Origin of the sequence: Paenibacillus xylanexedens (assembly GCF_017874615.1) — a bacterium.
In the GTDB taxonomy this organism is placed as follows: Bacteria; Bacillota; Bacilli; order Paenibacillales; family Paenibacillaceae; genus Paenibacillus; species Paenibacillus xylanexedens.
This window is the reverse complement of record NZ_JAGIKV010000016.1, coordinates 1-115,343: the sequence shown is the minus strand read 5'-3', so window position 1 is coordinate 115,343 and position 115,343 is coordinate 1. Positions and strand designations below refer to the sequence as shown.

At 47.5% G+C, this 115,343-nt stretch carries 86 protein-coding genes (1 of these 86 running past the window's edge); 21 read left to right on the top strand and 65 right to left on the bottom strand.

Annotated features, from left to right (window positions below; genetic code table 11):
- From J2Z28_RS20185 to J2Z28_RS20155, 8 genes are all read left to right on the top strand, one after another.
- A protein-coding gene (locus tag J2Z28_RS20185) for a phospholipase D family protein (protein WP_211084017.1) crosses the window boundary here: on the top strand, positions 1-1,181 show its 3' portion. 295 nt of this gene lie to the left of the window's left edge; only the last 1,181 of its 1,476 coding nucleotides appear in the window; the start codon falls outside the window, past its left edge; it ends in the stop codon at positions 1,179-1,181.
- Between the two features lie 126 nt (positions 1,182-1,307).
- A complete protein-coding gene (locus tag J2Z28_RS20180; RefSeq protein WP_211084014.1) occupies positions 1,308-1,931 on the top strand; it encodes a TetR/AcrR family transcriptional regulator in 624 nt (207 codons plus the stop codon).
- Positions 1,928-2,269, top strand: a complete 342-nt coding sequence (locus J2Z28_RS20175) for a DMT family transporter (RefSeq protein WP_017691902.1) — start codon at positions 1,928-1,930, stop codon at positions 2,267-2,269. The genes J2Z28_RS20180 and J2Z28_RS20175 overlap by 4 nt, the downstream gene beginning before the upstream one ends.
- Positions 2,269-2,583: a DMT family transporter gene (locus tag J2Z28_RS20170; RefSeq protein WP_211084012.1), complete on the top strand. Its 315-nt coding sequence runs from the start codon at positions 2,269-2,271 to the stop codon at positions 2,581-2,583. Before J2Z28_RS20175 ends, J2Z28_RS20170 begins: the two co-directional genes overlap by 1 nt.
- A gap of 301 nt (positions 2,584-2,884) precedes the next feature.
- Entirely contained in the window at positions 2,885-3,016 is a 132-nt protein-coding gene (locus J2Z28_RS31525) for a hypothetical protein (protein WP_279303093.1), read from the top strand.
- A 213-nt stretch (positions 3,017-3,229) separates the two neighbouring features.
- Positions 3,230-4,177, top strand: a complete 948-nt coding sequence (locus tag J2Z28_RS20165) for a TetR/AcrR family transcriptional regulator (protein ID WP_211084010.1) — start codon at positions 3,230-3,232, stop codon at positions 4,175-4,177.
- Positions 4,178-4,210: 33 nt separating this feature from the next.
- Positions 4,211-7,447, top strand: a complete 3,237-nt coding sequence (locus J2Z28_RS20160; protein ID WP_211084008.1) for an efflux RND transporter permease subunit — start codon at positions 4,211-4,213, stop codon at positions 7,445-7,447.
- A 340-nt stretch (positions 7,448-7,787) separates the two neighbouring features.
- On the top strand, positions 7,788-9,464 hold the full coding sequence (locus tag J2Z28_RS20155) for a PucR family transcriptional regulator (RefSeq protein WP_342357529.1): 1,677 nt from the start codon (positions 7,788-7,790) through the stop codon (positions 9,462-9,464).
- A gap of 16 nt (positions 9,465-9,480) precedes the next feature.
- On the opposite strand, the gene J2Z28_RS20150 is transcribed toward J2Z28_RS20155, so the two are convergent.
- From J2Z28_RS20150 to J2Z28_RS20100, 11 genes are all read right to left on the bottom strand, one after another.
- Positions 9,481-9,708, bottom strand: a complete 228-nt coding sequence (locus J2Z28_RS20150) for a hypothetical protein (protein WP_062836929.1) — start codon at positions 9,706-9,708, stop codon at positions 9,481-9,483.
- Positions 9,708-11,153 carry a dihydropyrimidinase gene (hydA, locus tag J2Z28_RS20145; RefSeq protein ID WP_211084006.1) on the bottom strand — a complete coding sequence of 482 codons (1,446 nt, stop codon included), beginning with the start codon at positions 11,151-11,153 and terminating at the stop codon, positions 9,708-9,710. The genes J2Z28_RS20150 and hydA overlap by 1 nt, the downstream gene beginning before the upstream one ends.
- Complete coding sequence (gene preA, locus J2Z28_RS20140) at positions 11,150-12,445, bottom strand: NAD-dependent dihydropyrimidine dehydrogenase subunit PreA (RefSeq protein WP_062836927.1); 1,296 nt, start codon at positions 12,443-12,445, stop codon at positions 11,150-11,152. Before preA ends, hydA begins: the two co-directional genes overlap by 4 nt.
- Positions 12,446-13,120: 675 nt before the next feature.
- Positions 13,121-14,488 carry an NAD(P)-dependent oxidoreductase gene (locus J2Z28_RS20135; RefSeq protein WP_244988431.1) on the bottom strand — a complete coding sequence of 456 codons (1,368 nt, stop codon included), beginning with the start codon at positions 14,486-14,488 and terminating at the stop codon, positions 13,121-13,123.
- Positions 14,489-14,599: 111 nt separating this feature from the next.
- Positions 14,600-15,481, bottom strand: coding sequence for a nitrilase-related carbon-nitrogen hydrolase (locus J2Z28_RS20130; RefSeq protein ID WP_211084004.1), 882 nt, complete (start codon positions 15,479-15,481; stop codon positions 14,600-14,602).
- Between the two features lie 4 nt (positions 15,482-15,485).
- Entirely contained in the window at positions 15,486-16,775 is a 1,290-nt protein-coding gene (locus J2Z28_RS20125; RefSeq protein ID WP_211084002.1) for a M20 family metallo-hydrolase, read from the bottom strand.
- A 97-nt stretch (positions 16,776-16,872) separates the two neighbouring features.
- Positions 16,873-18,246, bottom strand: a complete 1,374-nt coding sequence (locus tag J2Z28_RS20120; protein ID WP_211084000.1) for an aspartate aminotransferase family protein — start codon at positions 18,244-18,246, stop codon at positions 16,873-16,875.
- A gap of 21 nt (positions 18,247-18,267) precedes the next feature.
- The gene (locus J2Z28_RS20115) at positions 18,268-19,329 is read right to left on the bottom strand and encodes an ABC transporter substrate-binding protein (protein ID WP_244988425.1); all 1,062 of its coding nucleotides are present in this window, start codon (positions 19,327-19,329) and stop codon (positions 18,268-18,270) included.
- A gap of 140 nt (positions 19,330-19,469) precedes the next feature.
- A complete protein-coding gene (locus J2Z28_RS20110; RefSeq protein ID WP_244988424.1) occupies positions 19,470-20,408 on the bottom strand; it encodes an ABC transporter permease in 939 nt (312 codons plus the stop codon).
- Entirely contained in the window at positions 20,405-21,217 is an 813-nt protein-coding gene (locus J2Z28_RS20105; RefSeq protein WP_211083998.1) for an ABC transporter permease, read from the bottom strand. Before J2Z28_RS20105 ends, J2Z28_RS20110 begins: the two co-directional genes overlap by 4 nt.
- Complete coding sequence (locus tag J2Z28_RS20100) at positions 21,198-22,022, bottom strand: ABC transporter ATP-binding protein (RefSeq protein WP_211083996.1); 825 nt, start codon at positions 22,020-22,022, stop codon at positions 21,198-21,200. Before J2Z28_RS20100 ends, J2Z28_RS20105 begins: the two co-directional genes overlap by 20 nt.
- Before the next feature lie 444 nt (positions 22,023-22,466).
- Here J2Z28_RS20100 and J2Z28_RS20095 point away from each other — a divergent pair, with 444 nt between their 5' ends.
- From J2Z28_RS20095 to J2Z28_RS31520, 3 genes are all read left to right on the top strand, one after another.
- Entirely contained in the window at positions 22,467-24,692 is a 2,226-nt protein-coding gene (locus J2Z28_RS20095) for a methyl-accepting chemotaxis protein (RefSeq protein WP_342357528.1), read from the top strand.
- 119 nt (positions 24,693-24,811) lie between these two features.
- Positions 24,812-25,813 (top strand): GTP 3',8-cyclase MoaA, encoded by a 1,002-nt coding sequence (moaA, locus tag J2Z28_RS20090; RefSeq protein ID WP_211083995.1) that lies wholly within the window; start codon positions 24,812-24,814, stop codon positions 25,811-25,813.
- Between the two features lie 376 nt (positions 25,814-26,189).
- On the top strand, positions 26,190-27,026 hold the full coding sequence (locus J2Z28_RS31520; RefSeq protein ID WP_210109246.1) for a methyl-accepting chemotaxis protein: 837 nt from the start codon (positions 26,190-26,192) through the stop codon (positions 27,024-27,026).
- Between the two features lie 131 nt (positions 27,027-27,157).
- On the opposite strand, the gene J2Z28_RS20080 is transcribed toward J2Z28_RS31520, so the two are convergent.
- From J2Z28_RS20080 to J2Z28_RS20055, 6 genes are all read right to left on the bottom strand, one after another.
- On the bottom strand, positions 27,158-27,985 hold the full coding sequence (locus J2Z28_RS20080; RefSeq protein ID WP_062836914.1) for a carbohydrate ABC transporter permease: 828 nt from the start codon (positions 27,983-27,985) through the stop codon (positions 27,158-27,160).
- A complete protein-coding gene (locus J2Z28_RS20075) occupies positions 27,982-28,866 on the bottom strand; it encodes a carbohydrate ABC transporter permease (RefSeq protein WP_211083993.1) in 885 nt (294 codons plus the stop codon). The genes J2Z28_RS20080 and J2Z28_RS20075 overlap by 4 nt, the downstream gene beginning before the upstream one ends.
- A gap of 178 nt (positions 28,867-29,044) precedes the next feature.
- Positions 29,045-30,325, bottom strand: a complete 1,281-nt coding sequence (locus tag J2Z28_RS20070; RefSeq protein WP_047840742.1) for an ABC transporter substrate-binding protein — start codon at positions 30,323-30,325, stop codon at positions 29,045-29,047.
- Positions 30,326-30,472: 147 nt separating this feature from the next.
- On the bottom strand, positions 30,473-31,582 hold the full coding sequence (locus J2Z28_RS20065; protein ID WP_342357527.1) for a response regulator: 1,110 nt from the start codon (positions 31,580-31,582) through the stop codon (positions 30,473-30,475).
- On the bottom strand, positions 31,579-33,369 hold the full coding sequence (locus J2Z28_RS20060) for a sensor histidine kinase (RefSeq protein ID WP_211083992.1): 1,791 nt from the start codon (positions 33,367-33,369) through the stop codon (positions 31,579-31,581). The genes J2Z28_RS20065 and J2Z28_RS20060 overlap by 4 nt, the downstream gene beginning before the upstream one ends.
- Positions 33,370-33,716: 347 nt before the next feature.
- Complete coding sequence (locus J2Z28_RS20055) at positions 33,717-35,720, bottom strand: beta-galactosidase (protein WP_211083990.1); 2,004 nt, start codon at positions 35,718-35,720, stop codon at positions 33,717-33,719.
- Between the two features lie 254 nt (positions 35,721-35,974).
- On the opposite strand from J2Z28_RS20055, the gene J2Z28_RS20050 reads away from it, so the two are divergent.
- Positions 35,975-36,949 carry an AraC family transcriptional regulator gene (locus J2Z28_RS20050; protein ID WP_342357526.1) on the top strand — a complete coding sequence of 325 codons (975 nt, stop codon included), beginning with the start codon at positions 35,975-35,977 and terminating at the stop codon, positions 36,947-36,949.
- Here the strand turns inward: J2Z28_RS20050 and mobA are convergent.
- A complete protein-coding gene (gene mobA, locus J2Z28_RS20045) occupies positions 36,919-37,548 on the bottom strand; it encodes a molybdenum cofactor guanylyltransferase (RefSeq protein ID WP_211083988.1) in 630 nt (209 codons plus the stop codon). The two genes, J2Z28_RS20050 and mobA, sit on opposite strands and share 31 nt — an antisense overlap.
- A 163-nt stretch (positions 37,549-37,711) precedes the next feature.
- Here mobA and J2Z28_RS20040 point away from each other — a divergent pair, with 163 nt between their 5' ends.
- Positions 37,712-38,902 carry an MFS transporter gene (locus J2Z28_RS20040; RefSeq protein ID WP_211083986.1) on the top strand — a complete coding sequence of 397 codons (1,191 nt, stop codon included), beginning with the start codon at positions 37,712-37,714 and terminating at the stop codon, positions 38,900-38,902.
- Between the two features lie 216 nt (positions 38,903-39,118).
- Here J2Z28_RS20040 and J2Z28_RS20035 read toward each other — a convergent pair whose 3' ends face one another.
- From J2Z28_RS20035 to J2Z28_RS20005, 8 genes are read right to left on the bottom strand one after another with little or no spacing between them, the layout of a single operon-like run.
- Positions 39,119-40,294 carry a cysteine desulfurase family protein gene (locus J2Z28_RS20035; protein WP_211083984.1) on the bottom strand — a complete coding sequence of 392 codons (1,176 nt, stop codon included), beginning with the start codon at positions 40,292-40,294 and terminating at the stop codon, positions 39,119-39,121.
- A complete protein-coding gene (locus J2Z28_RS20030; protein ID WP_211083982.1) occupies positions 40,275-40,979 on the bottom strand; it encodes an ABC transporter ATP-binding protein in 705 nt (234 codons plus the stop codon). Before J2Z28_RS20030 ends, J2Z28_RS20035 begins: the two co-directional genes overlap by 20 nt.
- Before the next feature lie 9 nt (positions 40,980-40,988).
- Positions 40,989-41,981 carry a hypothetical protein gene (locus tag J2Z28_RS20025; RefSeq protein WP_211083980.1) on the bottom strand — a complete coding sequence of 331 codons (993 nt, stop codon included), beginning with the start codon at positions 41,979-41,981 and terminating at the stop codon, positions 40,989-40,991.
- 2 nt (positions 41,982-41,983) lie between these two features.
- Positions 41,984-43,078 (bottom strand): ABC transporter permease, encoded by a 1,095-nt coding sequence (locus tag J2Z28_RS20020; protein WP_211083978.1) that lies wholly within the window; start codon positions 43,076-43,078, stop codon positions 41,984-41,986.
- Complete coding sequence (locus J2Z28_RS31855) at positions 43,071-43,469, bottom strand: DUF6941 family protein (protein WP_415841505.1); 399 nt, start codon at positions 43,467-43,469, stop codon at positions 43,071-43,073. Before J2Z28_RS31855 ends, J2Z28_RS20020 begins: the two co-directional genes overlap by 8 nt.
- Complete coding sequence (locus tag J2Z28_RS20015; RefSeq protein ID WP_211083976.1) at positions 43,466-43,882, bottom strand: hypothetical protein; 417 nt, start codon at positions 43,880-43,882, stop codon at positions 43,466-43,468. The genes J2Z28_RS31855 and J2Z28_RS20015 overlap by 4 nt, the downstream gene beginning before the upstream one ends.
- Positions 43,875-45,665 (bottom strand): ATP-binding cassette domain-containing protein, encoded by a 1,791-nt coding sequence (locus J2Z28_RS20010; protein WP_211083974.1) that lies wholly within the window; start codon positions 45,663-45,665, stop codon positions 43,875-43,877. Before J2Z28_RS20010 ends, J2Z28_RS20015 begins: the two co-directional genes overlap by 8 nt.
- A 5-nt stretch (positions 45,666-45,670) precedes the next feature.
- On the bottom strand, positions 45,671-46,108 hold the full coding sequence (locus tag J2Z28_RS20005; protein WP_211083972.1) for a hypothetical protein: 438 nt from the start codon (positions 46,106-46,108) through the stop codon (positions 45,671-45,673).
- Between the two features lie 505 nt (positions 46,109-46,613).
- Between J2Z28_RS20005 and J2Z28_RS20000 the strand changes: the two genes are divergently transcribed.
- Positions 46,614-47,336, top strand: a complete 723-nt coding sequence (locus J2Z28_RS20000) for a LytR/AlgR family response regulator transcription factor (RefSeq protein ID WP_211083970.1) — start codon at positions 46,614-46,616, stop codon at positions 47,334-47,336.
- A 119-nt stretch (positions 47,337-47,455) separates the two neighbouring features.
- Here J2Z28_RS20000 and J2Z28_RS19995 read toward each other — a convergent pair whose 3' ends face one another.
- Positions 47,456-49,189: a glutamine--tRNA ligase/YqeY domain fusion protein gene (locus J2Z28_RS19995; RefSeq protein ID WP_127548964.1), complete on the bottom strand. Its 1,734-nt coding sequence runs from the start codon at positions 49,187-49,189 to the stop codon at positions 47,456-47,458.
- A gap of 259 nt (positions 49,190-49,448) precedes the next feature.
- Between J2Z28_RS19995 and J2Z28_RS19990 the strand changes: the two genes are divergently transcribed.
- The gene (locus J2Z28_RS19990) at positions 49,449-49,712 is read left to right on the top strand and encodes a DUF2164 domain-containing protein (RefSeq protein WP_076253656.1); all 264 of its coding nucleotides are present in this window, start codon (positions 49,449-49,451) and stop codon (positions 49,710-49,712) included.
- Between the two features lie 48 nt (positions 49,713-49,760).
- Entirely contained in the window at positions 49,761-50,309 is a 549-nt protein-coding gene (locus J2Z28_RS19985; protein ID WP_036612698.1) for a GNAT family N-acetyltransferase, read from the top strand.
- A gap of 114 nt (positions 50,310-50,423) precedes the next feature.
- Here J2Z28_RS19985 and J2Z28_RS19980 read toward each other — a convergent pair whose 3' ends face one another.
- Positions 50,424-51,212 carry an SDR family oxidoreductase gene (locus J2Z28_RS19980; protein ID WP_047840749.1) on the bottom strand — a complete coding sequence of 263 codons (789 nt, stop codon included), beginning with the start codon at positions 51,210-51,212 and terminating at the stop codon, positions 50,424-50,426.
- A gap of 35 nt (positions 51,213-51,247) precedes the next feature.
- On the bottom strand, positions 51,248-51,739 hold the full coding sequence (locus J2Z28_RS19975; protein ID WP_211083968.1) for a GNAT family N-acetyltransferase: 492 nt from the start codon (positions 51,737-51,739) through the stop codon (positions 51,248-51,250).
- A gap of 266 nt (positions 51,740-52,005) precedes the next feature.
- Between J2Z28_RS19975 and J2Z28_RS19970 the strand changes: the two genes are divergently transcribed.
- Positions 52,006-53,205 (top strand): methyltransferase domain-containing protein, encoded by a 1,200-nt coding sequence (locus tag J2Z28_RS19970; protein WP_211083966.1) that lies wholly within the window; start codon positions 52,006-52,008, stop codon positions 53,203-53,205.
- 78 nt (positions 53,206-53,283) lie between these two features.
- Here J2Z28_RS19970 and J2Z28_RS19965 read toward each other — a convergent pair whose 3' ends face one another.
- On the bottom strand, positions 53,284-56,676 hold the full coding sequence (locus J2Z28_RS19965; protein ID WP_211083964.1) for a GH36-type glycosyl hydrolase domain-containing protein: 3,393 nt from the start codon (positions 56,674-56,676) through the stop codon (positions 53,284-53,286).
- Positions 56,677-56,837: 161 nt separating this feature from the next.
- Positions 56,838-57,827, bottom strand: a complete 990-nt coding sequence (locus tag J2Z28_RS19960) for a LacI family DNA-binding transcriptional regulator (RefSeq protein WP_100528357.1) — start codon at positions 57,825-57,827, stop codon at positions 56,838-56,840.
- Between the two features lie 529 nt (positions 57,828-58,356).
- Between J2Z28_RS19960 and J2Z28_RS19955 the strand changes: the two genes are divergently transcribed.
- The 3 genes from J2Z28_RS19955 (at position 58,357) to J2Z28_RS19945 (ending at position 63,098) form a co-directional block, all read left to right on the top strand.
- Positions 58,357-60,003, top strand: coding sequence for an AraC family transcriptional regulator (locus tag J2Z28_RS19955; RefSeq protein WP_211083962.1), 1,647 nt, complete (start codon positions 58,357-58,359; stop codon positions 60,001-60,003).
- A 110-nt stretch (positions 60,004-60,113) separates the two neighbouring features.
- The gene (locus J2Z28_RS19950) at positions 60,114-61,142 is read left to right on the top strand and encodes an ABC transporter substrate-binding protein (RefSeq protein WP_211083961.1); all 1,029 of its coding nucleotides are present in this window, start codon (positions 60,114-60,116) and stop codon (positions 61,140-61,142) included.
- Positions 61,143-61,385: 243 nt separating this feature from the next.
- Positions 61,386-63,098 (top strand): ABC transporter ATP-binding protein, encoded by a 1,713-nt coding sequence (locus J2Z28_RS19945; RefSeq protein WP_211083959.1) that lies wholly within the window; start codon positions 61,386-61,388, stop codon positions 63,096-63,098.
- 53 nt (positions 63,099-63,151) lie between these two features.
- On the opposite strand, the gene J2Z28_RS19940 is transcribed toward J2Z28_RS19945, so the two are convergent.
- From J2Z28_RS19940 to J2Z28_RS19835, 22 genes are all read right to left on the bottom strand, one after another.
- Complete coding sequence (locus J2Z28_RS19940; protein ID WP_211083957.1) at positions 63,152-64,732, bottom strand: hypothetical protein; 1,581 nt, start codon at positions 64,730-64,732, stop codon at positions 63,152-63,154.
- 197 nt (positions 64,733-64,929) lie between these two features.
- Positions 64,930-66,222: an ABC transporter substrate-binding protein gene (locus J2Z28_RS19935; protein ID WP_211083955.1), complete on the bottom strand. Its 1,293-nt coding sequence runs from the start codon at positions 66,220-66,222 to the stop codon at positions 64,930-64,932.
- Positions 66,201-67,976, bottom strand: a complete 1,776-nt coding sequence (locus J2Z28_RS19930; RefSeq protein ID WP_211083953.1) for a sensor histidine kinase — start codon at positions 67,974-67,976, stop codon at positions 66,201-66,203. The genes J2Z28_RS19935 and J2Z28_RS19930 overlap by 22 nt, the downstream gene beginning before the upstream one ends.
- A gap of 92 nt (positions 67,977-68,068) precedes the next feature.
- Positions 68,069-69,718 (bottom strand): type 2 periplasmic-binding domain-containing protein, encoded by a 1,650-nt coding sequence (locus tag J2Z28_RS19925; RefSeq protein ID WP_211083950.1) that lies wholly within the window; start codon positions 69,716-69,718, stop codon positions 68,069-68,071.
- A 27-nt stretch (positions 69,719-69,745) separates the two neighbouring features.
- A complete protein-coding gene (locus J2Z28_RS19920; protein ID WP_036667808.1) occupies positions 69,746-70,615 on the bottom strand; it encodes a carbohydrate ABC transporter permease in 870 nt (289 codons plus the stop codon).
- 15 nt (positions 70,616-70,630) lie between these two features.
- The gene (locus J2Z28_RS19915; protein WP_235193717.1) at positions 70,631-71,491 is read right to left on the bottom strand and encodes an ABC transporter permease; all 861 of its coding nucleotides are present in this window, start codon (positions 71,489-71,491) and stop codon (positions 70,631-70,633) included.
- Positions 71,492-71,822: 331 nt separating this feature from the next.
- A complete protein-coding gene (locus J2Z28_RS19910; RefSeq protein ID WP_211083948.1) occupies positions 71,823-73,370 on the bottom strand; it encodes a response regulator in 1,548 nt (515 codons plus the stop codon).
- A 284-nt stretch (positions 73,371-73,654) separates the two neighbouring features.
- Positions 73,655-74,878, bottom strand: a complete 1,224-nt coding sequence (locus J2Z28_RS19905) for an MFS transporter (RefSeq protein WP_211084055.1) — start codon at positions 74,876-74,878, stop codon at positions 73,655-73,657.
- 555 nt (positions 74,879-75,433) lie between these two features.
- A complete protein-coding gene (locus J2Z28_RS19900) occupies positions 75,434-75,646 on the bottom strand; it encodes a hypothetical protein (protein ID WP_036612733.1) in 213 nt (70 codons plus the stop codon).
- Between the two features lie 12 nt (positions 75,647-75,658).
- Positions 75,659-76,534 (bottom strand): hypothetical protein, encoded by an 876-nt coding sequence (locus J2Z28_RS19895; RefSeq protein ID WP_211083947.1) that lies wholly within the window; start codon positions 76,532-76,534, stop codon positions 75,659-75,661.
- Between the two features lie 340 nt (positions 76,535-76,874).
- Positions 76,875-78,938, bottom strand: a complete 2,064-nt coding sequence (locus J2Z28_RS19890) for a molybdopterin-containing oxidoreductase family protein (RefSeq protein WP_211083945.1) — start codon at positions 78,936-78,938, stop codon at positions 76,875-76,877.
- 426 nt (positions 78,939-79,364) lie between these two features.
- Positions 79,365-80,216: a formate/nitrite transporter family protein gene (locus tag J2Z28_RS19885; RefSeq protein ID WP_211083943.1), complete on the bottom strand. Its 852-nt coding sequence runs from the start codon at positions 80,214-80,216 to the stop codon at positions 79,365-79,367.
- A gap of 377 nt (positions 80,217-80,593) precedes the next feature.
- Positions 80,594-81,955, bottom strand: a complete 1,362-nt coding sequence (locus J2Z28_RS19880; protein WP_211083941.1) for an FAD-dependent oxidoreductase — start codon at positions 81,953-81,955, stop codon at positions 80,594-80,596.
- A 485-nt stretch (positions 81,956-82,440) separates the two neighbouring features.
- A complete protein-coding gene (locus tag J2Z28_RS19875; RefSeq protein ID WP_047840764.1) occupies positions 82,441-82,920 on the bottom strand; it encodes a glutathione peroxidase in 480 nt (159 codons plus the stop codon).
- 238 nt (positions 82,921-83,158) lie between these two features.
- Positions 83,159-84,043 carry an ABC transporter ATP-binding protein gene (locus tag J2Z28_RS19870; RefSeq protein WP_017691849.1) on the bottom strand — a complete coding sequence of 295 codons (885 nt, stop codon included), beginning with the start codon at positions 84,041-84,043 and terminating at the stop codon, positions 83,159-83,161.
- Positions 84,044-84,530: 487 nt separating this feature from the next.
- Complete coding sequence (locus J2Z28_RS19865; protein WP_211083939.1) at positions 84,531-87,752, bottom strand: GAP1-N2 domain-containing protein; 3,222 nt, start codon at positions 87,750-87,752, stop codon at positions 84,531-84,533.
- Positions 87,749-89,008 carry a TRAFAC clade GTPase domain-containing protein gene (locus tag J2Z28_RS19860; RefSeq protein WP_024632789.1) on the bottom strand — a complete coding sequence of 420 codons (1,260 nt, stop codon included), beginning with the start codon at positions 89,006-89,008 and terminating at the stop codon, positions 87,749-87,751. Before J2Z28_RS19860 ends, J2Z28_RS19865 begins: the two co-directional genes overlap by 4 nt.
- Positions 89,009-89,098: 90 nt before the next feature.
- Positions 89,099-89,746 (bottom strand): hypothetical protein, encoded by a 648-nt coding sequence (locus J2Z28_RS19855; protein WP_062836882.1) that lies wholly within the window; start codon positions 89,744-89,746, stop codon positions 89,099-89,101.
- A 19-nt stretch (positions 89,747-89,765) separates the two neighbouring features.
- The gene (locus tag J2Z28_RS19850) at positions 89,766-91,049 is read right to left on the bottom strand and encodes a vWA domain-containing protein (protein WP_211083937.1); all 1,284 of its coding nucleotides are present in this window, start codon (positions 91,047-91,049) and stop codon (positions 89,766-89,768) included.
- An 85-nt stretch (positions 91,050-91,134) separates the two neighbouring features.
- A complete protein-coding gene (locus tag J2Z28_RS19845; protein WP_244988423.1) occupies positions 91,135-93,582 on the bottom strand; it encodes a transcription initiation factor TFIID in 2,448 nt (815 codons plus the stop codon).
- A gap of 1 nt (position 93,583) precedes the next feature.
- Positions 93,584-96,973, bottom strand: coding sequence for a tubulin-like doman-containing protein (locus J2Z28_RS19840; RefSeq protein ID WP_211083936.1), 3,390 nt, complete (start codon positions 96,971-96,973; stop codon positions 93,584-93,586).
- A gap of 278 nt (positions 96,974-97,251) precedes the next feature.
- Complete coding sequence (locus J2Z28_RS19835) at positions 97,252-99,045, bottom strand: vWA domain-containing protein (RefSeq protein ID WP_211083934.1); 1,794 nt, start codon at positions 99,043-99,045, stop codon at positions 97,252-97,254.
- Positions 99,046-99,453: 408 nt separating this feature from the next.
- Here J2Z28_RS19835 and J2Z28_RS19830 point away from each other — a divergent pair, with 408 nt between their 5' ends.
- Complete coding sequence (locus J2Z28_RS19830) at positions 99,454-100,386, top strand: hypothetical protein (RefSeq protein ID WP_076209727.1); 933 nt, start codon at positions 99,454-99,456, stop codon at positions 100,384-100,386.
- A 491-nt stretch (positions 100,387-100,877) separates the two neighbouring features.
- Here J2Z28_RS19830 and J2Z28_RS19825 read toward each other — a convergent pair whose 3' ends face one another.
- The 12 genes from J2Z28_RS19825 to J2Z28_RS19770 form a co-directional block, all read right to left on the bottom strand.
- A complete protein-coding gene (locus J2Z28_RS19825; RefSeq protein WP_211083931.1) occupies positions 100,878-102,500 on the bottom strand; it encodes a DEAD/DEAH box helicase in 1,623 nt (540 codons plus the stop codon).
- A gap of 1,427 nt (positions 102,501-103,927) precedes the next feature.
- A complete protein-coding gene (locus J2Z28_RS19820) occupies positions 103,928-105,379 on the bottom strand; it encodes a SulP family inorganic anion transporter (protein ID WP_211083929.1) in 1,452 nt (483 codons plus the stop codon).
- 519 nt (positions 105,380-105,898) lie between these two features.
- Positions 105,899-107,569, bottom strand: a complete 1,671-nt coding sequence (locus J2Z28_RS19815; RefSeq protein WP_211083927.1) for an ABC1 kinase family protein — start codon at positions 107,567-107,569, stop codon at positions 105,899-105,901.
- On the bottom strand, positions 107,570-107,950 hold the full coding sequence (locus J2Z28_RS19810; RefSeq protein ID WP_036612779.1) for a phasin family protein: 381 nt from the start codon (positions 107,948-107,950) through the stop codon (positions 107,570-107,572). It lies immediately after the preceding gene.
- Between the two features lie 72 nt (positions 107,951-108,022).
- Positions 108,023-108,661 carry a ThuA domain-containing protein gene (locus tag J2Z28_RS19805; RefSeq protein WP_211083925.1) on the bottom strand — a complete coding sequence of 213 codons (639 nt, stop codon included), beginning with the start codon at positions 108,659-108,661 and terminating at the stop codon, positions 108,023-108,025.
- Between the two features lie 42 nt (positions 108,662-108,703).
- Positions 108,704-109,426, bottom strand: coding sequence for an SDR family oxidoreductase (locus J2Z28_RS19800; protein WP_235193706.1), 723 nt, complete (start codon positions 109,424-109,426; stop codon positions 108,704-108,706).
- Positions 109,427-109,604: 178 nt separating this feature from the next.
- On the bottom strand, positions 109,605-109,742 hold the full coding sequence (locus J2Z28_RS19795; RefSeq protein WP_211083923.1) for a hypothetical protein: 138 nt from the start codon (positions 109,740-109,742) through the stop codon (positions 109,605-109,607).
- Positions 109,743-109,903: 161 nt separating this feature from the next.
- Complete coding sequence (locus J2Z28_RS19790; protein ID WP_211083920.1) at positions 109,904-110,734, bottom strand: uroporphyrinogen-III synthase; 831 nt, start codon at positions 110,732-110,734, stop codon at positions 109,904-109,906.
- Between the two features lie 130 nt (positions 110,735-110,864).
- Positions 110,865-112,067 (bottom strand): GerAB/ArcD/ProY family transporter, encoded by a 1,203-nt coding sequence (locus J2Z28_RS19785; RefSeq protein WP_211083918.1) that lies wholly within the window; start codon positions 112,065-112,067, stop codon positions 110,865-110,867.
- Between the two features lie 55 nt (positions 112,068-112,122).
- Positions 112,123-112,344 (bottom strand): hypothetical protein, encoded by a 222-nt coding sequence (locus tag J2Z28_RS19780; protein ID WP_211083916.1) that lies wholly within the window; start codon positions 112,342-112,344, stop codon positions 112,123-112,125.
- Positions 112,337-113,536 (bottom strand): Ger(x)C family spore germination protein, encoded by a 1,200-nt coding sequence (locus J2Z28_RS19775; protein WP_211083914.1) that lies wholly within the window; start codon positions 113,534-113,536, stop codon positions 112,337-112,339. Before J2Z28_RS19775 ends, J2Z28_RS19780 begins: the two co-directional genes overlap by 8 nt.
- Before the next feature lie 4 nt (positions 113,537-113,540).
- Positions 113,541-115,136 (bottom strand): spore germination protein, encoded by a 1,596-nt coding sequence (locus J2Z28_RS19770; RefSeq protein WP_211083912.1) that lies wholly within the window; start codon positions 115,134-115,136, stop codon positions 113,541-113,543.
- Positions 115,137-115,343: the final 207 nt, after the last annotated feature.

The following is a 115,343-nucleotide window of genomic DNA, read 5'->3' as shown; positions in this document are numbered from 1 at the left end:
ATATGTTCCTGTTCAATAATTATCAGCACAAGGGACAGAACTTTCCTCCCGTGAGTACTGAATTCACCGAAGCGCTGGTCGCCAAAAAAAATCAACATCCTGATATGGACATCTGGTTTATTACAGATGAAGTAAATACCAACTATAACTCAGCACCCAATCCGTTGCTGGAACAAATGAAACAAGCAGGCATTCATGTGGTCATTACGGATGTGGACCCTTTGCGTGATTCAACTCCAGTATACTCTGCGGTCTGGCGGACCTTCTTCCAATGGTTTGGCCAATCCGGAGATGGTTGGATCAAAAACCTGATGGCCACGGATGGTCCGGATGTCACTGTGCGTTCCTATCTCAAGCTGCTCAATGTGAAGGCCAATCATCGCAAAGTTGTTGTTAGTGAGAAGACGGCGATTGTCTCTTCTGGCAATATCCATGATGCGAGTGCCTACCACTCGAATATTGCATTTGAAGTAACAGGCCCGGTCATTGGGGATATTCTTCAGTCCGAGCAAGCTGTACTCGATATCTCGGGCGGGGGCAAGGTTCCGACATACACAGCACCTTCGACGGATTCAAACACGGGAGACCTACGAATTCGCTATTTAACTGAAGGCAAAGTGAATGACGCCGTACTCCATGAGATCAATCAGGCTGGCAAAGGTGACACCTTATGGATGGGCATGTTCTATGTGGCTTCTCCGAAAGTATTGGAAGCCCTGCTGGAAGCGGCAAAACGAGGAACCGAGATCCGGCTTGTACTAGATCCAAATGAAAATGCTTTTGGTCAGGAAAAGATCGGCATTCCGAACCGTCCTGTCGCTGCTGAATTGCATGATAAATCCGACGGTAAAATTCAGATCCGCTGGTATAACACCACCAAGGAGCAATACCATACCAAAATGATCTATCTTGCCAAAGCAACCGGAGATCATATTGTCCTCGGGGGTTCAACCAACTTTACACCCCGAAACATGAATGACTACAATCTGGAGAATGATCTATGGGTTGCTGCACCTCCAGACAATAAGTTCACGCTTGATATCGCGAATTATTTTGAGCGTATTTGGAATAATAATGATGCCGAGTTCACGTTAGACCTGGATGAGTTCCAGGAGAAGACTACGTTTTTGAAAGGTATCCTATATAAGCTGCAACTGATTCTGGGTCTTACGACCTTTTGATCAGAAACCATATCCATACCTGTTATATCCGCCTGCACTCTACTGTGCAGGCGGATATTTTCATCTTGACAGGTGATGTAAAGTGTGGAAATATAATTACCTAACGATCGTTAGGAAGGTGATTGAATGACTGCACAATCCATTCGGGATGCAGCCCTGTTCCATTTTGCCAGAGATGGCTATGAGGGAGCTTCTCTGAGAGCAATTGCTGATGAAGTCGGGATTAAAAAACCGTCCATATATGCGCATTTCAGCTGCAAGGATGACTTGTTTTTACACACACTGGCCTTTGCTTTTCACGAGGTGAAACGGCACACACTGGAATATTTCCGTGATCATGCGGATCTGCCATTGGAGCAGAGGTTGAAAGGCTTGTTGGTCTGGTTCGAACAAGAATACAATGCCCATGCTTCGGCTCGTTTGATGTTGCGTAATTGTTTTTACCCCCCCCTTTCTCTGTATGGCGAAGTGATGGATCAAGTGTATCCGTTTATCGATGGCATGGAACGCGCACTGACTCGTCTGCTGCAAAGGGCAATGCGTAATGGAGATATTCCAGCCATTCCCGCAGAACAAGCCGCCATTGCATTCATGACGCTCCTCGACGGCATTACCGTGGAGATTATCTATGGAAGTTCCCGTCGGTACAAGAGACGGTTGGAAGCAGCCTGGCCTGTATTTTGGCATGGCATTCATCATTTGAACGAAGAGGCACACAGCGTTGTGCCGGAAGGAGATTCAACAACATGAACCGCAACTGGTTATATGTATTTATCGGCGGAATTATTGAGATTGTCTGGGTAAGCGGGCTGAAACATGCCTCGAATGCCTGGGAGTGGACTTTAACGGGGATTGCCATCGTGATCAGCTTCGGACTGATCATTGCCGCTTCCAAAAGGCTGCCTGTGGGTACGGTGTATGCCGTCTTTACGGGAATTGGTACGGCGGGTACCGTCCTGACGGAAATGGTACTGTTCGGTGAGCCGTTCCGCTTGGCCAAAGTATTGCTCATCGGGCTGCTGCTCTGCGGCGTAATCGGACTGAAGCTGGTTACGGATCAGCAAGAAGCCAAAGGAGGTGCAGTATAATGGTTTGGATGGCAATTGTAGGTGCAGGGATATGTGAAATTTTCGGCGTAATCGGTATTAATGGTGCTTCTACTCGCAAAGGATGGCCTTATATCGTACTAATGCTGGTGTCGTTTGTGTTCAGCTTCTCGCTGTTGTCCTACGCGATGACGTCCATTCCCATGGGCACAGCGTATGCCGTGTGGACGGGGATCGGGACGGTCGGCAGTACGTTAACAGGCATGTTCCTGTTCGGTGAACGGAAAGAAGCGAAGCGGATCCTGTTTATCGCGATGATTTTGGTGGCAGCTGTTGGGCTGAAGCTCATCACGTAACGGAACAACTGAATTACACTCTATAACTCCGATTGCAGTACCACTTTCCGATCGCTGTTATCCCCAGATTTCTTTGATTCCCTTTGAAGAGGGATAAATCTGGTGATAAAGGCGAACACTTCGTTTCTTCAAGTCGGTTCTGCAATCTCCGTTATCGTGTAATTGTTAGCCTCCATTATGATATTTAATATATTTTGTAATATAAATCAGACGACTTCGATCAGGAAGTCGTCTTTTTTGGGGAATGATATAAATAGGGAACCTCTTTATACTTTGCCACGTAAGAAAGGATGTCGTAATCATGAGAAAATTATTGGCACGCATGGGCTCTTTTACCGGGTATACCCTTCTGATCGCCATGGCCATTTTCTATCTCATCGCTCTAGTCGCTATTATTATGCTTGCCTTATACGCCTTCACTGGAGGAAACTAACTTAAACGTTCTTGATACCTTATCCCTATCGTACATACAAGCTGCACCTTGTTACTTGCCGTCTCTCCTTCCCTTTGATCAGCCACTTTTCCCCATATACATTTTCCAATTTACTCCCATTTGAATTCCTTTAACCAGATCGTTTATACTTATTTTGACCTTAAAGTCAATTCAAGAACTCACAAGTTCCCTGATGAGGTGAATGTATCGTTAATGAACCCTATACATGAGATGAATGAGAAGAAAAAACTCATCATTACTACAGCACTCAAGTTATTCTCATCCAAAGGCAGTGCTGCAACATCCATGCAAGAGATTGCAGAATTATGCGGGATGTCCAAAGGCAGCCTCTACATCATGTTCAAATCCAAAGAGGAATTAGAAGCCAGTACTTTGGAGTATTGCATGTACACACTGATGGACGAAATGACACAGATTGAGCATGAAACCAGTCTTACCTCGCGTGAACGTCTGCAAAAGCAGATTGAGACACTACTCATCCATGTTGCTGAACTCAAGGAGTTTTTGCGAGTACAGATGCGCAGCATGATGATGGATGATGAACAGCAACGCAAGGAACAATGCCATCCGCTGCAAAGAGATCTGGAGGTACGTACCTTACATTGGTTTAAGGATAAGCTGGAGGAGCAGTACGGATCGGAGATTGAGCCTTATACGATTGACCTTATTTTGCTGACACAGGGGCTGTTCCTCTCCTACGTCAAGATCTGGTTTACGGAGATGCCGTCCCTTACTGTTACCAAAATGGCAACAAATTTACTGCAAATGATGGACTATGCAGCGCACGGATTCCTTAAGCAGCGACCTTTACCTTTGATTCCTTTGGAGGACTGGCCTGCCTGGATTACCGAACCTCATCCGGATTCCACGGTGATGCGGCATCCTATTCATATTATCAAGCAAATGCAGGATATTGCTGCCTCCGAATTGCCTGCTGGGCAACCGAAGAATGATGTACTTGAGACCATTGCCATTCTCCGGCAGGAGATGATGGAATTCACACCGCGGCGTGCCATTATTCTGGGCATGATGCACAATCTGGAGAACGTAACTGCCATTCAATCTTTGCACTCCGAGCTTCAGCATATTCTGGATGCCATGTATAGCCGGTTCATCCAAGCTGACTCGTCACACACATAAACAGGAGAAACAGAGAGGAGAAGAAACCATCGTATGAAAGGTATTATTAATTTTTCACTGAACAACAAGTTTGCGATTTGGATTCTGACGATTATCATCTCTTTCGCAGGTTTGTACAGCGGATTGACGATGAAACAAGAGACGATCCCGAACATCAACGTACCGTTTCTGAATGTCACTGCCATTGATCCGGGGGCTGCACCGGAGGGAATTGTTGAGGATGTCACGAAGCCGCTGGAAGTAAAACTACGCAATGTAGATGGCGTGAAGACGGTGACCTCCACTTCCATGGAGAACGCAGCATCGATCACACTCGAATTTGATTATGGAACAGATCTGACCAACGCAACTGCAACCGTTCGTGAGGCACTGAATGAAGTTCAACTGCCTGACAGTGTGCAGAAGCCGACCATTTCCAAGTTCAGCATTAACTCTTTCCCGGTTGTATCTCTGAGCCTGTCCGACAAGGACGGCGGTGACCTGGAACAATTGACACGACTGGTTGAATCGGATATTCAGCCTGCACTCGAAGACATTGACGGTGTAGCTCAGGTTCAGGTGTCCGGTCAATATGTGAAAGAAGTTCAATTGAAGTTTGACCAAGCCAAAATGGCCGAGCTGGGCCTAACGGAAGATACGGTAAACGGCATCGTTCAAGGTTCATCCATTCGTGTGCCCCTTGGACTGTTTGAACTGGATAAATCCCAGAAAGCCGTTGTCGTAGATGGAAACATCATCGACATCGATGATCTGAAAAACCTTGCCATTCCAGTTGTACCCGGCGGTGCCGGTGCTTCCGCAGGCAATGGTTCAAACGCAGCCCCTCAAGGCTCTGGAGCACCAACTGGTGAAGCTGGTCAAGCTACAGCTCCTGGCTCTGCACAAGGAACAGACCAGGCTGCAGGCCAAGCCGCTGGTGGTAATGCCAGTGTGGGTAGCCCTTCAGGTGCTGCCAACGCAGCTGGTATCCCTACAGTGAAATTAAGTGAAATTGCCAAGATCGAAGTCATCGGTCAAGCGGAATCTATTTCCCGGACAGACGGCAAGGAATCGATCGGTATTTCCATTGTAAAATCCAACGATGCCAACACGGTTGATGTCGTTAACGCAGTCAAAGATAAAGCGGAAGAGTTGCAATCGCAGTTCAAAAATGCTGATTTGACTGTCCTGCTTGACCAAGGTAAACCGATTCAGGACTCGGTGAACACGATGCTGGGCAAAGCCGTTTTTGGCGCCTTGTTTGCCATCCTGATCATCCTGCTCTTCCTGCGTAATATTCGTTCAACCATTATCTCCATTATCTCGATCCCGCTCTCCTTGCTCATGGCATTGACTGCTCTCAATATGATGGATATTACTTTGAACATGATGACGCTGGGTGCGATGACGGTTGCCATCGGACGGGTTGTCGATGACTCCATCGTTGTTATCGAGAACATCTACCGCAGATTAACACTCAAAGGTGAAAGATTGAAAGGCCGTGAACTAGTCCGCGAAGCAACTCGCGAGATGTTTGTGCCAATCCTTTCTTCCACGATCGTAACTATTGCGGTATTCCTGCCACTGGCATTGGTAAGCGGCATGGTCGGTGAGTTATTCACGCCATTTGCACTGACCATGGTATTCGCTTTGCTGGCATCCCTGATCGTTGCCATTACCATTGTGCCGATGCTTGCGCACACCCTGTTCCGTGGAGGGTTGAAGAACAAACAGAATCACGAAGAAAAACCAGGCAAAATGGCGGAAGGTTACAAACGCCTGCTGAACTGGACCCTTTCACACAAACTCATCACAGTCAGTATTGCAGTGATCTTGCTGGTCGGCAGTTTGTTCCTGTACCCGTTCATCGGTGCAAGCTTCTTGCCGGAACAACAAGATAAATATGTGACCATTACGTACAGTCCACAAACCGGAGCTTTGCGTGAAGATGTCGAAAAAGAAGCACTTGTTGCCGAGAAGTGGTTGCTGGAACAACCGGGTCTGGAAAAAATGCAATATTCCATCGGCGGCACGAACCCACTGAGCAGTATGGGTGGCGGTGGTTCCAACTCGGCTCTATTCTATATTGAATATAACGAAGATACGAAAGACTTTACTCAAGTGAAAGAACAGCTTGTAGAAGGTCTGAAGAAGGAAGTTACCGTAGGAACCTGGAATGAACTCGACATGTCCGGGGGTCTGGGTGGCAGTGGCTTGAGCCTCTCCATCTATGGCGATAATGTAGAGCAACTTAAACCTGTATCGGATGAAATTCTGAAACTGGTTGAAGCGGATAAGGATAATTTTGAAAAAGCAGATACCACACTTGCTGACACCTACGGGCAGTATACGCTCGTGGCGGATCAGGAGAAATTGAGTTCCCTGGGCCTGACTGCAGGTCAACTGGCTATGACGCTCAGCCCGGCACGGGAACGTCCTGTGCTCACGGAAGTCGATATTGATAACAAAACGTACAAAGTATATGTAGAGACAGACAACAAAACATTTAGCAGCATTAAAGAAATTGAGGATGAAACCGTCACTTCACCGCTTGGCATCGAAGTACCAATCAAAGATGTTGCCAAAGTAGAAGAAGGTACGTCCCCGAACTCCATCATGCAAATTGATGGTAAAGTTGTCGTGCAAGTCACAGCCAACATCTTGGCTTCCGATGTACAGAAAGCTTCGAGCAACCTACAGGCTGAGATCGACAAGCTGGATCTGCCTGATGGCGTTGAAGTGAAGTTCGGCGGTACAACCGAACAGATTAATGATACCTTTACTCAACTCGGTCTCGCCATGCTGGCGGCCATCGCCATTGTATACTTCGTGCTCGTTGTTACATTCGGCGGCGGATTGGCACCATTCGCAATCCTGTTCTCCCTGCCATTTACGGTCATTGGTATTATGGTAGGTCTGTTCATCGCTGGTGGTACGCTCGACGTCTCCGCCATGATGGGTGGACTGATGCTCATCGGGATCGTGGTCACCAACGCTATCGTGTTGATCGACCGTGTTATTCACAAGGAAAAAGAGGGTATGCCTACCCGTGAAGCCTTGCTGGAAGCCGGTGCAACTCGTCTGCGTCCAATCCTGATGACCGCTCTCGCAACTATCGGTGCCCTGTTGCCACTGGTTACGGGCCTCGAAGAAAGTGCGGGTATCATCTCCAAAGGACTCGGAATTACCGTAATCGGCGGTCTGATCAGCTCCACGCTGCTCACGCTGGTTATCGTACCGATTGTGTATGAGTTCCTGATGAAATTTAAAAAGAAAAGAATCGAAGATTAAGAAGTCGTTGATCGTGCTCATGTAACGGTTCGAGTACAACTTAAATGTAGACTATAATATTAGCTTCTCGCCCCTTAGCGCATATTGGAATGATTGAATTCCGATGTGATGTTAAGGGGCTTTTTTTTTATGTAATTCACACGAGACATAGACTGATATATAAATTCTTTATTTTAATCAAAATCACAAAAAGTACAGTTCCATTTGTCATTTGAAACAAATGAACGTTAGATTTCAGCCCATTGGCTGTAAATAGACTTATAATATGGATTAATTATGTAAGTTGACGGATTCCAGACTCCAGATAGATCACATGTGATTGGGGAAGGACGGTGGTTGTGTGGGGGAGACAACGCTTCATATTCAAGTCAGAGACATGTTAAAACGTCCCGTGTTTCGCAAGGCAGAAGTCCTGGCCAGTGAACGCGCACTGGAGCGATATGTTCGCTGGGTTCATATCATGGAGGTTCCAGAAGTAGGGGACTTGCTCAATGGCGGGGAATTAGTACTTACGACAGGCATTGGCTGGCAGGAAGGTGAGCAGCAAGGCCTGTCTTTTTTGCGTCAGTTAATTGCACGTGGGGCTGCCGGACTCTGTATGGAACTGGGGGATCACACCAAGTTACAGCTCGGGGCTATGAAAGAAATTGCAGTAGCAGCGGATTTTCCGTTGATCTGGTTCCACGAACAAGTCCGTTATATCGATATTACACAAGATCTACATTTCACCCTGATTCGCAGTCATCAGCGGATGATTGCCGAACTCGATCGTCTCACCACCTCATTTAACCAACTTCTTCTGAATGGAGATGGCGTACAACCTCTGCTTCGATTATTGTCACGAACAACCGGATGTGCCGTGGCGTTATATCCACTTGAAGGGGAAGCAAGTGCCGTTCCCTACTGCCCTCCAGAGCAGCTGGAGACTCGTCGGCAGGATTGGTTTTTGCAGCGGGAACATTTGGCGGGGGAGGATATTCCGAATTTAATGCAGCTGTCAGATAACACATTGGATGTGATCAGCATGCCTGTTCAGGCGTTAGACTACACCTTTGCCGACCTTGTGCTGATGCACCAAAAACTGACGGATCAAGATTCAAATATACCGATCAAACCCTCGGATGAATTCATCATTCAGGCACTGGAACGATGTGCGGCCGCGATTGCCCAGGACTGGATGCGAACCAAATACATGGAAGAAAAACGTCGCTACAAGGAAGATATGTGGGTCATTGACTGGCTTAACGGACATCACTCCACGAAGGAAATCCATGAATATGTATCCACCGTTAATCCCCTTCTCGCAACGAGCAAAGCTACCATAATCTTATTCGACAGCAACCCCGCGTACACAGACAGCCTCAAACTTCAGAAATTATTGATCCAACGCAACATCGTTGCCCGTTCCGTGTTCGCTCGGGAGAATTTCACCCTCTACAGCACCGTTCTGAATCACCAAATCATTCTTATCATTCTCGACCCACTACCTGGATCTCAGCGCAAAAGCAGTCTCTGGCGCTGCATCGAACAGCTGCAGCAGCACGAGCAGGAACAGACCCATTGCCTCTTCTCAGGCCTGATCGGGATCAGTCATAACTGCACAGACCTCTCCCGTCTCAAGGATAGTCTGGAATCCGCGAAGGAGACACTGCGAATTCAGAAGGACATCGGTGTGATGCAGCAGCCCTTTTACAGTAATCTTCATTGTTACCGCATCATCGCCAGTATGAAGCAGAGTGGCAATCTGGATGATTTCATCGAAGAATATCTGGGGCCACTCATTCGTTACGATGTAGAGAAAGGAGGTCAGCTGCTGCGGACCCTCAAGCAATATTTGGTCCTGTGCTGCTCCAAGCAAGAGACGGCCACCGCTCTATATATCGTCAGACAGACACTGTATCACCGTTTGGACAAAATCGAAGCCCTTTTGGGAGAAGACTATATCCTCCCCGAGAAAAGGGTCGCGATCGAACTTGCCATCTACGCTTATGAGTACGTACACGGCCCGATCGCATGAAGAGCTTCAGTATGGTCTACGCTCCCCGTTGCTCCTGAAGCTGGCGAATCAGGATGTGACTGAACCACTTCCGTCCAGACGCCGTGCCTACGTATTGCTCTTGTTTCTCTTCGGGAAGATCCGGGTGCCCCCATATGACGTGAGCACCCTCTAGATGTTCCCGTACCGCATAGATCCGATAACCCTGTGCAACCATTCGCTCTATGGCGATCCTCTCGGCCTCAAACACATCATGATCCGACATCAGCTTCTCCCTCCATTCACTGCCGTCACAGGATGTTTCATCGGTATGGGCGCGCCTGCATCATACTTGTTGCGCTTCACATATTGGCCTGCCCCTGCTGTTCCGACATACTGCCGGTCTCGAATGACATACTCCCCGCGGCACAGCACCGTCACCGGACATCCCTGTACCTGCATGCCTTCAAATGCACTATAATCCACGTTCATATGATGCGTATCTGCCGAGATCACTCTGTTTACAGATGGGTCAAAAATAACGATATCCGCATCTGTCCCTACAGCCAGAGTACCTTTCTGCGGAAATAATCCAAATAACTTGCTCGCTCTTGTCGAACATAGATCAACCCACTGATTAAGCGTGATCCTTCCTTTGACTACACCTTCCGAAAACAGAATGCTTACGCGATCTTCTATGACCGGCCCTCCGTTAGGAATTTTGCTGAAATCATCCTTGCCCAGGTCCTTCTGCCCTTTGAAATTAAACGAGCAATGATCGGAGCCAATCGTTTGCAGTTGACCACTTTTCAGTGCGTTCCACAGTACTTCCTGATGGGCTGATTCCCGCAGGGGTGGTGACCAGACATACTTTGCACCCTCGAAGTCCGGCTGATCCATGATCGATTGATCCAACGTCAAATACTGAGGACAGGTCTCCCCCCAGATCCGATAACCCATTTCACGCATGCGCGCAATCTGCTCCACAGCCTCCGCACAGGTCACGTGCACCACATACAACTGTGAATCTGCAAGTGCAGCCAAACGGGCCGCCCGCCCTGTCGCTTCACCCTCTAGCATGGATGGACGAGTCAGCGCATGGTGAATTGGCTCTGTGTGCCCTTCGGCGAGCGCCTGTCGAACCAGCAGGTCAATAACATCCCCGTTCTCGGCATGAACCATGACGAGTGCGCCGTACTCTTTGGCCTTTTGCAACGTCTGAAAGAGAATCCCGTCATCGGCCTGAAACTGGTTTTTATAAGCCATGAACACCTTGAAGGATGACACGCCCTCTTCTTCAATGATCTGCGGCAGTTCTTCCAGCACCTGATCATTCATCTCGCCAATCATGAGATGGAAACCGTAGTCGATGGCGGCTTTACCCTCGGCTTTGGCATGCCACTGCTGGAGAGATTCGATTAATGGCCGGCCTTTTTGTGTTAGACAGAAATCAATGATCGTCGTTGTACCCCCAAAGGCTGCCGCTGTTGTTCCTGTTGCAAAATCATCCGCCGTTACCGTTCCACCGAATGGCATATCCAGATGCGTATGCGGGTCGATCCCGCCCGGAATGACGTAACAGCCCGCTGCATCCACGACTTCCATTCGTTCGTCAGGGATGAGCCCAATGCCAATCTGTGTGATTTTATCCTTTTCAATCAATATATCTGCTTCAAAGGTATCCGACGCTGTGACCAACACACCATTACGAATCAATTTGCGAGTACTCATGATATCGCCTCCTTGGTTGATTGATCTCTAACCGATTGCAGCATCGCAATCGCAGACTGACGTTCATTCCAGGTTACAGGTTCCTGCTCAGGCACAAGCTCAACCATCTCAATCGCCCCATCCACCGGGCAAACAATCGAACACAGATTACAGCCAACACAGTCCTCTTCCACCACTTCCAGATAGGAGCCAGACGGGTCGGTCAACATATCAATACATTGATGCGAGGTGTCCTCACAAGCAATATGGCATTTGTTGCAATTGATGCAAACATCGCGGTTGATGCGGGCTACCACTTTGTAGTTCAGATCGAGATTGCCCCAATCCGAGTAACGCGGAACCGTCTGACCTACCAGTTCTGCTACACTACTCAGACCCTTTTCATCCAAATAATCATTCAGGCCATCAATCATGTCCTCCACAATGCGAAATCCATGATGCATCGCTGCGGTACATACCTGAACCCCTGTAGCGCCCATGAGCAAAAACTCTGCCGTATCCCGCCAATCAGATATGCCACCAATCCCTGAGATTGGAACACCTACCTCCGGATTACGGGCACACTCGGCAACCATGTTCAGTGCGATGGGCTTTACCGCTGGTCCACAGTATCCACCATGTGCTCCTTTTCCGCCCACATGCGGTACGGTATTCCACGAATCCAGATCCACACCTGCCAGGGAGTTAATCGTATTGATCAGAGAGATCGCATCTGCACCACCGCGGACAGCTGCCCGGGCAGTTGCCGTAATATCCGTGATATTCGGTGTAAGCTTCACAATTACCGGTGTGGTCGCCACTTCCTTCACCCACATCGTCTGGAGTTCAACTAGGTCCGGCTGCTGACCGGAGGCAGCTCCCATACCTCGTTCGGCCATGCCATGCGGGCAGCCAAAGTTCAGCTCCAGGCCATCGACGCCGACGGCCTCCACCTTTTTCACAATCTCATGCCACTTCTCTCGCGTAGGTTCCACCATCAGTGAAGCGACAACCGCGCGATCCGGGAATCGTTTCTTGGTCTCAGCAATCTCCCGCAGATTCACTTCCAGCGGCCGGTCGGATATCAATTCAATATTGTTAAACCCCGCTACACGCTGTCCGCCAAAATGGACCGCCGCGAAACGGGAGGATGTATTGATAATCGGCTCACCCAGCGTCTTCCACACCGCACCACCCCAGCCCGCTTCGAACGCACGCTGGACCTGATATCCCGTATTGGTCGGTGGGGCAGAAGCCAGCCAGAATGGATTGGGTGATCGAATACCTGCCAGATTAATGGATAAGTCAGCCATAACGATCCCTCCTTGGTGTTGTTTGAACTTACTATATAAGTTGAACTAAAGATTATTTACACTGACACTACGATGACAGAATAACCTTCCAATCGCTGTTATCCCCAGATTTTTTTGATTCCCTTTTCCGAAAGGGAAAATCCGGGGATAAAGGCGAACGCTTTGCTTTTTCAGGTTTTTTCTGTCCTCTCCGTTATCGTGTAAATGATTAGTTCAACTTATATAGTTACACTGGAATATTTGGTCGTGCTCAGGACCTCTGCGTAGTAATGGTGTTTCTGGATAGTACGCACCTAAATTCTAACGAACCGCACGCCTCTTATTCGGGACCTATGGGGCAATTTCAGGACCTAACGAATCTTAGAAAGCTTATTTGGCTGTAATCGCTCATTTCGGCTTCATTTCAACAGGTATTCGTCAAAATAAGACGTGTGAGATTCGTTAGATTTTTCAATCCTCCATAATTGCCACAATAAGGTGTGTAGGGTTCGTTAGCGTGTCAGGTACACGAGAATTTGATGTACCCACACTTCTTGCTCAGATCTGATCTACACCTATATCACTCTAGCAGTCCCTTGCGCCCTCCCACCCTCGCCTCTCCTTGTACTCTCTCCTTACACCCTTTCATTGCACGGTTTCCGTGTACTCTCCACTTTCCCTTGTCTCCCTAGCTGCTCACGCCGTCTCTTCCACCTGTCCAGGTAATGCCTTCATGACTGCGGCAGCAGCCAGCTTACCCTGCTGTGCAGCCGAGACAACCATCGCCTCACCCTGGCCCTGACCAAAAATGACATCTCCTGCCGCATAGATCTGAGGGTGTGAGGTACGGTACGTATGCGGCTCGATCTCAACGACGCCCCATTGGTGACGCAGCCCAAACGCTTCGATTAATGGTAATAAACGATGCTGTCCAATCGCCCGGATGACCGTATCACATTCAATCATGAACTCCGATCCTTCCACAGGTACGGGCAAGGCACGCCCACCACCAGGCGGGGTAATTAACTCCATTTTCATACATTCCACAGCTTGAACCCGACCGTTCTCGTCTCCAATGATTCGCTGCGGCATCGTAAACCAGCGGAACTCCACACCCTCCTGCTTGGCAAAAGTATATTCAAACGCATACGCCGTCATCTGGCTTTCCCCGCGCCGATATAACATCTGCACCCGCTCGGCACCAAGGCGTACCGAACAGGTTGCTGCATCTACCGCCGTATTGCCCGCGCCAATAACGGTGACCTTCAGACCATTCAATGCAGGCGGAACACCCTGCTTCGTAGACTCCACCAGTTCAATCGCATCATAGACACCTTCCAGTCTCTCCCCTTCAATGCCCAGCATAGGTACTGAACCCATGCCACAGGCCAGAATGACCGCTTCATGTTGCTCCAGCAACTGCGTAGCAGGGATATCCACACCGATGCGCACCCCATAACGGATCTGTACACCAAGCGCTTCTACCTGCTCCACTTCCCATAGCGCAACCGATTCGGGCAGGCGGAAGGATACGATGCCGTATGTGTTCAGCCCGCCACCTTTGGGTTTGGCTTCGTAGATCGTCACCTCATATCCTGCGCGCCCCAGTTCACGTGCTGCCGACAGTCCTGCTGGCCCCGCTCCCACAACAGCAACGGTTCTCCCATTGGCAGGTGCTGCCTGGAATAACGGCTCATTCTTCGCCCGCGCCCAGTCGGTGGCGTAACGCTGCAAGTCACCAATCCGAATCGGCTTCGACGATTCGTTTAGTACACATGCGCCTTCACACAGTTCCTCTGTGGGACAGACACGTGCGCAGCTGGCTCCAACCGGATTCGCATCCATGATGGTGCGGGCCGAACCTTTCAGGTGCCCTGTTGATATTTTGCTAATAAAAGAAGGGATATTAATGTCGGTTGGACAGGCTTTGATACAAGGTGCATCGTAACAGTACAGACAGCGGTTTGACTCCTCCATCGCTTCCTTGCCTGTCATGGCGGGTTTCATCTCGGCAAAACGACTCTCCCACCCATAATCGGATAACGTTGTTCCTGAGCTGTTCATCAATGTCGTGCACCTCCTGGAGAATGATCTACGCTATCTAAAACAATCTTACGTGCATTACACGTGTCACCCCGCTGACAGAATCACTTACCGATCACTCGTTGCTGCTTCCTACAGACTAACCAGATCTTCGTACGTTTCTGGCCTGCGATCTCGGTAGAACTGCCACACATTCCGCACCTCACGAATCATCTCCGTATCCATCTCGCCAATAACGACCTCATCCTGATCCCGGCTGCCGATCGCTACCATTCTGCCTCGCGGGTCGACCAGGTACGACTGTCCATAAAATTCACCCATATTCCATGGCGCTTCCACGCCAACCCGGTTGATGGCCGCTACATAATAGCTGTTAGCTACCGCATGAGCGGGCTGTTCCAGTTTCCACAGATATTCCGATGTACCCGCAACCGTAGCGGACGGATTGAACACTATTTCAGCCCCCGCCAACCCGAGCAATCGTGCCCCTTCCGGAAAATGACGATCATAACAGATGTACACGCCGACTCTGGCGTAGGCTGTATCAAAAACCGGAAACCCAAGGTTACCTGGTTTGAAATAATACTTTTCCCAGAAACCATTCGTGCCCTCACCTGCTTCCACATGCGGGATATGATGTTTGCGGTATTTGCCCAGATACGTACCATCCGCATCTATAACGGCTGCCGTATTGTAATACGAAGCAATGCCCTCCACCTCGTATATAGGTAAAATAATCACCACCGCAAGCTCCTTTGCCAGCTCCTGAAAACGTCTGGTCGTCGGTCCTTCCGGCACCGGTTCAGCGGATGCATACCATTTGGGATTCTGCTCTGTGCAAAAGTACGGCCCATAGAATACTTCCTGCAACCCGATGATCTTAGCGCCTCTTGCAGCCGCTTCACGGACCAGCGCAATGTGTTTCTGAACCGCAGCCTCCTTATGTACCTCAACGGGAGCCGAACCTTCAATCTCATGGGAAGCCTGGATTAATCCGATGCTGATTTTGCTCATAACGTCACAACGCCTCCTCAGGTAAAATGATTGGTTGGTTCATTCCACTACACATCCTCCGAATGGTGCGATATAACACTTCCGTGCCGAGTCCAATATCCTCCGGGGAGGAATATTCGCTGGGATGATGACTGATGCCGTCCTTGCTGCGGACAAAAATCATGCCATAATCACACACAAGCGAAAGGGCCAACGCATCATGGAACGGACCACTCATCAGTTCTGGCAAAGTAAGCCCGATCTCTTCCGCGGATGAACGAATCACCGACTTGATTGGCTCTGCACAATACCGCGGCTCACTATTCGTATCCTCTGTCAGCGAGTAGGTTAGACCATATCGGAAACTCAAGTCATCCAAAATGTTCATCAATCGGGCTTCAAGCCGGTTCCTGCGCTCTATCTCCATGTCTCGTAAATCAACCGTGAAGCTGACTTCCTCCGGAATGATGTTCCGTGAGTCTGGAAACACCCTCAAACTTCCCACCGTACCTACGGTTGGGGCTTCCGGGTCTTCTCTCACCATATCGTCAAAAGCCGCAATGACTTTGGCGCTGCCTACCAGAGCATCATGCCGCATTCCCATCGGAACGGAGCCGGCATGACCCGCCATGCCTTTCATCGTCACCGTAAGCCACAACGGACCCGAGATGCCCGTCACCAGACCTACTGGTGCATTCAACGCTTCCAGCACCGGCCCCTGCTCAATGTGCAACTCCAGATAACTGTCTATGGAACCTGGCGGATAGATCGCCTCTTCAAAATCCGAAGGAGAACAGCCAAAGGCTTCCAGCGCCTCCCGACGGGTCACTCCGTTTTTATCCTGCCGCTCCAGTTCGCCTTCTTCCAACTGACCGGTTATACCACGTGAGCCGAACAGGCCTTTGTTAAAACGGGAACCTTCTTCATCGCAAAAGGCAATTACCTCAATTGGCATATGGGGCTGAATGCCATTTTCGATCAGGCATTGCACTGCTTCGAGCGCGCCTAGCACACCAATCGCTCCATCATATCGACCGCCATAAGGCTGAGAGTCGATGTGGGAACCAATCATGAGGATTGGCAGCGCCTGATCCGCACCTTCCAGACGACCAATCAGATTACCGAAGGGATCAAGTCGTGTCGTCAGACCGGCATTTTCCATCCAGAGACGAACCTGTATGATGCCATCCATATCTTCCGGGGTTAGGGCAAGTCGGCAGACACCCGTCTCCGAGATTCGGCCAATCTGTGACAACTGCTCAATTCGCTCATTCAGCCGAAGCTGATTAATGACTTTGCCTGTTGTGGTCTGCATCCTCCCTCGCCTCCTTGCGCTTATTTTCACGTAATGATATGAAAATTTTCATTTTGCTTGCTAAACCGTAAACGTCTGTCGTACCTGTGTATGGCAACTAACCTGCGTCCAGACTACGTAGCGCAACGAGCAAACTTCCGGCGATCAGATCCAACTCATCCTCGGTGGTGACAAACGGCGGAGAGATCGTCAAAATGTTTGCAAACCCCGGCACGGTATCGCCGTTCTTGCCAATCAAGATGCCATCCCTTTTACAACTGGCGAGTACCTTCATTACTTTATCCGCCTCCGCAGGAGATCCGTCTGCTTCAATCAACTCAATGCCACAGGCGAATCCGAATGAACGGATATCCCCCACAATAGACAGCTCCAGCAGTGGCTCCAGCTTCTCACGAAGCAGGTATCCCAGTTCTTCCGCCCGGCTGACCAGATTTTCTCGTTCCAGAATCTCCAGATTCGCAAGTGCCACCCGGCAGGACACCGGATTTCCACCAAAGGTATTCACATGGCGAAAATGGGCATCCGGTCCAGGTTCCCGGAACGTGTCATACAGATCGGCTCGCACGGCCGTTGCTGATAGCGGTGAATACGCACTGGTCATGCCCTTTGCCATCGTCACAATATCTGGCTGTACGCCATAGTTCTGATGACCAAACTTCTGCCCAGAGCGGCCAAAACCACAGATTACCTCATCTACAATGAGCAGCACGCCATAGCGCTGACAGATCTCTTGTACGGTACGCATATAATCCGGCGGGGGCACAATCATGCCGCCTCCTGTGATCACCGGCTCCATAATCACTGCGGCAACCGTCTCAGGACCTTCCCAACGAATCACCTCTTCATAGATAGTTGCACATTCGAGTCCGCATCCATCCTTGTTTCGTCCAAACGGACAGCGGTAACAATACGGTGGCGGAACATGAGAGAAACCTACGCCGAGCGGCTCGTATTTAATCTTGCGGGCGGCTTGCCCGGTGGCGCCCAGCGCTCCCATGGAGTTACCGTGATAGGCACGGTGACGGGAGATGAATTTGTGCCGAGTAGGCTCACCATTCTGATGGTGGTACTGCCGGGCTATTTTGAAAGCCACCTCATTCGCATCTGAACCCGAGTTGGAGAAGAATATTCGATACTCCCCCTCAAGCCATTCATTCAGCTTCTCCGCCAGCAAAATCGCCGGTTCGTGACTCTGCGTCATCGGTACATAAGCGAGTGCTTTCATCTGTTCGTAGGCACTTCTCGCAATCTCCTCACGGCCATGCCCCACATTCACACACCACAGTCCCGACATCGCATCCAGATAACGCGTACCATCCTGATCGGTGATCCAACTGCCCTCTCCACTTACCGCAATCATTGGATGATCGTTATGAGGCGAGATGTGATGCCATACGTATTTGCGATCCTTCTCCAGCCATTCTTCCTTCGTACCGCCTAGCGGCTGAGGTTGCTGATCCACAGAACTCATTCGTCATCCTCCTCCACACGCTTATTTCAACGCTTCTTCATAGATACTTTTCTCGAGCGCTTCATCCAGGTTTGCGGCTTTTTTGATCAAGCCATAGTTCAGTGCAATATCTGCAGTTCGGGTAAACGACTCATCTACAAAGCTACCGACTTGCTGCTCCGTAAACCCTTCCGGGCGAATCAGCTTCGCAATCTCTTCCAGCATCGTTACCTGATGCTCACGAGTGGTACTGCCATCCGTCACATTACTCATCACGATATCCACCGTCTCATCCTGTTGATCGATGGCGTAATTCCAGCCTTTCAAAATGGCACGGGTCACTTTGACCGCAAGCTCACGGTTGCTGTCTACCCAATCCTTCTTGGCAATCAGCGTATCCTCCAGCATGCCAACACCGGCATCTTCAATGTTGAACACATCCAGATCGGATTCTTTCGTTCCACTTTCCAGTACAACGTGATATTCGTTATAGATTGTTGCCGTAGCCACATCCACCTGATCATTGAAAAACTGATCCATCGTGAACCCCTGCTTCACCAGTTCAATGTCTTTCTTCGGATCCAGGCCATTCTTCTCCATGAAAGCGAGCACCTGAAACTGCTGACTGCCGAACCAGGTACTGACCTTTTTACCTTTCATCTGAGCGGGATCGGTAATACCTAGAGACTTCTTGGCAATCAAGCGGTAACTGCTCTTCTGTGAGATCTGGGCAAGCGAGACAAGCGGCAGACCGTTATCCCGGCTGACCAGCAAACTGTCTACACCCGTGATCCCCACATCGGCCGCACCATTGACTACCTGCTGCTCAATCACGATATCCGGCCCACCTGGAATAATCTCGGCATCAATGCCTTCATCTGCAAAAAAACCTTTTTCCTTCGCTGCGTAGATCCCAGCAAATTGTGCCTGCGGCACCCATTTCAGCTGAATTTTCACTTTGGTTAACGGTTGATCCGCCTCTCCTGACCCTCCACTCGCAGCAACAGGCTCAGCCGCCGGCTCGGACTTCGTAGAACATGCGCTCAGCATCGTAACAACCAACAGGACCAACACCAGCAAACCCGGCTTCAACATTTTGTACATGTACAGAACAACCCCCTGTTTATATACGATTTATCAAGCATCAGTCCGTGTTCAAAAAGTCTGCTTTTCAGTACCGTGGACTTTTTGAACAACCTCAATCACGTATTACGATCTATGGATGGTTGGTACCCTGATGTATGTTAGTGATCTGTGCGTGCACGATTCCACGGAATGAGTCGCTTTTCTGCCAGGACAACCGCTTCATACAACACAATGCCGAGCGCGGCAGCGATGACAATGCAGGACCAGGCCAAGGGCATGTTCGCCAGTCGAATCTGATCCGAGAGCAAGTACCCCAGCCCTTGGGAGGCGATGAAAAATTCACCCACAATGGCCCCGATAATACTGGTCGACATGTTGATCTTCAGACCGGCAAAGAGGGAAGGCAGGGCATGAGGCAGTCTCAGCTTCCAAAAAAACTGCATCCTGCTCGCAGCAAGGCCACTCAGCAGATCACTGTACTGCGGCTGAATGGAAGTCAGCCCTTTGAACAGGCTGACAGCCATCGCTGCCATTGTAATCACCGTGACAACAGCAATACGGGACCAGATCCCATCACCGAACCAATTGTTCATAATTGGGGCAAGAGCCACGATCGGAACCGCATTAAGTGCAGACAGAACCGTAACCGCAGCCCTGCCACTTGTTGGAAAGAATGATGCACCTGCCGCTGCCAGAGCACCCAACAATGAACCGAGCAAAAAACCTCCCAGCATTTCGGTTCCGCTGTACATCGCATATCGAAAGAGCATGTTGGCATTTTCCTGAATGGATGCCGCGATCGCGGAAGGTACAGGCAGTTGGTAGCTTTCCAGCGAGAATATCCAATGAAACAACCTGAGTTGCCAGAGGGCGAGAAACACCACACCCGCCCCCCAAGGAAGCATGCTCAGTGCAATCGAGCGCCCGCGAACGCCGGTGTCCGGTATAGCCTTTCCGGCTTGTCCCCGTTGTCCATGAATTTCCGATCCGGGAGCAGCTGCCGTCTGTGAACCATTGAGGGGCGTAGCCGCGCCAGTTACAGCAGCAATCGACACACCTTCATCACTTTTCCGGCTCAACACACTACCTTCACTCATGTGGCCTGACCTCCTTTGGCCCTAAATTCAGGCTGCCAAGGGGTTAGCCAACGTTCAGCCAGACTGATGGCCAGATACGAGATCAGGCCAATGCCAATGCTAAGCATGATGGTGGCCCAGAACATGCCAACTTGGGCATGGCCGTAATATAACGAACTGACCATCAGGACGCCGAGTCCGTCGGGAGCGCCCATCAATTCCACAACGATGGAGGAGGTCACCGCCAGCGGAGCGGCTATTTTCATACCAGAAAATAGTCCCGGCAGTGCTGAGGGCAGCAGGCATTTGATATATCGTGCAGTCAGTGAAGCTCCATAGGAACGCATCAGTTCCAGATGCTCTGGTGCTGCACTTTTCAATCCTTTTAACGTATGGATGATGATCGGGAAGAAAGTGACATACGCAGCCATAACAATCCGCGCCCACTCCGCATTGTGGATGATGCCGTACACAATTGGTGCGAGACCAATAATCGGAACCATCTGTGAGGAGACTACATATGGCGATAACGTGCGCTCCAGCCAGACAGCCGCGCTCATGAGCAGCGCCAAACCCAGACCCAGCAGCGTTCCCCCTGCAAAACCAATGGCGGCATTGCCAAACGTGACAGCCCCCTGCTCTGCCAGCGTTCCCGAATACCGAAACAAGGCTACAAGGACATCGTGCAGATAAGGAAGGCGAGACGCCGCCTGCTGGGGTGACAAGAACAGTTGGAGTATCCAGGCGATTCCTTCCCACAGCACCAATACGGCCATGATCCAGATGACGACCCAGGATCGATATCCCGGTTTAAAGAACCGCAGAGACATGAGATTCATCACGCTCCTCGTAGAAGCAGTTGCGAATGGTCGTGATCATGTGGTAGAAGGCTTCCGTTTCTCTCAGTTCACTATGACGTTCGGAAGGCAGATTGACGGAATGAATGGAATGTACTTGCCCCGGATGTGCCGAGAGTACGATAATCCGGTCGGACAGAAATACGGCTTCGGGGATGCTGTGTGTGACAAAGAGGAAGGTCTTGCCTGTTGAGCGCTTGATCTCAAGCAGCTCCAATTGAAGTTTTTCTTTGGTGAATTCGTCCAAGGCGGAAAAGGGTTCATCCATGAGCAGCAATGGCGGATCAAGCGCAAGGGCACGTGCAATGGATACACGTTGCTGCATCCCTCCACTGAGCTGCCATGGATAATGGTCTGCGAAGCGGGTTAGCCCTACCATTTCTAGCAGCTCACCACTAATGCGGCGGCATTCCTTCCGGCGGGTACCGAGTAGCTCCAAGGGCAATTCCACATTGTGACGAACGGTGCGCCAATCGAACAAGGCGGGTGTCTGGAAAACAATGCCGAACTGTCGCTGTAGTCGAGCCCGCTCAGGCTCCTGACCTGCAATGCGTACGGTGCCTGAGGTAGGTTGAAGTAGATCACCCACCAGCCGGAGCAAGGTCGACTTGCCACAGCCGGAAGGGCCCAGCAGGGAGACAAACTCATTGGACTGGATCTGGAATGTAACATCGGACAAGGCAGTCACTTGTTGTGTACCTGTACCCAAAACAACGGACACATGATCTACATCAATATGGCAGGCTTCGGGGACTGTGGCTGAGGATATGGAGGACATGGGCATTCTCCTTTGTGGGAAGTTGTTTTCATTGCACACCAAGGCTGAATGGGAGGTTTATATACACGAACGTAACAGGTTTTGCTTGTTAGATAATACTATATCGCTTTGGGCGGGGATTACATTATACAGTGTGTTTTGAGTATGGGCCTGTTCATGTTACACAATGTAATATGAAATGGATTCTCAGATACATACATGTGAGTTTTCTTCGTAGATAGCTAACATTCATTTCACCTAACAACAAGCCCACGATCATTTGTATTTATTGATTAAATATTCGGAAAATATGACACATCCCCTCGTATTCTTGCTCATTTTCTTGTATAAAGATTGAATAGACAGGTTGGATTCCTCTGTCATATATTACTTAGAAAATCACATATATAGGTCTATCCAAAGATCAGTAGAACGAAGCTTTCAAATCCAGAAATCGGGGTGGTCATGATGTTTGATTGGCTGGGATGGAGAAAAGGATTGCCGCTGTGGCGATCGTATCGGTTGAACGCACATATAAAGGAAGATGTGGAACAGATTTTTGAGGGGATTGCCGAAACGAGACGGCAGCTTATGATGGACTGGGCAGATGAACAATGGAATCACCTGGATCGTTTGCTTCAACAGATACAGTCGGTCCAATTACAGGATGTATTACAAGGTTCAGAGCAACGAAGCAAACTAGATGCATGGTTTCAATCCAGTTATATTCGAGCCGTAGACAGTACGGAGCTATTCATGCTGAACGAACAGAATCAGGTGGTATTCTCTACATATAAGAAACATATTGGACAGATCTATGAAGATTACGAAGCTTTAATTGGACCAGGATTGAAATACTCCAGAGCAGATCGTCATGGCAAAAAATGCTTGTATGGTCCATATTCTGATCCACTGACGTTGGATATTGGTCCACGCTCGTCCGCTTTTCACGATGATGTCACCTTGCTTTTTATCTCCCCAATCCTGCAGGAAGGTCGATATGTCGGTTCATTATGCAGCCGTGTTCCCGGGGATGTACTCGGTGACCTGATCCAACGAGAATCAGGTCATATCTATCCCGACTCCGGTGACAATTACCTCTTTATGGCTGAGTCGATATTACGGCCCCATCTGCAGCCCGGCACCGCCTTATCCCGAAGCCGCTTCGAAGACCGTACCTTTACGCATGGGGAAAACCTCAAAGATGGCGTCACCACCGAATGGGGTATCGTTTCCGTTAAGGAGCATACTGAGCTGGAACTCATGTTCACTGATCCGTCGACCGGAGAACTACACCCCGGAGTAGCAAACACCATTCAGAATGGTTCCAATCTGTTCGTAGCTTTTCCCGGCTACTCGGATTACCGCCATATTTCTGTGATCGGCAAAGGCATCACCTTCCAGCTGCCACACTGTCCTGATCGCTGGGGCATGATGTGTGAAGGGGATCTGGAGGAAGTGTATCGGATACGAAGCATCGGCTGGCGCCAGTTCAAGCAACACAGTCTCTTCACGCTTTTGTCAGGGGCTGCAGGAGCAGCTCTTGTCTATGCCTTCACTGGTAGTGGTTGGAGCGCGGCAGCAATGGGCGCTTTTAATGTGTTATTTGGATTCTTCACTGCATTACAGCTCCATCGTAGCCAATATCAACGAGTCCATGAAGACTTGCGTCGCATCAGCCGATTTATTCGAATTAACGCCGAAGGCAGGGGTGATCTGACCCAGCGCCTGGACACGTCTGCTTTTGCCCAAGACGAGTCGGGTGAACTGGCGAAGTGGATCAACAACATGATTGATTCTCTGGAAGGCATTATGCTAAAGGTACAACTTGCCACGGTAGACGTTATGGACAACCAGTATCAGATGCGAACCTCAACAGAGACAACCCAAGGTACGACTGAGCGTGTGAACTACAAGCTTGGTTCGATGATTCAGGCCATTCGCACCCAACTGGAGGATCTCGATCAGGCCAAGGTTGCTGCTGATCACATGCGCATAACATTGCAACAACTGGAGACCTCTGCCTCCGAACAGATCGGCGTGGCTCAGCAGGAAGTGGAACGAATCGGCGACAAAATGACCCAAATCTCAGGAGCGGTATCCGATACCAACCGTACCATCCTGTCCTTCATGGATACGATGAAAGAGATTTACCGTGCACTGGCTGTCATTGATGAAATTTCAGCTCAGACCAACCTGCTCGCTCTGAATGCCACCATTGAAGCTGCACGCGTGGGCGAACATGGCCAAGGCTTCTCGGTCGTGGCAGGGGAAATCCGTAAGCTGGCTGAGCTATCCCGCTCTTCCACTGAAAATATTCATCAGATTCTGGACCGAATCTCAACGGCAGCAGGAGCGGCATCTCAATTAATCACAGAGGGAGATCAGGTACTGGCTGAAGGAACAACACTGGTTCAGGCCGCTTCGCAACTTCTGCAAAATGCTACCGCTGAAGAACCTGAGCGCACTCAAGTCGTGGATCAAGTGGTCATGCTGATGGAGAATATTGCTGCGATCAGCCATCAAAATCGGGCAACTTCTGCTGAGGTAGAAGCAGAGATGATAGAGCTGATCCGTGATATGTTGCAGGTTCAGCATTCTTCGCATAATGTGGAAGCCATTACAGTTTTCCTGCAACAACTCGTGGGACAATTCCATCTGAATCACCCCGCCAAAAATGCTGTCATCTGACGTCATCGTTGACGCGGATTGGAGAAATAGCTAAAATTTGATGCAACTGTTCCTTTTGAAATTGTCGTATCATTTATAATAGAAGATTTCCAATCTGAACCGATGAAAGGGTGGTCTGCATGGAACTGCTTCAGGATTCATTTGGCCGGATACATGACTACATCCGTATTTCTGTTACGGACCGCTGTAATTTACGCTGTGTGTATTGCATGCCCGCAGAGGGTATGGAGTTTGCTCCACATGATGAGATTATGAGCTACGAAGAGATTGCACAGGTGCTGAAGGTGCTCGCTCCCATGGGCATGCGCAAAGTTCGGCTTACTGGGGGCGAACCGTTGGTACGCAAGGATCTGCACAAGCTCGTCAGCATGATCTCGGCAATTGACGGGATTGACGATATTGCCCTGACTACCAACGCTCTTCTGCTGGACAAACAAGCTCAGGCGTTGAAAGATGCTGGGTTGAACCGGATTAACATCAGTCTGGATTCCCTGCGCGCTGATCGCTTCTCCATGATTACCCGCGGCGGAGATGTGAACAAGGTACTGAAAGGCATTGAAGCTGCCACTGCCGCTGGCCTTGCTCCGATCAAGCTGAATGTTGTGCTGATGAAGGGTATCAACGATGATGAGATCAAGGATTTTATTGCAATGACGATGGATCAACCTCTTCATGTGCGTTTTATTGAATATATGCCGATTGGACAGGCTTCGGATTCATGGCGCAAATCTTATTTGCCGCTGGAAGCCGTGACTGATGTATGTGCTGAAGCAGGCTGGACGGTAGAAAATACAACAGGCCCTGCGGGCAATGGCCCATCACGTAATATGAAAATTGCGGGCTCCGAAGGCACATTTGGATTGATTCATCCCGTGAGCGATCACTTCTGTGACAATTGCAACAGACTTCGGCTGACCGCTGACGGACATATCAAAGCCTGCCTCTACTGGTCCGATGAGTATAATGTTCGCCGCTTCGTGGATGATCCGGACGCTATGGCGGCACTTTTCCTCAAAGCGCTGGGTACGAAACCAAAGAATCATGAGATGGCTCTGGCTTTGGAACAAAAAATGCAATCGCACACGCCGACGGTACGCCGCATGTCCCAGATTGGCGGATAACAACAGTACGCAATATAACTCAACCGCGTATTCCTGCGTATGGATATATATCTGTACCGTCAGGATGACCTCTTCACACAACGGATGAGGTAACGCTGGCGCGGTGACCCCTTACGTAAATCAGCTTTCATAACGTGAAGTGGAGCGTGTCATAAGGCATAGGTGGATAGCCAAAGCAGACAAGAACATCATGTTCTTGCCTGCTTTTTCGTTATATTTTCATAAATTTCTGAAAATCATCAATTCTCCTGTTTCATTTGTTAAAAATTTAATTAATATACGTTATGCCCTTATCAGGCCTTCAAGATTAACCTCATTCTGACGATGTATACAATACATCTAGATGATACATATACATTATAGGAGCTGAACCTTATTGAACATCGTTGAAGCACTCGTTGCCGCAAGTCCATATTTTAAAATTATGCTGAAAGAACACGATATCATGATTGCGGTAACCGATACGGAGAAGTTCTGGTATTATGTTCCCAGCAACGAACTCGATCTGGGCATCAAGGCAGGAGACCCCGTTTCCCTCGATGACCCTACACTCCGCCGGGCACTTATACATGGGGAAACTTCAGCGAACCGTATTGATGCGAAATTCTATGGTACATCCATCAACTCGGCGGCCACCCCACTTCGGGATGAACAAGGAAATATCGTGGGCACACTTGCCATTGGTTTCTCTCTTCAGAACGAGGAAAAACTGGAGTACTTCACTGAATTGATCGGCGGTATCAGCGGAAAATTAACAGATATGGTGCAGACGGTAGCTGCCCAATCCGAGCAGTTGACGGCCTCTTCCACGCAGATTTTGGATAATACGCGCATGGCTGTGCAGAACTCAGGCGAAGTGAACAAAGTCGCCGCATTCATCCGCGAAATCTCAGAACAGACCAATCTGCTGGGCCTAAATGCAGCTATCGAAGCCGCCCGAGCAGGCGAAGCAGGCGCCGGATTCAGCGTTGTTGCATCTGAAGTGCGTAAACTTTCTACGGGTACCAAAGAAGCTACGGTGAATATCGAACGTTCCTTGAAGGATGTTCAGCATTCCATTCAGCAGATGGAGCAGGAGATCACATCCATCTCACAGTCTAGCAACCAACAGGCTGTGATGGTAACCGAGTTCAGCGAGGTCATTGATCAGTTGAACAGTGTGAGCCGTGATCTGAAAGTGTTTATTGAATCCATGCTGTTGAAGGCAGAATAGAATAAACAAAACATACAGATAGATACTGCATGAACATCAAAAACCGTCTTGAACTATAAGGATAATATCCTTCAGATCAAGACGGTTTTTTGATACTCCAACGGTCACATGCATATGACCTCGTTTTCGAATTACCCTTTGACCGCACCCTCCGCAATACCCTCCATGATGAACTTCTGGAAGAACGCATAGATCAGAATAACCGGAATCGCAGTCAGTACCAGGGAGGATAGAATCAACGGCCATTCCTTGTTATATTCACCAAACAGCATGTTCGTGGACAGAATCAGCGTATAACGATTCACATCGGTCAGCATGAGCAGTGGCAACAAGAAGTCATTCCAGATCCAGAGGAAGTCCAGAATCGCGATGGTAACTGTGATCGGAAGCAAGAGCGGAAAGATAATCTGGAAGAACGTCTGGAACTCATTACATCCGTCAATCTGAGCCGATTCCTCCAATTCACGCGGAATGGATTTCACAAACCCGTGATAGAGGAAGATCGCCATGTTCACACCAAGCCCGATATAAATTAGGGCCAATCCGTACGTACTTCCCTGTACACCCATGCCTTTGGCTACCCGCGTCAGCGGAATCATGATCGAATGAAACGGCACCAGCATGGATGCAACAAACAGGAAGAAGATCAGGTTGCTCAAGCGGCCTGAGGTTCGTGACAGCTTGTATCCCGCAAGTGAGGCACAGAAGACAATTCCCCCGATCCCCAGAAAGGATACAATTGCCGAGTTCATTGAACTGCCCAACAGATTGATTTTGTTAAACGCGTCCGAATAATTCTCCCAGTGCAACGTCGTTGGCAGCGCGATAAAGGATTGGAACATCTCACCCTGTGTTTTAAAAGAGTTCACAACCGCCATGTAGATCGGCAGCATAGCGACGAGAGAGCCCAGGATCAGCAGCAGTCTAATCAGATAACTGTTCAGTCGTTGCATCCTCATGCTTCCACCTCTTTCTTCTTCATGACGGTGATCTGGATGAGTGTAAAGATGAGTACGATGATGAACAGCACAACCGATTTAGCACTGGCATAGCCGTATCTGAAGTTGTTGGAGAATGCTTCTTCATAGATGTTCATCGTGATCACCTGCGTGGCCCGGCCCGGTCCACCACCAGTCAGTCCATACACCACTTCGAACACTTTGAATGCTCCGTTCAGCGTCAGGAAGAAACAGATGGTCACGGCATGAGTAATCATCGGCAACACCACATTGCGCAGCACCTGGAATGCGTTAGCCCCATCAATAACAGCTGCTTCCTTGAGACTTTTTGGCACACCCTGGAGAGCAGCCAGATAGATGATCATCATATACCCTACACCATTCCAGAGCGATACGATCAGAATGGAGTAAAATGAAAACTTCGGATCACCCAACCATTGCTGGTCGAGGAACGATAAAGCCAGTTTCTGTGCGAGCTGTGGCAGCACCTGAGAGAAGATGAAGGTCCACATGAAGGCACTGATGATTGTACTGATCATGTTAGGCATGAAGAATAGGGTCCGGAAGAGCCCCTTGCTGCGCGTCCGTGACTCAATGAACACGGCGAGCAGCAAAGCAATTCCATTTTGCAGAATCAGCATAAATATTACATATTTCATCGTGAACCACAGAGAGTTCAGAAAGTCGGGATCTTCTTTGAACAATTCCAAGAAGTTGCCCAGACCGATAAAGCTGTAATCCTGATTGAGTCCGTTCCAATCCGTCAGGCTATAGAACATGCCACTAAACGTGGGATACAGCAGGAAAATCGCATAGATGACAAAGGCAGGCGCAGTGAACGCGAGCAGTGACAGATACTTTTTGAACACATTCGTAGCCATTGGTTCTCCCCCTTTTCACTCGAAGCGGATGATTGTAAACGAGGGAACGAAGAACGTTCTGCCTGCCGTATCATCTGCTTGGAGACTGCGACGAAACAAAGTACCCCTAATTTGTTGACAAGCTCTCAGACCGTAGAGATTTGCCAACAAAAGCGGATACTCCATTCCTCACAGTTCCTTACTTGTTGACTTTGTTGTAAGATTTCCACGCCTTGTCGAGCGCATCGATAACCTGCTGTTGATTTAATTGCCCAGAGTAGTAGCCTTGCAACGCTTTGCCTGACTCGTCTTTCACCGCTTGAGGGAGGGATGGGTCCTCATAAGCTTTACCTTCACTCACATATTTCTGGGCATCGTCTACCCACGGGAAGCTCTTGAAGTCATGGATCTTGGCAATCGGATTGAACTTGAGTGCTTCGAAGAATGCACTTGAATCCTTGTCATCGAGAATGTAGTTCACGAAATCGAGTGCCACTTCTTTGTTTTTGCTAGATGACGATACTGCCAGTGAAGTGGAGGTGCTCAGATTGATTTTGGTATCATCCGGATTGTCATTGATCGGCATTGGTGCTACACCAAAGTTCAAGTCCGGGTTGGACTTCAGGATGGTTTCGGCAAACCATGGTCCTTGAATCCACATCGCGGCGCTTCCTGATGCGAAGGCTGCTGAACCATCATCTCCGCCCACTTCCAGCGCTTTGTCCGTTCCATTGGCATTGACGAGATCAAAGATATCAAACAATGCTTTCATATCGGAGAAGGAGCCCTGATCCTGATTCATCTTCTCCACGAAGTCTTTGTGCTCAGACTGAGTTAATGCACCCACGGTAAGTGGCAGAAATAATTGCGGAATCCAGGCTTCTTTGTAGGATAGTTCAAACGGTGTAATGTTGGCTGCTTTGAGTTTCTCCACGACCGCTTTCATTTCTGTTAACGTCGTTGGCACTTCCAGCCCTTGCTCTTCAAAAATATCTTTATTGTACAAATAGCCCCATGATACTGTTTCCAATGGAATAGCTACGATTTTACCCTCCGCATCCGTTATGGAAGGTTTAACCGAATCCAGCAGCTTATCGACAAAAGGTTGGCCCGACAGGTCTTCCAGATAACCAGCTTTGCTGAATGGTGGAATCTCATTGACTGCATGCAGGGCGAACACATCCGGTGCATCATTGGAGGCGAGGCGAGTCTTCAGAATCTGAGGTGCATTGTCCGCAGGCGGCATCTCCAGTTGCACGTTCACCTCAATGTTTTTCTCTGCTTTCTCCTTGGCTTTGAACTGTTCTATATATTTATCGTAGTGTTCTTTCAGCCGAGGTTGTGCAACGAATACTTTGAGTGATACCGTGCTGCCTGATGCCGATTCCTCCTGCCCATTGTCCGTTCCTGCATTGGAACCGCAACCTGCGAGCAGAACACTGACCAGTACCGCACTTGCTACGCTTTTCCATACTTTCATCTCTTATGACCTCCCGGTGTGTAACTGGTTTGTCTTTCATAGGATCATTATATATCAGTAAATGAAAGCGCTTCATTGGACAAAATTAGACTTGTGTATTGGATTATTTTAAACCTTAATCCTGCCGCAAAAGCTCTCTCAAACGTCTCATTCCGTGCTACTGCCTGATTTACCTGATATACGAGCCTGTCCCTTCCGCATCTCCCCAGGTGAAACTCCGAAATGCTTCTTGAATACCCGATAGAAGTAGGACACATCCTCATAACCAGCCATCTCGGCAACATGCTTGAACGGAATCTGTTCATCCATCACCCATTCTTTCGCTCGCGTCATACGCAACTGGATAACATAGTCGGTCACATTCACCTCATATTCCTTCTTGAATACCTTGCTGAGATATTCCTTGCTGACAAAAAAGATCTGAGCGAGCTGCTCCAGCGTAATCATCTCCATACAGTGCTGCTCAATGTATTGCTTCACCTCATTCAGGTTAAGCTTATTCTTGAACTTACGCTGCGCAATGAGCTGCTCCAAAGCCTGATAGTACGGAGTCGAAATCCATGCGATCGTGGATTCGATGGAAGCCAGTGCAGCCGCAGGAGGTAGCGCCGTTGCTTCGGGCCGCTCGTACAAGCCATTGGAGACGCACAGTTCATCTAACAAAGCCTGTAATTCATGAGCCACCCTGCCAAGCTGCCGAGGTCTGTTAATCTCGCATCGTTCCAGCTTCTGCTGTAATTGCTGGAACCACTCCCGCAGACTCTGACCGTTCAGGTCATTAAACCGCAGGCGGGCCTGCTGCTGAAACAGGGAGAACTCACCTGCGAACGAAGATGGGTACGATTCCCACGATTCAGGTGCTGATTCAACTTTTTCCAACTCCTTTGCACATTTAGCAAGTACACCATTCAGTTCATCCGGATTCACCGGTTTGAGCAGATAATCTGCAGCCCGATGGCGGATCGCATGTTTTGCATAATTGAAGTCGTCATATCCGCTCACCACGATCACCTTGATCTGTGGGTATTGTCCGCTCAGCGTCTGTAACAGTTCCACACCGTCTGTACCGGGCATGCGCATGTCCGTAATGATAATGTGAGGCTGATGCTGCTTGACCAGTTGTATGGCCTGCTCGCCATCCTCTGCCTCACCTGCAACGGTCATGCCGAGTTCATTCCAATCTCCCAGGTTGCGCAAAATATCCCGGTTCCACGGTTCATCGTCCACCAGCAGCACTCTGTACAGTTCCTTGTTCACAAGGCTTCGCCTCCTGTATTACAGGGGATTCGTACCGTAACGCTTGTCCCCTGTCCGTATTCACTTTCTATGCCCATCCCATATTCAGGTCCAAAATGCATTACCATTCGTGAGGCCGCATTGACCAGTCCAATACTTGTACCTGAACTCCACACCCGATCTGCCTGCCGGGTAAGCCGCTCCAGTCTGGACTGCATCTCCGTTAGGCTCTCAGCATCCATACCCACGCCGTTATCACGAATTCGAATGGTTACATCTGTAGGTTCACAGACAACCTCAATGCCCAGTTTCCATTCGCCCTGTTTCTTCTCCAGACCATGCAAAAATCCATTCTCCACAATGGGTTGCAAAGACAACTTGGGAATATAACAGGCCCGAAGTTCTCCGGTAATCTCCAGTGTATATTCAAGCCTGCCGGCAAAACGTTGCTTCTGAATCAGCATATAATGCTCCAACTGATCGAGTTCAGACTGTAGAGGGACAAGTCCATCCGGCGCTCGTACAATATAACGAAACATCTCGCTCAAGGCTCGAATGACTTTGTAACTGTCTGCCGGTTTTTGCGAGTAGACCATGCCGCCAATCATTTGTAGTGTGTTTTGCAGGAAATGCGGATGGATCTGGGATTGCAGTGCTTTGAGCTCGGCCGTCTGCTTCTCCAGATTCATCAGGTAATTGTCGCGAATATGTTCCCGAATACGACTAGCCATGCCGTGCAGATTTTTCTCCAGCAGGCCAATCTCATCTACCCGGCCGCTTCGTACCACTTCCCTGTCCTTGATCAGCTGGATACCCTTCATGGAATTCGCCAATCTGACAATGGGCTTTGATGTACGCCAGGCCACCAGTGCAGCTAGTCCCACAGATATGACGGTGGCCAGGCCACCCACGACCAGTCCGTATTTCATCGTGTCCAACGCACTTTCGTTAACGACATGGGCAGGTACAATCTTGATCACACGCAGTCCTGACGGCTCAATGGAATGAAAGAATACGTATTCCTTGGCTGTACGGATAAACCCCGAACTTTCTTTTGTACCTGCCAATTTCTCTAGTGCTTCCGCTGAAGGCTGAATCTCTTGGTTTGGCTGATAGACCGGACTGCCCGTGTTGTCAGCAATGTATACCGCATAGGCTCCCCGGCTATCCAGCAGCTCCAGCGTCTGATTGAACTCAGCCCACTTGACCTCCAGACTGATGGCGCCGATCTGAGCTTGATCCTCGAAGCGGTTCATGCTGCGGGTCATGTGAAACTTTTGCGGATCGTCCGGATCATTGATAATTGTAAAATCTTTATGTTGTGCAAAAAGCTCATGATATCCTTCCGGTATTTCCGATACCGCTTTGATGCGAGAATCCATCGAGTTGAAGGTGAACAAGGTGTCCAATTCCTTCAGGTACAGTTCAACGCCAAATACATAATTGCCAGCAGAATAGTATACACTGTTCAGCATATTGAACATGGCCTTCTGTTCATCGAATCGGCTGGCCGCCGGCGCTTCCTCGTTCAACGCCAGATATTGATGCAATTCGTCACTGATCTGAATGGAATAAATAATATTGTTCATGTGCGCGAACTGTTCACCCAGATAGATGGAGGCCCAGTTCATATTGGCTCGGTTGGTCTCCATTATCTCCTCTTCCATGGAAGAGCGGGTATTCTCAGCAGCCATAGCGGTCATGGCAATGACGGGCAGAACGGCCAGCAGCGTCATGGTAAGAATCAATTTATTGCGAATGCTGCGTTTGAAAGGATCTATCAGCTTCCGATAACATTCGGTAAACACAGCGCATCCACTCCTGAGCTAAAATAGACAAACGCCCCAGCATGGAAGCTGAGGGCGCTTTGGTCTTTATATTCGTATGGAAATGTTAAAATATCACGTTATACAATAGAATGGATAGTTACACGAAATCACTACGAGGCCAGAACAACCTTCTGATCGCTGTTATCACCGGATTTTTTTGATTCCCTTTTCTAAGGGGAAAATCCTGTGATAAAGGCGAGGTATATGCTTCCGATGCAGCTTTCTTTCAGAAAGCTTTTAGCTCCGCTTCCTCAGGTTATTTCTGCCCTCTCCGTTAACGTGTACATATTAAGTTCAACGTTTATACCTATATTTATTATTTCCTATTATTGTTCGATAATCCGTATGCCCCATGGCTCCAGTTCGATCTTCTCTCCTTCAGCAATCGGGGTTCCTGCAAGTAGCTCAGTCCCTTCCCCATAAGCATTCACGAAGGATGTTGCCTCATCCGCATAATTGAAATAATAGCGAATCGTATTCCCTTGATCGTTCACACCTGTCTTCACAATGATGGGAAAAACCAGCTCCTGATCAGCTCCCCATATGCCCGCTTCCTTCATGACACGTTCCAACACCTTACGGATCACCGCAGAACTGGTATAACATCCGACATAGGTTGCTTTGCCTTTTCCATAGGCATTCTGGGTAATTGCCGCATATTCACCCCAATGTGCATGATCATACCAAGCCAGTACTTCAGCCGTTGTCGGTGTAATTAGTTCCATCCAGGTGTGAACCTGGTTCTGCTCCTCACCAACCTCGAATGGATCATCGCGCAGCGAGACATGTTTGGGCTCTACAAAAAGGTTATAACTGATCCCGCATGCCTCACTAATCAGGCCCGGCTGGCGGGTAGAGCGTACCTTGATATGCTCATTTGCAAATCCACTTTTGAACGAGTAGACGATATGTCCGCCATCCTGTACGAATTGATTCAATTTTTCCAGCAATGCATCCGAAGCAGCATACAGAGCAGGTACAACGAGCACATCATACTCCGCATAACTCTCAACCGATGGATCGATGAGGTCACAGCCAATGTTCATCTTGTACAATTCATCGTACATCCAGCGCACCACGTCATTGTAGTTCTTGTCACTGGTGAAGTTAAAACCAAACCACTTGATCGATGTCAGTGCCTCATTGCTGAACAGCACAGCTACCCGATTCTTTTTCTTCAGATTCACAAGCTTAGGACTCAGTCTTGCAAAATCCCTGCCAATCGTCTTCGCTTCGTTGTACACCGGATTCGGTTCAAAGTCATGACTGAGCAATCCTTTCCAATACGTCTCAAACGAATTGTGCAACGAATGCCAGTGCCAGTAGGCAACCATGTTTGCTCCTGATGCCAGATGACTGAATGCCTGCAAACGCAGCTGTCCCGGATAGGGAACCCAATGCCAGAACGCCTGCGCTTCGGTCTCCAGCACCAGATAGTTCGATTGTTTGGTGGAACGCGCCACATCCCCGCCGAATGAAATTTCAATGCCGGTCAGATCATCCTGGGAAGGATGGTAGATGTCCACACTGGTGATGTCAAAAGGTTTCGATGCGGCAAAATGGTCCACATCCCCTTGAATGCCGTAGGAATATCCACGCCAATCGAAGTCAAAGTTCTGGGTAACAAACTGTCCTTCCTGTTTGTATTCATTCACGATTCCCACTTGCCAAGCCAAAAAGTTGGTTACCAGCAGACGCTGGAACTTGGCAAACTCAGCACCCAGACTGCCGTTGATCGTTCCTACAACAGACGGGAAGTCTTCCCAGCTATTGATTCGATTGCTCCAGTAGTCGAGGCCAAATTCCTTGTTGAGCTCATCCAGGGAACTGAACTTGTTCCGCATATATTTGACGAATTGCAGTTGTACATTATCTCCGGCCGTATTGTAATGCTTCGTCTCGTTATCTGTCTGATAACCGATTACTGCTGGATGTGTGCTTACCCGAGAGATCAGCTTGCGGATGATCCGCTCGGCATAGAATAGATAGGTTGGATGTGTAATGTCCATGATCTGTCTTGCGCCGTATTTACCAGGCCCCTGTGAGGTGGTAGCCAGCACGTCCGGATGTTCCTTGACCATCCATGTAGGAACTGCATACGTTGGTGTTCCTACGATAACCTGAATCCCCGCCTCATGCATGGCATCCAGCACACGGTCTACGGAAGAGAAGTCAAATACGCCATTCTGCGGTTCATGGGTACTCCAGGTTGATTCTGCAATGCGGACCACGTTGATCCCTGCATCTTTCATCATCTGAATGTCCTTGTCCAATCTTTCGTAGGGCATATATTCATCATAGTAAGCTACGCCATATAATAATTTGTCCATGATTTAATCTCCTTTTCAGGTGTTTTAGGTGGAAAATATAATGATCTTGACGTGTGCAAGAGTTGACATATTCCAATCCGTAATGGTAGCGTTTACATTATTATTGATTGAAGAACTTGGATTGTTCAGCAACCACTTCAAACGCTGATGCGTTCCATGGATTATCCATGCTTGCGTTAAACTGATTATAATGAAGTATACTACGGGTGCCGATTGTATAAGGCAAGTTGTTTTTACCCTTTTCCGAGGTGAATATGATGGATATCCGATCACAGCTCCGAGAAATGCCTCACCATACGCTGGCCCACTGGCTACCTATTATCGACTGTAACATCAAATTCTATGGTGCGCACAGCCAACAAGTCCCCTATGGATGGGCGATGCCGGAGGAATCACATCCGGGCTTTGAGATTATGTTGATCATCGAAGGTACGCAGGAGAGTGTGATTCATGGTTATACCTACACCGTGGAGGAAGGTTCCATTCTTCTCATTCCTCCCGGGTTCAAACATACAAATCAATGTGTATCCACGGAAGGCATGACTTATTTTAGCGCTCATTTTAATGTGGATGATCCGGTCTTCACCCTGAAGCTGATGTCACAGCATAGCCAAATCTACGCAGCAGGTACGGTTGATAATAGGAAAATGCGCGTTGTGCTGGAGAGTTGGATGGGGATGATTAACATATCTGAAGCCTACACGTCCACTGATAAAATGATCATGCAGGCACGCATGTTTGAACTGTTCGCCCTGTTGTCCCAAGCCGCTGACAACGAACCGGAGTCCACCACTTCCGTTGCTGCTTCACATGCACCAGCGCCAACAGCCATGCATTATGCGGGAGCTATAGCGGAGGCGATCAAGCAGGCATTCCATGCCCAGCTTCGAACCAAGGAAAGCAGCATATCCACGGTCAAAGTAGAGCAGATTATATCCTCGTTTGGCATCAGCCCGGGATATGGTCTACAGGTCTTTCGCAAGGTGTACGGGCGTTCACCCAGAGCTTACCTCTCCAGCTTGAAGTTGCAGGAGGCCAAAGTACTGATCGAACAGCCAGAGCTGTCGCTCGGGGAAATTGCGTGGAAGCTGGGTTACACCCATCTGTCCCATTTCAGCAGACAATTCAAACGTTGGACAGGCCAAAGCCCGCTTCAATATCGCAATCATCATGCAGATGCATCAGGTGATCCTGTATCCTATAGATCTGAATCTAGTCCAGAGTCTTGATTGCGGATACGTTCGTACTCTTCCGGCGTGTTCATATTACTCAATTGCATCGCTACTTGATGGACACCAGCTCTCTCAAGCTCTTCCGCTTCGACATAACAGCACCCGATCTCTTCAAGCCATCGCATGACTCGAAGATGATCCTGTATCAGACGCTGCTCCAGATCAGGGAGCACTCGTATGTGGTAAGCCCCTGCAAGAGGGTGGACTTGTCCATCCACGCGTGGAACGATAGCAGAATAAGAGTCATGCGACTCGGCCAGCTTTTTTATCCCATCAAAAAAGGACGTTTGCAGGAGCGGCATATCGCAGGCGCATACCAGATTCCAGTCTGTATCGGAAGCTTCCAGCGCCGAGTGAAGACCGGCGAGTGGCCCCTTCCCCGGATAGTGATCCTGAACGCAGTCGTAGCCTATTGCACCGTAGGTTGTCACATTGGGTCCGGCAGCCACGATGATACGGGATACGGCGGGTCTCATGGCCTTTGTGACATGTTGCAGTACAACGGAACCATTCAGTTCCAGCATGGCCTTGTTGGTCCCCATGCGACTGGATAATCCTCCTGCCAATATGATGCCTGTCCATTCACGCGTGTTCATGTTGTTATCCTCCCTCCTGGTAACGATATGTGTTTGACTGCATCAATTTCAAAACGTTCGCTATGCATTGAATCCCCTTTCAACAAATGATACATTGAACAATATGCATTTGAAAGGAATGGCTTAATTGGACAGACCTGCACCTTCAAGAGGCAATCCCTCATTGGTTTCTCTGAAACTATATAACTTTTTCATATATGGAGCCATCTCGATCTTTGCCGGATTCCTGCAGCTTTACCTGCAAGAGATTGGTATGACCAAACTGGAGATTGGCAGTCTCATGGCGATTGGACCCTTTGTATCCTTGTTTGCCAACCCGTTCTGGGGTTTCTGGAGCGATAAATCTCGCAACATTCGCATCATTCTGATGATTATGATGGGAGGCACATTTGTGCTCGCCCAGGGTGTATTCTATGCGCCCACGTATACATGGATCTATGTAGCCATGATTTTCTTTTATTTTTTTCAAAGTCCATTATTTGCTCAAACCAACAGTCTGATTCTCGGATATATCGATGGTACAACCCAAAAATTCGGGTCATTCCGGCTCTGGGGTTCACTCGGTTGGGCACTGACTGCCGTCGCAGCCGGACCGCTCATTGACCGTTTTGGCATCGGCAGTGTATCTATTATATTTGCGTGCATGATTGCCACCGCCTTTGTATTATCCGTATTTCTACCCAGACAGCCGATCGCTTCGGATACACCGGTGGTTACTTTTCGGCGGTTTGGCAAAGTCATGTTCAATCCGTATTTTATGGCATTTATCGGCCTGGGTGTACTCGTATCGGTACCTAATGCCATGAACAGTACGTTTATGTCACTATACATAGTAGAAATGGGTGGTGACAAACAGATGGTCGGCTGGGCCATCTTCACCTCATCCATTCTCGAAGTCGGCGTATTCCTGCTGCTCGACCGTTTACTCAAACGCAAAATGAGCATGCTCCTGGCATCTCTCATTCTGATCAGTGTGCTGTTTGCACTTCGCTGGCAGCTCATGGCAATGGCTAACAACCCACTGGAGATTGTATTCATTCAGTTGATGCACTCCATTACGTTTGGTGGGTACTTCTATGTAGGTACGCAACTGACCATGCTGTTTATTCCAAGACCTTATCGTTCTTCCGGTCAAGCGGTCTACACGATGGCCTGGGGCGGTCTCTCCGGCGTCATTGCCGGTCTGTTCGGCGGCTGGTTGTTCCAGAGCTTCGGTGCAGAAATCATGTATAGCATTGGCGTATTCTTCTCGCTCATCGGCGCTGTTGGATTTAGCATCATGTGGTTATCGAATCGACGTAACGGCTATCAGCCAGTTGTATTGACAGAGATGGGAAATATGGATGAGGAATAACGGAGTAAGACTGTGACACACCCTACTTGTCATCCGTTAGACAAATGACCGATTTACGTACAGGCCACAGTTACTGGCTACACGTAATCGGTCATTCCTTGGATACGCTCTTCATTTTAATCTAGATCATCCAGATGATTGGGGAACTGCGCATTAAAAAGCTGTTTTTGCTAGAGGATGACTCAGCGTAGAGATGTCGTATGAAAAATAGTTAAATTATACAGGGATCGTAGGGAACTTTTTATTTTCTGACATGCTTTTTACCATTCCGAGAATACACTGAAGCAAATATTGAATGTCCTCTTCCGAATGATCTGCGCTTAGGCTAATTCTTATGCTGCTGGAGGAAATTTGTTTATTTTGACACATTTCCATGATTACCCTACTTATTTTATTTCCTTTTGAAGAACAGGCGGATTGAGATGAAAGATGAATTCCATTTTTGCCTAAAAAATTCAACATTAAGGCAGAAGTAGACTTTGGATACGACAAATTCAAAATATGGGGAGCGCACAACGCTCCTGATGGACTATTTATAATAATGTCACTGTTATCACTCAAATGATGACGAAGTTCATTTTGAAAATTTTTTAACTTTGCTATACTGCTTGGCTGCTTGGAAATCGTAACGATCATTGCTTCTGTAATCGCGGTAACACCCGGCACATTAACTGTTCCGGGTCGTAATCCCGATTCCTGCTTTCCACCATACTGAATGGGGGCTATATCCACATGGTCTTTGACCATGAGAATGCCTATTCCTTTTGGTCCCCCTATTTTATGACCAGACAAAGTATACAAATCCATATTCGCTAGATTTACATCCAACTTTCCAAATGCCTGGACCCCATCTACATGAAAATATACACCAGGTGCTTCTGATTTCAACATAGAACCGATTTCCTCGACAGGCTGGATAGCACCCGTTTCGTTGTTTACATGAATGATACTAACTAATACAGTATTTTTCTTAATCGCCCTCTGAACGTCTGTCACTTCCACGATCCCTGATTTATTCACTGGTAGAAAAGTCACCTCCACCCCTTCCGAACTGAGATGAACAGCACTTTCAAATATGGAGGAATGTTCGACAGAAGACGTAATGATGTGTATGGGATGAGACAACTTATTCTTAGCAACATTGGCAACACCAAACAAAGCGAGATTATTACTCTCTGTGGCTCCGGATGTAAAAATCACTTCTCTTTGTTTTACACCTAAAATTTTCGCGATTCTCTCTCTGCATTCATTCACTAATGTATTAGCTTCTTTACCAGGGAGATGCATTGAGGAAGAATTGGCATATACTCTTTGATACGTATCAAGTATAACCTCTTGGACTGACGGAAACAGTGGTGTCGAAGAACAATAGTCAAAGTACAGATTCTTCAAAAGGACCACCCTCCCTAACGAGATTTTCCATTCGAATTGTCTTTGTGGTATATTGCTGCACGTAATCATCATGTGTTGCTATAACTATAGTCATATTCCCTTTTTCATACATTTTACTTAGAAGTTTCATTATATTCTCGGCAGATTGAAAATCCAGATTACCAGTAGGCTCATCAGCCAAGAGCAGAGTCGGATTATTCACCAAAGCCCGGGCTATTGCCGTTCTTTGTTTTTGCCCACCTGACAACTGAGAGGGGTAGGCGTTTTCTTTTCCCAAAAGTTCAACTTCCTTGATTATACTAAGACAGCGCTCTCTACGTTGAGATTTAGTAAGCTTTGCTTTAGATAACGCAAGTGGAATTTCAACATTCTCCAGCACCGTCATATCGTTAATCAATTTAAAATCCTGATATACAAACCCGATGTTCTCATTGCGTATTCGTGCATACTCACTTTCCTTGAGCTCATTAATCTGGCGACCATTTAATTTGATAATCCCACTTGTTGGATGCTCAACCAAGCCTGCCAAATGTAAGAGGGTACTTTTTCCAGAACCGGACCTTCCATATATAGAGACAAAATCACGATGATTAAGGGTCAAATTTACATTCTCGAACACAGGGGAATCTATATTCCGGTCAACAAAACTTTTACTGACATTCTGCATTTCAATAAGAGCTTTCATAACAACACCTCAAATCTCATTTATTTTCAACGAATTACTATTTGTCCGAACAACTGGAGCTGTTAGGACAAATAGGATAAATATAAATAATAGGAGGCCACTAATTAAGGATGAAGTTACTGCTATTGGTATAATGGTGTAACACACTAATAGGACCAACAGAGCCACAATAAATGCAGGACCTATAAGTATTAGATTAGAGAATAACACCATAATGGCCAAATCCCACCGGGTGGCACCATACAGATAATAAATCATTAGATTTCGTGACTGGCTCAGGAATCGGACCAGTATAAAAGACATCATTGAAGTCAAAATAAGAATGGAAGATAACGAAACAAACACCAAAATGATGCTTGTATAGATGGATTCAATAACCACATTTTGTCTTTCTGTTCCAATTAATCTTGCCACTCTGAAGCTTTGTCCATCACCCAATTCGGAGAGCCTTGTTGATAATGAATGAGCACTAATTTCTTCATCACTCACATCGAACAAATATAACGACAATTGGGTCGTCTCTATTGGTTCCATACTCTTCAAGAAAACAACTTCATTAGCATTTTGCCAACCTGGAGGGTTGATAACTTTCACCATCTCCTTGGTGACCCCGGCATTTAGGTGCAGTTCAGTCGAATCGTCATTATCGCTGATGAGATTCCATAATAAAGGGTTCGATGTATATACCATCCTTCCGTTATCTATCTCTGAATAATCTGCATTCAACAAACCAACCTTCCCGGGAAATTGCTCCTGAAGCCATTTCACCTGCACTTCGTTCCAACTTGGAGTTTTCTTTTCATTACTAACCGTAGGCTGGATCAGCCAAGTATCTTTACCAACGACATGATCGAGTTGAGTCAAATCATTTTGCTGTTCTCTAACCATACCAATCAATATCATTAAAAATAGGAATATAAAAACAAATTGAATATTAATAAGTGCTGTCGTTTTTAAACTTCTCCTTGCCATCCGCCAAGCTGTACCAAATAAATATCTCATCGTCAGGTTCCAGCTCCTTTAAATAAATTGTTCCATATTTTTTTCAAGGTTTGTTCAACGGTAATTACAATGATGCATATGACCGTGAAAATTAGAATGATAAATACGGGTAAATTCAATTTTAGTTGAAATCCTTCGATATCGACATATTTGGATACCAGAAAGGTGAATATAGCAGACAGTAATGAAGCCACTATTACTACAAACCCAGATTCAGCGTATATTGCACGTTTCAATACTTTTTTTGAAGCTCCTAACTTCATTAAAATATCCCACTTATTTTTGTCTTTGCTTATTTTGAAGGAAAAAATATAAATAAAGTTCAACACGACATAAAGCATGAGACCAACTGTGATAATAATAGCCAAAATTAGCAAGCTATAGAATTGTCCAAGTCTCTCTGCCTCTGGCGACTGTTTAGAAATACTGGGCTTATACGAAGTAAGAGTAGGTAGAACTTTTGCTTGAACTGCCTCTTCACTCGTTTGACCAAAAATAAAAACACCCATAACTACATTCGTTTTATCACCATATAAATCCAAAAAGTTTTCGATAGAAATATATACGTTCTCCACCAAACTGGATTGATCAATAGCAGTAATCATTAATTGCTTATCAGCAATTTGAATCATTTGTCCAACAATGTCCTCTTCCTGTAATCCCACAAACATCGTGTCAGCAGCATTGCGGGAAATCACCACTTCATCATGTCCTATTTGATCTACGGGAAGTTCCTTTTGTAACTTAAAATCCTTGTTAACGCCAAAAACCTGATACAGTCCAGAAGCCCCATTGGTCTGTACAAAATCTTCGTTCGATAGGAGATAGGTCCATTGAAGGGAAGCAACTTCGTTCCATTTTTTTTCTAATTCAGGAAGAGATTTTACAGAAACCGGTGTTCTGAGATCCACGACAATCCGATTTTTGGATTGCTCTACTCCTGCTGATATATTTTGATAGCCCGTATTTAGAAAAGAGAAAATCACAGTAACTAGCGCCAAAGATATAGCCAGATTAAGAATAAGTATCCCCGTTAACATTGTGTTTTTTTGAATTGATTTTTTTACAATATTATAATAGAAATAAATGTTAACCACTCCTTTTCTTATCCGTAATTACCACATGGATAGGATAATCATAACTGGCATGGCCGTTAATATATAGCCGAATCTGGTAATTCCCTCCTCTGACAACCAATCCTTTCATAATAAAGTTGATGTCTGCCCCTGGGACCCTCTCGGCTGATCTGTGATTATAGACTACCTTTTTTTCAGTAAGTCCCCTTATCTTCCCTTTATCATCGAGAAACTGTAATTCAAGCTCGTACGGTTGATTAACTTCAGATTTGGACAATCTCGCAAGTATATGTAACTCCAAAATAGCTGGAAATGTTGTAACTTCTGTTTCATTGATTAACTTGCCTAAGTGATGGCATCGCTCTGTTGGATTAAACCGGATGGTGTCACATACGATTAGAGATGTAATCAAAGTACTCCACCCTCCAGTCTGGCTCTTTCTAAATAAAAGTGTACATCCTTGGCTTCATCTGCAATGCCCGAAGAAATCCGATTTCCATCTGCACTATAAATTTGCACTGTAGGTGTTTCATAAACTGCAAACTCGGTACCCATCTCTTGAGACTCTACTTGAACTACTGGCATTTTCCAATTAAAGTATTCCACCATTTCCTTATTCGTTTCATAGTCTCCGTCAACAAGTATTACAAAACGGGTGTCCATTGATTGCTTGGTTACAATATCTCCAATATGCGGTAACAGATCAACGCAACGAAGACAATAAAGCGATAGGAAGATTAGACACAGCCTAGACCCTTGTGGTTCAAAGCTAACATGATCTCCATTCCAGTTCAAGTACTCCTTTGTTACCGCAATATTATCCATATACATACTTCCTTTCCATACTAAATATTTCATTTCTTTTATTGATGATGTTTCTGTATTCACTATTTTCACGTTTGTAAAGTTCTTGTGCATTACCTACTTCCGCAATTTCACCATCTTTAAATACAACAATCGTATCGGCCAGTTCAGCAATGTTTATATCATGAGTAACGACAATAACCGTTTTATCCTTCTCTGTCAGAATGGAAGAAAAAAATTCAATCTCACTCTTGGGATCAAGTGCAGAGGTCGGCTCATCAAAAACAAGTAGCTCTGCATCCCGAATATATACCCTTGAAAGAGCAAGTTTCTGCCACTCTCCACCTGATAAAAAAACAGATTGTTCTGTCAAATATCCAAGATCGGTGTCCATATGATTACTGAATCTATCCAATTTCGGGAATCTCGATTTCCCTAATGCTTTAATGATCTGAGCATCCGTTATTTCACTTCTGTTAGAATTGGAAATGATCACATTCTCACGAATAGTCATCATATATTTCACGAAATCCTGAAATACAACAACCATAGCCTGATGAAGTGAAGACGTGCGAATCTGTTCCAAAGGTATATTATCAAAAGCGATCGTCTTCTCCGGAGAATCATACAGTTTCAACAAAAGTTTCAAAAATGTCGTTTTTCCCGAACCGTTTTCCCCGAAGATAACAACTTTATCCCCTTTGTTAATAGACAAATTGATATTTCGGAGCGCATAACGTTCCGAATTTGTATAACGAAAACTCAAATTATTAATAGTTAATTGATTCTCAAATACAAATTCCACTTTCTCATTCTTTCCTAGATCAGCTTCCTGTCTATCTGGATTATCTACGAATGAAAAGTAACTTTTAACATAGTTCTTGTCTTCTTTGATCATAAAAATATTTCTTAATAATGTGGAAATACTGTTATCTGCCAGATTAAGTGAGAGAGTCAATCCAAAATACTCTCCAATAGATAGTTGGCCTTTTGACATATAGTTGATAATAAGTATAGTAACTAAAGCCAAACCAAGATTGGAAAGTGAAAAGTTAAATAAATTAAAATTAATACTGTATTTTTTCAAAGAATTTCTGATTTTCTGGATTTCTTCTGAACTATCTTTCCACTTTTTAACAAGTACATCCGAAGAACCATATACCTTCAATTCCTTTTGAGTCTGCGTGTCTATTAATACATTATAAAAATACTGAGGCACTCTTAATTTCGATTGGATAACCCGGTTAGTACTAATTCTCTTCTGAGTAAAATAAAAGATTAAAAGCGTTTTGCTGCAAGTAATAATAACAACAAAAAGGACTAGCCATAGGGAGGATACACCCAAATACCAGAACGCAATCATAGCGGTTATACCGTTTTGAAGTACCCCAAAGGAATTGGAAAACAGCGGGAAGATTTTACCCATCCCCATGGTGGCCATATTAATCGAGCTTTTGAATTCAGACTTTTCTTGATCTATCAGATTGAATGAACGCATCTTGTCCAATATCTTCATCTCATGTTTGATCATAATCTCGTTCATTGCTTCTTCATCCATTAGTGACGTCGCTTCACTTAAAAACTGTTTAAGAAAATTAAAAACCGTAATTAAAATAATTATAAAAATAGCCTGACTAAAAACAGATTCATTTAAGAAATCTAGAAGTTTCCCTGATAAATACACATTAAAATTGGCCTGTAATGAAAGAAAAATCATCATCACCAAGTGTACAACTATAATTTTCCAGTTATGTTTTCTTATTATATCAGCAACTTTTAACAGCTCTAAGTTACTGTTCAGCATTCTCCTCATTTCTCCTCCACCTCAAAAAAAGGTGATAATACATCGTAAATGGCAGAGATTGTGGACGAAGGGCCTGCACTAATAATTTGATTTACTTTATTGATTCCAACAACAAAGGGAACACCAGGTATACCTATAGATCCAATAAAATCGAAAATATTTCTTTTTAAAATATGAATGTTCTCCTGCTCTTTTATATACGTTGATTCCAAATTATCCGTAACCAGCGTAAATTTGAATTGGTCTTGTTGATCTTGAATAAATTCTTCGATTGCACCCATATTGCACGATGAACAAGTTGAACTTACAACAAACAGCACATTAGGTAAAGATTTCATCTCCCTTGAAGTCTCGGTTAACATGAAGTTATCATCTATGTAAGACCCAATGCTTAATGAAATTCGATGATTATGTTTGAAAAACTTGCGGTGCTCCATGTTCATTCTCACTTCTCTCCTTTGTGCGGAAATACAATAATGTCTCCATCAATAGAAAAGGGACGGAAAGAACCCGTCCCATTCACATTTGAACTGCCGCCTAGCAACACCCTAAGTCATCAGTACGAGTATAATATTGCGATGTGTTCCCTGAACTGTCTCTGCAAACATCGTACACATGCTGAACTCGGGAAGATTTATTATCCCAAGGTACCCATGTGCAATAACCATTTGGTGTACAGAAATCAGTTCCGTAAGCTACACCAACAGAACTTGTTCCACCTGGACATGCCATATTGACTCACCACCTTTTCGTTTGATTAACTACAACCGTAGAGTAACATATTATCGTTTTTTTGAGTTTAAAGTCATGTTGAATGGAGGAAAAATGGCATCAAACGGAAAATTTTGTGACATTAATGAATTTATTGTTTAATTATTCATGTTAATGGTACTATATAGGGGAACTAGATTGGCTTGATATAATTCAAAAGAAAGGGATTGAGTTAAATTGTTCCAGATAGGAATTTATGAGGAAAATACAATTGATTTAAAAAAACTACATGAATTTTTTATAAGATTAGAGAATAAGGGGCCTTACAGCTTTAAATTAAGTAATTTTTTCTCAGAGGATGATCTGATTACTCATTACAAGAATCCCGAAAAAATTAAACCACAAGTCATTATAATGAACATCAAGCTATCTACCTGTAATGGAATTGATATCGCTTCCAAGATTCGCAAATACTATGATCAAGAAGTTCTGATTGTTTTCCATACTAATTATATTGAATACATAATGCGAAGCTTTGATGTACAAGCATTTCAATACTGGCTAAAACCAATAAACTACTCCTTTTTCGAACAAAAAATGCTTCTCATTTGCAAGCATATATACTCATTGAAGTCTATTTTCTTTCCAGTAAAAGCTGATGGCGATTATCTTTTTGTTAGGTGCGCAGATATCATGTATATCAGAACAATTAAATGCCAAAATTCCTCAAACAACATTGAAATCACTACGAAGTCAGGCACTATTTTATTTACAGGTACATTACTGAAGTGTATAGCCGAACTTCAACATCCCTTTTATCTTATTCATCGTTCATTTATTATTAATATAAATCATGCTCTTAAAATCAGATCCAACTATGTAGTAATGAACAATGGTGAAGAGATTCCTATAGGAAAGTCAAAAACAAAGACAGTAAAGCTTGCCTTGTCTTACTCCTAACTCTTCCACAGTATATTTGCCTTAAAAAACTGACTTAAATTTTGCAATACAATAAAAGGGCGTCCCCTTCAAAGCTAATGCTGCGCAGGGGACGCCCTTTTACAATATATATTCCATACTTATGCCTTCGGCAGTTGGAACGAGCTTTTCAGGGATACAACCCGGTTAAATACCGGACGTCCTGGCTCGGAATGTTTCGGATCTACACTAAAGTAACCATGACGGAAGAATTGGAATTTATCCTGAGCGTTCGCTTCCTTCATCTCTTGTTCCACATACCCATTAACAATCTCAAGGGAGTTCGGGTTCAATTGATCCAGGAACGTTTTCTCCGGTTGCTCTTCCACAACCTCAGCTTCAGCCCCAGCTACTGCTACTTCGACCTCTGCTTCCGGTGCTTCATCCAGGATCAATGGCTCATACAGACGGAATTCAGCAGGTACCGCTTGAGTCGCTTCTACCCAGTGGATTGTTCCTTTGACTTTACGGCCAGTGAATCCACTGCCGCTCTTCGTCTCCACATCATAGGTACAATGAATCTCGGTTACATTACCTTCTGCATCTTTGATCACATCGTTACATTTGATGAAGTATGCATGTTTCAGACGAACTTCGTTGCCAGGGAACAAACGGAAATATTTGTTCGGCGGATTTTCCATGAAATCGTCTTGTTCGATATAAATCTCACGGGAGAACGGAATTTGGCGATTACCCATCTCTGGGTTCTCCACATTGTTCTCTGCTTCAAGCCATTCCACTTGCCCTTCAGGGTAGTTGGTAATAACCACTTTGAGCGGGTGCAGGACAGCCATCGTGCGTGGAGCTTTCAGTTTCAAGTCTTCACGTACAAAGTGCTCCAGCGTTTGCAGATCGATAACTCCATAGTTTTTGGAAATGCCTGTCTCATATACAAAATCACGAATGGCTTCCGGTGTATATCCCCGGCGGCGCAGACCTGAAATCGTTGGCATACGTGGATCATCCCATCCATCCACATGTCCTTCGTCCACGAGCAGTTTCAGCTTCCGCTTGCTTGTTACCATCTGGGACAGATTCAGGCGACCAAATTCGTATTGACGTGGTTGGTTCTCCATCTCACACTCGGCAATAACCCAGTCATAGAACGGCCGCTGATCCTCGAACTCCAAGGAGCAGAGGGAATGCGTTACACCTTCAATTGCATCTTCGAGCGGGTGAGCAAAGGCGTACATCGGATAGATACACCATTTGTCGCCCGTGTTATGATGGTGTGCATGTGAAATCCGGTAAATAACCGGATCGCGCAGATTGATATTCGGTGCAGACATATCGATCTTGGCACGCAGCACTTTCTCTCCGTTCTTGAATTCACCTGCACGCATACGTGTGAACAGGTCGAGATTCTCTTCCACCGAACGATCACGGTACGGGCTGTTCTTACCCGGCTCCGTCAGCGTTCCGCGCATTTCACGGATTTCGTCGGCGCTTTGGTCGTCGATGTAGGCTTTACCTTTTTTAATCAACAAGACAGCACGGTTGTACATCTCGTCAAAATAATCCGAGGCAAAACGTTTCTCATTCCACTCGTATCCGAGCCATTTCACGTCTTCCTGAATCGATTGAACGTACTCTACATCTTCCTTGACCGGATTCGTGTCATCAAAGCGCAGATTCGTTTTGCCGCCAAATTCGCCACCCAGCGTAAAGTTAATCCAGATCGCCTTGGCATGGCCGATATGCAGATAACCGTTCGGTTCCGGAGGAAAACGGGTAATAACTTCCTGGACTTTCCCAGACCGGAGATCTTCGGTAATAATATTTTTGATAAAGTTAGGTGGGGTTGTACGATTGTCCACAGGTATCAAACCTTTCATGAATGGATTGGAGCCTTAGGGAATTGCAGCAATTCCGGCTATAATTCCTTAATAACGAAGTCATTTCCTGAAAAAAACTATTTTCTTGGAAAGTTTCGTACGCGTTTCATTTAAATATACCTTTAACGGGGGAGGAGTTCAATAAAGAACGGCACCAAAGTCAGGATTAGCCGTGCATAAATAGGCCCTAAACCATTTTGACGGGTTCGCTCGAATCATGTAGCATGATAGTAAAAACAAATTAAAGGGAGGGTTTCCCATTCCATCGAACTCGCTTAAACTGACCAAAGAACAGCAGGATGAAGCTATTCGCACCATCCAGTCGTATTTCGAAGAGGAACGTGGCGAAGAACTCGGCGATCTGGCCGCTTGGGGTGTCCTCGACCTGTTCATGACACAGCTCGCTCCCTACATATATAATCAGGCACTCCGTGACGCACGCACAACGGTCAATCAACGCATGGCCTCAATGGAAGAAGACCTGTTTGCACTGGAGCAAAAGTTGCCCAAGACTTCCCGTTAATCCACTACAAACCAAACCTATACTATACAAAGAAAGAAGGTTGCATTCATGTTTACCTATTCATTGGATGAATATACCGAACTTCGGCCACTGGCCATGGAACATACCAAACCGCTGTTTGAACTGACGGATCGCTCGCGGGATCAATTGAGACATTGGTTGCCGTGGGTGGATCATGTGACAGAAGTGGAACACACCTCGAACTTTATTACCAACGCGTTAAAACAAGGTGCCGAGAATGGCGGATTCACCGCCGGAGTATGGTCAAAAGGGGATCTAGCCGGCGTTATTGGATTCCACGAGATTAACTGGACCAACCGCTCGGTAAGCATCGGATATTGGCTTGGAAAAGGCTTTGAGGGTCAAGGCTTGATGACAAGCGCTTGTCGCGTTCTGGTTGATTATGCTCTGGTGACCCTGGATCTGAATCGCGTCGAGATTCGCTCGGCAACGAACAACAAACGGAGTCGCGCTATCCCTGAAAGACTCGGATTTGTTCTCGAGGGTGTCATTCGTCAGGCAGAGAAACTGCCTAAAGGTTACGTGAACCATGCGGTGTACGGCATGCTTCAGCATGAATGGGAACTCTTGCGCTAATTCGCTTACATAATGAATCGGGAGTGATCTCTCCCAACATATCGGAATAACTGGAATACCCTCTATCTCCACAGAATCTGGTGACAGAGGGTATTTTATTGTATTCAATGACTTTTATAGTGCTCGGACCATACCACCATCCACGATCAATGAGGTTCCGGTAATGTACGTATTGGCTCCAGATAACAGGAATACAACCGCTTTGGCAAACTCCTCTGGTTGACCATAACGGCCCAGTGGAATCTCTTTACGGAATTGGTCAGATACCTCTTCCTCACTGATTCCGTTCTGCTCAGCCCGTGCTGCATCAAGCTCACGTATACGGTCTGTTGCAATACGTCCCGGCGCCACCGTGTTGATCAAAATTCCGTATGGAGCCAGCTCCTGGGATAACGTCTTCGCCAATCCAAACACTCCAGTACGGAACGTGTTGGACAGCACCAGACCCGGAATGGGCTGTTTCACCGAAGTTGAAGCGATATTGACAATGTGTCCTCCGCTTTCTTTCATATAAGGAAGAGCGCCACGAATCAGCCTTACATAACTGAGCACATTTAATTCAAATGCACGTTCCCAATCTTCATCCGTCAGTGACTCAAATGAACCCGATGGCGGGCCACCCGAATTGTTCACCAGAATATCAATCTGTCCAAACAGCTCCGCTGTCTTGTGAATAAGAGCCTCAATATCTTCCTTGCGTGTCACATCGGTTGCACAATATTCCACACGTCCGCCACCACCAAGCGCCAGAAGCTCCTGCTTCACTGCTGCGAGCTTTTCTTCGCTCCGGCTGGCAAGCATGACGTCAGCACCTTCTGCTGCCAATTGAGCGGCTACCGCTTTGCCCAGCCCGCGACTGGAAGCTAGCACCAGTGCTTTTTTACCTTGAAGTCCCATGTCCATCGTTGTTCCTCCTCCTCAGCTAGTTTCTATTTGGTCTAGATAAAATAACCCATAAGAATATCGTCCACATACTTGTCTCCGATATAAAATTCGGACACCAGCCTGCCTTCCGTCACAAATCCACACTGTGTATAAAACGTAATCGCTCCCGGATTGCTGGAAAGTACGCGCAGCCTGAGCTTGCGAACGCCTTGTTGGGCCGCATGCTGCTTAATGGCATCCATCAAAGCTGTGGCAATGCCACAACGCCGATCATGAGGGTGAACTGCAATATGAATCTCGTAGACATGACGGTTGACGGGCATACCTGTGGCTGGATTAAAGCCCACATAACCACATACCCGCTCTCCCTGCACCGCAATCAATTGACTGCCTGGCGGGCAATGCTGCAGATATTGTTGTCTGGAACGCCATTGCATCGGTGCAGGAGAGGTGTATTTGTCCCATACCAGGGTATCCAACTCCATTAGCTGGGCTGCATCTTTAATCTCGGATGGACGAATCGTAAATGTATGGCTGGTAAGCATAATGATTCAACCTTTCGTGCTATAGTCAACAACGCTGTGCGTTACAACGTCGGGAAAGTTAAGAGAGTTAAGAACGTTGAGAAACTTAGGAATAGGAAGACATTGTTCGTTTACTTCACTATTTAAGTTTTTTGTTCTTTATATTGTAGCATAGCCACACCTTTGACTAAAATTCCGCTCGGTATTGAACCTTTTCGCAAAATGAAATAAACGCTTAACCTTGCCGTAACGTCATGGTTTATACTGGTTCGAAAAGGAGGGGATACATGATGAATATCAAAGAGGCAGCAAGCAGGCTTGGTATATCGGCGAGAGCCATTCGTTTTTATGAAGAAAAAGGATTAATTCTGCCCGCCAAACAGTCCAGTAATGGGTATCGTACCTATACGGAGAATGATATCTGGCGGCTTCAAACCATTGCTGCACTGCGTGAGATTGGCATGTCGCTACAAGATATTACACATGCGATAGGAGAGATTGATCAAGGGAATCAGCAGCGGCTGGAAGAATATCTGGAACTGCAACAGGCCGTCATGTATGCCCAGTGGATTGAGCTCAAACGTATGATGGATACAACCCAGCGCATGATTGACCTGAATCGTCAGGATGGTCCGTTGGATGTCAGCCATCTGCACGATCTCGCGGACAGTGCCCGTCGCCTGCGTGAAGCACGGCAGAACTGGCATGATCGGTGGAATTATGACACGCAGGCAGCCATCCACGATCAGCGAGTGCAGGCAGAAAGCAGACTCATTACTGAACACCCCAATTCAGAGAACAATCACCATTCAGACAACACCTCGCCTATAAGCGATGAGAATGAAGTTGCACATCCATACCAGGATACAGATCATTCCACGCCGAGCGATTCCAATGATACGGTACAGTCTTCCTTTTATCTGTATCACAACTATGACGAAGCGCTCGAACAGACAGCTCATTGGATCTCTCCCTCCCTTGGTGAGAAAGGACTCGATATTGGTACAGGCACAGGTAATCTGGCTGGGAAACTGCTACAGCACGGCGCAGACATGACTGCAATCGACCAATCCCGGGAGATGCTGCGCAGATGTCGTACCAAATATCCTGAGATGCATGTGAAACTTGGTAATTTTCTGGCGCTGCCTTTTACCGATCATTCCTTCGACTTTGTTGTATCCAGCTTTGCTTTCCATCATCTAAGTCCAGATCAGCAACTATTGGCTTTACAGGAGATGCAGCGGGTATTAACCTCGCGTGGACGTATCGGTCTAACGGATCTGATGTTTGTTGATGCGACTCACCGTGATTCCTATATTCGGCAGGCAGAAACCACAGGACACGAGGAACAGCTGCGCGCCCTGTGCGAGCGTCACTTCCCTCTGCTGAGTGAGCTATGCAGCTGGCTGGAGCAACAGGGCTACGTAACCAAGCATGTGCGGCATAATGAGCTGTTGCATACGTTGTTGGCAGTTCCACTGCGCTAGTGGATTATGAGCATATGCCAAAAGGCCATCCCGCCTTGATTAAAGGAGGATGACCTTGGTATACATCATGCTATGAAATTACATATAAATATCAACAACCGTACGCTCAGTTGCACTACGTGCCTGTCTGAACTCATCAAGCGAGATGCTTACACCGCCCTGACGGTAACGGTTCGCTGTACGCTCGGTGCGAATGTCTTTGCCGTTCACCGCTACACGGCTCACAGCACCTTCGTTCAAGTGATAAATGAACGTCACCGGCTCACCCGCATACTCGAATTCGAATTGCATGCCGTTCAGCTCAGCTGGCAATACCGGGTCAATGACCAGATCGCCGCCCTCTTGACGAATGCCAAGTGCATTGGAGATCAGCTGGTTCATGTAGATTCCAGGACCGCTGGAGTAGATTCTCCATCCGCCTTTCACCTGTACAGTCCCTTTACGAAGCTGGTCAAAATGCTCCTGTGCCTCGTAACGCGTATTAAACTTACCGTCCGAACTACTGAAATATGAGTTCGCTTGGCGAATCTCCGCGTTAGGTACAACCTCGCCGATACCAACCGGGTTGATCATCGCGAGACCATTCCACACCTGATCTGTCTTACCCAGCTTCGCCATCGCTTCCACGTAACGGATATGTGCGTGCACATATTGCAAACCAATCTCACGTCCGAAGTTAGATGCTTGCTCTGCACGTTTGAAGTGTGTACTTACTCCTCCAGCATATTGAGCCGGACGATTCATCAGACGCACGCCATCCGGGCACAGGAACTGTTCACGGATCAATGCGTAATGAGACTCTGCTTGCTCCGCATTCAGCAACTCACCAATCATGCTGCGCGTCATTGGCAACAGGCGATATTGAATGCCTGTCTCTGTATCCGTTGGATGAAGCATCAGCTTCGCTTGGTCCGCTTCTTCCATGTATACAAAGCCTGGAATCACATCTGTGCCCAGCATGTAACGGTTAAAGTCCTCACGAATGCCTTGAGCCAGCACATCAAGCTCCTGTGCAAAATCTGCATCCTTGAATTTCAGCGCTTGCGAGAGCACATTCACGGACTGATACGTCAATGCCACTGTCCAACTGCTCACCATGTATTGCTTCAGCTGTGCATTGGCTGGTTGGAGCGTATCATCCCAGTCGCCATCTCCGTAGGAAGACAGGAACGTATCGTGCAGGAAGTGCGAACGGATATATTCGATTTCTTTTTTCGCGTGATCCAGTACCGTTGCCGTTTCTTCCGTGAACCCGAAGCTATGCTTGACGGTATAAGGTACTTTCTCATCCAGGATCGCATAGTCGCGAGTCGCTGTCAGGTAGTCCGCCAATACTTTCAAAGGCCATACGATGATATCGCCATGACTTTCTTCCTGTTGAATCGCAAAGTATTTATCAAACATAAACCATTGCGGCCAGTTGCCATCATCTTCATATTGGTGGGTATAAACCATTTTGATGATATCGCGAACTTGCTCATATTTTTGCGTTGCCATAAAGTACTCCACCGGACCTTGGCACACATCCCGTGTACCCCAAGCCGCGCCGCCATACTGCTCCAAACCGTGAGGCACAGAGTAGTGAACCAGCATGTTGTGGGTGTACCACCAAGCCAGCGCATTTACTTTGAACAGATCCTCTGCACTCTGGCCTTCGCCACGGGACAAACGGAATCCGTTCATCACACCTGCGAAGAACTCGCGGTATGCCTGCACTTCCTCTTCAAACGTCAGGCTTGAACCTGCTACCACTCCGCTGTCCGCTTGGCCTTCCAATACCCCTTGTACCTTCAGCGTCCATTCAGCACTTGCTTCCAGACTAAGCGTAACCAGTGATGCGGAACCACTGCGGATACCACTTGCCAGTAACGTTTCGTCCCCTACATTCACAGCTGCGCCGTCCACCGACATGCGGTATTGCAGATCTGGATACGTTCCAGCACTAATCGCTTGTGGATCAGCCTTGAAGATCAAAGTATCGCCATCCTGCGTCATATGCAGCGGATACTCGTATTCATTCACATTCATCGTAATCTGGTTTGTTACCAGGTAACGGTATGCTGTGCCACTTGTGGAGCGTACGTTCATGCTCACTTCGGTGGTGTGTGCCCCTGTATAGTTCGTCACGATGATCGTATCGGATTCGGTTTTGTAGATCCAACGAACATAGTTGAAGCCAATCTCGAACAGGGAAGGCATCGTCAGCAGACGATATTGTCCGTCCATTTCCACATAGATGCGTTGTCCCGCCGTTTTCGGCACGTTTAATGCATTGCGAGCATTACTGATCATTTTATTAAAATTGGTGTTACCAATAACGAGTTGTGAGTTGAAAATACCGTACATATACGACGTTGTCGTAATAACCTGTGCTCCAAGTTGCACGTTGCCACCACTCATCAGAATGTGACCATGTGGACGCTCCACAAGCAATTCTTTTGCTTTCAGAACGATATGCTCATAGCTGCCTGTGAAGAAGGACAACAGTTCCTCGCCACTGTGCTCTTCCTGATGACGATCAGGGAACAGATCATGAATCTCATCTTGCGTCAGATCGAGCGTAACCAGCGGTTCACCCAGGAAGGAGGACAGTTTTACCTGTTCCAACGTGTCACCATTTTCCACAGTCAGAGCCTGTACTTCATTCCATGCTGCGGTAACTTCATCTCCGAACTCCAGTGCAGAGATTCCTTCGGCATGATTAGGCTTCGCCAGTCCATAAAAGACCACCTGTGCTTCTCCGTTCAGATTCAGCAGTTCGGATTGCAATGCCGTATAAGCAAATTCATACTGATATGTCTCATTTGCCAACGTTGGGCGATTCAAGCTCTCTGGTTGATTCGTTTCCTTGTACGACAGACCGAAGAATTGGAATCCATCTGTGGAGTAACCGACTGCTTTGGTCAGGGAACCTTGTTGCATATATGGAAATGCACCGCCCTGAGGCTGGTTTTGACGGGAACAAACGACATAACCTTTCGCTTCATCTTCAAACACCGTGTGGTCAATGTATTGTGACAGATAAGCTTCATTACTGCGTACCGCACCTGGATCAGCAAGACCTACATCCTGTCCGTACACCACGTCTACGTTATGTTGTTGTCCTGTGAGCTTCACATCCCAGAACCAGACACCTTGAAGTGTAGCCGTAAATACGACCTGATAGCCAATGCCTTTTTCGCTACCTTCCAGCTGGACTGTGCCCTCCCAGATCAACTGGTTGCTGGATTGTGCCTTGCTTGTAATCACCTTGCTGTTCGAACGTACACCGAGCAACGGGAACGAGCTGATTTTCTCTCCCTCGTGTACACGCAGGTACAGGTTGTTCAGAGATCCATCAATCTGGTTGCTGAGCAACTGGTTCAACATCGTTGTGCCGGATGTGGCCTGATACAAGTCTCCACTGTTCAAAAAGGTAAAGGATAACTCTCCGGCACTTAACCGGATCGGTTCATTAATCATCGTTGTCATAAGGTTCACTCCTTGAATTAGTTAAAATCGAAACGTTTCGATAAACCTGAAAAAGAATAGGGGCCTCTTCAAACCGGCCTTTTACAGCCCGTCCGGACGATAACCCCATCATTAAACTTTTACTTCAGCATGCAGGTAGTTCTTTGTTGTTCAGACTCGGTCTAAACCGAACGTACAGAGCTGCGCTCGATCATATTAATCGTTAACGTATATGAAGGGTCAACCGCTTCGCCATTGAGCATCTGGAATAACAGATGTCCGGCGAGCGACCCGGCTTCATGCTTCGGCTGGCGTATCGTTGTCAGCGGTGGATGCACATATTCGGACAACTGAATATCATCAAAACCGATCACGGAAATATCATCCGGCACCGATACACCACGCTCTTCCAATGCCTTCAGGCCGCCAATCGCCATCTCATCGTTACCGTAAAATACCGCTGAGGGAAGATCGCCCTGCATGATCATCATTTTGGTTGCACTGTATCCGCCCTCACGCACAAAGTTACCGTTCAGACGCCATTTGGACTTTTCTTCAAGTCCCGCTTCCCGCATCGCTCGCAGATACCCTTGGTAACGGAGCGCGTTGTCATACGAGTTGGATGGGCCACTGATATAAGCAATCTTCTGATGTCCAGCCTGGATGAGGTGGCGGGTTGCAAGATAACCGCCCTGCTCTCCATCCACCAGCACGTTGACCAGATGGTCACTCGACAGCTGACGATCCATCACAATGATCGGAAAACGATGACCGGCAGATTCTACCAGAATATCATCATGAATATTATGCGCCAGAATGATGGCTCCATCTACTCTTTTTTCACGCAAAAATCGCACTGCCGTTGAATCCCGTCCACCCATGGAGCTGCACGCAATCAGGTCATACCCGTTCGCGAGGGCTACATCCTGTACACTACGGATCAATTCCGAGTAATACGGGCCCGACAGATCGGTCAGGATCAAAGCGATCGTGTTTGTCCGGCTCCGTTTCAGGTCCATGGCAAAGCCGTTCTTGCGGTAATTCAGTTCTCGTGCTGCCTCAAGCACTTTAGCCTTGGTCTTGGCACTAACCTTGCTATCCCCGCTCAGCGCATAGGAAGCAGTCGAGAGTGCTACACCTGCCAGCTTTGCCACATCCTTAATCGTTGCCATTCCACGTTCGCTCCTTCTAAACTAAAACAAATTCAAGGTTATCTACATTTTATACGATACATGGTTAGAACAACCACTAAATCCTTCATTATCGTTTATTAATCTTTATACATATCATAGCGATGGATGTCAATCGAAACGTTTCGAGGCGTTCTCAAAAAAAATCCTCGTTCCCATCCTTATGGGGCCACGGTTGAATGCGTCCCGTTCCAATCCATACCATTAGTGATGGTCATGACACGTCTTTCAATCTGGCGCTCTATAAACAGTTCGTGCCTAATACAATGAAACTGGCAGTAAACGCCAGATTGAAACGTTTCGACATTTTCATTATAGTCGGTGTTGATAGCGATTTCAACCACTTTATCTATTTTTCAAATAAAAAGTTTATTTGTTCAATCTGTCCATCCACGTCACTCCGTTTATAGTATATACTGCATAATAGTCGAGATCCGAGAATTACGCCAGTACACTAGGGGCATGAGAGGAATAATGCCCCTGCTGACTTATGTAAGGAGACAGTTATCTAATGAATATTTCCAAGCCTATTTATCATAAAAAATCGCTGTCCCGTCCCATTTCCTTGCAGAAGATTCAGTCCGTACCTGTTGCCCTTTTCAAGCTGTGCCATCTGGTGCAGCTTCACGACCGCGAGGCATTCTCCCGCATAGATGAGATGTGGAGCACTCTTCATGTGCTATACGTCATTACTGCTGGCCAGGCCAGGCTGATCAGTGCAGAGGGTAAACTGACATTAAATGCAGGCTGTGCAGTCGTTCGACAAGCTGGAAGCCTGCTTCAGCACGAGAACAAGCGCGGCTCCCTGTCGCCAGTACAGGGCATTGCTATTGCTCTTGATTCCACTGAAAATGAACAGCTGTTCTGGCCGTTCGGGATACCAGTTCCCATTGCGAGTCGTACTCTCACCGATAGGGCAGTAGAGCTGGTTCAAGCAAGTTCAAAGGGTCATGGTTCCAGTCCATTCAGGCCTCATATGCTTTTCTATGAGTTACTGGATATTTTGCGGGATCATGCGGCTCATTCTGCTCATGAAGATCACTCCTGGCTCGACGCCGTGCTCAGACATATCCATCAGATGTATACCCATCCGTTAACCCGCGAACAATTGGCACGGGATGCAAATGTGAGCCCTGAGCATTTTTCAAGGGAGTTCAAGAAACATACAGGTCTTACTTTTGTTGAATATGTGACTCGTCTCAGGATCCGGATGGCTCAGGAGCATCTGTTGTTCGAGAACCCTACGCTACAGGAGATTGCACAACTGACAGGCTACAGGGACACCTTTTATCTGAGCCGCAAATTCAAACAGATGGTTGGATCAGCACCAACACACTACCGGAAAATGCCCAAAAAGATTGTATCTTTGACTTACAACTATACGGCCTCACTTCTGGCATTGGGCCACACTCCCCATATGGGCGCCGTCGCCAGCTGGATGGAAGAAAAACTGGGGGAACATGGTCATGATGGTCATGAGCAATTTGAGCAACATTCCGAATACGAGCTGGTTAAACATACGGATCTGATTGCAAACGCTCAGCCCGATGTCATTATCGGGTATGCACCGCATCCCGCTTCCGATGAACTACGTCTGATCGCACCGACCATTCTGATGCCTTTTGAGGAACTCGATTGGCAGGAGCAGCTTCTTCTTTTGGGTCGAATTACAGGGCTTGAGTCCAATGCACAAGCGTTGTTAGATCAATATCATCAACTTGAGCAAGAAGCCAATCATACGTTGGACCAACAGATGGAAGGAACACGAGGGTCCGCCGTTTGCATGTTTATGATTGGAGAAGACGGGGCTTATATCTACGGTCATGGCTGGGGCAGAGCCTCTCATGTGCTGTATCAATCACTGGGCTTCACTCCACCCTCACGTATGGAGCAGGATGGACAGTTACTTACGGGGTACGTTCATGTTCCGTTGTCCGAGATTCACTTGTATGCCGCAGATCACATGTTTGTCGCCTTCCCTGAGGAACCTGCCAAACGAGAAATGCTGGATAACCTGCCGAATCAGGAATCCTGGGGCACCCTATCCGCCGTTCGTGAAGGACGTGTATACGAGATTGATGCCGACATGTTCTATGGATTTGATCCCTTGTCCGTTATGGAGCAGTTGCAGCATATCATGCGTCACCTCACATCATAATTGTCCATGCAGTAGTGATCATAGTTGTCCATGTACAAATATCACATCTTCCTCTATGTTATTAATGAGAATAATAATCATTATTGATTATACACAGGGGGAACAAAAATATGTTTGCTGCAAAAAAACGCTTTTCCGGCTTTCTTCTTATGCTCGCCATCATTATGATTCTGGCTGCATGTAGTAGCGGAACAGGCTCGACTGCCACTGAACAGACTTCGGCAGCGGGAACCGAAACAACAACAGCCTCTTCCGAGACGAACACAGACACGTCGTCCGGTTCAGACAATTCAAATGCTACACGGATCTACAAGTCATTAAGCGGAGATGTTGAAATTCCGGCTGAACCGAAACGAATCGTTACCGATATGTACGTAAGTGATCTGCTCGCACTGGGTGTGAAACCCGTTGGTGCTGTTCAATATTATTTGGAAAACCCGTTCTATGCAGATCAGGTAGCGGGCATAGAGAGTATTGGTGATCGGGCGGCGGTATCCATGGAGAAGGTTGTTGCCTTGAACCCGGATCTGATCATTACCTACTCTGATCAGGCCAGCGAAATTGAGAGTTATCAAAAAATCGCACCGACCGTGGTCATTCCGTATGGTACTTTCACCAATGTACACGACGAAATCCGGGGATTCGGAGAGCTGATGAACAAATCCGAAGCAGCCGAAGCTTGGCTGAAAACGTACGATGAACGGATTGAAGCCGCTCGCGCTAAGGTGAAGACAGTCATTAAACCGGAGGAAACCTTCTCCATCCTTGAAGTATCCGACAAAAGTTATTATGGATATGGAGACAATTTTGGTCGAGGAGGACAAGCGGTCTACAGTGCTTTGCAACTTGCCCCACTCGAAATCACCAAAAAAGAACTGATGGGTGATACCCAATGGAAAGAAATTTCGCGTGAAGTTGTTGGTGATTATGCAGGGGATCATATCTTCTTAACCGTTGGAGAGAACACCAAAAATTACCAAGGTGATTCCATCTGGCAATCCCTGCCGGCTGTGAAAAACAATCAGGTGTATGAGTTGCTGGAAGACCGTTACTGGTACTTCGACCCAATTGCGATTCAAGGTCAGGCTGAGGAATTCGCCAATATGATCGTAGAACGTGCCGAGCAAAACCGTAAATAACATAAGCATGAATACAGGTGTCCGGACAGGCTAGGGCGCGTCTGAAAACTCCGAAGGAAGCAGATTTTGCCGAATTTTCGTTCCAAGCAAGAAAGTTTTCCGCAGGCGTGCCGGGGCACGTCAAGGGAAAGTGACGCAGCAGGGGGCGAAAAGGCGGTAAAAGATGCACTTCAGCGAGTTTTGAGACACGCCCTAATTAGCCTGCCCGGGCATTTGCGTCATTTAGAGGAGGAGGACTTACATATGCTTCGCCGTTTTATGTCTTATTATCGCCCTTACAAAAGACTCTTTATCTTGGACTTCTCCTGTGCCATCGCTGCCGCTCTGCTGGAGCTGGCCTTTCCACTCGCCGTTAACCGGGTGGTCGATCAACTGCTTCCGGCTGGAAATTGGTCCATGATCTTAGCGGCGTGTGTTGGGTTGCTCGGCATCTACCTGCTCAGTTCCTTTTTCCATTATGCAGTGACCTATTGGGGCCACAAGCTTGGTATTAACATCGAATCCGATATGCGGCGTGAACTGTTCCAGCGTGTACAGAAGCAGTCCTTCCGCTTCTTCGATAACAATAAGACCGGGCATCTGGTCTCCCGCATGACCAACGATCTGATGGATATTGGTGAGATCGCGCATCACGGACCCGAGGATCTATTCATTGCCCTCATGACACTCGCCGGAGCTTTCGGGATTATGCTGGGGATCAACTGGCAGCTCGCTGTGATGACGTTCATCATTGTGCCGCTGATGATCTACCTGTCGCTGTATTTCAGTCGCAAAATGTCTAAGGCATTCAAGCGCATGTTTGCGGATATCGCCGATTATAATGCACGGGTTGAGAACAATGTGAGCGGCATCCGTGTGGTACAAGCTTTTGCCAATGAAAGACATGAAGTAGGACGTTTCGTCGAGAACAACGAACGTTTCCGGCTTACAAAACTAATCACCTACCGTATTATGGCCTGGAACTCTTCACTCAGTTTTATCCTGATGAAATTTGTATCGCTGTTTGTACTGGTATGTGGAACCTGGTTTGTCATTCAAGGCAGTATGACCTACGGGGAATTCATCGCTTTTGTGATGCTCTCCAATGTATTCCTCGGACCGATCGAGAAGATTAACTCTGTCATCGAGACGTACCCTAAAGGCATCGCCGGATTCAGACGTTACCTGGAGCTTCTTGAAGCTGTACCGGATGTAGAAGATACATCACAAGCGAAACCGATTCCGGATGTCAAAGGAGATATTGCTTTCCATAACGTTACCTTTTCTTATGGAGAACACAAACCTACGCTGTCTCAGGTCAATCTGGATATCCAGGCAGGCCAGACGGTTGCTCTGGTTGGACCTTCGGGCGGAGGTAAAACGACGTTATGCAGTCTGATCCCACGTTTCTACGATGTGGATGCAGGACATATCTCCATCGATGGCATTCCGGTGAAGGACATGACACTGGAATCACTGCGCTCCCATATCGGGATTGTGCAGCAGGATATTTTCCTGTTTGATGGAACGATTCGAGAAAATATTGCATACGGCAAACTGAATGCTTCCGATGAGGAAATCTGGCAAGCCATTCGCCGGGCCCAATTGGAAGAGCTGGTACAATCCCAGCCAGATGGACTGGACACCATGATCGGTGAACGTGGCGTGAAATTGTCCGGCGGACAGAAGCAACGTTTATCCATCGCAAGAATGATCCTGAAAAACCCACCTATTCTCATTCTGGATGAAGCAACATCCGCACTCGATACCGAGACTGAAGCAGCCATTCAGCTGGCCTTATCTGAACTAGCTCAGGGACGTACGACATTGGTGATTGCCCATCGACTGGCGACCATCAGACACGCCGATCGCATCGTAGTCGTGGAGAACGGCACCGTCGCTGAACAAGGAAGTCATGAAGAACTTCTCGCGCGTCAAGGCTCGTACAGCCGACTGCATCAAGCCCAGTTTGGTTAAATGCAATGACAGAACAACCCTCCCTCTTGTAATAGAGGTGAAGGTTGTTTTGTTCATTTCAGGTATCCTTTGGATTTCCAAAATCGTTTTGCAAATGATTCAGCAGCGTAAGGCAGCTCCCCATTCAGTAAATCCTCATTCGCTTGAATGAGCACTTTGCGTCCATGTTCCAGCAAGTGAACGGCATGTAGTAATTGAGAGCCGCCTATATAATGAAGTTCAAGCAACACCGGTTCTTCTTCCTCATCCTCGTCCTTCTGAGCCGAGTATTCGATCAACACACTTTCCGTGCCGTCCTCATGTTGGTGCAGGGTATAATAGTATTTCTCCACCTGCTTCTCCCCTTGAGTATCCTTATACTCTCTTCCAATACGTAGCATAGCTGGCTGGGGAACACCATCAGACATCTGACCTGCTTGTCGAAATGCATAATATAACTCTCCAATCCACAGCCCGTGCCGATCATCATCATAATAATCGTCATATGGCTCCACGACAGGCAGTGCTAATAAATCGTGGATCAGTTGGTGCGAAATTAAGGAACGGGCATACTGATAATTCGATACAGACTGCAACAAGGTGCTCCATCCTTGCTCGCTTAACTGCTGAATATCAGCAGGTGAGTTCTCCGAAAATACGTTCCATTCCGACTTCTCATTGTTTAGATAACGATATGCTCCTGAGATCATCCAGACAGGTTCACCCGGTTGTACGATATGTTTATCAGGAGAGTTGGAACCTTGATCTGATGGCTCCATCTTAAGCAACAATGCACAATTGTGGTCATCCTGAAAATACAGACTACGGAAATACCCCTCCGTATGCTCATCTCCATAGACCGATACTCGGCAAAATTGCTCGTCCAACCAAAATTCATAGCTGTTCAGTAACTCATCCTCCTCTCTTACAGGCAACAAAGATGGATGAGTAAGACGCTCTATGTTCTCAGCGGTAATCCGATGATCTTCGAACCAATCCGGCGCATCTGGCTCTGATTCATCAGCATGAATGTACTTTCGGTTGATTACAGGTTGTCCTTGCTGCAGCCTCTTTAACATTTCTTCTCGCCAAGGAAACGGCTCTGTATCTTCATCAATCACACATTCAGGAACCAATAACGCCAACATATCAAAGCCCCGCCATGGTCCGAGATCCTCCCATTCCTCAATCTGACGCTTCACATTACGCTGTCCTTGAACCTGAATCGTATATTGATCGGTACTTACCAGCAATCCACCTTCTACATTCCCTCTCACTGTCAATTCTCCATGGTTATAATCCCCCCAGAACATATCCTCCACATAGAGATTACCTGTAATATATATTTCCTGCCCACCCACGATCATATAGGGCGTTATGAGATTCCCAAGTACAACCAGATTTGAACTGGCCGCGTCGGAACTTGTATTTCCAATGTAACGATCCACTGTCAGATTTCCTTCAACCAAGATCAAAAAGGGTCCTTCATCCAACAACAGCTCACTGATATGAAGATCACCAGAATGTAACCATACTTCCTCGGCTTCAAATTCACCGTTGTGCGCTTCATTCTGAGTGTACATCCAGCTCTCCTGAGGCAACTTCGTTTTCATATCGGCAAAAGACACCTTGTGACCTATCTGATGCATGGACATGTTCTGACACTCCTCATCCATTAATATATGGATAGAATCTATCTAATCTACAGATAGGACAACTACCCATTTTCATTATACTAGAGGAAATATACACCATTCCATAACAAAAACCCTCACCCGAGTAGAATGAAGGTTGAGCTTGTGAACGACAACAGCCCCAAGCCCATTAAATACATATATGATCTAGTCCATTCTTATAGCTTCCCACCCAGTATTCCGTTCGCTCGCTCACGAAATTCCACCGCCGCCTGCTCAGGCGTAATTTTGCCAAACAGTAGAAGATCATATAACTCACGTAACACCGCAGTGACCTCTGGCGCACCTACGGGATCAGGGGGATCCATCTGAGTGCTGTTATCCGCAACCCAATCAATATAATCAAACACCTGCGCCAGCTCCGGTTCAACCACCAGCTTCATCCGCTCTTTGACACTGGATGAGACAGGCACACCCCGCTCCCCTTTGAGCAGCAGATTGGCATCCAAATCATTCACAAAAAAGCTGATGAACTTGGCCGCCTCCTCCTTATGTCTGGAATTACCCGCCATGGAGAAAAACATGCCTGGCTTCAAGAACAATCCATCCTGGCTGTTTGGCCCAGGCATTGGGGAGATGGTTAAGGGTTTGCCATAACGCTGAGCGGTGCTGATAAATTGGTTGGAATACCCCCAGCTAAACAAAGCCTCTCCCAGATAAAACGGGTCGTTATCAGGCTGGCCAATATCTGATGTCCAGATATCCGGTGCAAAAATAAGCTTCTTCTCCGCGAGCTGCTGCATCCTGCCAAAGTACTCAATAAACAGCCCATCATCCTCATATCCCAACCTCTTGCCATCCTCGGCGTATAGCTTGGAACCATACTGTCTCAAGTAATACGCGAAAAACTGTTCCGGCGTGAAATAGGTTCCCAGATAGATACCTTTCCCGAGCAATTGCTCGCCCATCCGGTCAAAATCCGCCCATGTCCACGTATCCGTTGGCAATTCAATATCATTGGCCTTTAACACTTCCGGATCATAGATGCTAAGCATGGCGTTAACCCCTAAACTGAGACCATAGGTTTTTCCATTCAGGCTACCACTCTCCAACTGTTCCTTCTCAATATCTGTCGTGTCAATCAGCCCGCTCAGCATGTACGGCGTCATATCCTCCAACAGTTGCAGCGAACTGTACTGGGACAGATAGGAGATGTCCATCTGGATAATGTCGGGCAACGCATTGCCTGCTGCATGTGGGGCGAGTTTTCTCCAGTATTCGTTGAAACTGCTATATTCGTATTCGATGTTCACATGTGGATTCAACTTCTCATACAGGTTGATAACGGCTATCGTTGCATTGTTACGGAACTCCCCACCCCACCAAGCGATGCGCAGCGTTATCGGTTCTTCTTCCACAATCATGCCTGGCCTTTGATCCAACTGGTTCACGCAGCCAGGAAGAGTCAGCATAAGGCAAAGCATGCCTATCATTCGCATCCATCTTCCCATAGCTTCTCCTCCTTACCTGGTAATGGGGGCGGCAGCAGCACCGTCACTCTCGTTCCACGCCCCGGCTTGCTCTCCAGCAGAACATCATATTCTTCGCCAAAAGCCAGACGTACCCGCTCCCTGATATTCAGTAGACCAATACCTGTGCCTCTGGTTTTCACTTCACCGCGCAGCACCTGTTCCACATATTCGGGTTCCATGCCGGGACCGTGATCCTCGACGATAAGGGCCAGCTTGCCACCTGATATCTCGGCATACACTCGAATCAGACATGATCCAACCTGTGGTTCCAAACCGTATTGAATGGCATTCTCCAGTAGTGGCTGTAGGGTCAACTTGGGAATGGCACAACCCAGATAAGAAGCAGGCACATCCATACGGAAATCCAGCCGTTGCCGGAAACGGTAGGTCTGAATGGTGATGTAATGATTGACGATCTCCAGTTCTTCGGCAATGGTAATGATATTTTGCTTGAAGCTGATGGAGGAACGCAGCAAATATCCGAGTGATAACACCATACTGGAGATTTGCTCCTGCCTGTTCTTTTTGGCGAGCCAATGGATCGAATCCAGCGCATTATACAGAAAGTGGGGATTGATCTGCGCCTGTAGCGCCTTGAACTCCGTTTCTTTAATGACCAACTGGCTTGCATAATTTTCTTTAATCAATGTATTAATATGTGTAATCATCAGTCGATACGTACGCTGTAGTAACCCCAGTTCATCCATCTGCTGGTGTGTTGGAATGGACAGATTGGCGTCTATATTCTCCAGATCCCCATACTGAACCTCCTTCATCTGACTGATGAGCTGCCTGATCGGCCTTGTCAGACTTCGTGCGAACACCATACCAAGCGCGAGAACAACCAGAATGGCGATAAGATAAACAACAATCAAACTATTTTTCAACCATATAATACGTTCAAAAATTTCATCATAAGAGGCCATATTATAATACACCCAGTCGGTGTATGCGGATTTCTTCTGGGAAAGAAATATCTCCCTCCCATCCAGATTCTTGATCTCATATCCCCCACTGCCTGGAAGTGGATTCAGTCCGGCGGACACCGCTTCTGGAAGCTGGCGATAAGGATACACCACATCACTGCCTGCTTTTAAAATAATGTCACTGTCCTGGCTATCGATGCCCGCATACTCCTCGACGAGTCGCTCGATATTAATACGCAGAAACAGTATGCCTACCGGTTCCAGGGTCATCGGTTCATAGGCTCGCACTTGACGCACCATAACCAGCATCGGGTCATCGTCATCCGGGTATAACCAGCGCACTGCACCATTGGCCTGCTCCGCAGCCGCAATCATCCGATCATATTTTTCCTGAGATACGGTTAGTGTCTCGCCATATTTATTGACTCTTCCCCTGGAATCAATCAGATGAACGGACTGCACATATCGTGCAGCCCCACTAATATGCTCCCATAACCGATCCGTGATCTTTTTTCGTTCAATAAAGCTTGAATATGCGCTATCGTCATCCAGCAACGACTTCAAGGCTCTTTGAATCTGCGTATCGGAGATCATGTTTAATGATAACGCTTCCAACTTCTGAAGTTCAACATCCACTGTAGACGAAGAAAGGTTCAGAAGTCGGGACGACTTATCAAACAGCTGTTTGTCATACACCGAGTACGTATAATACAAGGACCCAAACGCGAGGATGATGATAAACGCCATCATGAACATAATCATCAGAAACATTTTCATTTTGATGCTCAGTTTGCGGTAGGCTGTCATGACCAAAGCGCTCCTTTGAACCACGTGATACTACTAGGTATATCACATACAGGAAGGTTTTCCCAAAGTTTTAGCGCTCGATTTCTCACGTATTATTTGGACTGATATCGATCATACGCAGCCTGATGAACCTCAATCGCCCGGTCAATGTCCATGCTCTTGATTGTTTCGGCCATCTTGTCGAATTCAGTGATCGGCTTCTGTCCGCTAATAATAGCAGTCATCGTCTCATTCAAATACGTATTCACCTGACTCATGATGGATGTACTTGTGGTCACTTCATCTGTTGACAAACGAATTGGAGGAAGCGTTAAAGCTGAGCTTGCTTTCATCCATTCCACGTTTGCCGCACGCTGTCCGTCGTCAAATAATAATGCATCCAGATAACGACTATCCTGATTGATCGGACCGTCCATAATGGATAAGGCATAGGAAGCCAGTGCCTGATCATACGTCAGACCGTTCGGATTATTAATGATGGTATCTGTGAATTTGACACCTTCCCCGTCACGAACATAGCTGTCATTTTCGATACCAAAGTTGAACAGATCACTACCCTCTTCGCTATAGTTGTAGTCCATCCACTGAACAATATATTTCAATTTGTCTTCGTCTGCGGAAGCCGTAATAGCCTCACCATAAGACAACACTTTAGCGTCCAGATTAAATGTCGCATACGAAGTTCCATCCGGAGATACAGGCCACGGTACACCAGTCACGTTAAAGTTCGGATCCGTATCTCTCATCAGATTGAAGTATTTCCCCATGCCGCTGAATACACCGCCCTGATATGCGCCTGCCAGATTGCTGGTGACCTTGTAATCGAAAGCTTTACCGTCATTGGTCATGATCTCGGGATCAATCAACCCTTCCTTGTACCACTTGGCCATGGTCTCCAAGAAATCACGGTAGCCCGGCTGAATCGGTCCGAATTCCACCTTGTCTCCATTCATCTGGAAGCCACCAATGACACCAAAGGCCGCGGCAAAATCATGAAGCTTGGTCAGGTTACCCGGTCCCCAGTTTCCGGTGAATGGTAGCTCATCTGGCTTGCCGTTGCCGTTAGGGTCCTGTTCCTTAAATGCCTTGAGTACCGTATACCACTCATCGATGTTGGTAGGTACATTAAGGTTCAATGCATCAAGCCAATCCTGGCGCATAATTAAACCAGAAGTGGCATTCAGCTTCAATGCATCCAGCTTCAGCAGCGGGAACATATAGATCGTGCCATCATCGAGTGCAATCTGCTTCTTCACATCCGGATCGGATTCAATAATCCGCTTTAAGTTTGGTGCATAACTGTCGATCAGTTCGTTCAATCGAATGATTCGACCGTCCTTGATCATTTTTTCCGGTCCGCCAACGGCATCTGCCCAGTTATAATAAATGACATCCGGTAGCTCTTTCGTGGAGATCAGCAGATTGAACTGGTCACGCTGTTGTCCAAGCGGAGGATGTGTGAACTTCACTTGGATGCCTGTTAGCTTCTCCTTTTCCTTATAAGCCGCCATATCGCCAAAATTGTTCAAGGAAGCTGTCAGTTTGGCATCATTGGCGCGCCAGTAGTCAATGGTAAATGGCTCACTTGTAATCGGTAGCGGAATCTCGGTCAACGCCTGAACCGCAGGTTCTGTTCCTTCTGCTGGCTCTGCGTTACCTGGTTCATTATCCCCCGTACAGCCCGCCAGTAAAGACATGGTAAGTAGCGATGACAACAGGATGGACCCCATTCTTTTTTTCACGTAATTCGCCTCCATAGGATACATTTTTTATTGTTTCACAGCGCCGATTAGAGCACCCTGAACAAAATAACGTTGGATGAACGGATATACCAGCATGATCGGCAGTGTGGAGATAATAATAGTCGCATATTTGATGTTCTCCCCAATGGCAAAGCCGGTATCGGCGCCAGCGCCCATGGCCTCTGTACTGCTGCTGATCAGAATATCACGCATAATAATCTGTATTGGATATAACTCCTGACTGCGCAGGTAGAGCATAGGTCCGACATAATCATTCCAATGGTCAACCGCATAATACAGCATCATGACCGCCAGGATTGGCTTTGACAAAGGCAGTACAATTCGGAACAAAATCAGAAAGTCATTGGCACCATCAAGCTTCGCCGATTCGATCAGACTGATCGGAATGCCTTCAAAGTTTGTTTTCATAATGAGGAAATAAAACGTGCTGATGGCACCCGGAATAATAAGCGCAAAACGGGTATCCACCATGCCCAGATTCTGAATCAGCAGAAAAGTTGGAATCATGCCCCCGCCGAAAAACATCGTGAACGTAATTAACTTCATCAGCGTTTTTCTGCCCATCAGATCACCGCGTGACAGCCCATATGCAGCCAGTGAAGTCATGAGCAGATTAATGGCGGTACCCACCACAACATAGAACAAGGTGTTCATATATCCCGTATAGATGCGAGTATCCTGAAATACCGACTTGTACGCTCCCAGCTGAAAACCTTCAGGAATGAGCATCAGAGAACGGGAACGCAGCATCTGGTCCGGGTCGCTGATTGAAGAATTGAACACGTACAGCATCGGGTACAAGCATAAAACCATGATCACCAAGAGCAGCAGTGTATTAAATACATCAAAAAGTCGTTCCCCTATAGACTGTTTCATCGCTTCACCTTCCGATTACCATAGACTGGTTGAGTTAAGCTTTCTGCTGATCGCGTTTGCGATAATGAGCAGCGCGAAATTAATGACGCCGTTAAATAGTCCGATGGCGGTTGAATACGTATAGTTCCCCTCCAAAATACCGGATCGATAAACAAAGGTGGATATGACATCCGATGTCTCATAGGTCGGTGCCGTTTGCATCAACAATATTTTCTGAAAATCCGCGTTCATGACTGCCCCCATGCGCAGAATTAACATGATCACAATCGTTGGCATGATGCCCGGCAGTGTAATATGTAACAGCTGTCTCCAGCGACCTGCACCATCGATTTTGGAAGCCTCGTATAGCTGTGGATCAATACCACTTAGTGCTGCCAAAAAGATAATCGAGGCCCAGCCTGCGCCCTGCCATATGTTGGACAGGATGTACATCGGACGGAACATATCTTTTTCCGCCAAAAACATAATTGGCTGCAGATCGAAAAAGTCACGAATGACGTTAAATAACCCACCGTCCAGAGATGAGAACGTTTTCAACATTCCAACCACGACGACAACCGAAATAAAATGCGGCATATAACTAATGGTCTGTACTGCACCTCTGAACCACTTCTTCCGGACTTCATTCAGCAGCAGTGCTAGTAGAATCGGAGCTGGGAAACCAAATACAATACTGTAAAAACTCAAAATCAGTGTGTTCTTAATCAGTCGCCAGAAATAATAACTTTCAAAAAACATGGTGAAGTTGTCAAATCCGACCCATTCGCCTGCCAATATTCCTTTGATCGGGTTGTAGGATTCCTGAAATGCCATCAGTAGCCCGTACATTGGCCCATAGCTGAAAATCAGATAGTAGGCTACCACAGGAACGAGCATCAGATAAACGTATCTGTTGCGGACAAGTTCCTTTTTCACCGAACTCCATTTGCCAGCTGGCTTCAAACGCCCAGGTTCAATCCCCCGGCTTCGATTCAGCTCCATCCACTCAACCTCCACTCTCGATGTTCATTCACTAACATGACACTTCTAATGATAGAAGCGAGCGCCTTTTCTTCCCATGCTCATTTCCGATAAATGGATGTTCAAAACCGAGTTCCGTCCGACAAAAAAAGACCCTGCTGCCGATGATTGGCGTACAGGGCCCGATCACAGATTAGATGTAGATCGGATAAAAGATTAGCTATGTAAAAGCCACAGCGACGCTGTCCTAGGGTACTTTTTTATACTCGGAAGGGGAGAAACCCGTGTATTTCTTGAACATTTTGCTGAAATACGGCCAGTTGGCGCCAAAGCCTGTCTGTTCGGCAAGCGAGGATACAGTGCAGTTCCCATCCTGCTCCAGAAGCTCCAACGCTTTACGGAGGCGGTAGCTTAACACATAGTTCGTAAATTTCTCACCCGTTTCTTTTTTGAACATTTTGCCGATGTAGTCTGGATTCATGTATATTTCCCCAGCGATGGACTGGAGTGTTAATGTCTCGTCCTTGTAGCGTTTCTCTACCAACTGTTTCACACTGCCTACCATCTGCGATTGTCTGGAGCGATGTTGTTCATAGCGGCGCAGGGTGATTTCCTTGCCGACGGCAAGCAAAAACTGTTGAAAAGAATGTAGGGTGCTGGATTCAAGCATGCCTGGCAACTGATCCATATACCTTTTCATCTCGGCAGAGCCACTAAGTCGAATCATCTCCATAAACATCTGAATAAGATAGGACTTCGTTTGGGATATATCATATCGCAAGCTGGCAAGCAGCTGAAACATCCGGTTCAGCTCTGATCCAACTTCCTGCCAGTGCCCCGCCTTGATTGCAGTAACCATCCGCTCCGGATCGTATTCGAATTCAGGAAGAATGCGCTCTCCGGGAGAGTAAATATCCCGCTCCATAATGAGACTGCCCTCACCGAGGTAAAAGCGGTAATTGAGATAAACCAGCGTCTGCATGTACAAATGGCGTGCCTGCGAGAGGTCTCCTGGCTCGCTCAGCGCAATCGTGAGATCGTCATGATAATATCGGGTAAATGTGGCGCGAATCTCATCGATATTATGGAACAACTGCGTTTCAGATAACTTGTCCTCCATAATTAGTAGCACATGCCTTCCAACCGTGGCACTTAAGATGGGATTGTGAAAAATATCTTCGGCAATGTTCTTCACCGCGAACAAGTGCAAATACTCATGATCTCCCTCAATCTCTACCAACAGCAACCGCACACGCTGATCCTGAAACTGTACATCGAATAATTCCTCGAAATACTTCCATTCCTTGACCCCGTATGTTCTGTTCGTGACTAGCTCTTTCAGAAAGTATTCCTTGGCATGCGGCAGTACACGCTCCAGATTATATTGGATCGACTGCACAAAACGCTCCTGATCGGTTAACTCTCGCTTCTCACTGACCAATTCACTGATAGCCTGTACAAGATGCTCCTCGCTGCAGGGCTTAAGCAAATAGTGCTTCACCCCATACTGCATGGCCGTTTTCGCATATTCGAACTCCGTAAAACCCGTGAGCATGATAAACGAGATATGCTGATACTTCTCTGCCACAGCTTCAACCAGCTGTAACCCATCCATTCCCGGCATGCGGATGTCCGAGATGATGATATCCGGGCGTTGCCGTTCGATTGAAGCAAGCGCTTCCAATCCATCTTGAGCAATGCCGATCAGTTCTGTTCCTAATCGGGACCAGTTCACCACACTGGAGATCCCGTCCGAGATCATAAATTCATCATCAACCAGCAAAACCTTGTACATCGTATGCATCCTCCTGCCTTTAACCAGTTCCATTCTATTATATGGGCATTATGCACAAATAGAGGGGAGGTCGTTGATTGACATGGGAATGCACTCTAACAAGTCTGATTTCTGAACATTCCTGGCTCATCTCATCGGGAAAATCATTCGCTGGCACGGCTATTGGAGTTAGTCTCTGTAAAGACAAAACAACCCTCACCCCGCTACTGGGGTGAGGGTTAGCCTCGCTTCATTTTACAATATCATCAGGGTATGGGTACGGACGGAGTAATTCCGGTACAACATTATGTATCCATTCCATACTCCTTCACTTCACGATTACGGTTCAACACTGCGTGCAATACAAAACCAAGTAGCGCAATCGCCGCTGTGCCTGTTGCCAGCCACGCTACCGGAATAAGTCCCTGTTTGTCATACATGACCCCCATCGCATAGGGGCCGATAACCCGACCAACCGCACCGATCCCACCCGATATCCCGATGTAAAAAGGTGCCGCCCTGCCAGCATGCTCGGAGATAAATGCAGGCGTTGCAGGGGAGATCAACATCTCCCCAAACGTGGCCAGTACCATTGCAAGCACCATGCCCGGATAGCTGTACATGGTAATCATCACAATGTAGGCCATGCCATAGAATACCGCACTCGCCGTCATCTGGGCAGTGGAGGTACGGGCCATGGTCCGTTTCACCCAGCTGGTAAAAGGTTGGCCCACAAAGATCAGCACCCCGTTCAGGGTCCAGAGCAGACCGTACATTCTTTTTTCCATACCCTCAGAGATGATATACGGGGAAACACCTGTGTTCCAGATGGAGTTGCCAAATAACAAGAAGAGTACGCCCAAGCTCATAAACAGATATAGTCGGGTATTACCCAACAATGCCCAGACGCCCGGCCCATCGGGGAAGGTTTTCCGTTTGGTCAGATGTACTTCCCCCTGATCCGGTTCAACCCGCGACAGATAATACCAGAAGAAAATTGCAAATCCGGCTGAGGTCACTCCGTTCAGTACAAAGCTGAGGTGATAGGAAAAGTCAGCCAGAAAACCGCTCAACGCCGTACCAATCGCCACCCCGATATTGTTCGCCACATAGATAATATTGAATAATTCACCGCGTCGCTCCGCAAACCGGAAGCCAATAAAGGCTTGAATCGCTGGTAGCGACAATGAACTGAACAGCCCAATCCAGCCCATGGCACATATAAATACGACCCAATACGCACTAATCCACGGCAACGCAAACAAACCTAACGCATTAAGCGCCAGTGAACCAATGATCAGCTTCTTCACGCCCACCCGATGGTACAACGAACCACCAAGCAATTGTCCAAAGATGCCACCCAGTGACTGAATGAGGATCACAAAACCGGCGTTGGCCATCGTTCGTCCAAGCTCATCAAACACATACATGGTGGTCAGCGGCCACATCAATGCACTGCCGGTTGCGTTAACCAGACTTGCTAATAAAAATATTCTCACTTCTTTTGGATAGTTATCCAGCCATCTCATCATCGTTAATTCATTCTCCTTAGTACCTCTGCACAAACAAATAGCCATAAAAAATAGACCTTTGCCCTGACGGCATAACCCTAACCAGCCAGAGCGAAGGTTTTATGAAGTGTTACATCTATTGCACTATAATCCTGCTCAAATTCTAGCCTTTGTTCATCTTACCTCAAAAAAAACATGCTGCAAGCACACTCATTGACGCTTCACTTCAACAGTGGCTGAGAAGAAGGTCGCCCCGTTGCCCATGTCCGACAACCGATTGGACGTGAGCGAGTTTGCCCGTTGTTTCTTCCCGTCACCATCCCACCATAAGCCTTGGCTGATGAGGGTTCCCGGCAACATGGCTTCACAAAAAAATCATTAAATGACCTTGTATTTAATATTCATGTCAGAAACGTAGATTTGAATTTTAGGCCTAACTCAAACAACGCGCACCGACTGAATATCGATACGCGCTGGAAGCAAAGGTTTTAACTTAAATTCTACTCAACAGGGTATAACTAGTTCATTAAGAAATTTTTTATTATTTTTAACATACATCCCACAGAAATCCCACTAAGGTGCATCATTTTTTTTTAACTTTTTAAACTTTTTGACTTCATGAATTAATCTAATTATAAAAGCAATTTCAAGAGGCATACAAATGATAATTGCCACCACTAAAGAGGCCTCTAACGCCATATAAAATAATATTAAGACACCAATAATATAAACAATGGACATAATGATATCTCTCTTCGCTGCCTCGTATTCGGTTAATTGCTTCATATCATCATTCCTTTATAGCTTCTGGAGTACTACATTATATACCCCGATATCAATTAATTCATCATAAGTTCTTTCATCCCCGCCATCATTCACCTGTGCTGTTTTGCCATTAAACGTAGCTTTTACTATATATCTCTCTGAGGCCAATCCTAGCATACCCTGAGAATAGACTTCCACTTGTGTTAAATATCTAGTTGCATCCATGGCACCAATTATTGAATCAACTGTAACTCCTAGAATCGTGATCCCCATTGCCTTCAAGAAGGTAGTGAACTTACCCTTAGTATAATAAATATCTATTATTGTAATTACCGTTGCTATAGCAGTCCCAGCGGATATATTCAGCTTATAATGCTTATCTTGCAGAACAGATTGCTTTTGATATATAGAACCATATTGCTTCCAAGCCGTATTATACTTTTGCTTAACAAAGTTAAAACCTGGAGAAGCATTCAAAACAGCGCTTTGTGTTTCTACCGCTCCTGTGATTTGATTATCATATTCATTAGAAAGTGCATTACCATCTGACTCACTAATCATTTCACTTGCTTTTTGTGTAACGACCTCACCATCCGCCGTAGTAGTTACTATTTCGTCAGAACTTATATCGTAAATGGCTTCAGCTACGAGTTTATTGTCTATAAAATGCTTAACAGTACGTATTCCGTTTTCTTCTTTTATATTAAAATCTATTACCTCTCCTGTTTTAGTCTCTTCATAGCTCGCGTCAATATCAATTAACCCGTCCTGATCAGAATAATTATAGTTCAATTCTTTAATTTGATCATCTTCTACCCCACCATTATCAGCGTAAGTGTTAGCAGAAAAGGTTGAAAGTACTAATGTTAACATCAGTGTCAGAGAAGTAATTAAAGCAATTCTTTTCATTATATACCTCCTTATTAAGTTAAATAGATAACAAGAAATAATCCATTTACTGGTTCAAGTATGACATACAGAGGATATAATGGAACCCTTTTTTAGAATATTAATACAAATTAACTACATTATTTCGGGAGATTAGGTCTATTTACTTATATTTAACTTTAGGCAACTAATAAATTAATACACCTGACAAAGAACCTATCGCCCTATCGTATACTATTTTTAACACATTTAAAGTACAGCTTCTTATAAAAATAGGCCTTTACTCTGACAGCATAACAGTCAGTGCAAAGGCCATTGGAGTTGTTCATCTTACCTCAAAAAAATCACGCTGCAAGCACACTCATTGACGCTCCACTTCAACAGTGGCCGAGAAGAAAGTGGCCCCGTTCCCCATGTCCGACAACCGATTGGACGTCAGTGAATTCGCCCGCTGCTTCTTGCCGTCACCATCCCACCATAAGCCTTGGCTGATGACAGTTCCCGGCAACATGGCTTCACTCACCTTGGCGGTAAGTTCGATGCGCCCGCGTTCATTCCATACGACCACTGCATCGCCATCCTCCACATTTCTACGGATGGCATCCTCGGGGTGTATCTGCAATAGAGGCATCTTTTCCAAACGTTGATGTTTGGCTGAATTGCCAAAGGTAGAGTTCAGGAAATTATGGTTTGGCGGTGACAGGAACATCAATGGATACGTATCGGCAGGTCCAGCCGGATGCTCCCCATCATATCCTTCAACCAGAGCACTATAGGTAGGGAGCGGCGGAAGCCCTCTCTGTTCCATCGTCTCGGAATACAATTCGATTTTGCCTGAAGGCGTGGGCAGCTGATCCAGATATGCAGCATGTGGCGTCATATCCAGCTTCACGAATCGATGTTCCTTCAGTCCTTCCAACGTGACTCCATTCATGTAGGGGTTGCCTGTGCCTTGGAGAGCGTCCTCAATCATCTGTTCCGGTGTTTCTCCGAAGATTGCCGGATCGTACCCCATAGCCTGCCCAAGCAGTGAGAACAGTTCCACATTGCTCTTGCTCTCCCCAATCGGTGCAATCACCGGCTCTTGCAGATGAACGTACTGATGCCAATAAGAGGTGTACAGGTCCGTCGCTTCAAATGAAGATGTGGCTGGCAATACGATATCTGCATATTTCGCCGTATCCGTCATGAACAGATCATGCACAACCGTGAATAGATCTTCCCGTGCAAAACCTCGCTCCACCCGCTCGGTATCCGGTGCCACCACCAGTGGATTGCTGCAGTAGACCATCATCGCCCGGATTGGCTGCTCTGCTTCCAGCAACGCTTCACCAATCCGGTTCATGTTCACCACTCGCGGCTCCGGATTCTGCCGCAGCTCCGGACGTTCGAGCGCGTCGCTATTTGTGCTCGCGTAGCTGTTGGTTCGAACGGCACCGCCGCCTTGCTTCAGCCATTGCCCTGTAATCGCAGGCAGACATGCAACGCTACGCACGTTCATCCCCCCATTATCATGGTGCTGGAGGCCATTGCCGATGTGAATATGGGCTGCCTGTGCGTTGCCGTATAGTTCGGCCAGCTCCACAATCGTTTCCTCCGGCACGCCCGTAATGCGTGCAACACGTTCAGGGTTGTAACTGCGGACATGATCACGTAGTGCCTCATGACCTACCGTATACTTTTGCATAAACGCTTCATCCGTTAGTCCCCGTTCGAACAGCACATGCATCAATCCTAGCGCCAGTGCGCTGTCCGTGCCCGGATACAAAGGAATAAACCAGTCGCCCCATTGGGCGGTACGATTGCGATGAACGTCGATGACGACGATCTTGGCGCCTTTCTTGCGGGCTTTCTCCGCCAAAACGACCTGGTGCATATTTGTACTGACGATATTGCCGCCCCACACCAGGATGAGATCCGCATGCTCCGTATCTTCTGGCACCGTTCCCCGGTTGGCGCCCATCGTGTATTTCCAGCCGGTATTTCCAGCGGAGTTACAGATCGTCTGCTCCAGTACACTCGCACCAAGCGCATTGAAGAAACGCCGATCCATACCGTCTACGCCGAGAATGCCCATGTTACCGTAAAAGCTGTAGGGCAGGATACTCTCCGGGCCGTAGGTTTCGGACAATGTAGTGAATTTGGTCGTAATCTCACGAATCGCTTCATCCCAACTGATTCGTTCAAACTTGCCTTCGCCTTTGGCTCCTACACGTTTCATCGGATATTGTAGACGCTCGGGGTGATATACCCGCTCGGTCATATTTCTGACTTTATTACAAATGGAACCCTTGGTGATCGGATGATCCGGATTGCCTGCCACCTTCACAATTTTGCCATTCTCTTTATGTAATAACAGACCACAAGTGTCCGGACAGTCGAGCGGGCACACCGCCGCAAATACACCATTCTCCTGATCGATCATCGTAAGGCTCCCCTCTTTAAAAGCTATCCCTATATCATATCTTCTTCGAGGTTATCGCGTAAAGAGAACAGTATGTTTTTGCTTCATATTCACCGCTATAGCGGCTTTAGATTATTTTCAAAAAAATGTTTTTGAGTTTGATTCAACTTCAGAATTCAGGGGTAAATTAAAAATAAGGCATTAGGCTAGTGTTTCCCCACTTCCTCCTCATGCCATATCATGGACCACTCCCGAAATTCGCCATGAACAGGTTTCGTTCCCCCGAACCTTGTCATGGCGAATTTATTTTGCGTTAAACTCCAACAAGAACCCCATACAAAAAAAACGATCCCGCCCTGCTCCCTCACAGCATATTCGCCATGAACCGAGCAAGATCAGAATCGTCTTCTCTTCTATAACCCGTGCGCACATGCTACGCTGTGCCCGCTATGCTTGTTTACTCAACATCACTCTAGCCTCCGTCTCCACAGCTTCGATCGACGTCGCCATCTCTGGCTTCACTTTTGGCTCAGCTTGGCGCAGGTACACCACCCAATAGGCTGCAGCTACAAACAGAGCACCACCAGTCAGATTCCCGAGCCATACCGGAATGAAATTCATCACATATTGACCCCACGAATAATGTCCTTCAAAGATTGCCGCCGGGATGAGGAACATATTGGCCACAACGTGCTGGAATCCAATCGCCACAAATGCCATCGTTGGAAACCAAATGCCCAGTACCTTGCCACTCATTGTATCCGAAGCATAAGATAACCACACGGCCAGCGCGACCAGCCAGTTACAGCCGATGCCAGAGATGAAAGCTTGCAGGAAGCCGTCATGCAGCTTATGCCCAGCCATATCCACCACTTTCGCCAGATATACACCCTCTCCGGTCAGGCCCAGCACATGTCCAAACGCGTACGCGACAAACAAAGCTCCAACAAAATTACCAATCGTCACTAAGGTTAGATTTTTCAACATGCTACCCACGGATAATTTTCTTGCAATCGTTGCAAGTGGAACTGCCATCATGTTACCTGTCAGCAGCTCTCCACCACCGATGAGTACCAAGATTAATCCAACCGGGAACACTGCTGCTCCAATCAGATTGACCAGACTTCCCCACTCAGCTGGCGCAGAAGCAATCACCCGAATATCCAGTAGAAACCCCAGCGCAATAAAAGCCCCTGCCAGAAAACTAAGCACCAGTACAGAAGACACCGGATATTGAGCCTTCTTCATTCCTGTTTGCGCCGTATATTGTGCAACCTCAAGAGGTGTTTTTGCTGCCATATCATTCATCCTCTCCTTCATTGTTCATCGTTTGGAAAAACGACCTGAATTTCATTGTTTATGCGTTGAATACCATATCTCAATTGTATCTTGGTACTGCGCAAAACTTTGTGCAAATTATCACAATGTTGTCTAAAAAGATACTCTAAGAGTGTCTTGGAATAGTTAAGTCAGCAAGAGTATAGTAAGGCCTTTTGAAGCTAAAAAATCACAAAAGAAGACTGACGATATACTCGCCAGTCTTCTTTTTCCTTTATAATCGTCCGCCTTGTTTCGTAATCCTGGCAGTTATTGTACACCTCATATTTACGGACAAGCATGACTTATCTTTGTATGGCGTTTATCAAGATCGCTGTTCAACCATCTATTCTGCTTCCTTACACCATTGCTGGTGCTTTTACTTCTATTGGAGGCAGTGCTTGCAGACCAGCCGTGTTCAGGAAGTTCCATGGTTTGTTGTAATGTGGCTGGAAGAAAAAGTCGATGAAGGCCAGCTCATCTACGGTCATGTTGTTTTGGATGCAGACCGAGATCGTATTAATCGATTGGGTCAGATCAAACTGAGACATCACCTGTGCTCCCACGATCCGACGAGTAGCCTGCTCATATACCACTTTGAGCAACAGTTTCTCAGCCGTTGGCATGAACTCCGGACGGTAGCTGTCTTCCAGTACGACAGATTCAACAATCAGACCTTCGTCAGCAGCAGACGTTTCCGTCATCCCGGTACCCGCGATATTTTGCTCATAAACTTTGATACCCGATGTTCCTTGCGTACCCATATACGGTGTCGTAGGACGAACCAGATTGCGAGCTACGAGTGTACCCATCCGCACGGCGTTGGTCGCCAATGGAATGTACGCTGCTTTGCCTGTTGGGTTGTAATGAATAGCACAGCTGTCACCCGCAGCGAAGACATCTTTTTGACTGGTTTGCATATATTTATCCACGACGATTGCACCGTTTGGCAGCATATCAACTTGGCCTTTGAGCAGCTCTGTATTTGGACGGAAACCAATGCACAGAATAACCAGATCGGTTTCAAACTCTCCTTTGGACGTGATCACCTTAGTCACTTTGCCATTTTCACCAGTAAACTTCTGTACCGTTTGACCGAGAGCCAACTTGATGCCGCGTCCAGTCAACGTATCTTCAATCGCATCCGTGAATTCAGGGTCCAGGTATTTGTTCAAAATACGGTCCACACTGTCGATCAGGGTAACTTCCTTGCCGTTCATCTGGAAAGCCTCAACCAGTTCTACGCCGATATATCCTGCACCTACAACGGTAACACGTTTGGCATCTTTGGCTTTTTCAATAATCGTGTTGGAGTGATTGTAGTTTTTGCAGAGTAAAATGTTATCCATCTCGATGCCTTCAAGCTTTGGAACGACAGGCCATGAACCCGTTGTCACGATCAGTTTGTCAAACGTATCTTCAAATTCTTCCCCGGTTTGCAGGTTTTTAGCCTGAAGGGTATGGCCCTTGGCATCTACTGCTGTTACTTCATGAAGCATCTTGGTCTCAACACCAAGCTCTGCCAGTTGATTAGGCGAAGAATAGAACAAACCGTCAGGGTCTTTCACAACTCCACCTACGTAGAGCGCAATGCCACAAGATAGGAAGGAGATATTGTCATTGCGCTCGTACACGGTGATGGTAGCATCCGGGTACAATTTGGCGGTATTTACGATGGCTGCGGTTCCTGCGTGTGTACATCCGATAACTGCGATTTTCATTAAAAGTTCCTCCTCGAAATATATAAATGAGTTTGAATATAAGGTTATTATGGTTGTGAAACATTTCACTTCTTGCTCGAAACTGTGTATGTGATTTATTTCACTTTATACACTCATTATAATGTGATATTTTTCACATTGCAATAGGTTGAGCAAAAAAAGTTTGTCGAAAGAGGTCATTCCCCTGTATTTAAGCCTTTTTTCCCTTCATTGTATTGGTTTCATTGTCCCCGGATTTGATCGGGTTTATGCTATGTAATGGCTTCCGCGATCCCTGTATGAACGCCGTGTGGACGTATAAAGTTAGAGGCGTCTCCTGTATTCTTGTTTAACTTTTACAAAAAAATAAATGGCTTCAATTTTCATTACAGGGTTGATTTCATGGAGCCAACTCCTACCTGTGAACAGAATAAATCCACGTATATAAAATAATCAAAGAAGCCCATCCTTGCTTATGCAAGGACAGGCTTCTCAACGTTCATGTATTAACCGAGCAATTTCTCGATATCTGCAATCATTGTCTCCGGAGATTCTTTCGGTTCAACACGACCTACTACTTCACCTTCGCGGTTAACGAGGAACTTGGTGAAGTTCCATTGGATGTCGCTAGTTTCACCTACGCCAGGTTGTTGCTCCTTCAGGTATTGGAACAGGGGATGAGTGTCCTCACCATTCACATCTACCTTGGCAAACACCGGGAAATTCACACCATAGTTAATCTGGCAAAATGATTCCGCTTCCTCACTTGTACCTGGCTCCTGCCCTCCAAACTGGTTACAAGGGAAACCCAGTACAACCAAGCCTTGATCACGATAACGATCATAAAGCTTTTGCAATTCACCGTATTGCGGGGTCAGCCCACACTTGCTGGCTGTATTGGCAATGACCAATACTTTACCTTGATACAGATCCAGTGAGACTTCTTGGTTCGCGGTGGTTACCGCCTGATATGAATATACGGACATGACTGATTCCTCCCATGACATATGTTGGTTTGGGCTGTTTCGAGCACGTTGGCATAACCAATGAACCCACAGCCTGTCCTATTATTATAGACCGATCCGATGCGATTACCAAATCCCGGGTCTACCCGTCCCCTTTGCCCCATGCGTTGCAAATTCCCCATGAATGCAAAAGAGCCGGCGTGCAATAGCGCACAGCGGCTTCATTCTATGATGTAAGGACCACATATGGCCCATTTCGTTAACTTCCTGTCGCTTGGACACGTGGTTCTGTCCGTCCTCCAGCATGAACCATCGCGCTGTTCATGACCAGCTGCTCTGGCGTCTTCGATTGCTGGCGTTCGCCTGCAAGAGCGTAAGGCAAGCAGAGCGGTACACCGGAACGCGGATCAATCACGATATCTGCTTCAATGTTGAATACTTCACGAAGCACATCCGAATTCATAACTTCCACAGGTGAACCATGAGCAATGGCGTTACCTTTTTTGATACCAATCATGTGATGTGCATAGCGGGAAGCATGATTCAAGTCATGCACAACCATAACAATGGTACGGTTGGCTGTGGCATTCAGTTGCTCCAGTAATTGCAATACTTCGAGCTGGTGAGCCATATCCAGGAACGTAGTCGGCTCGTCCAGGAAAAGGATATCTGTTTCTTGTGCAAGTGCCATGGCAATCCAGGCACGTTGACGCTGTCCACCGGACAGTTGATCAATCGGACGATCATGGAATTCAGTCATGGCTGTCACTTCGATAGCCCATTCAATCATACGTTTATCTTCCGCACGCATGGAGCCAAATCCTTTTTGATAAGGAAAGCGACCATACGATACCAGTTCAGTAACGGTAAGACCTTCAGGGGCTGTTGGATTCTGTGGCAAAATCGCAAGTTGCTTGGCAACTTCACGCGTGGACTGTTTATGGATGGACTTCCCGTCGAGCAATACATTACCTGCTTTTGGAGCCATAATACGTGCCATCGTTTTCAGGATGGTTGACTTCCCTGAACCATTGGCTCCAACAAGTGCTGTAATTTTTCCTTGGGGAATCTGAATATTCAGATCCTCTACAATTAGTCTTTCCTCATAAGCGATATCCAGCTTGGTCGTCTCCAGACGAAACATGCGATCATCCCTCTCTCATTTATCCCGGTTATGTAATCCGGCTATGACAACAAAAACGAAATTTTAATTCTGTGTATTTCCGACGCAAATATCTTCTACACTAAAGATACTGATAATCATTATCATTTGTCAACATAAAAAACCAAATTTTCTTCTCTTTTCGTGCTTTATTTGGTCTTTCTATAGCAAAAATCCCCCTCTCTTCTCAAGTACACATGAGATCTTTTCTCATTCATTCCGCGCACTTTATCACTTCTGACTGTCTTTCAACTCTTGAATCGCAAATTTTGTGTCTGAATTGTGAATGTGTGAGTTTTTTTCATGTGTTTGCTATATCCGCCATATCAAATAAAAAAAGATGACCTTGAAATCTAAAGTTCAAGGTCATCTCACATACGCTCGTTTAATAAGGTATGAAGTCAGCATTTTTCATTATTGGGTCAAAAGACACTTTATGAATCTATGCAACATGCTCATATAAAATAACTTACAGCTTCGGCTGCGGCATCAATTGGATCCCTGTCATATTGCCCTGCGTACTTTTCACACTGACAATGCTCTCGGCATCAAGATCTGCTGGAAGATCGATCTGCAATCCATACGGATAGAGGCGATCCACCTCTCCAATAGACATCTGTGAAGAAGTCGTCGCATCCGCATCCTGTTCATTGGATACAGATGTGTCAGGCGATGTCGATCCTGTAGCCTGATCTGAATCGGTCCCTTGATCCGTGTCTCCACTCGCAACATTAGACGATGCATTCGTCCCTGTATCCGTTGTTGTATCGGTAGCAGGATCTGAAGTGGAATCACCCGATGTTGAAGGATCCGCCTGTTGATCGCCATCCTCCGTCTGCTCTGTGTTCCCCGCGTTTCCCGCTGAAGAACCATCCGTGCTTCCTTCGGAAGTACTTCCTGAGCCACCATCAGAGGTATCTTGGGTATCTGGCTCCTCATTCCGATTAAAACTCTCCCACTTACCTGTAGTATCCAACTCCTGCGTGCTGCCATCCTTCATCGTCAATTGAAGTTTGCCTTGCTCAAACTCAGTGCTTCCCGTATCATTCCTGAAACGGATCACCAGTTGAGCAGGTGATTGCGTACCCTCCTGTTCACTCGCAGGAATCATATAAGCAATCTGCTCCGCGAGCTGCACCTCAGGTTCAGCCGGTATGACAGGCTCCTGAGTAGATGGAGGGGATGCCACTGGCGGCTCTACAGAATCTTTCATCCATGCATATGTACCGCCAGCAATACCCAGAACCAGGATCAAGAGGATTAATCCGAACAGATTTTTCCTTTTACCCATTAGCATCCGCACCAGTGGAGAGGACAATTCCGTCTTCGCACGGTCATAGACCGGCTTCATTGTCTTGCTGGCTCTCACGTAATACGGTTTGAAAGCCGACTTCGACTTGAATGCTTCACGGTCATGGGCTTTGAAATACGCCACGATCGCATCTGCATATCCTTTATGCGCATTGGAACCCCGGACAAACATCCGATGATCTCCTGACCATTCGAAGAATGGATACAGCCCTTCAGCACGACTTGCATTGGTGCGGATGAATTCAATCAGGCCAGGATAATCCAACCGATTGCTGCCGCTTCCTCCCCGATAAAAAGCCATCGGCAAAGCTTCATATGCCGCAATCCCCGGATGAGCCTGCAGCTCTCCGGCAAGCCAGCGACGCGTCCAGCGTTGAAGTTCATTGCGTTCTGCCAGGGAAAGTGCCTCCAATGCCTCTTCTTCATTCCCCTCGCCACTAAGCCACACTCTCGCAGCCAGCATCATGTTCGTTCGAGCAGATACATCAGAGCCCTGACGTGCCGCCCAATCCCGAACCTCATTACCATGCTGCAAAATATCAATGCTTAATAGCTGTTCACGGTTAACCCGATCCAGATCCAGATCCTGAATCATAAACAGGTTAATGACATAAGCAAGCTTGTCTGCAAGGCGGGTTAACTCCTCCTGATATGCCGGATCTTGACTGGCAGACGGAGATCCCCCTTTGCGATTAGGGCGGGCTGTAGCTTCAGATTGACCAATTCGTGCCGTAATGCCTGTATCATAAATACTCTCAGCTGGTACCTGATCCAGTATGCTAACACGCTGGAGGGCTTCATTCGCAGACTGTACCGGATTAGGCGCAGAACATAACCGTTCACGCAGCTCATTGGCTGTGCGCTCCTGCAAGAAGCTGTAGTGGATCGCAGATGGATGGGACGTAACCCATCTGCGGATCACTTCCACAACGTACGCTGCCGATTCCGTGCGTTTCAGCTGATTGTCCAGATAAGGCTCGAACAACAGCTTAGTGAGTGATTCATTGGCCAGCACTTTATCAAAGAAAGCCCGATTCAGCTGCGGATCCCGATCCAGCACAGCATACAATTCCTGCACAGCGCGCATACGCTTCTGGGCGCGGGCATTATTCACACCGTAGATGAAATAGTCCACAATCCGGGATTGCACCACGGGCGTGGCAACACTGAAATATTCGCCAATGCGAGCTGCGACGTCTTCTTCGGGTACGTTCTCACGCTTCACGCTGTCCAGTTCCCTGCTGAGCAAGGTCAGGAACAGCTCGTTCAGACGGGAACGTTGCTGTAAGCCACCATCCGGCCTCAAATAGGTCAGCAAGCCACTCAGGACATGACTTTTGTTATCCAGATACAGGTCTTCCATGCCTTGTTCAAGACCATAGAACACCGCAAGTTCGCCATAGGCTTCAATGGAAAGTTCCCGCCCAGGTTCCATGCCGGACAACATTTCATCCGCAAACGTATAGAACGCATCCGCCGCCGCAGGTTCCTGCAATAAGGCCCAAGCGAATTCTGCATAAGGTAACTTCGCCACAGATGCATCCGCATGTGTCACTCTGCCGGATACCAGATCAAAGGTGAAATCCTTCTCCGTATTCCGGTCTTTCGGACGTAACGTCCCTCGCTCAACAAACTGGACGTGGATGCCCTTCTTGGCCTGTGGCTCCTTGGCAAACGTCATGAATCCCAGCTGCCGCCGGAATGCGTATGGTAAAGCCGTGTACAGCAAACGTAACAATCCTTTGCCCCCTGCGGTCACTTCCTCTGCGGGAAGGTCCAGCGCAATGTATACTTTTCTGCGTGTCGCTACAGACTGCATTACCGCATAGAGCAGGCGCTTGAACAGCACTTCGTTCATCTTCAAGGTGCTCAGCACTTGGGTGGGTGATCCTACGCCAGCATCGGTCGCCCCACCCTGTCCGCTCCTAGGTGATATAGGCAATTCAGCAAGTGCTGGCAGAACTGTACCTTGTTCGATGTCATAGGACGTGGCGAACACGGCATCCAGCCAGCCGCCTTGTTTCATCTGCTCTTCCGAGCGTTCGGGAGACAAGACGTAATTATGTGCAAAAAAGGCACTGCGCAGCCCGGTGAAATCCGCAGACTGGTACACATTTTGCCCAAGGATTGTCTCCCCACTCTCCAGATGAAGCAGGTGAATGGCAGCCGGAAACTTCGTCTCGTCCTTCTCGCTACGGCCTGTTAGCTCCGCTGGAGCATCATAGACACAGTAGGGGTGAAGCACTTTTTTGATAAAAGAAGGGTCCAGTCCCGGCGATGCCGCAACCGTATCAAACCCCTCTGTTGTGCGAAACACCCCGCGCCGCTCCCGGGTATACAGCTGTTGTTCAATGGGCGGGGTTACGGAAGAACGCATCATCCCACTCTCCCCTCAATGTACTTCAGCTTGTACAGGAGCCACAGGAAAGGTTCATCCACGCGGATCGGGCTAACCACACCCTGCAATTTCATATCCACCGGATTGCTACCCAGCGCAGAGACTGCGAAATAGGCTGTATCCTTGAAGTACACATCCATCGTGCCCTTGAATGGGCGATCCACCTTCTCGATAAAACGCCGGATCTCCCCGTCGATATTCTCGAACTCGGTTAAGTCGAACCAATCACGGTGCACCATGTTGCGGAAGACATTACTGTTGGATTTGATATAGTCGCCCTCTTCATCCTTGAGGGAATGCAGCATGTCGCTTTTCGTGAGCACAACGGCCGTTGGAATATTCGTTTTGGCTTTGTCCTGATACGCAATAAAATCTCCAAACATCGTCAGTACCACGTCACGTGGCTCATCGTATCGTGGTGTCCACTCTCCCGGCTCGTTGCCGAGGTTAATGCGGATTTTGTCCCGAATCGAACGAATCTGAAGCGGGTCCACCATGAACAGGATACCTGCCGAGTTCTTGATATGCTGCCCGTGAAGTCCGAGATAATCCTGCTCCACCATACCTTCACCCGCAACGTCAAAGAACACCAGTGTCAGCGGCGCTTTATCTTCGTCCTTGAACACAAACTGGAAGATAAACGGCTCCTGCAACTTTTCCTTCTGTGTGGAATCCAGCAGATCACCCCGTTCAAACAACGGTTCTTCATAATCCGCACGGAACCGGCGGCTAATCTCCGCATTCAATGGCATGCAAGCCGCGTCAAAATGATCAGCCGTATAATGCTGCAATGTATGAATTAATGAAGTCATGTAGACGGATTTCCCCACCTGGGATGCACCAATAATGGAAATGATATTGCTCGGTGCTTTACCCGCCGTAACAGGTAGCTCGTTATGACATTGCGGACACAACCGGCGACGCGTAACGACACCATACCGATCGTTCAGCCCCATCACGATGTTATCGGAATAAATCCGGTGTTCCTCCGGTACATCATGAGGTGCCAATACCGCCTCCATATCAAATACCGTGTCGAGTCCGAACCTTTCGCGATACCGATTCAACTTTGCATCTTCCCCGAGTGCGTAGTCCTCATCATCATCGCGGTGATGGGCGGCGCGGAACACCACCTCTTCCGGTGAAAACTTGCTGAAACAATAAGGACATACAATATCGTAAAACAGCGGACGTTCCTCCGGCTGTTGTCTCTTCAAAAACCGACTAAAAAAGCTCATAGCCACTCCCCTCCCCTGATCAGTCAGACTAAGGTGATTTACACTTGCACTACGATGACAGAGTAACCTTCCAATCGCTAGTCCAACTATCTAGTCTGATATAAGCCGATAGGCGGCTCCATATTTCGGTCCGTCCGTGAAGAATAATCGCACATAATCATCCTTGGCAACTTCAACGGGCGGCATCTCATTTCTTCCGGGAGCAAAATCACTCACAAAAGGATACACCGTACCATCTTCCTTATTCAGCGGAACCCCGCCCTGTTTGCGAACATAACAGAGGGCTTCCTTTGGAACAGGTACTTCCGCTGTGACGGTGATCAATACACTTTTTCGTTTCTGAAAAAAACCGCTCTTGTAGCGAATCGAAAAGCGGATATCCGCCTTCCCTGCGCTTGCAATCACCATGTTGTCCTCATCTCGTTGACGGATCAGCACAGGCCCATCTTCCTGCATCTGACACACATAAACCGTGTACTTGATGGCACCAAAACCTGTAATCCGATCCGTGTAACCATTGCTCGCCTTATATTCCTCTCTTGTGTACAGCTTCAGCTTGCCCTGTGCAGGCTCTTCCCCGGTACGATCATCGCTCATCATATCCAGCTCCAGCCGTTCCACATACACAGCTTCTACCCGTTCCGGCCAGAGCCAGCGAAGTGTACAACGCCCTTCGTCCACCGCAAGTGTCAGTTTTCGAATCAAGGGTGTCGAAGGGTCTGCATCCGTAAACCGCATTTCCATTGACCTCCCGTCGTCAGAATCCTTTGCTCCGTGTATCTCTTGGTCTCTGACCGAATCCTTCAGCTGAAGAAGTTCCGCCACCAGCTTCACGACGACCCCTGCTCTTCCGCGGCGTGTTCTCCTTAATCGGAACAATCCAGGAGAAGAGGGTCAATACGCCAGACAAAATGAGCATCGCACCAAGACGTACGAATGTATCCCCCACGTTCGAACCGTCGAGTCCCCACTCCAGCAGAAGCCCTGCCAGTAGACCCGACACCGCACCGCCTATACCAAAGCTGAGCGCGAGATGACGGTTATCAAACACGAGTCCGAGTGACACACCCAGCGCCACGCCAATCAGTAACACTGCTGCTACACGGAAAATCGCCAGATAAACGCTGTGCTCCATCATGCCTGTACGCTCCGTTACCAGCGTCCGTTCATCAATCGTATCGTAGATCTGCTGGAATGCCAGATTCAGACCACCGGAATCTGGTACATCATAGTACATGCCGCCCGTTTGCTGAGCAATATTACGCAGCAGATCCGTACCTGATGGGTCCACCAGGCTTAGGCCAACTGTATTAATAGAAATCTGTTCACTGGTAAATTGGGACAAAATATCTGCCGTATCCGCTTCACTGAAGCCATCAGATAACAAGATGACAACTGTACCGCGTTTCGGGTCCTGTTTGCCCTGAATCTGTTCCATGCCTTCCCGCAGCACGGCATCAAAATTGGTGCCGCCCGAAGTTGTGACAATGCCATCAATTTTGCTATAAACCTCATTCTTGGCCGCTTCACTATCCAGCGCAATAAACGGCTGTAACAACTGCGGTTGGTCATCAAACGTAATGACAGCTACCTGTTTGTCACTCTCCATTTGGCTGATCAGTGTCTTGGCTGCTTCAAAGCGTCCGTTATCCGGATCTGTCTCGCTCATGCTGCCCGAGTTATCGATCATCAGTACGATGTCCTTCACTTGCTTCACACCGCCCGGATTGATCTGATACAACAATTGCAGGGCGAGTCCAACAACAAATAACAGAGCCAGTGTTGCCGGAACAAGCAATTTCCACGACAGTCCCAGATACCGGAGCTTCCATGAAGCGCCATTCAGCTTGGGTGAGATCATCTCTGCGATCAAACAGAACAATCCAACGCTCAGCGCCAGTACGCCAAAGTATAATCCCATCAGCAACAGACGTGGCATCTCCCCAAGCCATTGACGCAGCATGATTTCTCCTGCCGCAAAGCCCACTGCCCCGCCAATCAGGCTGAACAGGACCAGGAGAAGATTGATTTTTCGCTGCATGTCTACATGCATCCTTTCCATACCAGCCGTAAACAGGCTGAGTTAATACAAGATTGGTGCTGGGTGTCAGGACACCGCCGGCGTCTTAACGAATGGGTGACAACTTTTCCACCAGACCAGCGGGGTGAAGTTCATAACCATTCTCCGTGTACGAGTCATAATATACCTTGCCGTTCCGATACACCATAAGATCCTCCAGATGGAAACCGCCCATCAGATTCAGCTTCTCCACGCCACTGCTTCGTTCTTCGTACACCACACCCAACTTGTAGATGCGTGACGTCTCTTCGGCATGTGCCGCGTAGTCCATGAAAGCACTATGATGATCACCAAAGAAATACTTCTCTTCATACCGATGTTCCTGCGTATAATCGAATACCCGTACCCGAACAACCGCCTGATCCTCCAGCGTATGGTACAACCTGCGGAACAGATCATCCCGGGTCAATACGTCTTTGTCTCCGTAGGCAATCGTTACATTGGCTCGCTGCAACAGCTCTTCTTCAAATGGCAGTCGCAACGGCTCGGCCGTAAGCAGCAACGAGTGACATACCTCCATCAGCCGTTTCAACAGACGATCATCGCCTTCTGTGGCAAGCCGGTTCATGTCTCCCATGTAACGGTCCTCAAACCATACGTCCCGTCCGCGCTTGGCCTCCAGGTCGATGATTAGCTCTTCCGTCACTTTGCCGTAGTACTCCATCACGTTCTGGCCGATGTATTCATCCGCAGCAGCGATACTTTGGACAGCCGTTTCTCGCAGTGTGCGTTCCAGCGATTCAAGTGCTGCTGTGACGTGGCGACTAAAACGATGAAGTTCTTCCATCTCCGTATCGTAGATACGCAGCAGATGTAATTCATTTTCCAGTCGCAGTAATTCTACTTTTGGTACATACACTCGCTCCAGCATGCAGTCAATCAGATTGCGCACATTCTGTTTATCACGGAACAACGCTCGTTTGAACGACTGATCTTCCACTCGCTCTTGCTGACGTTGCTCCAGTAGAGCACGTGCCGATTCAAGCTGCATCGATTTATCCCGAATCAATCCGAGCAGCGCTTCACGCACACTGCCAGGCTCACTGTCACTCCAGGCCGCCCACTGGAAGTAACCAACCTCTGGATGCTCCGCGCGGGAATGTTCAGCATGACGGCGCAGGGAACCGCTAGAGCTGCGCTCGCGCACACGCTCTTCGACAAGACGGACAACGTTATCGCGGAAGTACGCTTCAGCTCCTTGTCCAAACAACGCTCTCTCCGCTTCACGAAGTGAGAGCGGCTTCAGATCAGAGAAACTGACGTTATGCGTCATGATGCCACTCATGCCACTAACCAGATCTTCATCGGGCAGCAGGCCTTCGACTTTGCGTTCCACCGAGGCCGCGTCCAGTCCAAAGAAAGATAGCTTGTCCTTAATGCTCCAGTCCGGCTCCTGCCGCATGCGTGCGAGCAGATACCGATACATGTGATATAACACCGCCAGTGCAATCGGCTTGTTTGGCCGCCTGATCTCGGCAAAACCCGCGCTGGCATAACCATGCTGATCAGAGGTAGTACGAATATTGTTTTTAAAAGATGTATTGTTGTACGTGTTCGCTCCCGTGCTTGAAACGCTACCCGAGTGATCCACATCCTGCTTCCTGTTCTTCAGCAGGCAGATGCGGCAGATGATCTCGGCATTTTCGATCCAGCCACCGGGAACGCCGGTTCCACGCTCATTTTTGTCGGACAACAGATATACCAGATCAAACAACGGTGACGCGGGATGTGTAACCGGAATGGAGATCCCATCCTCCGTCACCAGCAGTTTACCGCTGAACGTGTAGTCCAGCGACTGCATATAATCCAGTTCCCGCAGAAAAGCGAGGCCTGCTGCGCTGGCATACCCGAAGGAATCCACCTGTTCCATCTCGCTGACCAATACATGCAGATCCGTCTGCACCGACTTGAAGGCTTGGGACAAAATGGTCTCCGTCAGCTTGGTGAGCTCTGGCAACAATACATTCAACGGATCATCCGCTCTGGTTACCACCGTAACGTAAATCCGATCAAATGACGAGTATAACCGTCCATATTCGGTAATTCGGTTACTGACCCGACGAAGCGTACGATTCAGATCGTAGAGCACCTGATCCGATTCGTGGAAACTGCGATGTACATCCTTACGCCGTGTTTTGGACGGTCGCTCCGTCTGCCCAGCGGACAAAGGCAAGCGGTGAAGAGTCACCTGCCCATCATCGGACGAGCCACCATTCCTCGTTTCAGCCGGATGCTCTTTCTGATCTTCTGTACCGATCTGAACGTAGACCACACCGTCTCCGTTATCCCACTTCAGCCGATTTATCTCCTGCACGGCAGACACGGCAGGTGCAACCAGATCACCCACGAAAAGGAACAAAGCCGGGTAATGGATACTGCTGCGTCCATCACCCAGGCTGCCTTGACGCTCCTGCTCTATTGCATACTGCGCTGCATACTTCTCCAGATCACGCTTCAGGGTATTGTTCGAATTGAACTCCATCCCGGCCGCCATCTTACTTCAGCCTTCTGCGAATGTCGTTCAGCTTGGACGACATCGTTCTGTAGAACTGATAGATGTCTTCTCCGTTAGCCAGTTCTACCCGCTCATATTCGAGACGATCACGTGATTCCATGAACAGCGCAGCCAGATCATCCAGCTTTGTCAGCAGTGGGGTGATATCTTCTGAAGCCGTCAGATCATTATCCCGACGGGAGGCTTTGCGCAGCAATGTACTGCGATCCTTCTCTGCCAGGCCGCGGAAGTTACCAAATACTTCATACTCGGCAAAGTTACGGCTCTTCATCAGGTTTGCGAACGGCTCCCATGCGTCTTCTTCCGGGTCACGGTCATAGACGTAGAGCGCACCTTTTTTGACGATGGTGTCAGTATATAACGCTTCGATGAAGCGGTCATACCATTGCTCCTCGTCCTGATACTGGGCAAGAATGCCTTCGAGTTCGGCCACTTTGGCCGAGATGGCGTTCATCTTTGCCAGTTCCTCACGTACACGTGCGATCAGCTGCGGAGAGCGTACCAGGTTTTCTTTGGCCATATCTTCATTAATACTGCCGAAAATATCCTTAACTCTCACACGTGGCAACCCTTCGGATTGCAGACGTTTTAGCTCGATCACCGCCCGCTTCACTTCGCCGAGGTTCGGCGTGGTGGACGTGAGACGCATGTCGTACGCTCCCAGTTTGGCAGACAAATCAAACGCTTCTGTTGTCACAATCGCATACCGATTGCTTGTATTCTCATCAATGGATTTGGCTGTCACAATGTTGTATCCAAGCGCCTGCTCAAATTCGTTACGCACACGGGCGTTATACTGCTTCACGCGGGCGTTCTCGTACACATCTCCCCATGATTTCTCCGGTATCGGAGACGGCAGATAGGTCCAGTTGTTTTTCTCCGTTTGCACTAAGTGACGACCAATGCCTTCTTTGTCCAAAATGGTACGTTCATAACTTTCCTCATATACTTTGAGCGGAGTATACACAAAGAGTGGTACCCCGTTGCGGGTATTCAGCCAGAAAATCCGGTTACGCACTTCACTTTCCTTGACGGTAAAATGAGACTTGCCTACCGCATTGTTCTGATAATTGCGAATCCCTTTCAGAATGCCCGGCGCCTGTGCCGGTACCGATACAAATCCCCATGAAGGGAAATGCAGACTGCCTGTACTGTTGCTCAGATTGAACACCGGAACAGCCTCATCATCCAACTTGCCAGCAATGAAACGTTCCACGAATTTCTCGACTGACTCATCCTGACCGTATTTGATCACCAGGAAATCTTCCATGGAACGGGTAATCAGATCACCGAATTTCTCACTCAGGAAGTCGGAGATGGAGCTGACGATATCAATCTCGTTTTCTTTCACCCACTGGCTGGAGTTTTCCAGCAATTCACGAGAGAAGTCACGGATCAGATCATCTGTATCACGCTTATCCAACAGCCCGTCCACCACACTGACGATATCCGGTACACTTACAACGTTCCAGTAATATGTTTTGTTGCCTTTGTGATCGGCTTGTTCTTCGCCACGTGTCAGCAGGTCACCGTTCTTCGTGAATATCGAGCTAAGGGCATTCAGCGTTTCGGTAAATACGTTATAAATGCGGCTGTTCTCCTGGTTCAGCAACTCATACAGATCTTCATAGAACTCGATCATCTGATCGTTGCGTTCCACGTCGGCGTGCAGCCAGTACTCATGAATTTTTGCTTCAATATAAGCATTCTTTTTCTTCTCTTTGGAGACAAAAGCACTCTTCGCATCGCCCAGCTTCTCTTCGGACTGCTCCTGAGCTGCTTCAATATCACGCGGAATGCGGAAGGCATTCTCACGCAGGGTTTCGATGTACGACTGAATCATCTTCAGTACACAGAAGCCTTTTTCCGTATAAATTAGACGAGAGACATAGAACGGACCTTGTTCGGGATGCAAAAACATACGCCGGATCTGTTCGGTGAACTGACCGGCAATCTCACCCGGTAGTTGTTTCTTCGCCTTGATATATTCTTCACGGGCACGAGCCAGGAAGTTCTGCTCCAGTTCGGTATCCATATTCACAACCTGTGATTTCACCACGTTGCCATAGGATAAACGCTCGCTGTTCTGATAACCAGGTAGCGGCTCTGGCACGCGCGCTTCAAAGGACTTGACCACACTTTCGAGATCAATACCCAGCTTGCGGGCAAACTTCTCGGTATCCTCCTGGTTCGGCGCTTTGGAGAACATGGTGTTCATTTTGTCGAACATGCGATACGCCAGATACGTGGTCATCTCTTCGATCGGCAGTACAGCCGAAGATGCACCGATGATGTTGTAATCATAGTTCGCCGGGTACACCTTGTTCATCTGAGCAATGTTGGTGCGAATGTTGCTGATATAGTCATGGATCGCAAACTCCTCACCCGACTGCTTCTCCTCACTTGCCATGAAGTTGGTAATGTTCTCGGCCGTGACGTTCATGCAGTAATCGTAGGCGTTCTCCAGCAGTTTGCCTTCGGTGTTCGTCGCAGAGATCAGGTGACACAGGTTAAATGGCGGCAGTGGTGAGTTGACTGTTAAAATATTGCCGTACTTCTGTGTAAATCGCTCACCGCGGCTATCCACGTTCATCCAGTAATCCAGCTCTTTGAGCGCAGCATATCCGTTTTTACGAATGTATTCGCGAGTGTGTTCACTCAAGCTTTTGTTGGACAGGTTCACATCTGGCGTGAACAGATATCCCAGCGTATTCACGCGGTCAATCCCGGCAGAGCCGTGATCCCGTTCGATAATGCCGCGCACGATATAGGAAATATCGAGGAAGCAGCCGCTGCCTGTACCGCCGGACAGACCTGTCAGCAGGAACACCATCAGTTTTTTGTTGGTGCCTACGGATAAGGTTTTGATCTTTTTGTCGATGGCCTGCACGACCTGATTAATCTTGGTGAACAGGAGCAGACGTCCTGCCTGACGCACACCTGCGGCGCCGTTCATGCCGTCCGTGATGCTCAGTTCGGGAGACAGCCAGTCCGTAATGTACGGCTCCAGTACGCTGCGGTTCTGTAGAAGTCCGCCAATCTCGGCATTGGACAGCAATACGAATTCATTGATCGGATCAAGTCCGATTCCTTTATACTTTTTGGCACGATCCTGTTCGTTTGTCTCAAAAGCCAGAAACTCCACATTGTCCGGCTTGTCCATTTTTTTCTTGGATACCGGGTCCTGTGGCAGCTTGAAACGACGGTTGATCTGATATTTGAGGCGCAGCAACGCATCAATTCCCGTTCCTCCCAGACCAATGATCAGAATGGGGTTATCAATCGTATCAACTCTGATCTTCTCACTGACAATACCTCCGCCAAGTGATACATCCAGTTGCTGAATATGTTCTCTAACAATCGGTTTCATTCCATGTCCTCCCTTTAGTTAACGCAGTCAGAACTTCAACATAATTACACTTGCCACTCCGATGACAGAACAACCTTCCGATCGCTGTTATCCCCCGATTTTTTGATTTATTTTATAAAGGTGAAAATCCGGGGATAAGCGTATGCTTCCGATGCAGCTTTCTTTCAGAAAGCTTTTAGGCGAACGCTTCGCTTCTCCAGCTTTTTTCTGTCCTCTGCGTTCTCGTGTAAATGGATTAGTTCAACTTATATAGCTTACATTCATTTAGCTATAATCCTTTACACCAGATACTCAATTAAAATGGTCTTGTCCGCCTGTTGCAGCGGGATGCTCAGTCGGTCACCGTTCTTCAGTTCAACGCCTGAGCTTGCATCGACTGCACGACCGGATTTCTCCAGCGTACCGCCTGCGGTGTTACGGATTATAATTCGATCCCCATTGCTGGGCGTAAATACATATTTTTCGGTTTCCTTCAGCTCAGGGTCCAGTTGCAACAACTGATGCAGATGGAATCTGCCGCGGAAGGATACCAGCTTTTTATATTGCGGATAAGACTTGTCTCCCGTGTTCTCATCACGAATCTCCACAACCATCTGACCTACAAATCCCTGGTTTTTTCGTTTCAGCCAGCCCATCAGGAACCAGGCACCAACACCTACCACAATCAGGGCTATAACACCCAGGATGACAGGCAACCAAGGAAACGGCTTGTCCTGTTCACCGCCTGACGTTGTCGGTTGAGATCCACTTCCTGCTGATCCGCTCGCGTTGATCGTGATTGGCTCACTTTCACGGTAGAAGCTGTCTTCTTCCGCACGGATGATCAATTCATAATTATGATTGTCTGGTACTTCAAACGTTCCGGCAAAACCAGAACCTGTGTTTTCCAGCGGTTGTTCCTCGCTTTTACCTGTATCTACATCTTTCACGACTAACGTGGCCTTCATATCTGCATACAGATCATTATCCTGAAGTGGCTGACCGCCATTCTCCAGTTTGGCTGCAAGATCTACCTTGTCCCCTTTGGTATAGGACTTGGTCTTAATTGGGTCCACAACGAGCTGAAGATCATAGTTGAACAACAGGTTGATATCGATGCTGTCTTTCGGAGCCCCTTTTACCCGAAGTTTCCAGTCACCTTCTTGGGGTTTCAACAGCTTCACGAGTGAATAACTCTTCGACGTCGAGAGCTTGGCTGCGTCCGATTTCAGGTCCACAGCTTGTCCAGAAGGGTCCGTCAATTGTACTTCCACTGGCTTCGAGGACATGATCGAAATGTTTGCTTCCAATACACTGTCGTTCGGCACGTTCACGGTAACTTCCTGATAACTGCCGTTTCCCGTTACAGAGGGTAGTTTCACGACATTCAGTTTGGCATGATCGGCGAAGATCTCACTCAGAATCTGTGGCAGATCATCCGGCGTATCGGTAATGAATGATTTACCTCCGGTCTGCTGGGCCAGGTCTGCGAGTGCATTCTTGTTCAGCTTGCCATCGGCGTTCAGTCCAATCGTATATACCGGAATACCTTGATCCTGTGCTTCCTTCACGGATTTTGCCAGATCAGCGTCGGATTGTGCCTGTGTACGGCCTTTGGTTTTGTTAAAGTCATTGTTGCCATCCGCCAGCAGCACGATCATTGGCGAGTGGGATGGGTCTGCACCATGATTCAGTATGTTGACGGCTTCAGCGACACCAACTGAGACATCGGTATATGGCCCCCGGCCGAGCTGATCAATAAAATCTTTCAGGCTGCTCTTGTCCGCATCGGACTGAATCTCCAGCATAGCCTTTTCCCGCTCTACCTGATCGGTATAAGCGACAATCCCTACCTTGTCCCCCTGGACCGGCAGCATATCAATAAACATTTTCATGGCTTCATTACTGATCTTGTCACGGTCACTTGTATTCATTGAGTTACTTACATCGGCTACAAGTACCGCATCAATTCCGCTTGTCTGTGCCTGAGCCGCTGCAGCTTGTGGCAGCAACGCTTGAGGTAGCAGTAGCGTTAGAATTGCCAGCAGAACCATCGTTCCGCCGAGCCAGCGTATTTTGCGTGTCCGCAGCATTGGGTGTACTCCTTCACGTTTGAGATTAAAATGGGAATAGTTTATTATAGGCGTCAAGCCTTAAGGAAATCTTAACAGTCTACTAATAAATTCTGAAAAGCACCCCTATCTTGAGTTACAGTTTTGTAATGACTGACAAAAATCGACGATTTCACGCCTGTAACTGGCACAAAAGTACCAACTATGGAAATATGATATAGTTATTGCCAGCAAACTGCAATATAACAGCGCTTGATTACCAAGCCATAGAAGGGAACGGATTATGGTTACATACGGATGCCTCGCCATATTGTTTCTTTTTGTCATCATAAAGGGTTTTGCACTCCAGCTTCATCAGAGGAAACCAATTTCCCGCGAAGACACGGATCGTACCCTCTACACTATTCTGAATGGTGAGCGTGATTAAGCATGAGTACTAAACTAGTTGTATCCATACGACCATTTCATCGAACGACCTATGCCTATGAAAAGTTGCAAGTCTGCTCACGTTGTGGACAGTACACCTGCCTGTGGGAAGAGGAGTGCACAGCCTGTGGCCGGGGTACCCTGAACTCCGTTCAGTCGAAGGCGACTTCCCGTGTGAAACGCCGCATTGCACGCGACCTGTTCATTACCATATTGTTCGGTGCTGCTGCCACCTATTTTGGTGAAACCATAGATCAGACCATGGCGGCAGCCAGCGTTTCCCTGCTGCTTCTGGCCTTACTCATCTTCATGCAGAAACGTTCGTTCGAGGTAGAGCAGCAGCGCGAGTTGAAGCGCACGTTGCAACAGGATGAGGAACTCATCCGCCAGGGTATTAACCGCAACTGGGCTCTGGTCGCCGAAGCTCGAAAGCAGGATGAAGCACTTGCCTATGAGATGCTCCGCGAGATCGGCTCACTCGTCTACAATGACCGGATTCGACTGCAGCAGGTTGCGCTGTTACAATCCTTTGTCCTGCGCAGTGATATGGATCTGCAGCTCAAGCCCTTGCTACTACGCAGTTTCGAGCGGCTGCTCGCTGAATATATCGGTGAGATCGCGCGACTTAAGCCGGATCTTATCCGTGAAGATGCGATTCGTTATATCGCTACCTATGAGGTGAACATTTTACAACTCCACAACGGGATTCAGATTCTTACAGCCGTAGCTGCTGCTGCCGTACGCAAGAGCAAATATATTGAGTTATTCCCTAGTCTTATTACCCGCTACGCCCGCTTTATGCCCAAGGATCGATTCATGAGACTTTATCACACGATTGAACGCTATCCGAGCAAGGCACGAGGGGGATTGGCAGAGTCGGTAGGTCGGGTTTATAACGAGAAATATCGGGATCAATACGCAGATGTTCAGCTGTAGGGATGATATATTGGGAATGAAAAACGTAGTTTAGTGCAAATTCACTCCGTGTATATAGACGAATGGAATTTCATCCACCCCTGCATGCAAGTCAGCACCACAGATCGAAGGTTATGATTCTAATGATATAAGAATTAATCCAAAAACACCCCATCCTTAGGTCTAGGATGAGGTGTTTTGAATTTTATGGCAGTCTGCCACGTGCTATACGCAATACACGGACAAAAAGAAAAACTAGATGGGGAATACCTAAATGGCATCTTCCATGGATCAAGTAGGCACGCAAACAGGCACTCGAAGATGACAAAAAGAATAAGCGGAAATGAGCATCTGTCCTGTTGAAAAAGGGTCGCGACGTGGTTCCGTCGCGACCCTTGATCTGAAGGTTGGGTACATCCGTACCCGAACCCTCTCATATGTGCCATGCCCATCACTGTGGCATGGCATGGTGCCTGCGCAATTGCGGCTGCATCGCCGCTTGCGCCAAGGCTTTACCGTCCGCGACGAGAATCGCGACGGTCGCCCTTCGCCGGTCCGCGTCCTGCGGATTCCGGACGGCGAGAGCCTTCGCTGCTGCGCCCGGAGGTGCGCTTGTCGGCACTACGGCCAGCCCAGCCGCTGCTAGCTGCACCGCGTCCGCCTTGGCCCGCTGCACCGCGACTGCTGTCGCTGCTGCGCGCGGAACCACGCCCTGCGCTGCGCTCGTCGCCACTGCGACCCGCACCGCGTCCACCTTGGCCTGCTGCACCGCGACTGCTGTCGCTGGTGCGTGTGGAACCACGGCCTGCGCTGCGCTCGTCACCACTGCGGCCACCGCTACGACCACCACTGCGGCCACCTTCGCCGCCGCGGGAACCACGTCCGCCATCTCTGCGATCGTTACGGCCTGCACCGCGACGGGCACTGCCAGTTCCGGAAGAGCGTCCACCTGAACGTTCGTCATCCCCTTGACCGTTGATTGAACGTCTAGCTGCTCCAGTTGAAGCAATTGGACCTTCGCTCGTCCACTGGATACGGGACAGCTTTTGGTCGATCCCTTGTTCAATACGTGCAAGTTCCGGTCTGTCATGCTCTGTTGCAAACGTTACAGCAAGACCTGTACCGCCGGCACGGCCCGTACGACCAATCCGGTGAATATAACTTTCCGCATCATGCGGCATATCGTAGTTAAATACATGCGTAACGCCTTCAACATCAAGTCCACGTGCAGCTACATCTGTAGCAACCAGCACTTGCAGTTTGGCATCGCGGAAAGCTTTCATTACGTTCTCACGCTTGGATTGGGACAGATCTCCATGAAGTTCATCACTTGCATAACCTGCTTCACGCAGATCTTGGTTCAGCTTGGATGCACGACGCTTGGTCCGGCAGAAAATAATCGCCAAGTATGGGCGATACGTATCAATCATGCCGCGAAGCGCTTCAAGCTTACCGCGATCCGTACATTCCAGTACTTGCTGGCGAATTTGTTTGATCGGGATAACAGATTGAGAAGATACCTTCACATCTTCCGGATCTTTCATGTAGGTCTTCGCCAAGTTGCGAATGCCCTTTGGCATCGTTGCTGAGAACAGCATTGTCTGACGTTTGTGTGGCAGCTCGCTAAGAATCGTCTCCACATCGTCCAGGAAGCCCATGTGCAACATTTGGTCGGCTTCATCCAGCACCAGTTTTTTCACATTATCCAGCTTCAACGTGCCACGGCGCAGGTGATCCAGCAGACGACCCGGTGTACCAATAACGATCTGGGTACCGTTCTGCAATTTACGCAGTTGTTTGTCCACATCCTGCCCGCCGTATACGGCAAGCACGTGCAGTTTATCGTCGTTAGCAGTAAGCTTCTTCGCTTCTTCCGTAATTTGCAGCGCAAGCTCACGCGTAGGCGCGATAATCAGCGCTTGTGGCGAACGGTCGGATACGTTAATTTTCTGAATAATCGGCAGCAAAAATGCCAGCGTTTTCCCTGTTCCTGTCTGTGCCTCGGCGATAATATCGCGTCCACCCAGCAGTACCGGAATCGAACGCTCCTGTACCGGAGTCGGCACGGTGATGCCCTGATGTTTCAGGATCTCGCACCATTCCGGGCGAATGCCCAGTTGTTCAAAGTTTGCCAATCGTTACACCTCTGTATATTCATTTAGATAAGTCCATTTCATAATGACCTTAGTATCAGTATCTGCCATCAAGACTAGTTTTCCTTATATCAATTATGATTATGAAATGAATTTTTTAAAAAGCAATCCACTCGTTGCTCTTCTTCTCCATACCCTGTAGTTTACACGTTAGTCAAGCAAAACAAAAGGGGATACAGCGTTACACCCCCAACTTGTAGCACAAAATTCCAAGATCAGCGTAACTTGTATCAACCAAGTGACTTTGAGGTTGGTTTTGAGAGTAACTCCAGAACCACCTCTGAGAATGATGATGAGTGGAACAAGCTAAGTTGTTAGCTCCAACTATGACTTTGACTCTGTGCATTGGTTGAGGATTTGACTGAACGTGGTCAGGTGGAGGTTATTGCGGGTTATACTGTCTAATGGGACTCCTTGAGAAGGATGTAATGGATCGTTATGTTCATAACCCAAGATAGTTTAGTGATATCGTTGAGATTGAGATAGCTGCTATGATTCTATAAATTGTTGTGAAGGTCATCTAAACAGACCAAAAGGAAGTAATTTTGCAAAAGTTTCAGGAATTTGAAAGGTACCTTACATAACTCTGTACATTGAGATCAAGATTCAAGATTTCTCGCGGTTCGAAAATAACTCTTACGCTGAACCTCCCCCCTACCACTAATTCTAACGAATCCAGGACACCCTATTACGCCAATTAGAGCCGTTTGGATTTTCTAACGAACTCCAGTCACCTTATTACTCGGAAATACCCGCGAAACTGCATCAGTGTAGGTGGAATCAGCAAAATAAGATGTCTGAGATTCGTTAAAATCACGAAAACATGAAATAACCCCATATAAGACGTGCCAGGTTCGTTAGAATTTACACATAGGGAAGGACACAAGCTCAAGAACAATAATATCAGTTACAGCAATAACACAGCTACTAGAACCAGAACATCTACTACAGAAACTAGAACCGGAACAACAACAACAACAACAACAACAATCAACACTACCTATACTCTTACTTTTACTCCAATTACAACTTCTACTAGAACTACCACCATTAGAACTACTTCTACTTCTACTTCTACTTCTACTTCTACTTCTACTTCTTCTTCGTTCTTTTTCTTTTCTCTTCTTCACTGTACACACCACACACTCTAAAAAAAACAGCGACGCCCTCTCCCCGACTTACATTGGGAAAAAGTGCGCCGCCGATAAAAAGTATCTTTTTATGTTATCTACTACATAGGGCTGTCCCATGTCCACTCTACCATTAATATAGGACAGTAGCCCTTGATAACTTCATTGCTTGTTTTAGATCCTTAATCCCAGATTTAGTGAACCGTTCATTTTTCACCTTGTCTGCGTAACTACGTTTCGACATTGCACCTTTGGACAACAACCTTCGTTGCAACCAAGTTACGAACCGTGCCCTCCAGCTGTCGCAAATCCACTCCGCTCAAGAATACGGGAGCTTTCCTCGTTTAACCCGCGCAGATGCACGGTTTTGCCAAGCTTCGCGTATTTGAACTTCACTTTTCCAATAGCCACAACCGCAGTGTTATCCCAGATATGTGACCCTCCGAAATCAATCGTGATTTCCTTCGGATCGGCCTCTGCATCGAACTCATCCACAAAGCGGGACGAAGAACCAAAGAAGAATGGTCCGTGAACCCGATAAACTTTCTGCCCTTGCTCTTGGCTCGCCTGTACGCGGATCTTGGTCTGTTTCCAGCCAAAATGCAGCACACTGAGCACAACGCCGACCATAACCCCGATCGACAGATCGTGGGTATAGACCACAATCGCTACCGTCACGATCATGACAAAGGCTTCCGCCCGCGGCACGCGAGCAATATTTTTGATGGAACTCCAGTCGAATGTTCCGATGCACACCATAAACATTACACCGACGAGCGCCCCCATCGGTACCTGTTTCACCACTCCGCTAAATAGCAGCAACAGGATTGCGAGAAACGCACCCGCAGTAAACGTAGATAATCTTCCACGTCCCCCAGACTTCACATTAATGACCGACTGCCCAATCATCGCACAGCCGCCCATGCCGCCAAACAAACCGTTCACGAAATTGGCGATCCCCTGACCACGCACCTCACGGTTCTTGCTGCTCTTGGTCTCGGTCATCTCATCCACGATGGTTGCAGTTAGCAGAGATTCCAGCAACCCAACAAGTGCCATGGTGAATGAATAAGGAAGCAGAATCATCAGCGTGTCCCAAGTCCACGCAATATTCGGCAAGTGGAACATCGGCAGAGTGCTCGTTATATTTCCCATGTTTCCTACCGTTCTTACGTCCAGGTGAAACACCACGGTAATAATCGTCATTACGACGATTGCAATCAGTGGAGCTGGAACGCCTTTGAAAAACCGTGGCAAAATATAGACGATCGCCAGCGTGCCCGCCACCATCGCATACATAATCCAGTTCGCTCCCGTGAAGTGGGTTAACTGTGCCATAAAGATCAGGATAGCCAGTGCATTCACAAATCCGGTCAGTACCGAATGAGGCACAAACGTAATAAACCGTCCAACCTTAAATATGCCCAGTACAAACTGGATAATGCCCGTCAAAATCGTCGCTGCAAAAAGATATTCCACGCCATAATCCTTGACGAGTCCAACCATCAGTACCGCCATGGCACCTGTTGCCGCCGAGATCATGCCTGGTCTTCCACCAGCAATCGAGATCACAATCGCAATCGTAATCGAAGCGTACAACCCGACCATTGGATCGACACCCGCAATGATGGAGAACGCAATGGCTTCCGGAATTAACGCCAGCGCTACCGTAATTCCTGCCAGCACGTCTCCGCGAATGTTGCCAAACCATTGTTGTTTTAAAGTATTCATATGTTCTTGCCGTTCCTCCTACGTGTATTCCTCATAATGGACAATCCTGCTGAAGAGTAACGGAAGCCGTTCACACTAACCAACTACCCAGGACAGCACAAAACAACGGATTCCTCTCCGCGTCATTCACCTATGCTCATCCCTGAGTTACATCATTATTTACCATCCATATAGCCTTGACGGGTTAATATGCACTCATGTCTTTTCCGTTCCAGTGTGTACCGCTGGTGTTCCATTACTGCCTCAGTTGCCTTACTTCGTGCGACATCAGGAGCTGATCCTGATGCCCATAGGTTTTCCCCTCTCAGAAAAACCGGGTCCGTTAATGTACTGACCTATTATTATAGTCACAGGACCGGATATGTACTAATACAGTTAAGGCGAAAAAACAGAACCTTTTCTTCTATTATCTTAATCTTTCTATAATTTACTCACCAATTCTCTATTCACAAAAAATAACCCGCAAAGATCCTTTGAAGAAAGTCTCTTTACGGGTATTCCTGTGATGTAATGCTGTTGCTAGAACCTTCCCGATTTGAATATCGAATAGAGCAGGAAAGCCACCATCAGAATCGCCACCAGGAAACCAATCTCAATGACCGGAATATCCCACAGCATCGTGGACTGATGACTGATCGACGAACCGATAATCAGGCCCACCATAATGATACAGAAGGCAAGTAACACGATACTGAAGGACAGCCGATTGCTGATCTGGTCCATTCTGCGCATGAGGGCATCCAGTTCAGGAACACTGATCTCCAGCCTCAGCTTGCCTTTGCTAATAATGGATGATAATTGCCTTAATTGCCCTGGCAACCCAATGACACTCTCAGCCATATCGGCTGCACTACGGAACAACCGATTCTTGATTCTTCCGGCGCTAAAACGTTCCTTGATCAGCTTCCGGCCAAAGGGCTCGGCCATATCTACAATACTCAGGGAAGGATCAAGATGTTCGATTACACCTTCCATCGTAAGCAACGATTTACCAAGCAGCAGAATATCGGCAGGCATGACAACCCGGTGCCTCTGGGCTACGCCGAACAAGTCATTCAACGCCTGACCCACACTGATCTTGGAAAAGGGAATATCGTAATATTTGGTACGCAACTTGTCCAAATCCACATGAAGCCCACGCAGATCCATGTCATCAGGCATCATGCCCAATTTCTCAATTGCCCGGATCATACTGTCCGTATCTTTGCGCATTAATCCAATAATAAGCGAAGCGAGCTGTTGTTTCATCTCATCACTCAGACTACCCACCATACCGAAATCTATAAAGGCAAGACGTCCATCCTTCAATACCATCAGATTGCCCGGATGTGGGTCAGCGTGAAAGAATCCCTGAATAAAAATCTGATTCAATAATGAATCCACCAGCCGCTCGGCAATGTTATTCAGATCATGACCGCGTCTGACCAGTTCTTCACGATCATTGAGCTTGATACCTTCGATATACTCCATAGTGAGCACACGGGACGAAGTCTGATCCCAGTAAATTGTCGGGATTTTCACCTTATTGTCCTGTTGGTATTGCTGTGCAATTTTTTCCGTATTGCGGCCTTCGACCGTATAATCTAGCTCAGCCATCAACGCCTGAGCGTATTCTTCTACCATTTGCTGAATCTGATATTGCTTCACCCAATCCCAGCGCTTCTCCGCCATGGCTGTCAGCTCACGCAAAATATCCAGGTCACGCTGCACAATACGCGATATGCCCGGCCGCTGAATCTTGATGGCTACCGACTCACCGCTTTGAAGTTTGCCCAGATGCACCTGTCCAATGCTGGCCGCAGCTACAGGGGTATCCTCGAACCGGGAAAAGATCTCCTCCAGCGGTGTATCCAATTCCTGTTCCAAAATACCCCGTGCCGTCTCGGAAGAGAACGGCGGGACCTGATCCTGCAACTTCACCAGCTCGCGAATGACAGACTCAGGCAACAGATCTGCCCTTGTGCTTGCGAGTTGCCCCAGCTTGACGAAAGCTGGCCCCAGCTCCTGCAGCACAAGCCTGATGCGTTCACTCAGCGTTTTGGTGGTGTGTGCTTCACGCGACATCCACCGTCTGGGCAGAGCCAGCAACTGGAACAAACCCAGCTCTTCGACCATATAACCGAAGCCATGACGCACTAGCGCCATGGCAATTTCACGGTATCTGCCGACATGTTTGATTCGCACTGCCATCTACTCGATCTCGTTTCCTTTAAGAGGAGGAGGAACTTCAAGTGGAGCTGGGGATTCATCAGGTTGAAGCTGTGGTGAGTGGCCCAGTTCGGCAAGTTTTTTCTCCAGGACAGCAACGCGCTGTTCCAGACTGGTTACATCACTTTCGGATGCCACACCAGCTTCCTGAAGCACTCGTTTAACCTGTTCTTGAATCACTCTCTTGAACTGGCCTTGCTCTTCATCGCCCCGTTCCAACAGGCGTTCAACCAAAGCTTTGGATTCACCGGGAGCAAGTTCCCCGCGCTTGACCAAATCATCCACGGTTTTCTCAATTTTTTCTTTGCTTACGACAGTAAGACCAAGCCCTAACGAGATCGCCTTTTTGAACAAATCGCTCATTTTTGTCATCCTCCTCTTCGTTGATCTCTATATTATACCCCTTATACTCCGCATGCAAAAATGTTAGTCCGATCAGACGTAACGTGCAGCCCATTTGCCTGCTTGCAGAAGTAACTTCCGGTACGTTTCGTGCGCAAAAGACGGCACATGGTGACCCGGCATAAGATAAACAATACGTCCAACACCATATCGATGCGCCCAAACCGCAGGCTTCGGTCCTTCTTCAGATTGATATTCAAGCAATACCTTCGTTTCGGCAAAAGAACCAAACTCGAACTGATATGCTTCCTCCTCCATCGTAAACCCGGTAATGCCCTCCGTCACTGGATGGCTTTCCGCCGTTACGTTGAATTCAAGTTGTGCATAAGCCGGATGATGCAGGAACTTGGCACCGATCATCTGTTTGAGCTCATAACGATTTTGGAGCGAAATGCCGTTGTGTATAATGACCAGTCCACCTCCATTACTCACATAGGACAACAAACCTGCTGTCTGCTGAGGAGAGACTTTCCCCTTCCAATCGTCCATGTATGAGATACATACATCAAACCCGGTTATATTTTCTTGCAGTAGCATATTCCGATTCTCACTGCACTGCACAGTCATAGTATCATGGAAAATTCGGCTAATCTCCGCATCCACCCCCTGAAGCGGGTGCCAATCCGGATGTGTATAATCGCCAAGTAGTAATGCTTTTTTACGATGATCCATTCAATTAATCTCCTTTCTTGTTCACCTCACTGTATCAATCAACTACCAGGGGAGCTTCTCTCCCTTGTAGTCCACATATGCGGGCTGATCTCCTTTAAACTGTTCATGGCGGTCGATAAGTACTGCAATATGCTGTGCAGATTGCTCGGGCGTGAGATCCGCAGCAACATCCAATTCGCCCCTCATATAACTCTGTACCCAACCGGGATGCACAAGCATCACTTGTCCGCCTTCATCCTTCAGACCATTGTGCACAAGACGGGCCTGCATGTTCAAAGCAGCTTTGGACATACAATAGGCATACCACCCATCCCGACTGCATTGTTCTATACTTCCAGCCTCGGAAGAGATATCAACAATCAGCTTGACCTGTCCTTGAAGAAGGAGGGGTAACAGGGAATGAGTCACACGCAGTGTGCCTAAGGTGTTCACATTAAATACTTCAGCCATCTCCGCCATATTCAACGGCCCGCGGATATGATCCGTAATACTTCCTAGTATAGCCGCATTATTGATCAGCATATCCAGATGATTCGTATCCAGCTTCAATGTCTCCGTGAACAGAGCTACCGACAGGTCGTCCGCAATATCCAGTTCGATGGCGCGCAGATGGTCAGGATATCCTTCTGCAAGCATACGAATCCCCTCGGAATCTTCCACGTCCAGACCGGCCGCATACACGAGATACCCTCTCTTCAGCATCTGTGCCGTCAAAGCCAATCCCAATCCCCGAGCAGCTCCCGTTACACATACGGTTCTCATCATGATGTCCCTCCCTCGCATAATGATTCTGTCTTTTATTCATTCCACATATTCATCTGAAAACCTTTAATTCAGAATGGGATCGCCAACTTCACGACCAAAGACTCAGGAGGTAAAAGAAAGATTAGAGCCATTCTGCTTATTGAATTCAGCTATCTATTTAAGCTATAAATAGCTGCTATTATCCCTGCATATATCGCTCCTGCCGATAGGCTAGACAATGCTCCACCCATCTTCGAGCAGCTACCGGATAAGAGCCCAGATGAACGTGCGTATACCCCGCCACGATGTTGCCTGCGGCATATCCCTCTTGCTTCAAGCCACGTAACCCCTTGCTAGGTGCGCAAACTGAAAAAAGTCCTGCTCCAAAAAACGGATCAGAACCAGAAGTAACATATACATATACGATTCGTATTCAACCATTCACTAACCTAATGATTGAATACGTTCATAGTCATTGATAACTATGATTGCAGGCCACTAATCTCTAATCTTGACCGCACGCCCTGCCGCAAAGTAACGTCCCAGCTCAACGATGAGTGCTCCCATCTTCTCTTCCTCCGGAATGACCAGTGCCTCAATGCCTTCTTCACGCATGGAGTTTGCTGTAACTTTACCTACAGACGCAGGAATTACACCTTGTCTGAAGGCAGCAAGCAACGGCTCAAGCTTGTCCTGCGAGGCCGCATATTCGGTCAAAAACCGGACCTGTGGTCCACTCGTGAAGGCAACCGCATCAACCTCATGCTGTATAATCTCATTCAAAAGCTGTTCCAGCTCTGCCTCTTCCGGCGGTACGTGGCGGTAAGGTAGCACTTGTGTGACGATTGCGCCTTGTTCTTCCAACCATGCGACAAGTTTGGGAGCAGTCTCCCCATGAAGCTGCAACATAACCTTTTTCCCTGCGAGATCATGCGAGGCAAATTCTCGAATGAGCCCGTCCGTGCTACCATCATCATCTCGTACCAGCGGTGTTAACTTGCGCTTTTTGAGCGCATTCACCGTCTTGTATCCCCTCGCTGCAATTGAGGATTCCGATAATACATCCAGCAATTGGCCTGCGACTTCCATATCCTCAGCCATTTCAAACAATGCATCCAATCCCATACCCGTAGTTAACACCGCCCAGTCTGGCGGGTCTGAGATCCAGGATACCAGTCCATCCCTGATACTCCGATCATCCAGGAATACAGTCCCCTGTGCCGGTCGCACAAGCGGGATTCCGCCCATTTTTTCAACCAGTATGGACATTTCTTTCGATTTTCGTGGTCCTGTTAATGCTACACGTACACCTGCCAAATGTTGAGCCATTCATGTTCCCCCCGTTAGTTCAGCCGAATGTTCATCAGTCTGACTACAGTATACAGGGTACTTCTGTGAAGGGAAACTGTACTTCCCCTCTTTTTGCCCGTTCATCTATAAGGATTTTTGATGGGATGTATCAGGAAGGCTGGAGTTCTCCACCGTGAGAATCCTGCCTTCTTTTCTCTCCATTCTTCTCCGTATCAGAGGATTCTTGTCCCTGCTCATGCTTCTCTTTCTTTGATTGCTCTCCCGATCTCTGATGGTTAGATTCTTTTTTATCCTTTTTGCGAGGACGAAGGAAAAGAAACAGCACAATAGGGAACAGTACTTCAAAAACAATGGCGATCCATGTCCATTCCCGGGTGAATCGATAAAGCTGAATGGCGTTTCTGAAAAACCAGAATGCACAAACAAAGCCTAACAGTGCCACCGGACCTGTCATGACCTTTCCCGAAACGTTCGGAATCATTCGCTTCAGTCCCCAACAGACAAAATACAGATCAAATGCAATTTTGGTAATCATGGTAGGCAAGGTTGCCGCAGCCAGCGCCAGGTCAAACCGGTCCAGAAAGTCACTAATTTGCAACTGCCTTGCGAGTTCATACGAAGGGTATACTAGTCTGGAGGCAATGGGCACACCAATCGACGTGATGGTTTCCACTATAATCAGCATCATCACCAATCCCGAGATAATGATGCCCCATAACACAGGCTTGAAGCGAAAATCACTGCCCTTGACGACAAAAGGTAAGGCGATCATCTCGCCATAAAAAGAAAATATGTACCAACTCCCTTTGCCTACACCTGCCGTATCGACATGAAAATAGGGCATCAGATTTTCCATATTCAACTGCTGAATAAGCATGAAAGGCACAATGATAGAGTTCAACAGGAACAGGGTAACATATAGTTCTGACATTCCGATCAACGAACCAAGCCCGCCTCTGACGATAAATACCGCCATAATCATGAGTGACAATACCACAATGGATATCGGCGTTGTCTCTAGCAAGGTTATACTTACATAATCACCAATTAATCGGATATCTCTTGCGAATATGAAGAAAAAAAACAAAATGTACATTACGCCTGCGAGCCTTCCCATAAAGGGGAACCGTTCAGCAAGGGCCTCAAACAGATCCTGATTCGGAAATCTCCGCTGCATTCGACTTACCATCCACATGGATATAATCATCACGAAAACAACTGGCACATACGAGAGATAAGCGTGCTGTTCCGCATAAAAAATGGCCTGTGCATGGGGTTGAATCAACGTGCCCGTAACACTGAGTAGCAGCACGAGTAGTACAATCTGTCGAGAAGTCACACTTTGATTCATACAATACCTCCTTTCCATCATTCAAACTGTACTCCGCACCATTTCTAGCCCGTATCTATGGCAGCGGTAAGAATCGCTGGATGACATGGCTGATCCATACCGTTACAAAAAAGGTTTTACTTAAATGGGTTACATAGAGCCATAGGCCTGTCCCTAATGCAATCAGGCCATAGGATAACCAGCGATTAATGACCGCCGCCTGCTTCAGATGTCTGAAGTCCATCACAATGACAACGATGACCATCCCCAGATAGGTGAACAAAAGTGGTTTAATCATGTACGATATCCTCCTCAACTACACCGATCGGTTTATTGACTACCCCTACATTTTCAATAATGACGTGGGGGATAACGTTCACCTCAACATCAGGATAGATGTCATCCCATCGATCCTTCATTTTGTCCCACTCTTTAGGCAAGTGTTGATGGATCGACCGACCAATCCCGAGAATATCTGCATTATATTTTCGCTGTATTAATCGAACCCCTTCAACGATATCCTCTTTTATTTTTTTGTGGATCGCGTCATTTAATTTTAAAATCTCTTTTTCACGCAAATCACCGTAATTTGATTCGTTATCTACAACCACGCCTTTGGCGTACAATTGAACGGTCACAGTAACCTTGTCATTCTTGACACTGGGGTGCAGTGAAGAATTGTTCTCATTCAGCTTGATGAATATATTTCCTTCTCCTCGCGGAGCCTTGACCATAACTTCCGGCGCATTGGCTTCCCCCATAGCGAGAATCAGGGCATCAGCGGGAGCTTTGTCAATCATGCCTACCAACTTGTCTTTTTTAAAAATGGCCAACCCATCCAGCTTGATATTTGTTTTGGCGTCCTTCCAATTTTTCGGGACATTATCCACTTTCGAAGCAACCGGCAGGAACGGATCTACACCATCACTAAGAATGGCATCTATAAACGTTTTGAGTGAACGTGGATTCCGCATATTTAGAAAGCACAACTCTCTCACCATCTCGGATGGGAATTTTTCTATAGGTGCATCCGTATCCATCACGGCGTATGCCTCACCTTTTGTGACGACTGGCAATGCTGAGAATCGGTTAAGCGGGTAACGTGTAAACAAATCGAGCATGGAGGCAACGCCGTCCCGGGCAAGATCTTCCCCAATGAGCATGGTACGGCGGTGCGCATAATAAATCTTGCGAGATAGCGCTTTTTGGCCCTCAAGTGTAGTCCCCCGTAGCGTCTTCGCCGTGTTGGACAACATGAACCATGATTTGTCCCCGCTTGTACCTCCGCCGCCTCCCGTACTGCCTGAAGAACCGGATTGACCGGGAAGCGCAATCTGCAGACTGGATCTGTAATTCTCCCCTTCCTTATCAATGGCAATTCCAATTACAAAGGCAATATCATTAATCTCCTTACGATCCCAGCATCCTGCTATGAAAAGGGTACACAGCAGTAACATCAATACGGCGCGAATTTTTCGAATAAGAAACATGTGTTCACCATCCTTCCTCAGCTTCAGGCGAACCATTGATCTTTTCATTCATCCGTTTCTGGTTATCCTGGACCGTAGAAGGACGATTGATCATTTTCCACCACGGCACACGAATGAGAATATCCTTGGTATCTGTTTTGCTGTATGGGCTAAGACCCGACAGATACGGCACACCAAATGAGGTCATCTGGGTCAGATGCACCGAAATCAGGACCAGACCGATCACGATGCCATACAGTCCGAGCATGCCAGCCAGTAACATGATTGGAAAACGCAATAGACGAACGGTAATCGCAAAGTTAAATCGCGGGATCGTGAAGGAAGCTATTCCTGTCATGGATACGATAATAACCATCGGTGCGGATACAATCCCCGCTTGAACTGCGGCCTGTCCGATCACGAGTGCACCGAGGATACTGACAGCCTGACCCACTGTCTTGGGTAACCTGACCCCCGCTTCACGGAGGGCTTCGAACGATAACTCCATGATGAGGGCTTCTACCAATGCCGGGAAAGGGATCGCTTCCCGTGCACCAGCAATACTCAGAATCAGCGTGGTGGGTAACATGTCCTGATGAAATGTTGTGATCGAGATATACAAGGCTGGTAGAAATAGAGCGATGGCTACGAACAAAAATCGAATCCAGCGCACCAAGTTACTAATGAAGAATCGTTCATAGTAGTCCTCACTGGCCTGAAGCATCTGCCACATCGTAACTGGAGCAATCAATGCAAAGGGAGTGCCGTCTACCATAATGGCAAACCGCCCTTCCAGCAGATTGCCTGCCACCGTATCCGGACGCTCGGAATAGTGCATCTGCGGGAATGGAGAATACGGGTGGTCTTCAATCAGTTCCTCGATATAACCTGACTCCAGAATGCCATCGATTTTGATTTTTTCCAGGCGTTTCTTCACATCCCGGATCAACTTCGGATCAGCAATATCCTCCATATAAGTCAGAACGATATCTGTCTTGGTTTCTGTGCCGAGGGTCATACTCACCATCTTGAGAGAGGGGGTTTTCAGCTTGAACCGCAATAAAGCTGTATTGACACGGAGTGTTTCGGTGAATCCTTCCCGTGGCCCCCGAATCACAGACTCCGTTTGCGGTTCCTCCACCCCACGTCTGACGCCGCCTTTAACGTTGAACATCCAGGCTTCGCCACTTCCATCGACCACCAGAAGTGCGGAGGATGCAAGCACACCTTCTGCTGCTGCCGCCCAGGTATCCACTCGCTTCACCTGTGTCAGCTCAACACGCGTATCATCCAGTGGAACATCAGGTTCATCTGTACGCTGCTGCACCAGCCCACGAATAATCGGACGCAGCATGTGTTCTTGGATATCAGCCGAATTGACAATACCTTCAATATAGACGAGAAGTCCTTTCACTTCCGGCGTAATCATGACGTTACGAAAAACCACATCCGAGCAATCGGAAAAGATCTCCTTTACCGCCTGAATCTGAGTTTCATGTACTGCACTAATCGGCTGCCGTAGAAAAGGCGGGGACGGCAGTCCCAAAGGGATATGTTTTTTCTCTTCTGAAGCTCTTCCCGGTTGTCGGGACTTGTCTTTCCCAGATGTTTTGTCCGCCATATGCCGCCCCTCCATTCTTGTTTTTTATACAAGGTAGCTTGTGCCAGACAGCGGGGAATTATGTGGTCTTTTTTGTAAAGTTACGATTAAATTCTCTGAGTTCAGACAGCAAAAAGGGGCTGTCTCAAAAGCCCTGAAAAGCGTATCGGCAAAAAGAAATAACACTCATAGGTTCAAAAAAGGACAAAGCAGAGGTTTATCCTGCTT

Bases quoted from the DNA above. Each gene is read 5' to 3' on its own strand.
- J2Z28_RS20135 (WP_244988431.1), bottom strand. From the start codon at position 14,488: ATGAACAGCTCAGGAACAACGTTATCCGATTATGGGTGGGAGAGTCGT.
- J2Z28_RS19875 (WP_047840764.1), bottom strand. From the start codon at position 82,920: ATGTCCGTATATTCATATCAGGCGGTAACCACCGCGAACCAAGAAGTC.
- J2Z28_RS19815 (WP_211083927.1), bottom strand. From the start codon at position 107,569: ATGGCAGTGCGAATCAAACATGTCGGCAGATACCGTGAAATTGCCATG.
- J2Z28_RS20095 (WP_342357528.1), top strand. From the start codon at position 22,467: ATGATGTTTGATTGGCTGGGATGGAGAAAAGGATTGCCGCTGTGGCGA.
- J2Z28_RS19835 (WP_211083934.1), bottom strand. From the start codon at position 99,045: ATGCTGCGGACACGCAAAATACGCTGGCTCGGCGGAACGATGGTTCTG.
- J2Z28_RS19830 (WP_076209727.1), top strand. From the start codon at position 99,454: ATGAGTACTAAACTAGTTGTATCCATACGACCATTTCATCGAACGACC.
- J2Z28_RS20010 (WP_211083974.1), bottom strand. From the start codon at position 45,665: ATGCTGAACAGTAACTTAGAGCTGTTAAAAGTTGCTGATATAATAAGA.
- J2Z28_RS19820 (WP_211083929.1), bottom strand. From the start codon at position 105,379: ATGAATACTTTAAAACAACAATGGTTTGGCAACATTCGCGGAGACGTG.
- J2Z28_RS20055 (WP_211083990.1), bottom strand. From the start codon at position 35,720: ATGGACAAATTATTATATGGCGTAGCTTACTATGATGAATATATGCCC.
- mobA (WP_211083988.1), bottom strand. From the start codon at position 37,548: ATGAACACGCGTGAATGGACAGGCATCATATTGGCAGGAGGATTATCC.
- J2Z28_RS20080 (WP_062836914.1), bottom strand. From the start codon at position 27,985: ATGAGGATGCAACGACTGAACAGTTATCTGATTAGACTGCTGCTGATC.
- J2Z28_RS20110 (WP_244988424.1), bottom strand. From the start codon at position 20,408: ATGAGTGAAGGTAGTGTGTTGAGCCGGAAAAGTGATGAAGGTGTGTCG.
- J2Z28_RS19770 (WP_211083912.1), bottom strand. From the start codon at position 115,136: ATGGCGGACAAAACATCTGGGAAAGACAAGTCCCGACAACCGGGAAGA.
- preA (WP_062836927.1), bottom strand. From the start codon at position 12,445: ATGGCTGACTTATCCATTAATCTGGCAGGTATTCGATCACCCAATCCA.
- J2Z28_RS19940 (WP_211083957.1), bottom strand. From the start codon at position 64,732: ATGTCCATGCATCAGATAGGTCACAAGGTGTCTTTTGCCGATATGAAA.
- J2Z28_RS19955 (WP_211083962.1), top strand. From the start codon at position 58,357: ATGAATATTTCCAAGCCTATTTATCATAAAAAATCGCTGTCCCGTCCC.
- J2Z28_RS19785 (WP_211083918.1), bottom strand. From the start codon at position 112,067: ATGAATCAAAGTGTGACTTCTCGACAGATTGTACTACTCGTGCTGCTA.
- J2Z28_RS19860 (WP_024632789.1), bottom strand. From the start codon at position 89,008: ATGAGCTTTTTTAGTCGGTTTTTGAAGAGACAACAGCCGGAGGAACGT.
- J2Z28_RS20120 (WP_211084000.1), bottom strand. From the start codon at position 18,246: ATGAGTTCTGTGGATCAGCAACCTCAGCCGCTAGGCGGTACGAAGGAA.
- J2Z28_RS19870 (WP_017691849.1), bottom strand. From the start codon at position 84,043: ATGTTTCGTCTGGAGACGACCAAGCTGGATATCGCTTATGAGGAAAGA.
- J2Z28_RS19965 (WP_211083964.1), bottom strand. From the start codon at position 56,676: ATGACAACGATGATTAATGAACCGATCCGGTTAAGTGCCGGAGAGTTA.
- J2Z28_RS19945 (WP_211083959.1), top strand. From the start codon at position 61,386: ATGCTTCGCCGTTTTATGTCTTATTATCGCCCTTACAAAAGACTCTTT.
- J2Z28_RS20175 (WP_017691902.1), top strand. From the start codon at position 1,928: ATGAACCGCAACTGGTTATATGTATTTATCGGCGGAATTATTGAGATT.
- J2Z28_RS19855 (WP_062836882.1), bottom strand. From the start codon at position 89,746: ATGCGGTTTACGGATGCAGACCCTTCGACACCCTTGATTCGAAAACTG.
- J2Z28_RS19885 (WP_211083943.1), bottom strand. From the start codon at position 80,216: ATGGCAGCAAAAACACCTCTTGAGGTTGCACAATATACGGCGCAAACA.
- J2Z28_RS19840 (WP_211083936.1), bottom strand. From the start codon at position 96,973: ATGAAACCGATTGTTAGAGAACATATTCAGCAACTGGATGTATCACTT.
- J2Z28_RS19980 (WP_047840749.1), bottom strand. From the start codon at position 51,212: ATGGACATGGGACTTCAAGGTAAAAAAGCACTGGTGCTAGCTTCCAGT.
- J2Z28_RS19960 (WP_100528357.1), bottom strand. From the start codon at position 57,827: ATGGCAACGATTAAGGATGTGGCAAAGCTGGCAGGTGTAGCACTCTCG.
- J2Z28_RS20180 (WP_211084014.1), top strand. From the start codon at position 1,308: ATGACTGCACAATCCATTCGGGATGCAGCCCTGTTCCATTTTGCCAGA.
- J2Z28_RS19895 (WP_211083947.1), bottom strand. From the start codon at position 76,534: ATGAAAAGAATTGCTTTAATTACTTCTCTGACACTGATGTTAACATTA.
- J2Z28_RS20160 (WP_211084008.1), top strand. From the start codon at position 4,211: ATGAAAGGTATTATTAATTTTTCACTGAACAACAAGTTTGCGATTTGG.
- J2Z28_RS19900 (WP_036612733.1), bottom strand. From the start codon at position 75,646: ATGAAGCAATTAACCGAATACGAGGCAGCGAAGAGAGATATCATTATG.
- J2Z28_RS20025 (WP_211083980.1), bottom strand. From the start codon at position 41,981: ATGAGATATTTATTTGGTACAGCTTGGCGGATGGCAAGGAGAAGTTTA.
- J2Z28_RS19910 (WP_211083948.1), bottom strand. From the start codon at position 73,370: ATGTACAAGGTTTTGCTGGTTGATGATGAATTTATGATCTCGGACGGG.
- J2Z28_RS19775 (WP_211083914.1), bottom strand. From the start codon at position 113,536: ATGTTTCTTATTCGAAAAATTCGCGCCGTATTGATGTTACTGCTGTGT.
- J2Z28_RS20130 (WP_211084004.1), bottom strand. From the start codon at position 15,481: ATGAGCAAAATCAGCATCGGATTAATCCAGGCTTCCCATGAGATTGAA.
- J2Z28_RS20105 (WP_211083998.1), bottom strand. From the start codon at position 21,217: ATGTCTCTGCGGTTCTTTAAACCGGGATATCGATCCTGGGTCGTCATC.
- J2Z28_RS19800 (WP_235193706.1), bottom strand. From the start codon at position 109,426: ATGATGAGAACCGTATGTGTAACGGGAGCTGCTCGGGGATTGGGATTG.
- J2Z28_RS19935 (WP_211083955.1), bottom strand. From the start codon at position 66,222: ATGGGAAGATGGATGCGAATGATAGGCATGCTTTGCCTTATGCTGACT.
- J2Z28_RS20150 (WP_062836929.1), bottom strand. From the start codon at position 9,708: ATGTCGGATCATGATGTGTTTGAGGCCGAGAGGATCGCCATAGAGCGA.
- J2Z28_RS19850 (WP_211083937.1), bottom strand. From the start codon at position 91,049: ATGCAGCGAAAAATCAATCTTCTCCTGGTCCTGTTCAGCCTGATTGGC.
- J2Z28_RS19845 (WP_244988423.1), bottom strand. From the start codon at position 93,582: ATGGCGGCCGGGATGGAGTTCAATTCGAACAATACCCTGAAGCGTGAT.
- J2Z28_RS19890 (WP_211083945.1), bottom strand. From the start codon at position 78,938: ATGATCGATCAGGAGAATGGTGTATTTGCGGCGGTGTGCCCGCTCGAC.
- J2Z28_RS19930 (WP_211083953.1), bottom strand. From the start codon at position 67,976: ATGACAGCCTACCGCAAACTGAGCATCAAAATGAAAATGTTTCTGATG.
- J2Z28_RS19805 (WP_211083925.1), bottom strand. From the start codon at position 108,661: ATGGATCATCGTAAAAAAGCATTACTACTTGGCGATTATACACATCCG.
- hydA (WP_211084006.1), bottom strand. From the start codon at position 11,153: ATGAGTACTCGCAAATTGATTCGTAATGGTGTGTTGGTCACAGCGTCG.
- J2Z28_RS20015 (WP_211083976.1), bottom strand. From the start codon at position 43,882: ATGGATAATATTGCGGTAACAAAGGAGTACTTGAACTGGAATGGAGAT.
- J2Z28_RS19905 (WP_211084055.1), bottom strand. From the start codon at position 74,878: ATGAGATGGCTGGATAACTATCCAAAAGAAGTGAGAATATTTTTATTA.
- J2Z28_RS20125 (WP_211084002.1), bottom strand. From the start codon at position 16,775: ATGCAGACCACAACAGGCAAAGTCATTAATCAGCTTCGGCTGAATGAG.
- J2Z28_RS20170 (WP_211084012.1), top strand. From the start codon at position 2,269: ATGGTTTGGATGGCAATTGTAGGTGCAGGGATATGTGAAATTTTCGGC.
- J2Z28_RS19810 (WP_036612779.1), bottom strand. From the start codon at position 107,950: ATGAGCGATTTGTTCAAAAAGGCGATCTCGTTAGGGCTTGGTCTTACT.
- J2Z28_RS20165 (WP_211084010.1), top strand. From the start codon at position 3,230: ATGAACCCTATACATGAGATGAATGAGAAGAAAAAACTCATCATTACT.
- moaA (WP_211083995.1), top strand. From the start codon at position 24,812: ATGGAACTGCTTCAGGATTCATTTGGCCGGATACATGACTACATCCGT.
- J2Z28_RS19915 (WP_235193717.1), bottom strand. From the start codon at position 71,491: ATGCTCGTTCCTGTGGTAGCCTACTATCTGATTTTCAGCTATGGGCCA.
- J2Z28_RS20075 (WP_211083993.1), bottom strand. From the start codon at position 28,866: ATGGCTACGAATGTGTTCAAAAAGTATCTGTCACTGCTCGCGTTCACT.
- J2Z28_RS20005 (WP_211083972.1), bottom strand. From the start codon at position 46,108: ATGAACATGGAGCACCGCAAGTTTTTCAAACATAATCATCGAATTTCA.
- J2Z28_RS20100 (WP_211083996.1), bottom strand. From the start codon at position 22,022: ATGTCCTCCATATCCTCAGCCACAGTCCCCGAAGCCTGCCATATTGAT.
- J2Z28_RS19970 (WP_211083966.1), top strand. From the start codon at position 52,006: ATGATGAATATCAAAGAGGCAGCAAGCAGGCTTGGTATATCGGCGAGA.
- J2Z28_RS19920 (WP_036667808.1), bottom strand. From the start codon at position 70,615: ATGAAACAGTCTATAGGGGAACGACTTTTTGATGTATTTAATACACTG.
- J2Z28_RS31525 (WP_279303093.1), top strand. From the start codon at position 2,885: ATGAGAAAATTATTGGCACGCATGGGCTCTTTTACCGGGTATACCCTT.
- J2Z28_RS20115 (WP_244988425.1), bottom strand. From the start codon at position 19,329: ATGTACAAAATGTTGAAGCCGGGTTTGCTGGTGTTGGTCCTGTTGGTT.
- J2Z28_RS19975 (WP_211083968.1), bottom strand. From the start codon at position 51,739: ATGCTTACCAGCCATACATTTACGATTCGTCCATCCGAGATTAAAGAT.
- J2Z28_RS20030 (WP_211083982.1), bottom strand. From the start codon at position 40,979: ATGAAAGCTCTTATTGAAATGCAGAATGTCAGTAAAAGTTTTGTTGAC.
- J2Z28_RS20070 (WP_047840742.1), bottom strand. From the start codon at position 30,325: ATGAAAGTATGGAAAAGCGTAGCAAGTGCGGTACTGGTCAGTGTTCTG.
- J2Z28_RS19950 (WP_211083961.1), top strand. From the start codon at position 60,114: ATGTTTGCTGCAAAAAAACGCTTTTCCGGCTTTCTTCTTATGCTCGCC.
- J2Z28_RS19995 (WP_127548964.1), bottom strand. From the start codon at position 49,189: ATGAAAGGTTTGATACCTGTGGACAATCGTACAACCCCACCTAACTTT.
- J2Z28_RS19880 (WP_211083941.1), bottom strand. From the start codon at position 81,955: ATGAAAATCGCAGTTATCGGATGTACACACGCAGGAACCGCAGCCATC.
- J2Z28_RS19780 (WP_211083916.1), bottom strand. From the start codon at position 112,344: ATGATTAAACCACTTTTGTTCACCTATCTGGGGATGGTCATCGTTGTC.
- J2Z28_RS19985 (WP_036612698.1), top strand. From the start codon at position 49,761: ATGTTTACCTATTCATTGGATGAATATACCGAACTTCGGCCACTGGCC.
- J2Z28_RS19790 (WP_211083920.1), bottom strand. From the start codon at position 110,734: ATGGCTCAACATTTGGCAGGTGTACGTGTAGCATTAACAGGACCACGA.
- J2Z28_RS20050 (WP_342357526.1), top strand. From the start codon at position 35,975: ATGATGGATATCCGATCACAGCTCCGAGAAATGCCTCACCATACGCTG.
- J2Z28_RS19865 (WP_211083939.1), bottom strand. From the start codon at position 87,752: ATGATGCGTTCTTCCGTAACCCCGCCCATTGAACAACAGCTGTATACC.